The organism is Marinifaba aquimaris, assembly GCF_013328345.1.
Classification (GTDB): domain Bacteria; phylum Pseudomonadota; class Gammaproteobacteria; order Enterobacterales; family Alteromonadaceae; genus Marinifaba; species Marinifaba aquimaris.
Genome location: NZ_JABULX010000019.1, coordinates 1 through 84,040, shown reverse-complemented (window position 1 = coordinate 84,040; position 84,040 = coordinate 1). Strand labels below are relative to the sequence as shown.

Sequence of the window (84,040 nt, the reverse complement as noted above, 5' to 3'; positions counted from 1 at the left end):
CAGAGCCAGAGCCAGAGCCAGAGCCAGAGCCAGAGCCAGAGCCAGAGCCAGAGCCAGAGCCAGAGCCAGAGCCAGAGCTATCTCAAGAAGGTACTGTGGAAGAGTTAGACGAAATTGACTTCGATGACTTGATTGAGGAGTTTACCGAAGATCAAGTTGTCTCCGATGATATTTCCGATACAGATGACTTAGAGGAGCTATCGTTAGATGATTTACTTGAAGAAGAAGTCTCTGATAACGAGTTACCTGAAGTTGATGTAAATGATCCCGATCTTCAAGAGCTAACCGATTTAGAAAATGTCGACTTTGACGATATCTTAAGTGAAATAGAGCCTCCTGCGTCTGAAGTTTTAGCCGCTAGCCCTAGTATTGAAGATAGTGAAGCCCTTGCTGATATTGATATGGATTCACTATTAGCAGAAGAGCAAACTGCTGATGCGCCAATTGATTTACCATCTGAAGATACCGTTCGTGTAGAAGATGTGGAGTTAGTTGATATCGACGAATTACTCTCAGAAAGCGAAGATGCTGATGAAGTTGAGCCATACCGAGAAGGGGCTATCGATGTTGGACTCGATGAATTTATCGAAAAGGAAAATATTCAACTTGTCGATGTAGACCAAGCGAATGTCGCGGGTATGGGATCGGAGCTAGATTTAGCCAGAGCTTATATCGAGATTGAAGATATTGATGGTGCCGTGACTGCACTTGAAAAAGTATTAGATAAAGGGAATGAAATTCAAAAAGCGGAAGCAAAAGCGTTGATGGATAAACTACAGGCTGGATAACTTCAACTTGCAGACGTTCACAAAACAAAGCAGTGTCTAGTGCACTGCTTTGTGCTTTTTTGTTCCTGTAAAATTAGCTAAAATACCTTCTTGATTTTTTCCAAAATGAGAACAGTATGCGTTTTGCCCTAGGTGTAGAATACAATGGTGCCAATTATTCTGGTTGGCAAAGACAAGGTGACAAATATATTATCGGTGTGCAGCAACGCATCGAAGAAGCCTTGAGTAAAATTGCTAATACACCTATTGAAGTTGTTTGTGCCGGACGTACTGATGCAGGAGTGCATGCAACAGGGCAGGTCGTTCATTTCGATTCCCCAATTGAAAGGCCAAATTCTGCATGGACTTTGGGTATGAATACGCTAATGCCAGAGGATATTGCTATTAGGTGGGCGCAGCGAGTCGATGTTGACTTTGATGCCAGGTTCAGTGCCACTGCTAGGCGTTATCGTTACGTTATTTACAATGATGACTACCGACCTGCAATTTTAGTTAACGGTCTTACCCATATTTATAGTTGTGAACTTGATGCTGATAAGATGCATCAAGCTGCTCAAGCCTTAGTTGGCGAACACGACTTTACTTCTTTTAGAGCTGCACATTGCCAATCCAACACACCATTTAGAAATTTGACACATATTAATGTCACTCGGCAGGGCAAATACATCGTAGTTGATGTGCAGGCAAATGCCTTTTTACACCACATGGTCAGAAATATTGTGGGGTCATTAATAGAAGTCGGTGCAGGTGAGCAAACCGTTGAATGGATTGGCGATTTGTTGACATTAAAAGATCGTACCCAAGCCGGTGTAACGGCTAAACCAAATGGTTTGTATCTCGTTAAAGTTTTTTACCCAGATGCGCTTGGAATCCCTACCACGCCACTAGGTCCGTTATTTTTAGCTGATAATTAAAAAAATATGACAAGTTTGAGAGTTCGGCTTAAAAAACAATGTCATTTGTGATTTAATAACGTCAATTTTTTTGGTTGCGCCCAGAGTGCGCAATTTACAAACACATTATTACCTCAAGTTGTGGATCAGAGATAACTCATGAGTTGGATTGAAAAGATACTGCCGAAAACAAACACTAAATCTGAGAAGAAAGCAAACGTACCAGAAGGTGTTTGGGCAAAATGTACATCTTGTAAAGCGATTATTTACAACGCTGAACTTGAGCAACAATTAAATGTTTGTCCTAAGTGCGATCACCATATGCGTATAAGCGCACGTCGTCGATTAGAAACTTTCCTTGATACAGCTAACCGCACTGAATTAGGCGCAGACTTAGAGCCACAAGATAAATTAAAATTTAAAGACTCTAAAAAATACAAAGACCGTATTGCTGCGGCGCAAAAATCTACGGATGAAAAAGATGCGTTAGTCGTTATGGCTGGCACGGTTAAAGGTGTTCCTGTTGTAGCATGTGCTTTCGAATTCAGCTTTATGGGTGGCTCAATGGCCTCTGTCGTGGGTGCTCGTTTTGTTCAAGCTGCTGAATACTGCCTGAAAAATGATTTACCACTTATTTGTTTTTCAGCAAGTGGCGGCGCTCGTATGCAAGAAGCGTTATTCTCACTTATGCAGATGGCTAAAACATCAGCTGCACTAGCTAAAATGAGTGATAAAGGCTTACCTTACATTTCAGTTTTAACAGACCCAACAATGGGTGGTGTATCAGCTAGTTTAGCCATGTTAGGTGATGTTAATGTCGCTGAACCAAAAGCGTTAATCGGTTTTGCAGGTCCGCGTGTTATCGAGCAAACTGTTCGTGAAAAGCTTCCTGAAGGCTTCCAACGCAGCGAATTCTTATTAGAAAAAGGCGCGATTGATATGATTGTCGATCGTCGTCAGATGCGTGATAAGTTGGCAGGATTAATTGCCAAAATGATGAATCTTCCTTCAATCGAACAGTACTAAATCTGTGGAACCTTCATCAGTTGCAACCAAACCTGAATCGCTTCAGGCTTGGTTGCAGTATTTAGAAATTATACACCCTGCGAATATTGAACTGGGACTAGCAAGAGTTCAAACCGTCTTCCAACGCCTTCAACTAAATTTCTCTCAAACTAAAACTATTTTAGTCGGTGGTACTAATGGTAAAGGAACCACATGTCGTCTATTACATGATATTTTGTTAGCTCAAGGTTTTAGTGTTAGTAGTTATAATTCTCCTCATTTAATCGATTACACTGAACGCGTTACTGTAAACGCCAAACATTTATCTGAACAAGCACATTGCGAAGCGTTTACTGCAATTGAAGCAGCTAGGCTTGATGGTGATGAAATCACATTAACTTACTTCGAAATGGGCACCCTTGCTGGCTTGTATTTACTGGCTCAAGTTCAAGCTGACTATACCATTATTGAAGTGGGGCTAGGTGGCCGTTTAGATGCGACTAATATCATCGAACCTGATATTTCTGTCATTACCACAGTTGATTTAGATCATACCGATTGGCTAGGGGATACGCGTGAAAAAATTGGTTATGAGAAAGCCGGAATATTTCGCGCAGAGGGTAGAGCCGTTTGTGGTGATCTCAATCCGCCTAAATCTGTACTAGCACATGCCGAGTTATTGGGCTGTCCGATTTCAATAAGCCAAATTGATTATAGCTTTCAAGAACTTGAACAAAGCTGGCGTTTTACCAACAGTCATTACTTCTTTGCTGAGCTCGTTAAACCCGCTATGCCGATTCAAAATGCGGCAAATGTCCTACAAGTTTTAACTGAGCTGGGTATTGATTTGTCAGAGCCTGCACTAAATAAGGTTTTCGCAGATTTTACCCTTCCTGGTCGTTGGCAAACTGTTGCCAACGAGCCCGAGGTTATTCTCGATGTTGGGCATAATCCACAAGCTGCAGGCTATTTAGCTAAGCAACTAAATGCACTTTTAGCAGCCAATCCTGATGCAAAAATTTACGCTGTAGTTGGCATGCTACAGGATAAGAATATGGCTGCTACGTTGGAGCAACTCTCCGGGATTTTTGAACACTGGTATATTGCTTCTATAGAAGGCCCAAGAGGTACAGACTCTAAAGAAAGTATCCATACCGTACCAAATAATGAACCGGCTTCGGCTTGTTGCTCTATTGTTGATGCGTTCAATCAAGCCTTATCACAAGCTCAACAATCTGATGTTGTTTTTGCATTTGGCTCTTTTTATGTGATTGCTGATGTGATGTCAGCCTTGGATATTAAGTTAACTTAGGGTTGTTTATGTCTCGCGCTTATTCAAATCGTTTAGTTGGTTCTATTGTCGTTATTGCACTTGTAGTGATTTTTCTACCCAATTTATTAGATGGTAAAAAAGTAAGTCACCAACAAAGTTTTCAAGAGATCCCAAGTAAACCAGAATTTGTCGAACCCAAGAACAACATTAAATTTAATGAAAGCCAATATCAGTCTGAAATAGCACAAGCACAAGAGGTTGTTTCAGACGAAATGCCAATAGACGAAGTGTTGGACGCAACTGAAAAAGTTCAAGAATCAGCTACAGCTAAAACTGATATTGAAATTTTGCCAGAAGAAAAGGTCATGGTCGAAGCTAAGCCTGAAACGCGATATCAGCGACCTGCTTGGGTTATTCAACTCGGTAGCTTTAAAAACAAAGCCAATGTCGAGTCATTAGTGGCTAAATTAAAACGAGAAGGTTATTTAGTCTTCACTAGGCCTATCAAAACACAGGCTGGCACTTTGACAAAAGTCTATGTTGGTCCTGATCTCGACAAGCAAAAATTGGATGCCATGATACCTGAATTGAACAAGTTGACTAAAACCAGTGGCAAGTTAGCTGTATACAAACCTGGTGAATAAGTTGTTTAGTCCAAAATATCATTTAGATTCTTCGCTAGATTCTGTTAGAATCCGCCGCAAATTTTGTAGGGGTTAAAATGCTCTGGATTGATTACGCCATATTAGCTGTTATTGCGTTGTCAACGCTGATAAGCCTAGTAAGAGGTTTTGTCAAAGAGGCTTTGTCTCTCGTGATATGGGCCAGTGCATTTTTTGTTGCCAGTCAATTTTATCAAGACTTGGCGACATACTTTACACAAATCAATGAACCAATGTTAAGAAATGCCGCTGCAATAGCGTGTCTGTTTGTAGCAACTATAATTATTGGCTCATTGTTAAACTATTTTATTGGCCATTTAGTGAATAAGTCCGGTTTATCCGGTACTGATCGCATGCTTGGTCTGGTATTTGGCGCATTGAGAGGGGTGTTAATCACCGCTGCCGTTCTATTTGCTTTAGATGCATTTACCCCCGCATCTGATGCAACATGGTGGCAAGGTTCCCTGTTAATTCCTGAATTTCGAATTGTTATCGAGTGGTTTTTTGAATATTTAAAAAACAGCTCAAGCTTTTTAGATAAAGTTAAGCCTGTATAAGAGGTACATTTAAATGTGTGGTGTCGTTGGTATAGTTGCCCATTCTCCAGTTAATCAAGCTTTGTATGATGCTTTAATTGTTTTACAACATCGGGGGCAAGATGCCGCGGGTATAATGACAATTAACAATGGCATGTTTAAGCTTCGTAAAGCTAATGGTTTAGTGAGTGATGTGTTTGAACAAAAACACATGTTCCGTCTTGCAGGTAACTGGGGTATTGGCCATGTTCGCTACCCAACTGCAGGCTCAAGCACTTCAGCTGAAGCTCAGCCTTTTTACACTAACTCTCCTTTTGGTATTTCACTTGCTCACAACGGTAACTTAACTAACGCTGCTGAGTTAAAGGAAAAGTTAAAGAACCAAGCCCGTCGTCACGTGAACACCTCTTCTGATTCAGAATTATTAATGAACTTATTTGCTCATGAATTATGTGAATCAGCATCTTGGGACCTTAAACCAGATGACATCTTCAACGCGGTTACCAAAGTAAACGAGCAAGCTAAAGGTGCTTATGGTGTTGTCGCTACTGTTATCGGCCATGGTTTAGTTGCATTCCGAGACGTCAATGGTATTCGTCCATTGGTACTGGGTGAGCGCGAATCTGAACAAGGTATGGAGTATATGGTTGCTTCAGAGAGCGTAGCGCTTGATGCAGTCGGCTTTAAGTTTGTTCGTGATATTGCTCCAGGTGAAGCTGTATTTATCACAGAATCAGGTGAACTTTTCTCTAAACAGTGTTCACCAGTGAGTGAGCTTTCACCATGTATTTTCGAATATGTTTATTTTGCTCGCCCTGACTCAGAAATCGATGGTATTTCTGTTTACGCTGCACGTGTTCGCATGGGCACAATGTTGGGTGAAAAAATTAAACGCGAATGGGAAAACGTAGATATTGATGTTGTTATTCCAATTCCTGAAACATCATGTGATATCGCCCTACAAATTGCACACACTTTAGATTTACCATATCGCCAAGGCTATGTGAAAAACCGTTATATCGGCCGTACTTTCATCATGCCAGGCCAACAGCAACGTCGTAAATCAGTGCGTCGCAAGTTAAACGCAATTGCAAGTGAGTTTAAAGGCAAGAATGTATTACTTGTTGATGATTCAATTGTTCGCGGTACAACTTCAGAGCAAATCATTGAGATGGCAAGAGAAGCTGGCGCAAAAAATGTTTATTTCGCATCTGCGGCACCTGAAATTCGCTTCCCGAATGTTTACGGTATTGATATGCCAAGCTCTACAGAGCTTATTGCTCATGGTCGTGAAGTTGAAGAGATTAACGACTTAATTAAAGCCGATGGTTTAATCTTCCAAGATATTAACGATTTAGTTACGGCCGTTAAAGGTGACGATGCGACATTCGAAAACTTCGAAACGTCTGTATTCACTGGTAGTTATGTGACAGGTGATGTTACACAAGAGTACTTACAGCATTTAGATCAGCTGCGTAATGATTCGGCTAAAGATAAATCAAGCCAAAATCAAACCGCTAGCTTAGATATTCATAATCTGAGCTAAGCAAAAATAAGTATAAAAAAACCTGCAAATTGCAGGTTTTTTTATATCTGAAGCTTTTAGCGCCTTTGTTTAAGACGGTAGCTGTGTTGCTTTGGCATCAGAGCTTTTACTTAAACCTCGGTTAAGCAGTAAAATATCTTCTTCATTTAAGTTACCCGCCGCTTGTTTTAGCTCTAACATAGAGCGGATGTACCCATAACGCGCGTTAGATAGATTGCGTTTTGCGTCGTATAAGTTACGTGTACTATTAAGTACATCAACGATGGTACGTGTCCCGACTTCAAAACCAGCTTCCGTTGCTTTTAGTGCGCTTTCAGCTGAAACTACAGACTGCTTGAATGCCGTTATACGTGAGATACTGGCTTTGACTGTATTAAACGAGTTGCGAACCGTGCGAACAGTCGTACGATAAGTTTGCTCTAGCTGTTGAGATGCGACAACATAGTTATGCTGTGCTTGTTCAACGAGTGCTGAAGTACGACCACCTGTATAAAGAGGTACAGATAACTGAATGCCGACGGTAACGCCATCTTGCTCATAGTCTGATTGACCAAAAGCACCTGCAAGTTCGTTATCGCCTTCGTTTTCAGACCATTGGTAACCTGCTGTCAGATCTGCTGTAGGGTAATGTCCAGCTGTAGCAATATCAATTTCTTGTTTTGCTATGTCTTTACCAATCTTTCTGCTGTTAACATCTTTGTTAAGGTTTTCAGCCAGTTTAACCCATTCCTCTGGCGTTGAAGGGGTTGGAATATTAGGGCTGAAACGCTCTGTGTTTAACTCATCGAGATTAGGGTAATAACCACCTGTAATTTCACGGAGGCTTTCTAAGGCTAGCTCAACATCATTTTCAGCTGAGATTTCTTGAGCCACAGCATTATCAAATTGAGCTTGCGCTTCATGAACATCTGTAATTGCCGTTAGGCCTACCGAAAAACGTTGCTTTGTTTGCTCTAGCTGACGTTCAATCGCTTTTTTCTCTGCGGTGACAAATTCTAAGTCGTCTTTTGCACTTAAAACATCTAAGTAAGCACTTACGGTACGCACAATTAAGCCTTGCTGGGCTGTTTCAAACAATAACTCTGCCTGTTTTACTTGTTTTTCAGTTTTAGACAGGTTTAACCAAGAATCGTGATGGTAAATTTGTTGTACTAAGTTGATGTTCGCAGAGGTTGTTTCAGAAGTAATATCACCCGTTTGATTAGTTAAGTTATCATCTCTTTCTAAATCAGAGTCTGAATAACCTAATGTGGCGTTTATTTGTGGTAAAAGAACCGATTCTGCGATGTCTAAACCTTTAAGGGATGCTCTTAAGTTTGCTTGTGCGGCAATAATTTGAGGATCATTTTTTGCTGCTTGCTGATAAATCTCTTGTAAGTTCTCTGCTTTTGCAAACGTGCTGGCTAAAATACCAGACGCTAAAGTGATTTTTACTATTTTATTAATTTTAGAAAGACCAAAGGTTTTCATTGCGATATCCTAAATATTCCCTATTGAATGAGCTACTTCTAATGTATCCAATTCTTTGAAAAAACTAAACAAATTGCTAGCTAAATATTTTTTAAGACCATTTTAGACCATAGAAAGGAAAAAAAGTGCCTAAACCAGATAAAAGTAACCCGTTTTTATTTAATAACGATGATGTTGAAATCATAAACAGAGATACTTTATTTCAAGGCTTTTTCAAAATCGATCAAGTTGAGTTTAAACACAAATTATTTGCGGGCGGTTGGTCAAAAACAGTTACACGCGAAGTATTTGAACGCGGTAATGCCGTTGCGGTACTACTTTTTGATTTTGAACGCGATGAGATCGTTTTACTCGAACAAATTCGTATTGGCTGTATGTTAAACAGTGATAAGCCATGGATGATGGAATTAGTCGGTGGCATGATTGAGCCAGGCGAAGAGATTGAAGAAGTTGCCCATAGAGAAACCCAAGAAGAAGCGGGTTTAACAATACAATCGCTGATGCCGATGACACATTACCTATCTAGTGCTGGTGGTACGACTGAGCGCATATACCTTTACCTGGCCAATGTTGATGCAACTCAAGCTGGAGAGATCTGCGGGTTAGAATATGAAGACGAAGATATTCGGGTTCATCGCGTCTCTCGAGCACAAGCAGTTGCATGGTTAGAAGATGGCACCATTGAAAATGCTGCTACCTATATTGCGCTACAATGGCTAGAATTACACATGCAAGATGTCATCAAGGCATGGAAAAAATAATAGAGAGTAGTAACTGTGGCTTTTACCCCTAAGTATGTTCCCGATTTAAATCAATTGATGGCTATTTGTGAGCAAAACTATTTTATTTTGCAACGCTTAGTGCGTGATTGGGAGCACTTGGCTGAATTGCGATTTGAAGCGTCGAGCCAGTTACAATACCGTATCAAGGTACTGACATGTGCTAAGTACACTAATGAGGTTGAAATCAGGCAGCTTTCACCAAGCTTACCAGCTATTTTGCAGCCTGAATTAGTACTTAGGGTTTATCATGATGCGCAAGTTTGCGAAGTTATCAAAAATAAAAATATTGCTCGTATTGCACCAAGTTATGATTACCCGAATGAAAAAATGCATCAAAAAGATGAAAAAACGCAAAACAACATCTTCTTAAACGACTGGCTAAAATTCTGTCTAGAACAAGGCATGGCTCACCCAGTACAGTTGGCGTAATTTTTTGAGAATAATGACTTGATTAAATTGGCACAAATTTCTGATTTTCACTTGTTTGATGATCCTTCTGTTCATCACTACCAAGTTAATGTGGCTGATAATTTCGCTAGAGTTATTAGCTATTTACATTCCATACAAGCTGAACTCAATTTGGTTTTAATGACAGGAGACATGGCTCAGCAAGTCAGCGCCGATACTTATAAACTCATTGCAAATATGATCACAAGTTACGACTGGGATATTCCTTTTTTTTGGTTGCTGGGTAACCACGATAGTGAAGTGCTTGCAAACGAGCATTTAAGTGGTAACCCATTTGTTTCTTCATTAAAGCAAAGTTACTTTTCTTTTGAGCAGTGGCAAGTTGTTGCACTTGATAGCACTGTGTTTCCAAGCCGTGGAGAAGGACAGCTGACAAAAGATAATATAGCAAAATTGGAAGCGCAGTTATCAGCAAGCAATCAGCCCACATTACTAGCATTACACCATCATTTATTGCCTTATGAGAGCTTTATAGATAACTACCCGCTGAAAAATAGTCAGTTGTTAGATGAAGTGTTGGCTAAATACCCGCATGTTAAAGCCATTTGCCATGGCCATGTTCATGCAGCCCATCATTATAAATATCAAAAAGTGCCTTGTTTTTCAGCGCCAGCGACTAGTTATCAATTCAAACATTTTTGCGATGACTTTGAGATTGCATCTATTCAACCTGGCTTTAACCTTATTTCTTTATTAGACAATACTACTGTGGACGTTGAACCAATATGGCTGTAACTAAACACATACTTTATTTACATGGTTTTTTAAGCTCACCGCAATCATTAAAAGCTCAGCAAACATTGGATTATATCACCCGACATCATCCTGACATTGAATTGATTATTCCTCAGTTACCTAATTGCCCTGATGAAGTTAAAAAGACGCTCGATAAGATTCTTAACCGTTATCAAGGCTCTTTAATTGGCTTTATCGGCAGTTCACTTGGTGGGTATTTATCGACTTGGTGTGCGTCTAAAACACAATTACCAGCGGTTCTAGTTAACCCCGCTGCGTATCCCTATATATTGTTGAGGGATTATATGGGGTGGCATACTCATCCGTACACAGATGAAAAATTTGAAGTGACTGATACTTTCAATCAAGGGCTCGTTGAATTGGACATCCCTAAACCGGGAGAGCTGCCATTGTGGCTTTTACTGCAAACCGGTGATGAAACATTAGACTACAAAGAAGCAGAGACTAAGTTTGAAGGTTGTAAAATGACCATAGAGCAGGGTGGTGATCACGCTTTTCAAAATTATCAAAATCACTTACCACAAATCATAGAATATTTACTGCGTTCGCATTAATATGGCGTCGTAAACCGAATTTATAATTAGAAAGAAGCTTATATGAGTAATCAAAACTATAACGCGGAAGCTATTGAAGTCCTCAATGGCCTAGAGCCGGTTAAACGCCGACCTGGTATGTATACCGACACTGTACGTCCCAACCATTTAGGTCAGGAAGTTATAGATAACTCAGTTGATGAAGCAATGGCCGGCCATGCTTCAAGCATTAAAGTCATCTTACACGACGATCAATCGCTTGAAGTGATTGATGATGGTCGCGGTATGCCAACCGATGTGCACCCTGAAGAGGGTATTCCAGGTGTTGAACTTATTTTCACTAAATTGCATGCCGGTGGTAAATTTTCTAATAAAAACTATCAATTCTCAGGCGGTCTTCACGGTGTTGGTATCTCGGTTGTTAATGCACTATCTAAGCGTGTAGAAGTAAACGTTCGCCGAGATGGCCAAGTATTTGAAATGGCGTTTGAGCACGGCGATAAAGTTTCTGATTTAACCGTAACAGGGACATGTGGTAAGCGTAATACAGGTACATCGGTTCATTTTTGGCCAGATGCAAGCTACTTTGATTCAGCCAAATTCTCTGTTACCAAGTTAATTCATAACTTAAAAGCCAAAGCCGTTTTATGCCCAGGTCTATCGATTGAGTTTCAAGACAAAGTCAATAAGGAAACTCATAAATGGTGCTACCAAGATGGTTTAACTGATTATTTGATTGAAGCAGTTAAAGGTTATGTATCATTACCAGAGCAACCTTTTGTTGGCAGTTTGGCTTCTGAAACAGAAGGGGCTGAATGGGCTGTGACTTGGTTACCTGAAGGTGGTGAGGCGCTAGCTGAAAGTTATGTAAACCTTATTCCTACAGCACAAGGTGGTACCCATGTAAACGGTCTAAGACAAGGTTTACTGGATGCTGTGCGTGAATTTTGTGAATTTAGAAACTTGATCCCTCGTGGCGTAAAGCTAACCCCTGATGATGTTTGGGATCGCTGTGCTTATATTCTCTCCGTAAAAATGCAAGACCCTCAATTTGCTGGTCAAACTAAAGAGCGTTTGTCTTCTAGGCAAACCGCTGCTTTTGTATCAGGTGTTGTAAAAGATGCATTTAGTTTATGGCTAAATGAACATACTGAAGTTGCTGAGCAACTAGTTGAGAACTTCATTGCAAACGCTCAAAAGCGCATGCGCGCTGCGAAAAAAGTCGTGCGTAAAAAAGTCACTCAAGGACCTGCATTACCTGGGAAATTAACCGACTGTACAACACAAGATCCAGCTCAAGGCGAGCTCTTTTTGGTTGAGGGTGATTCAGCCGGAGGCTCTGCTAAACAAGCGCGTGATCGTGAATTTCAGGCAGTGATGCCACTTCGCGGTAAAATCTTAAATACATGGGAAGTAGAATCAGGGCAGATCTTATCATCACAAGAAATTCATGATATCTCCGTAGCACTTGGTATCGACCCAGACAGTGAAGATTTATCAGGCCTGCGCTACGGTAAGGTGTGTATCTTAGCTGATGCCGATTCTGATGGGTTGCACATTGCCACTTTATTGTGTGCATTGTTTATGCGTCATTTCCGCACGTTAGTACAACAAGGCCATGTATTTGTCGCGATGCCACCGCTTTATCGAATTGATATTGGTAAAGAAGTTTACTACGCGCTTGATGAAGATGAGAAGCAAGGTATTTTAGATCGTATTCAAGCAGAGAAAAAACGTGGCAAGGTCAACGTTCAACGCTTCAAAGGTCTAGGCGAAATGAACCCAATGCAGCTTCGTGAAACGACGATGGACCCCAATACTCGCAGGCTAGTGCAGTTAACGATTGATGAGATACAAGCTACTCAGGAATTAATGGATATGTTACTTGCGAAGAAACGTTCTGGTGATCGCAAAGAGTGGTTAGAGAACAAAGGCGATCAAGTTGAATTAGCCTAACTTATAAAATGGCATAAAAAAGCGGCTCTACTGAGCCGCTTCAATTAAATGATTTAAATCCCGCATTAATAACTCATCATCACCTAAATTCAATTCAATAATTCTTCTTAAGTGTGTCGCGCTATCTATATCTATGTGATGGCAAGAAAAGCCCAATTTTTGACCTTCTTGATGGGTAAGTTGTACCGACATAACAAGCTTTAAATCAGAACCATCCAAGTTAAAACTTAGGTGATAGATATGCTCGGGGTTAATTTCAACATCTTGGTTAAGTTGAACTAACGCGCCTTTCAATGAAAGGTCAATCAGTTCGACCTGCCAAACCTGATCGGCTAGATGAAGCTGGGCGGGCGTTTTATAAAAAATGCGACTAAAACGGCGTTTTTCATCCATAAACTAAACCTCAAAAATTAACTATGCTCTGTTATTGAGTAGAGCATAGTTAATCGAATTTAGCTAGGCTAGTTTTTTGTACTTAATTCTGTGTGGGTTAAGTACAGCTGATTCGCCTAAAGTTTCTTTCAACCAAGCTTCATAATCTGTGTAGTTACCTTGATAGAAGTTCACTTTACCTTCATCACGGTAATCTAAGATATGTGTTGCAATACGGTCTAGGAACCAACGGTCATGCGAGATAACCATGGCGCAGCCTGGGAAGTCTAATAGAGCATTCTCTAAAGCACGCAATGTTTCGACGTCTAAATCGTTGGTTGGTTCATCCAGTAGCAAAACATTGCCGCCGGCTTTTAATAGTTTAGCTAAGTGAACACGGTTGCGCTCACCACCTGATAACTCACCAATGATCTTCGATTGATCCGTCCCTTTGAAATTGAAACGACTAACATAAGCACGACTGTTTATTTCAAAATTGTTGATGTGAATTAAATCCGCACCTTCAGAAATTTCTTCATAAACCGTTTTGCTATCATCCATATCATCACGGAACTGATCAACTGATGCCAACGTTACTGTATCGCCTAGAGAGATTGAACCTGAATCAGGTTGTTCGGCACCCGATAACATGCGGAACAGTGTTGATTTACCCGCACCGTTAGGGCCGATAATACCGACGATAGCTCCTTTTGGGATGCTGAAACTTAAATCATCAATTAACTGACGACCATCGTAGCTTTTACAAATGTTTTCAACATCAATTACTTTATCGCCAAGTCGTTCACCTGGTGGAATGTAAAGCTCGTTGGTTTCGTTACGTTTTTGGAAATCAGAACTTGAAAGCTCTTCAAAGCGTGCCATACGGGCTTTGCTCTTTGCTTGGCGACCTTTAGGGTTTTGACGAACCCATTCAAGTTCTTGTTCAATCGAGCGTTGGCGAGCTTTCTCTGAGCGCTCTTCTTGTTTTAAACGCACATCTTTTTGCTCTAACCAAGAAGAATAGTTGCCTTCCCAAGGAATACCTTCACCGCGGTCAAGCTCTAAGATCCAACCTGCCACATTATCTAAGAAATAACGGTCGTGGGTAATCGCAACCACAGTACCGTCATAATCGTGTAAGAAACGCTCTAACCAAGCGACTGACTCTGCGTCTAAGTGGTTAGTTGGTTCGTCTAATAAAAGCATTTCAGGCTTTTCTAGTAATAAACGGCATAGTGCAACACGACGACGCTCACCACCAGACAACTTGCTCACATCTGCATCCCAAGGCGGAAGGCGAAGTGCATCAGCAGCGCGCTCTAGTACATTATCGATGTTGTGGCCATCTTGACTCTCAATAATCGCTTCTAATTGACCTTGTTCTTTAGCAAGTGCATCAAAGTCTGCATCTGGCTCTGCATATTCGGCATAAACTTGGTCTAAACGCGCCATGGCATTTTTAACTTCGGCAACTGCTTCTTCAACATTACCACGCACGTCTTTTGTTGGGTCTAGTTGAGGTTCTTGTGGTAAGTAACCAATCTTCAGGCCTGGTTGAGGATGTGCTTCACCTTCAAACTCAGTATCAACACCTGCCATGATGCGTAAAAGGGTTGATTTACCCGCACCATTTAGACCTAACACACCAATTTTGGCACCTGGGAAAAAGCTTAAAGAGATATCTTTAAGAATTGTTTTCTTTGGCGGGACAACCTTCGAAACCCGACTCATGGTAAATGCAAACTTATCTGGAAGTACCATTTTTGAATGACCTTTAGAAATGAATAATTTATGGAGCTTATTGTCGTGTATAACTTGTAAGTGCGTCAACCTAACCAATTGGTTATTTAACCTTATTTGATGATGGGGTTAACAAAATCCATCGCTTTTCCTTTACTTAATCTGAGTGAGGGTTATCTTTAACTTATAACTGACGTCCGTACGTTCTCGATTGTTAAAATAAAAAGTAATTCGGCAGTATTCATATTGTACGAGTAGATTTCGGTATGTTGACAAAATTTAAATCGCTCCTGGCCAATTCAATCTCTTTAAAGGTGACCATTTCTGTCATTATCAGTTACCTGATCGTGGCTGGTGTCAGTTGGATTCTATTGGCATCGTTAAGGCAGGATTACCTAAAACAAAAAATAGAAACAGACTTACCCAAACAAACTCAGCTTGCCAAAACCTACCTTCAAGAGCACTTTCAAAGCTTAGAAGAGTTAGCAAAGCTAGCTAATGTCACGTTATCCCGGGAGCTCTTCTTATTGCCTGCCAAACATCAAAGTCAATTAGTGCAAAGTATTGATGGTAGTTACAGGCAGGACGATGGCGATAGCGCAGCCTTTTTAGCTAAGCATACGCCTATGAGCTCATATCAAGCTGCAGTTTTTAGAAACACCAAAGATATATTCAGTGCAATAGCGCCGATTGTTAAAAATGGCTTTTTCAATTTTTACTTTATCAGTAAAGATGATTTTATTCGTATTTCGCCTGGGCAGTGGGCAACCCAAATAGAAGCCGATCACAAGTTTTCAGGCGACGTTTTTTACAGCATTGCAACACCTGAATTAAATCCTGAGAGATTGGCGCGTTGGACACCTGTATATTATGACGATATATGGCAACAATGGATGATCAGCTTCATCGTACCGCTTTATATAGACGATGAATTTATTGGTATTACGGGCTCTGATGTATTTGTTTCTTCCATTGGCAAGCTCCTTGAAAATGAATCGGGTCAGCAATTATCCGACCGAATCTTTATCTTCGATAAAGATGGAAATGTCATTTTTCATCCAGAGTACGAAGATGTGTTGACCAGTAATGTCGCGACAATGAACACGTTACTCGATAGTCAAGGCTTGGTAGCTGAGCCTTTGCAAAACTTGGTCGATGACATTATTAAGCAAGAAATCACTCACGCAAACGACGTTAAATCACTGAGTGCGGATAAACAAAATTTCTGGATTTCAGTAAACCCACTTGTTGATTTGCCATGGTTTATTGGCGTATTTGAAGCTCAATCGGTTAATGACCCACATTTTAACGAATACAAAATTAAAGTAGTGATCACTAGTTTACTGATGGGTGCCACACTTTCTTTCTTACTCTACTGGTTAATTAATAAAACGTTATTGACTCGGCTAAACAACCTAGCTTTAAAAGTAAAAGAGCATAAAGACGGCAAAATAGATTTATCATCAGAGCTCAATTTATCTGATGAAGTGGGTGTTGTCGCTCAAGCGCTGCAGGAAATGACATCGCAAAATCATAAGTTGTTAACGGAAATGCAGCTAGAAATTAAAGATAAAACAGCTGCAGAGATTAAAGCGAGTCGCTTTTTTGATGTGATCACTTACAGTGATATTGCCATTGCGTTATTAGAAAAAGACATGCGGATTAATTATGTTAATCCAAAAATGGCTGCATTGTTGCAAAGTTCAGAAGACGCTTTACTCGGGGAGAAGGTCGATATTCTATTTGACCCCATTACCGTATGGCAGCTTGACGAAGCTCAAGAAAACCTCGAAGCGGGTAAAAGCTGGCATGGTGAGTTGTTACTGAACAGTGATAAAACTGAGCCCATTTGGCTTGCTCAAAGTTTCACTCCGATCAAAGAAAAATATACTGGTAATATTCACTACCTTGCTTCATCTCACGATATTAGTTCGATTAAGCAAAACCAAAAAGCGATGGAAAAACTCGCTTATTACGACACTTTGACAGGGCTTTGTAATCGCGGCTTCTTTAAAACCCAATTGGCAAAAGCTTTTGAAATGAGTAAACGCGGTCATCACAGTTTTGCACTGCTTTACTTTGATCTTGACCAGTTTAAACGCATCAACGATACCTTAGGGCATGACGCTGGTGATGAGCTATTAGTGGTGATCAGCTCACGTTTAAAGAGCCGACTTCGAGCCGAAGACAGTGTTGCTCGTTTAGGTGGTGATGAATTTGCGATTATCGTCAATGCTGTGAGTGAGCCGGATAAAGTTTCTAATTTAGCCCGTGGGATTCTTTCTTTAATCCAAGAGCCTATCCCAATAAATAATGCTGAAATTCTCGTATCTGCCAGTATCGGTATTACTTTAGCGCCTAACGATGCAGACAATATCGATATATTGCTAAGAAATGCCGATTTAGCTATGTATCAAGCTAAAGAGGCAGGCAGGAATACGTATTACTTCTATGACAATAAACTCGATTTGGAAGTGAAGGAATACGCCTTAATTGAGTCACAGTTAAGAGATGCGCTTAATGAAGAGCAATTTGTACTCTATTACCAGCCGCAAGTTGATTTAAGCTCTGGTCGCGTTTTTGGTTTTGAAGCGCTTGTTCGTTGGATTCACCCTGAACGCGGCTTAGTACCACCAGATAAGTTTATACCAATTGCCGAACAAACTGGCTTAATAGTGCCTTTAGGCGAGTGGGTAATGTCTACAGCATGTGAATTTATCGGCCGTTTAAATCGCTATTTTGAGCAAGACTACACTGTGGCAGTCAACCTCTCTATGCGGCAGTTCAAAGATAAAAATCTCGTTAAGACGATAGAATCTTGTATCCAACAACATCAAATTTTACCTCAATGGCTAGATGTCGAAGTGACTGAAACCATGTTAGTTGGTGATGTCAAAGAATCGATTTCTCATATGAATAAAATAAAAGAGCTCGGCATTAAGTTATCTATTGACGACTTTGGCACTGGTTATTCGTCATTGAGTTACCTCAAGCAATTCCCTCTAGATACTTTAAAAGTGGATCGCGCTTTTGTTAAAGACATACCGCAAGATAGAGACGATATGGCTATTACTGCAGCAATTATTGCGATGGCACAGAAATTAAACTTAGAAATTATTGCTGAAGGGGTAGAAACCTTAGAACAAATCGACTTTTTAATCGGCAATGCTTGCGCGATAGGTCAGGGGTATTTCTTTAGCAGGCCATTACCAGAAGAATTGCTCTTTGAATTTGTCGAGGAATTCAAAGAGCAAAATATTATTGCGATTAAGTAAGTTGATGCTTATTTAAGGTTTCGTTTTAGCCTATCGATCGCTTGAGTACAATCTGCGTTGCTTGAAAGGGCTTCGGTTATAAAGTGAGTTTGCGCTTGCGTCCAAAACTCCGCTTCTTCTAAAAGGTGCTTATCTTTTCCGTGATAGTTTGATTGTGATTGATTTATAGCATTTGGATTATCTTCGAGGCCAAGTTGCGCAAACAAATCTACGATTTCATAGATCTTTGTTTCCATCACTGGACTCCGTGAATTAACACTCTTTAATTGTAGGCTATAATTTACTCAATTATAAGAAAAATGCAGAGATGCTTATGTCTGAAATGCTTGCGCCGTCTTCTCAAGCTGAAAATTACAAAGCTTGTTTTTTAACACCTGAACAATTCAATGTTGCCGCATCTATACTTTATCAGGCTTATCATGATGATCCTTTTTTTCAAACTTGTTTTAAATCAGAAACTAAGCGTTATGAGCAAAAATTAAGAGCGGCTATTCGAGCTGAACTTAACGTTTTTTGGGATACCAATCAGCCTATCATAGGTATTTTTGATGATTCAGAGCAACTTCAAGCTGTGGCATGCATTACTACCCCTGAATCTAATTTAGGCCCTGAGCGCTTTTGGCATTGGCGACTGAATATGATGTTAACCGCAGGCTATGTATCGACAAAGCAAATGATCGAGAAGGAACGTCGAGTTAAAGCCGCTTTGACAGGCAAAGGGCATTATCATCAACTATCCTTTATTGCAGTGAAGCCTCAAAAGCAACACTTAGGCATTGGGCAATACTTAATGAAAGCCTTGGATGGCCACATCCAATCGAATGAAGATTCAACAGGAATGGCTGTTTTAGTCACCGAAGAAAAATATACTGCATTTTTTTCTGCAGATAATTATTCACTGGTCGATACAATTTTTGTTGGTGATATAAAAGCGAGCTTAATGTTTCGCCAAAAAGCGGTTTAAACCGAGGTCGGCCTCGAAATAATTTCTTACTTATCAGTTCTATACAAATAGAATATATTGGATCAGTATTGAAGTTATTAGCTATATTACTGTTTTTAAATGTTTTAAAAACATTGTGTTAAATGTATGAGTAAGAGAAAGGATCATACTGCATGTTAAGTTTTCTGAAACCAGATATACCTGAAGGTCAAACTACAATTGACCAATCCGAATTATATAACTTACAAAATAAAGCGGCTGTTTTAGATAAATTATTACAGTGTGATGCAGCGGCAATTGCCGGCGAGATCCTATCTAATGCGGAGAGGGTGAAACAATCAGCTTCAGATCGCATTTACACATTAGAAAGCTCATTTGAGATGGTTAGGAGTTTTATCGAGCAATCGATGGAAATCGAATCCGTTTCGAAAAGCTCTCATGAATCTGCTGCCGAAACGGCCAGCACCAGTGAAGACTGCATCGAACAACTTAGCAAGCTAGTAGAAAATATCCGCAGTTCAGCACAATTTATCTCTGAGTTCACTGTCTTGTTATCTAACTTAGATGAAAACAGTAAGAACATTGATCAGTTAGTTGAGTCAATCAAGGGTATTGCTGCTCAAACAAACTTATTGGCTCTTAACGCCGCGATTGAAGCTGCACGTGCAGGTGAGCACGGGCGAGGTTTCGCGGTAGTAGCTGATGAAGTTCGTTCACTTGCCAACACTGCAAATGAATCTGCCGATCAAATTCAAACTGAAATGAATAAGATCATGGAGATCTCAAGTGAGATTATCGACAAGCAAAAAGACGTCGAGAGTTTAATTGAAACGAGTGTCGATATTGCAGATGTGACTAATGAGCAGTTAAATTCACTGGTAAATGTTGCCAAGACCAGTTTAGAGTCAGTTGAGTTGATAATTGATCAAGTCCAAGCACAATTATCTAGCTCTGAAGCCGTTCGCAGTAACATGGAAAACTTGGTAGAAGAAGCGCAAGGTGGCAGTGACGGAGCGGGCCGCAACATCGAACTTGCTCAGCAATTAATCAATGAGTTGAATGAAGTTAAATAAACTTAAACGTTTGATTTGGCCTAATTGCGCTAGGTGTAGAAAAATTCGTTTAATGATAGTCTGGGCATGCCTTATGTATGCCCTTTTTTATTTTAATGTCAAAATTTAAACCCATATATATATCGCCGAAATCACGAGAAGGTGGCAAAGAGCTAACCATTATCAGCGCGACACTCCTTGTCTTTGTTTTACTTATACTTGCACTCGATATCATAGATTTTAATCTTGTCGTGATGTTTCTAACTTCTGTCATCTCTGTTGCATTTTTAATTGGCATATTAAAAATCAATGAGCCTAAAGTGAGCTATCAAATTGATCAGCATGGAATTATTTACCACCATCAAAGGGGTATGCTAAAAATACCATGGTCGAGTATTCAACGTGTAGATATTCCCAAAATCTCTGGTCGCGAATTAGCTTATGTAGGGATTAAGCTTAAAGATATCTCATCTACAGTTGAGTTAAGCCATCTACGCGTATTATCAAAAATGGTTGTTGAGCAAAGAAGTATTTTAATTCAATCAATTGCTACTGATGGCCGATACATTAATGAAGCCGAAAATATGGTATTGAATCCAGAGCCCTTTAAAACCGAAGAATTGGTTTATAAAGGGGTACAAGCCATGTATGCTCACCACATAAGTGCTTTAGATAAGTTGTTGGGTTTACACATTTTATTGTCAAACTCTACACTTGATAGAGAGCCAAGTGCCTTTGTCAGTTTACTTAGACAACAGCAGTTATTAGCTAGTCAGGTTATTGAATCAGAGTAAATGTACTCATAGGAAACGTTTTGACCGATATTGCAATACAATTGGATGAAGATAATAAAGTTATCGTTGAAGCGAGCTTCGAACAAGCGAGTGCTGTCGACGAAGACCAAATTGTTGCGCTTTTTAAACAATCTGATTGTCAGTCTTTCTTCCTTAATCCTGAATGGGTCAAAGATGCCTGTGCTCAGATCAATGAAAAAATCTCTTTAGGCCTAGCTAATCAACCGCTTAAATTTCCAATTGGCGAAAAACGTAATGCTGAGATAAAAATTGCTATTAGTGCAGATAAAATGCAAGCAAAAGCTGAATTGACGACAGCCTATGGCGGTGCCGCATTATCTGCAAAACATATTCTCAAATACGCAAGTCAAGCCAGTGTAACAATGGGGATTAATAAAGCTAATATTGAAGCACTTGCACAAAAGCAATCTGGTGCTGAACCAGGCTCACAATTCAGTGAAGAAATTGCCAATGGAAAATTACCTGTAAATGGTAAAGATAGCTATTTTGAAGCATTGACGGAATCGGCAAAAGACAGATTGTTAAGACCACAAAAAACGGATCACGGTAAAGTGGATATGCGTGATTTAGGTGAACTCATTTCTGTTAAAGAAAATGATGAGCTAATGCGCAGGCATCCTCCTACACGCGGTAAGCCAGGTTTTACCGTAACGGGAGACCCTCTGCACCCTGAACCTGGTGAGAAATTGGAATTTGAAGTTGGCGAGGGCAGTAAAATCTCTCCCAAGGATGACAGCTTACTGATTGCTGCTATGCCTGGTTTACCTAGTGTTTTAGAACGTGGCATGAAAGTAGATAATGTGCTGCTATTGCCTGGAATCGATGTCTCTAGTGGTCACATCGATTTTGAAGGCGGTGTAGTGGTCACAGGAGATGTAGGTGAGGGCATGCGTTTAAAAGCTACCGGTGATGTGACCATTACTGGTTTTATCGATAATGCTCAGGTTGAAGTCGCAGGTGACTTAACCGTTGCCGGTGGCATCGTAGGGCGCAAACTTGCAGATGATGCAAACTTTGAGACTGAACCAATGCACTGTTCTGTAAAAGCCACGGGTACCATTGCTGCAAAATACGCCCAATACGCTGAGCTTATTGCTGGACGTGATATTGAAGTCATTAGTCAAATTATTCATTGTAGGGCTACAGCGAAAAGAGTCTTTGGCGGTCAAATTGATAAACCCGCTGCCAAATTAGTGGGTGGACACTTTTATGTGCAACAACAAGTATCTTTTGCGACGATAGGCTCGCCTGCATCTACCCACACTTATATTCACTTATTTGAGCAATATAGACATCAGTTAGAGCAGATCACCGAAGCGCAAAAGCGAATTAAACACGAAGAAGAAAAAATCATCGCAATTAAGCAGTCTTGGCAAAAAGTTAAACGTTTACCTGATAGTGCGAAGAAAAAAGCATTAATTGAAAAAACGCAGATGGTCTATAAAACCCATCATACGATACTGAAGCGATTGCAAAAAGCGCAGCAAAGGTTAGAACAATCGATTACTGAAAATACGCAAAATATGCAAATTACGGCCGTTAAAGATATGTATTCCAATGTTCATATGGAATTTGACGGTCAGCGAATTAATACAGAGAGAGATTACCCGCCAATTAAAGTTGTATATAAAGATGAAAAGTTAGCCAAAATCAGCCTGTAAGTACTTACCTTAGATGTCGACTAGACGCCTCTACGCAATACCTTTTTAGATAGTCCGTTTTACTTTCAATTACAATAAGCGCTCTTTCTTTAGGGCACATATAACCGAATACATCCATTTCAAAGTCGCTGTCGATGGCTGTGACTATTTTGTACAAGGTACCTAACGTATTTTGATCTTCCCTAATTGGGTTTTTAACTACAAAGTCTCGGGGCAGGGCCCAAATTAAGTTCATCTTTTCATCAATGGCAATTTGCTCTAACTCATTTTTTAGCGTCGTTCCTTTTTCAAAACGATGTGCTTTTACTGAGCCAATCCATTTACCTGATACTGGATTTTTTCTATTTTGTAGTTCTGCTAGTGCAGTATCTAGAGGCTGATAATCACCTGCTTCAAGTTCGATGACATAAGTACTCCTTTCTTCTTCAAAAGGATTATTCATTTTCGATTTTATCTCGCCATAGAAGCGGCTTAATCCAGCAGCCGCGGCATTACTGCTAGATTGAATTGAGGCTTTTGTATCGTCATCTGATAGCGAGCTAGGGTCAAAAAAGAAGACCAAGTATATACCGACGATAATAAGTACGAGCGCAGCAGATAAATGCTTAAACCAAAAAAGCATAATTAACTCTCAGATTAGACATAAATGAACCATAATAAAAATGATACAAATAGTCTACAAAAGCTGCTTTATTCGTATACTTCGCCTTTTTTCTTATCTTCTCTGGTTTTAAAACGTCTGTGCAACCACATGTATTGTTCAGGCGCCACTAAGATTCGGTCTGTCATCATTTTATTGATGCGAGTTGCATCTTCTGTGTCATCGCCAGATGGGTAGCCCTCAAGTGGACCATCGAACTTAATGGTATAGCCTGAGTTATCTTTGTTGCGATAAGCGGTTGTGATAACGAGCTGACAACCAGAGTCACGGGCGATCATACTTGTACCTGTTGTTGTACAGGCTTTTTGCTCGGCAAAAAATGGTACAAACACGGCCTTTCTTCGTCCATAATCTTGATCCGGTAGATAAATAACTGATTCGTTTTCTCCCAGCGCGCGATAAAGGCCGCGAATATCTTTTTTGCCAATTTGATAACGGTTATCACGCATTCGGCCCCGATACTGAATATACTCCATAAGAGCATTATTGTGTGGGCGATAAAAACCTATGTTAGGGTTGTGTAGGCCAACGATACGGTTACACATCTCCATACACAGCATATGGTGCGCTACGACTAGAACGCCCTTACCAGATTCTTTTGCTTTTATAATATTTTCAACACCTTCCACTTTAGCGAGTTTCTTTACTCGCCAAGATGGCCACCACCAAGCCATACCAGACTCAAAAAAAGCGATGCCAGTCGATTTAAAGTTATCTCGTACCATGGCTTCCCTTTGCGCCTCAGGCATATCAGGAAAACACATTTTGACATTGACTTGAGCAATTTTGACGCGGCGTTTAAAAAAGCAATAGAGAAATAAGCCAAGTAGGCACCCTAGCTTTAATTGGAGTTTATATGGCAACCAAGAGATAAGATAAAGGCAGGCTAAGCCAAGCCAGTTAAGCCAATATTTAGGAGCAAGAAAAGCGAAGGAAAATTGAGGCGCTTGCAAAGTGGTTTATCCTAGTTTTTATGATTTACCGATAACTTGGCAGGCTAGTTTACCGTCCTGTAAAAGGACATCAAGTTTTTGTCCCGTTTCTACGGTCTTACTTGAACGCACTACTTGCTGTTTGTCATCGAAGGTAAGACTGTAACCTCGACCAAGTGTAGCCAGTGGGCTATAGGCATTTAGCTTCTCCGCTTTTAAGCTCAATTGGTGTTGCTTATCTTGTACTAACTGAGTTATGGCTTGGTTTAATCGACGAGTGAGCAATTCATGTTTATGGCTGATTTTTTTTACCTGTTCTCTTGGTGAGTGTTTTTTTAAACTATGTTCAGCTTTATTCAGTCGTTGATTTTGTTGCGTTAAAATCGCTTTGATTGCGGCGTTTAAGCGAAAGTTAATTTCATCAACTTTTTGTTGTTTAAATTGTAGATCGCGTTTGGGGTCTTGTTTTGACAGTCTAAGTTCATAACTATTAATTTGTGCTTTGAAATGCTGAATAGACGCCTGCAATGCAAGAGCTAGCTTATCTTTGTATTGATTAACAATATGGCTATTGTCCATTGCTTGCTGAGAGACTATTTCTGCCGCAGCAGATGGGGTTGCTGCCCGGATATCTGCAACAAAGTCACTAATGGTGACATCAATCTCATGTCCCACTGCACTGATGATAGGCAAGCGTGATTGGAAGATAGCATGAGCGACGATTTCTTCGTTAAATGCCCATAAGTCTTCTAGTGAGCCTCCGCCTCGACCGACAATTAATACATCAACTTCATCTCTTTGATTGGCTAAATAAACTTGAGATGCAATTTGGTTAGCTGCTAATTCGCCTTGAACTAGGCAAGGGTAGATGATGATTTTAAGCTGAGGAGCACGTCGACCAAGCACAGTGATCATGTCTTCAACTGCTGCGCCTGATGCTGATGTGATCAGACCTATCGTTTTGATGTGCTCTGGCAGCGGCTTTTTTTGCTCTTGCGCAAAGTAACCTTGAGAGGCAAGTTGGAATTTTAATTGTTCGAAAGCTTGTTTTAATTTTCCTTCACCAGCTGATTCCATTGACTCTGCAATCAATTGATAATCACCACGTGGTTCATATAAGCTTATTTTCGCTTTGATGAGAACTTGCTCACCATTTTGTACGTTGAACCTGACGTGCCGATTGCTGCCTTTGAACATGGCACATTGAACTTGAGCACGCTCATCTTTTAACTTGAAATACCAATGCCCTGAACCCGCTTTAACTAAATTAGATATTTCTCCTTCAAGCCAAACTTGTAAAAAGTGGCCTTCTAGTAATTGTTTAACTTCACTGTTAAGGCGTGAAACGGTATAGATATTAGTACTTGGATTGAATTTCATCTCTTAATGACCTAAAAGAATCGAGGCTGGGAACCATTTATGGTGGCCAATTTTAACAGCTTTTGTCTGTTTGTTTTGATAAGTTTGTTTAAAATCTAAGGGTAAGTCGTTAAAAAACAAATTTATTTACACCTTAATTGGCATAAAAATTAAATTTAAGTTTACCTGAAAGCTGAAAACCGTTAAAATTCTGCCGCAACTAAGGGCAAGTCCCGCCCTTAAAATAAGCCCAATTCACTTTTAATTTTACAGTGAGAAGTTGCAAATGCTAAGAATAGCTCAAGAAGCTTTGACGTTCGACGACGTCCTCCTCGTACCAGCCCATTCAACGGTACTACCACATACTGCCGATTTAAAAACGCGCCTGACAACAGATATTGACTTAAACATCCCGATGATTTCATCTGCGATGGATACTGTTACTGAATCTTCGTTAGCAATTGCTTTAGCGCAAGAAGGCGGTATTGGTTTCATTCACAAGAATATGACAATTGAACAGCAAGCGGAACAAGTTAGTGCTGTTAAGAAATATGAAAGTGGTGTGGTCTCTGACCCTATCACTGTAACTGCAGATATGACAATCAGTGAAGTTATTGAATTATCTGAACGTTGTAAGTTCTCTGGTTTCCCTGTAGTGGATAGCAATAACAATTTAGAAGGTATCGTTACTGCACGCGATATTCGTTTTGAGACGAATTTAGCGCAACCAATCTCTAAAATCATGACTAAAAAAGACAAGTTAGTTACGGTTAAAGAGAGCACTCAACGTGAAGAAATCCTTGGTTTAATGCACGCTAACCGCATTGAAAAAGTGTTAGTGGTTGATGATGCATTCAAACTTCAAGGAATGATCACAGTTAAAGACTTCCAAAAAGCAGAAGAAAAACCAAATGCATGTAAAGACGATTTAGGTCGCTTACGAGTTGGTGCTGCTGTTGGTGTTGGCGCTGGAACAGAAGAGCGCATTCAAGCGTTAGTTGAAGCTGGTGCAGATGTAATCTTAATTGATACTTCTCATGGTCACTCTCAAGGCGTATTAGATCGCGTTAAATGGACGCGTGACAATTTCCCTGATGTTCAGTTAATTGCTGGTAACGTAGCAACTGCTGAGGGTGCAATTGCGCTAGCTGATGCAGGTGTTAACGCTGTTAAAGTGGGTATTGGCCCTGGTTCAATTTGTACTACGCGTATTGTTACTGGTTGTGGTGTGCCACAAATCACGGCTGTAGCCGATGCTGCTGAAGCGATGAAAGAGCGCGGTATTCCTGTTATTGCTGACGGTGGTATTCGTTTCTCAGGTGATATTGCTAAAGCATTAGTCGCTGGTGCAAGCTGTGTAATGTTAGGCTCAATGTTTGCAGGTACTGAAGAGTCACCGGGTGAAGTTGAGTTATATCAAGGTCGTTACTACAAATCATACCGCGGTATGGGCTCATTAGGTGCGATGAACCAAAAAGAAGGCTCATCTGATCGTTACTTCCAAAAGTCAAATGAAGCCGATAAATTAGTCCCAGAAGGAATCGAAGGTCGCGTAGCTTATAAAGGTCCAATCAGCGCAATCATCCACCAACAACTAGGTGGTATTCGCTCTGCAATGGGCTTAACAGGTTGCGGTACAATTAAAGACTTAAACACTAAAGCAATGTTCGTGAAAATCACGTCTGCTGGTATGGGTGAGTCACACGTACACGATGTTCAAATTACTAAAGAAGCACCTAACTACCGTTTAGGTTAAGCAAACTTTAGCTTTCTATTCTAGGCTGATATTTCCAATATCAGCCTTTTCTATTTCTAAATAGGAACAAATTAATGAGTCAAGATATTCATTCACATAAGATCCTGATCTTAGATTTTGGTTCTCAGTATACTCAGCTGATCGCAAGACGTGTTCGTGAAATCGGCGTTTATTGTGAGCTTTGGGCTTGGGACGTAACAGAAGAGCAAATTAAAGAATTTGCGCCAAACGGCATCATTTTAGCCGGTGGTCCTGAGAGTGTTACAGAAGATAATTCTCCACGTGCGCCTGAGTACGTTTTTAATGCAGGTGTTCCTGTATTAGGTATTTGTTACGGCATGCAAACGATGTCTCATCAGTTAGGTGGCTCGGTTGAAGTATCTAACGAGCGTGAGTTTGGCTATGCTCAAGTTGAAGTAGTTGCAGAATCAGCATTACTTAAAAATATCGAAGATGCGATTGCCGCTGATGGCAATGCATTATTAGATGTTTGGATGAGTCACGGTGATAAAGTTAACGCTATTCCGAGCGACTTTACGACGATTGCTAAAACAGACAGCTGTCCTTTTGCAGTTATGTCTAATGAAGAAAAACGTTTTTACGGCGTTCAATTCCACCCTGAAGTGACGCACACTAAACAAGGTTTACGTATTTTAGAGAACTTTGTTGTGGGCATTTGTGGTTGTGAGAAGCTTTGGACTTCAGCTTCAATCATTGAAGATGCGATTGCTAAAATGAAAGCACAAGTAGGCGATGATGAAGTCGTACTTGGCTTATCAGGTGGTGTTGATTCATCTGTTGTTGCTATGCTTTTACACCGTGCAATCGGTGATAAATTAACATGTGTATTTGTTGATAATGGTTTACTTCGCTTGAACGAAGGTCAACAGGTAATGGACATGTTTGGTGATCATTTCGGTTTAAATATCGTTCATGTTCAAGCTGAAGATCGTTTCTTAGATCGCTTAAAAGGCGAAGATGACCCAGAGAAGAAACGCAAGATCATTGGCAACGTGTTTGTTGAAGTATTTGATGAAGAAGCGGGTAAACTGAAAAACGCTAAGTGGTTAGCACAAGGCACTATTTACCCTGACGTAATCGAATCAGCTGCGTCTAAAACAGGTAAAGCGCATGTCATCAAATCTCACCACAACGTTGGTGGTTTACCAGAAGACATGGAACTTGGTTTAGTTGAGCCTTTACGTGAATTATTTAAAGATGAAGTACGTAAAATTGGTTTAGAGCTAGGTCTACCTTACAACATGCTTTACCGTCACCCATTCCCAGGTCCTGGTTTAGGTGTACGTATTTTAGGTGAAGTGAAAAAAGAGTACGCTGATTTATTACGTCGTGCAGATGCTATCTTCATCGAAGAGCTATACAAGCACGATTTATATGACAAAGTAAGCCAAGCTTTTACTGTATTCTTACCAGTACGCTCTGTCGGTGTTATGGGCGATGGTCGTAAATATGACTGGGTTGTCAGCTTACGTGCCGTTGAAACAATCGACTTTATGACTGCTCACTGGGCACACTTACCGTATGACTTCTTAGGCCATGTATCGAGCCGTATCATCAATGAAATCGATGGTATTTCTCGTGTGGTTTACGATATTTCAGGTAAGCCACCAGCGACAATTGAGTGGGAATAATCACCCAATTATGATTTAAAAAAGGAGCCAATTGGCTCCTTTTTTATTATTTAAAGTTATACCTAGCATCAAGCTAGCCTGTTGTTTTGTTTGATGCGAGCCTGCGTTCTATCGCGTCAAATAATTTACCTGTAATGTCGATATCATAAGCCGCTTCAATTTCTTTTACGCAGGTAGGAGAGGTCACATTGATTTCTGTTAGTTTGTCACCGATGACATCTAAACCAACAAAAATAAGTCCTTTTTCTTTTAGCGTATCGGCTAATTGTTCAACAATCCATCTATCACTGTCTGATAGAGGCTGTGCAACACCTGACCCGCCAGCTGCTAAGTTTCCTCGGGTTTCTCCTTTTGCCGGTATTCTTGCTAAACAATAGTCAATTGGCTCGCCATCAATCACTAATATACGTTTATCGCCTTGTTTGATTTCTGGGATATACGTTTGCACCATCGCGTATTGTTGACCGTGATTGGTTAATGTTTCAATAATAACACCTACATTGGCATCATTTGGTTTTAAGCGAAAGATTGATGCGCCGCCCATTCCGTCTAGAGGCTTTAAAATGATGTCTTGATGCTCGTTGTAAAATGCTCTGATTTTATCTGCAGAGCGGGTAACAATACTGGTTGGACAGCACTGTGGAAACCAAGACGTGTAAAGCTTTTCATTGGCATCTCTTAAACTTTGAGGTTTGTTTACAATCAAAGTCCCTTCATTTTCAGCACGCTCAAGCATATAGGTTGCATAAATGTACTCAGTATCGAAAGGCGGATCCTTTCTCATTAAAATGGTGTCTAATTCTGCTAGAGGCCAATCATAATCTTCACCAAACTCATACCAAGTATCAGCATCATTTTTTACCGTTAACGATTTCATCGTGCCGTAGGCGCGGCCATTTTCGATATACAAATCTTGCATTTCCATGTAGTAAAGCTCGTAGCCGCGCGATTGAGCTGCGAGTAACATAGCAAAACTTGTATCTTTTTTAATATTTATATCCGCGATGGGATCCATCACGATACCCAGTTTAATGGTCATGTTTGGCCTTAAGGTAATTTAAATTAAGTTGTTCAATAAGATATGAACACTTAGTCGTTAATTCAAGTGAGTTAGGGCGTATCTTTTAAGACTTGAGATTAAACTTTAGATCAACATCTGTTTGAGCGATTTGCTCTGCTTGTAAATCAGCGAGTAATAGCGGATCTGAACTTGCGATCTCTGGTGGCAAGTGAATTGAAATAGTACTACCCAGTTCTATCTTAAAATGCTGAATGTCACGGTTGATGCGTCTTAAATTGAGCACCAGGGCAATTCTTAAGATGCGTATCAAAATTAAGATGTCTTTTGATTTGTAGGAGGAGAGTGTGGGGACTTCGAGTGCTTTTAATTTCTTGCGCTGAAATCTGACCAAAGTCGCTAAAATGCGTTGCTCTTCTTGGTTAAAGCCCGTTAAATTCGTGTTTTCAATGATGTAAGCTGAGTGTTTATGAAAACCCGTTGAGTTAATTTGTAAGCCAACTTCATGAAGTTGGCTCGCCCAACACAAAAGCTTACTCAACACCGCACCGTTAGCTTTTTGATGCTGTTGCTGCCACATAGTCAGTAATTGTTGAGCGGTTTCATTGACGCGCTCGGCCTGAACTAAGTCAACTTCGTATTGAGCTTGCAAACTAGCAACGGTTCTTTGTTTTATCTCGTACTTGTCTGCATTGGCTAGCTCATAAAGTAGACCATCTCGAAGCGCGGTATCTGAGTAAGTTAATGCTTCTATTTCAAAACTCTCAAAAATAGCGATTAAAATCGCTAAACCACCTGCGAGTACGGGCTTTCTTTGCTCACTTACGCCGGGTAATGCTATTTGGTCAATATGACCAAAACTCAGTAGTAATTGCTTTAACTTTTCTAAGTGTTTAAGTTTGATGGTTTCATCTGCGTCTAACCATCCCGCTTGAGAGACAGCTTCGGAAATAGCTTTGATTGTTCCTGAGGTGCCATAGCAGGCTTGCCAGCCGATACTCTGATAATCGAGACTGATCTCTTCTAATTCTTGCTCAGCTGCGATAATTGCCAATTCGAATGCTTGGTCGGTTAGCGCACCATCGGCAAAAAATTGTTCAGCAAAACTAACACACCCCATTGCTTTTGAAGTCAACTTTTCGGTACTGAAGTCCTTACCTATGATGAGCTCAGTGCTGCCACCGCCAATATCAATAACCAGCCTTTTTGCATCGTCGCTGCTTGAGTGAGCAAAGCCCTGGTAAATAAGGCGAGCTTCCTCAATGCCACTGATCACTTCAATAGGGTATGGCAATATTTGCTGTGCTTGCTCGATAAAGTCATACGCGTTTCTTGCTGCTCTAAGTGTATAGGTGGCAACAATTCGAATATTTTCTGCTGGGATATCGGCTAGGCTTGGCGCTATTTGACTCAATGCCTCAAGGCCTAAGTTAATGGTCTCTTTATTGAGAAAACCATTTTTATCTAAACCTTGGGCTAAGCGGACCCGTTTTTTAATTTTGTGCAGCGTTTGAATTTGGTTATGACTGACTCTTGCAACAATTAAATGAAAGCTGTTGGAGCCCAAATCTAACGCTGCGTAGGTTTGTTGATTACTCGTGGTATCTTGATGTTGCTGCATGAGTCGTCCTGAATTATTCTGCTTTGCCTTTTAAGTACTCATAAATGGCATGTTGAGAGCGGATTTTTCTTCTGTTACCGCGCTTAACATAAGCATTTGACTGCTGAGCGTCAACTACACGGGCTTTCGTTGTATCACTAAATTCGATTGAAAATATGTTCTTAATGGTTTTTTTCAAACTCTCTTCGTAAATCGGTGTAGCGACCTCAATACGGTGATCTAAATTACGCGTCATCCAGTCTGCTGATGAAATATAGGTTTTATCTTCACCTGCATGATGAAAAATAAAGACCCTTGGGTGTTCTAAGAAGCGATCGACAATACTAATGACTTCTATATGTTCGCTTAAGCCTTCAACTTGGGGGATTAATGAGCACATACCACGCACTATCAGTTTAACTTGAACCCCTGCTTGACTGGCTTCGTAGAGTTTTAATACTAATTTTTCATCGACCAAATTATTAATTTTGGCTGTGATTTTAGCTTTTTGTCCTTGCTTTGCCTGACTGATTTCAAAGTCGATTAAATTGGCAAGTCGGCTTCTGAAGTTAATCGGGGAGACAAAAATATGCTGGAATTTAGGTCTTCGGTGCAAGTTTTCGGCAAATTCAAATACCTGCTCAACTTCAGATGAAATTTCGCTGTTACGCAAAAACAAGCTGTAATCGGTGTATATCTTGGCCGTTTTTTCGTGGAAATTACCTGTTCCGATATGCACATAATTGACGACTTCATCATCTTCTACACGTGAAATTAAACAGAGCTTGGAGTGGATTTTTAAATTTTGTGTACTAAATACCACGCGAATACCCGCATCGGTCATTTGTTTAGCCCACTCGATATTGTTCGACTCATCGAATCTGGCTTTTAATTCGACTACGACTTTTACCGATTTGCCATTTTTAATCGCATCCATCAGCGAGTAAATAATCTTAGAGTTTTTAGCAACGCGGTAAATGTTTAATTTAATACTCTTAACATTGGGATCGAATGCCGCTTGCCTAACTAGCTCTGTAAAGTGATCAAAAGTGTGATAAGGGTAATACAGTAAAATATCCTTGTTTTTGATAGCATCAAAATAGTTTTCAAATTTATCAAAGTCAGGATGCCTTAATGCAGGTAATGGCTTGTTTTCAAGGTATGCGCGGCCTACATTCGGAAAGCCAATGAAGTCTTTAAAATTGCGATAACGGCCACCAGGTAATAGGCTATCTTCAACTTTGCCAATGGATAACTTGTTACCTAATAGTTTTACGACTTTATCCGGCATTTCTCTGTCGTAAACGACACGTGTCGGCTCGGCATAAAGTCTTTGTTTGAGTGCTTCTGAAGTTTGTTCAACTAAGCTTTGGTCGATTTCATCAGTGAGACCATATTCTGCATCACGCGTTAGCTTGAACGAATGGGCAGTAATATCATCAAAATCGAAGAAGCCACCAAAAATATCATCCAAGCAATGGCGAATGATATCATCGAGCAGAATAATAGATTTTTTTACTTTACTGCGTTCAGGTGGGAGTAGAACAAATCGAGATAAAGCATCAGTTGGAATATCTAAAATCGCCAACTGAGTTTCATCGCCTTTAGACATGCCAATGGCAAGATAACTCGCAGAGTCTGCTAAATGTTTTATCAAGTCCGTCTTTTTCGAGACAATAATTGGCGCCATGTGCGCTTTTACTTCTGTCTTGAAGTACTTCTTTACCCACTTACTTTGAAAAGCCGTTAAGTCTTGGTCGGTTACAAAGTGAATTTTTCGTTTAGTTAAGCCTTTGATCACCGACTTGTAGTTGGATTCAAACTGACTTTGTAACTCGAGTACTTTAGATTGAATTTGATGCAGTAATAAGGTGGCGTCATTGCTATCACCTTTGGCATCTTCAAGCATGATCCTTCTTTTTACATCAGCCACGCGAACGCGATAGAACTCGTCAAGGTTATTGGAAAAAATACCTAAAAAACGAATTCGCTCAATTATGGGCACTTGTTCATCGGCGGCTTCTTGTAAAACTCTTTCGTTAAAAGATAACCAGCTAAGCTCTTTTTCGAAAAAAAGGGACTGCTTACTCATTTCTAGCTCCTTGAAAATGCAGGTACGGCAGCAATTCTTATTTTTAGGATAGGGTATGGTGAATGCCGTATAAAGGAATATAACCGATAATAAGACGTTTTTATTACGATTTTATGAAAAGGTTACGTTTTTGTTAACTACAAGGGGATTTAAATGGCAGTATGAACTACTGCCATTTGATAGTTGTTAGTCTAGCCTAGTTCAATATCGACGATGAGATCGTTAGCGATGGCTTCTAGTGCATCTTTTGCTTCTTCTAAAGCTTGCTGAGAAGGAGAGCGCACCTCGACTTGTGCTTTAAACAAATTCCCCCCCCAATTTGGCGCAGGCTCGCTAGTCGATGTCAGTTTAATCACATTGATATGATGTCTTGCTAGAGCTGATGAAATTTCTTTCACAATGCCCACTTTATCATTACCGGTAATATCAATGGTACTACAAGGGCTTTGAGAATCTGCGCCTTCACCTTGCTTGATTTGCAATTGGAAGCCTTGCTCGTTTAGTGCCGTAAGCGCTTGCTCAACATCTGAAGCGTGTGCTTCTTCTATACTAAACTCTACGATCCCCGCGAACTGACCAGCTAGTTGGCAAAAATTACTCGCTTGCCAGTTACCTTGTTTGGTACTGATAAGGTTTGAAAGCGTCTCAATAACGCCAGGTTTATCTTGAGTAATCACTGAAACCACGTAGGTTTTCATACTAATCTCCTTATATTTACGGTACCAGTATGGCGCGGCTAGTACTCGACTGTCTAGATTTTATTGCTAATAATCGACAATATTGATTATTGTTACATTCCATAGGTGATTATTATTAATTTATCTTAATTTTTTGTGAATTGGTCTATAGTTTTATTGTGTGATGCCGACTTAATATTCATTACAGACTGAAGCATTCTCGTGAACATCTTTGTGTTTCTGCTTTTTAAACAAAAGAGACAATCAAAAAAAAGGAGAAAGTTTCAAGTTTAACGCTATATTTTTTATAGCTGTATTTTGTCACAAGCAAGTAATATACACGGAGAAGAAATGTCATTTCTTAATAATATCTCAATTAAAAACAGACTATTTGTTTGTATAGTAACCTTTTTGACTTCACTGGTTTTGCTTTTTGCAGTAATGTTGAGTGAGATAAGAGCGTTGTCAAAGCTTGCTGAAGTTCAAAACGATATTGTCAATATGGAAAGCGATATCTCGCAGCTAAGACGCAATGAAAAAGATTTTTTATCGAGAAAGAACGTCCAGTATGTTGAAAAATTCAATCAACATTACGAAATGCTCGAAGCACATATTGAAATAGTTAAAGAAGACTTTGATGAATTTGATATTGATCAGTCTTCATTAACGTCATTTAAAAATATTGTAAAAGACTATAACAAGCAGTTTGCAGCTCTTGTTGAAATACAGCTACAAATTGGCTTAACACCAAAAACAGGTCTTTACGGTAGTCTTCGCTCAGCAGTTCACGAAGTAGAGGAAAGCCTAAAAAGCGTTAACAACTATCTAATGCTATCCAATATGTTAATGCTTCGCCGCGCTGAAAAAGATTTTATGCTTAGGCTCGATGAAAAATACCTAGGCAAATTCAATAAAAGCCTTGATAAGTTTAATAAGGACTTAGAGGCTAGTGACATAGATAGCAGTGTGAAAGCACAAGTCAAACTACGTTTAGCTAGTTACCAAAAAGATTTCGAAGCTCTGGTAGATGGCCAAATAATGCTTGGTCTTGATCACGATTCTGGCGCGCTGGGTAAATTAAGAGAAACCATATACAAAACTGAAGATTCACTGGCCTTGATGGTTAGAAAATCAGAAGAGGCGGTCAAATTGATTAACACAAAGATGATCACGCATGCGGTATTAATGTTTATCATTATTTCAATCATTACCATTGTTTTAGCTTTATTGATTGTGAAAAGTATCACACAGCCAATTGATCACACCTGTAAAGTTATCAATTCTGTTCGTGAGAAAAATGATTTAACACTTCGAATTCCTGAAACTGGGAAAGATGAACTCTCGGAGCTGATCCACAATTTCAACTCATTGATGGCTGAGTTCCAGGAAATGATTACTTATATCAACCGAACAGCTTCGACTATTGATGTCGCTATGGTTGATTTAGGTAAGACAACAACTGCTACAACAGAAGGTATGTTATCGCAGCAGCAAGAAAGTGAGATGGTTGCAACTGCTGCTACTCAAATGCAATGCACAATAGAGGACATTGCTAGAAATACAGAAAGCGCGGCAAATAAAGCTGAAGTGACCAACAATAATGCTATTGAAGGTCATCAGCAGGTGATGAAGACTGTTGAAGATATTAACTCGTTATCTGAAAAGTTAACGGATGCATCAACGGTTGTTTCTCAACTTGAAGAAGACAGTAATACTATCGGTTCTGTTCTTGGGGTTATTCGTGGAATTGCCGAGCAGACAAACTTGCTAGCACTTAACGCTGCAATTGAGGCTGCTAGGGCAGGTGAACAAGGTCGTGGTTTTGCAGTTGTTGCTGATGAAGTAAGAAACTTAGCGATGCGCACACAAGAGTCGACTCAAGAAATTGAAAATATCATCACCACACTTCAAACGCGCACTAATGAAATTGTTCGGGTGATGGATATCTGTAGAAGAGAAGGTGAAGATAGCTCATTACAAGCAGAAACAGCAGGTTCTCGCTTAACTGAAATTACTGAAAATATGACCAATATTCTTGATATGAATACCATGATTGCTGCTGCTATCGAAGAGCAGAACATGGTGGCGACGGAGGTAAATAAAAATGTGGTACACATTCGTGATATTGCCATCGAAGTTAAAGAAATGGCAGATTCGAACGCTTCTACTAGCCAAGAAATTTCACAACAAATGTCTATCTTAAATGATGCGGTAATTAAGTTTAAAGTGACATAAACCACTTATTTTTATAAATTTTTAAAAAAGGCTTCATCTTGAAGCCTTTTTTGATCGAGATACTTTTATCTTTTCGTTGTAAACTATAGATATAGTTAATTTAAAATTTTCAGGTATGCGCTATTTACTTTTAATTGTTCTGTTAAACCTTTCTTTTGCTGTCTCGGCAAAGCAGTCAATTAAAGTCGCTGTATCTCATCATCTAAGCTATTTATACCAAACCTACCTCGGTGGGCGTGATCCTATTGGTATCCGCAACTATTACCATCCTATCGCTGAACGCATTGTTATCGATATTCTTCTACAAGAGCAGGCAATGCATGCCTCAGGCTGTGATTATAAAATTGAGTTCGAAGCAGTAGACTTTAATTTTGACCGTTTACAAACCTTACTAAGAGGCCATACCGCGCTAAGCTATGATTCATTTTGGCTTTCTGAAATAGAAGACCACCAAGATAAACTTTATATTAGCTCTGCAATTATCCCTGATGGTAAATATCAGGTTGGACTTTTCACATCTGAACAAAATGCCGTTGCACGTGCTTTAAAAAACCGCGAGCAAGTCGGTAAATATTCAATGGTTTCTAATCAAAACTGGCCTGTCGATCAGGCGGCTATCAAAACACTTCAGCCAAAAGAGCTTTTTCATCAAGACAACTGGGTGGTGATGTCTAAGCTGGTTTCAAATGGCTGGGTTGATTTCATGTTAGCGCCTTTTACAGTAGAGGAAGGCTTTGGTTACTCTCAGTACAACCCAAGATTAGTGCCTGTTGCTAAACGGCATGTTGTATTTCAAGGAAGTCGGCATTTAGCCGTTGCTAAGAACTTTCAAGATAGCGAAAAAATTTATCAATGTTTAGAAACGGGTATTCGAAAGCTAATTGATAATGGCAGGGTAGAAAAAATGTATGATGAAGCGGTGTTTTTCTACAATCAGAGAAAAGACTGGCAAGAATTGAAATAACAATAGATATAAAAAGGCAGGTTAGTTCAACCTGCCTTTTTTAATTCGGGATATTAAAGACGCTCTAAAAGCGCTTGAGTGAATTCAGTTGTACCTGCTGTACCACCTAAATCACGTGTCGTGCGATCACCTGATTCAATCACATCACGTAAAGCCGCTAAAATCTTTTGCGCTTTATCGCTCATGCCTAAGTACTCTAGCATTTGAACTGACGCTAAAATTACTGATGTTGGATTTGCTAAGTTCTTACCAGCGATATCTGGAGCACTGCCGTGAACGGCTTCAAAGATAGCGCAGTCTTTACCAATGTTTGCACCTGGTGCCATACCAAGACCGCCAACAAGGCCTGCACATAAGTCAGATAAGATGTCACCAAATAGGTTTGTTGTCACGATGACATCAAATTGCTCTGGGTTCATTACAAGCTGCATACACGTGTTATCGACGATCATTTCAGCTGATTCAATATCTGGGTAACGTTCACCTACTTCACGCGCTATTTCTAAGAATAAACCTGAAGTTGACTTTAAAATATTCGCTTTGTGAACGGCCGTTACTTTTTTACGGCCTTCTTTTTGGGCTAGTTGGTATGCAAATTCAACAATTTGCTCAGCGCCTTCACGGGTAATAATACTTTTAGCTTCCGCTTCTGTTCTTTCTTCGTTTACTAACTGGCCAGCACCAGAGTACATACCCTGTGTGTTTTCACGGATAGTCACGATATCGATATTTTCGTAACGCGCTTTAGTGCCTTTAAATGACGTCACTGGGCGAAGGTTCGCGTAAAGGTTAAACTTTTTGCGAAGTGTCACATTGATTGACGTAAAACCACCGCCTACAGGTGTAGTTAATGGGCCTTTCAACGTTACTTTGTTTTTAGCAATGAGATCTAATGTTGCTTCAGGTAATAAGTCGCCTGTTTTCTCTAACGCAGTGATCCCTGCATCTACATAATCGTATTCGAAGTCGCAACCAACTTTATTTAAAATTTCGATGGCCGATTCAATGATACTTGGACCAATACCGTCACCAGGTATGACAGTGATTCTTTGAGCAGACATAAATAAAACCTTTTACTTGTTTAGTGCTTAGTTATTTATTTTACACCAAGATTCCGTGACCTTGGGAAAGACGCGCTTTATATCATTTTGCAAGGGGAGTGACTAGACTGCCAATGGGTGACACTTTTATGACACTGAGCAATAAACAGCGGTTTGGCTTAGGCTTTGTTCGATTGCCTGCTCGTACTGATTTTTTGTAAGCCCAAGTAATTTAAGGCTTTGCTGAAGGTTTTTATCTGAAATAGAGCGCATCTTGTATTGGCCAAGTTGATAAATTAAATAACTGGCATGAATACTCAGGATTGATAAAGCTAATAACTTAATTTCCTTATCTTGGCCAATGAAGAGTTTTTCAGGTTTTAATTGATGTAGGCAGGCAGCCTTTACAGCATTGTTCTCTAACCAAGTATTAGCCAATACTAAACTGAGCTTTTGATAGTGTTGTTTGGGCACTTGCATCAGGCTTGGTGAATCAAATGTGTCTAGCTTATTGTGCTTGTAGCTTAATCTATGCGTTAAACATTTGTGATAGGTGGCGGGCATCATCAAATAACTCATCAGCAGTTTCGCTTGCTCAGGTAAAACTAAGTTGCTTTCTATAGCAATGGCTTGCGCTACTTTTTGAGTTAAGGTTAAAACTTGTTTGCTGTTTCGACTCAGTTGGTGCTGACAATGGAATAAACTCGATTCAATATGCTGCCTAGCAATCCAATCTTTTAATCGATTAGTGCCTAATGTCATGACCGCTTGGGCAACACTCGCTGGGGCCTTATTTCCTCTACTCAACGATTTGGCATAGTCATATAAACCCGCAATGATGTCGGGTTGTTTTTCAATGAGTTGGATTAATTTTTTACTACTGGTTTGCGGTTTATAAGCATGATTGCGCAATTCAATCAGTTTACTGGGCGCTTGTATATTGGCCGCTAAATTTAAACTGACTGGGTTTAATTGAGTAGATTGCTCGGCTATATCATCCAAAACTGAGTATGTGATTTTTTTAGATGATTGATGATTTATCGCATTTAGCACAGTTGATTTATCGAGTACTTCATATTCACCATTATTGAGACATAAAACATCTTGATAGTCACTTTCATCATACGGCTTTAAGCTCAGGTAGTTTTGCTCATTTGACAAAAATTGAGTCCCAGCCGGAATGGCCGAAAATGTGCAATACACTTTATCTAAAACCGTTTTATCTATGATGTCTTGGTAGTTTAGGCAAAGTTGTTTGAGTACTTTTTGCCAAGTAAGTTTCGGCGAATCGGTTATTGGATGAAGAGCATTGACAACCGTATTGGTTAAGAACAATAACTGATGTGCAAACGTTATTTTGTCTGATGATGCTTGGAGTGACCATAGTTTATGGTAAGCCATAAGGTTAACAATAAATTGGCTTTGGCTGTCTTTGGGGGCTAAGTAACGATTACAAATTTGAGCCGATTTTAGTGCATTACTTTCTTTAAATTTTTGTAACTCTGCTGTAGTGCTTAGTTTACGTTTGTTTAAAATATTAAAGTAAGCTATTTCAGTGAGTTGCGCACTTATTGTTAAGTTAAGGCACAATTCAGGATGCAAAGGTATTGCGTGACTTAATTTGAGAATAAAACCAAGTCTTGAAATTAACCTTTGTTCAAATAGGTTGGTGTTATCTATTTTATTCAGCAGCAATAAATCAAAGCAAGCTGACTGACTTTGGTAAAGAGTCAGCCAATTTTCGCTGACTTTTTTTAGTCTTTGATAATCACTTGCTGATGCAGGATGTTTTGCTTTAACTTTTTCAATGATTTGGCTTAGCACATCATTTAGTTCAGTTAAGTTAGTTTGTAATTCAGAACTAAATCGGGTCTGGTTCTGTGGCGCGTTTGGCTGCAAAGGGTTGATTACTTATTAAAGCGTTTTGGTGTATTGATCATAGGCGTGTTTACCCCAAGCTTGCAGCACATCGTCAATAAAGATAAGGCCAGTACACTCATCTTGGGTAGTAAAACCGTCTTGGCGAACATGGTGAGTACGGTAAAACATGATTTGCATCACCCCGTCTTCTGTTTTTTTCGCTTCTGTTAAATCTGGTGCGCCCATTTTTTCAAGAATGAAGTCTCGGCTATCACCGACTTTTAACTTTGAAATCACTTTTAAATTGTACGCTTGGCGGTCTTCCCAATCCATTTGAGTTTGGTCATCTTTGACTAAAACAACTACGCAAGTTGAGAAGGCAAGGTATAAAAAGACACCAATGGAGATAAAGATGACAGCTTTTGATTTCATAATTCAGTTTAAATGTTGCAGATATTATAGTTTTACCAAGGAATCAGCTTTCCATCAAAGTTAATAAACTGACCCGATTGTGCATTGGACAGATTATCAATAACTTTGCACATTTCTGCAACAGATTGCTCCACACTTATCAATGCATTTGGTCCACCCATTGTTGTTTTCACCCAACCTGGGTGTAATAAGCACACATTACAACCAATTGAAGACAAGTCATGACTTAGGCTTTTAACGACGGCGTTAAGTGCTGCTTTTGATGAGCGGTAGATATAACTACCACCTGAGGTATTATCAGTCATACTGCCCATTTTACTTGATAAGAACACCATTTTTTTATCGCTGCCTAAGGCTAAGTTGTTTTTAAATGCTTGAGCTAATAAAAAAGGGGCAATGCAATTAACCGCTAACACTTCTTTCCAACTCTCAATGTTGTCTTTAGTTTCATCCATGGATAACTTCTTAGGGCCATACATTCCCGCATTTGAAATGATGATATCAAGCGGTTGTTCAGCCAGTTCCTGAGATAAATTATCGATGCTTTGGGGATGGCTTAGGTCAAGAGAAACTACGCAAAGGTTACTCGATTTTAGCTCATTAAGCGCTTGGGCTTTTTCTGGCGCTCTGGTCGCGGCAAAAACGCGATAGCCTCTAGCTAGGTAGTATTGGGTGAAACCTAAGCCAATGCCTCGGTTTGCACCCGTAATTAAAACACTTTTCATTACTTTGTTTATTGAACAACCTCGTAGCAAGGTTGGTACTCTGTTCCAGGTAGTTTCATTCTACCTTGTTTAACAAAATCAGAAAGCATTTGGTCCATTAACTTCATCAGTGCTTTGTCACCATGGATTTTAAATAGGCCGTGTTTTTGAATTTGTTGAATACCTTCATCTTTGACATTGCCCGCTACAATTGCTGAAAACGCTCGTCGCAAATTAGCGGCTAAATTCGCTTTTTCTTGATCAAAGTGCAGATTTAATGACGCCATATTTTCATGAGTTGGTGCAAATGGCTTTTGGAAAGCTTCATCAATATGTAATGACCAATTGAAGTGGTAAGCATCGCCGGTAGATTTGCGGTATTTTCTGACCGACTGCATTTCTGTTTTCATGATATGCGCCACTTTTTCTGGATCATCTACTACAATCGTGTATTTTTTTCTCGCTTCATCACCTAAGGTAGCTTGGACAAACGCATCTATTGTCTTAAAGTAATTTTCACTTTCCTTAGGCCCAGTTAATACGACCGGCAATGCCTGATGTTGATTATCTGGGTGTAATAAAATACCTAAGAGATAAAGCAGTTCTTCTGCTGTCCCGACACCGCCTGGGAAAATGATGATCCCATGTCCACAGCGAACAAACGCCTCAAGGCGCTTTTCTATATCTGGCAATATAACTAATTCGTTAACAATAGGGTTAGGCGGTTCTGCAGCAATAATTGATGGTTCAGTTAAACCTAGGTAGCGACCCGATAAGTTTCTTTGTTTTAAATGACCAATCGTGGCACCTTTCATTGGGCCTTTCATTGCTCCAGGTCCACAACCTGTGCAAATATTTAAGCCTCTGAGCCCCATTTGATAGCCCACTTCTTTGGTATATTGATATTCGTGTTCACGAATTGAATGTCCGCCCCAACAAACAATCATGCTCGGGTCTATCTTGGTATGAAAAGCACCTGCATTACGTAAAATATCAAACACAAAATGGGTTGTTGCTGATTGGTCAAATTTTTCTTTTAGCAGGTTAGGGTAGCGAACACTGGTATAGAGGATATCTCTGAGTACTGCAAAGAGTAATTCTTGGATACCAGTGATCAGTTCACCATCGACAAAAGCGTGTTCAGGAGGATTGCTGAGTTCAATTTTTACACCGCGCTCTCGTCTGATTAAGTCAACGGTGAAGTCTTGGTACATTTGATAGATTTGTTGGCTAGAGTCAGTATGGCTGCCTACGTTTAAAACAGCTAAAGAACAGTTGCGGTATAATTTGTATAGTTCGCTATTTGATGATTGAGTCAGGCGATCTACTTCTAACTGGGACAGTAAATTCATACTGCCTACTGGATTTACTTGAATCGATGTCATGAGCCTAATCCTTTGTTTTTTATGTTTTTATTCTCTTTCAGTATAGACGAGAATCTAACTAATTAATTTTTAATACACTGAAATTCAGCAAATTGACCAAAACAAGAGAGCAGGCTTTTGTAGTAATTAAGGACTTTTAAAATTTACTTCAGCAATTTAACTTTGTCTCTACCATCATTCTTTGCTTGGTATAGTGCTTTATCAGCACGCTCAAAAGCGGTATTAGGCTGGTCGCCTTTTTTAAATTGCGTTAAGCCAATCGAAATAGAGACATTGACCGACTTATCTTTAAATTTAAAAGGTATTGTTTTGATTTTCTCTTTCAGCGAATGGAGCTTTATTTCTAGCTCTTTTGCACTGGTTTCAGGGAAGATGAATACAAATTCTTCACCGCCGTACCTTGCAATAAAGTCCGTTTCCCGCAAACCGTAAGTAATGGCTTTACCGATAACTTGTAATGTTTTATCACCTGCCAAGTGGCCAAATTGGTCATTAATTTGTTTGAATAAATCAATATCTGCAACGGCTAAACACAAGTCTTTGCCATAGCGTTGCCAGCGTTTAAATTCCAACTGAATTCGCTCATCGAAAGCAGCGCGATTTGGCAGTTTTGTCAGGCTATCTTGCAGAGATTTAAATTGTTGTTCCGATAAACGCTTTTTGTATTCTTCTGCTTCAAGTTCAAGCTCGGCCAAACGAGCCTGCATTTTACTCAAGCTTTGTAGTAGCTGAGCTTGCTCTTCTTGCTCGAGTGCTTCTTTTTCGGCAATGGCTGATGCGATGTCGGCTAAGCGCTCATTTATTTGAATTTTTAACGTATCTAAATCAGTAGCCTGACTGAGCTCTTTTTCCATTTGGCTAATATTCGTTTTTAGCCTAGTGTTGATATCAGCTTTACCTGAACCTGCTTTTTTTGTGCCGCTTATCGAGGTTGCAACAACATCATGAACTGAGCTTAAAGCTTGATTTAAGTTGAGTAAAAACGACTGCGCTGATTCTCTTTCTTGGGCAATACCTTCAATGATCAGTTTGAGTACGGCAACACAAGTATCCACTAACGTTTGTGCAGTGACTGGATGGCTCAACTGTTCTCTAATAACATCAATCTTTTTCGCTTGCTGGCCTTTAAAAGCAATTTGACTCAGTGTGTTGAGCAATTCTTGGGAAATACTTTGCTGTATCGCCATACCTTCAGAAGGGTTAAGTGATGCTTCTGATTCGGCAAATTGATGGGCTTGATCATAGAGTTTAATCAAGTGATCCATAAAAGGGATATAAGCGGTAATAGATTCTTGCGGATTATTAACTTCTTTTAGTAAGCCTCGTAATTCTCTACGAAAATCATCCGGTAAACCTTTAATTTGTTGGAGCTTTTTACCAGCAGATAAAATCGATGACTGCGTCATCTGCATATTATTCGATACGCGGATAGTATGATGATGCATCAACTTGTTGATATCCGCTAACAGCGGTTCGATTTTTTCTAGGTCAGTATTGTTGTTTAAGAAGGTTCTTAATTTGGCTAGTTTATTGTCGAGCTCTAAATCTATGCCTTTACAAATATGAGATAAACGGCTGATAAACTGACTAAGAGAAATGAATTGTGCTTCGTAAGTACGTTCAAGCTCTAAACGTGCCTTATTCGATTTTTTAAGTTTTTTTTGTAGTACTTCTAGTTCTTCTGACACAGGTTGTAACACCTTAATTCTGATATGCTTCTAGCAAACGAGCGTTTACACTTTTAAAGTAAGTTGTTGATTAAAGAGTACCAGAAAAATTGTCTATTGGTATTCGAATTTATCAAAATAGAACGCTTTATTTGTATCTATTTCTTCCCTAAAAAATAATAATCCAAGGCTTTTGTATGAAGTTAAACTTAGGGCGCTTTTTTGCCTTTATTTTATTTGTGTCAAGCTTACCCGCACTGGCGAAAGTTACTTATCATTTAGATGTTAATGACCCCGAACACCATTTAGCTGAGGTGACCGCAACTTTTACTGCACCAAAACAAGCAAAAACCTTAACTTTGCAACTACCGGCATGGCGTTCTGGGCGTTATGAAATTCTTGATTTGGCAAATGGTATTCGAGATTTTGAAGTTACCGATCGCCAAAATAAAAGCTTGAGTTGGCAAAAAGTTGATAAAAGCAGCTGGCAAATTCAATTAAATGGGCGAAAAAAAATTACCGTAAAATATCAAGTCTATGCCAACCAGCTATCTTATCGCTCTAGGCATATAGATGAGACCCATGCTTTTATTGATGCATCTGGGTTTTTCTTATACAGCCAAGCGCTTAGGCATCAACCCGTTGACGTCAGTCTAACCATTCCTAAACATTGGGATAGCATCTCAGGTATGGAATCAGGTGGTGGAAAACACCGTTTTGTAGCACCCAATTACGACATTTTGGTCGACTCTCCAATAGAAGCCGGTGTATTTGAAAGGTACGCATTTAAATCAGCGGGTGTAGATTTTGAATTGGCTATCTGGGGCGAAGGTAATTACGACGGCCAGCAAATGGCAGATGATTTAGCCAAAATGGTGACAACAGCTAATAGCATTTGGCAAGGCACACCATTTAAACGTTATGTTTTTATGGTACATGCGACAACAAATGTCAGAGGGGCAACTGAGCATATCAACTCAACGATAATTCAGCGCAAGCGTTTTACTTTTGCTCCTCGTGACCAATACCTCGAGTTTTTAGCAACCGCGGCACATGAATATGTGCACACTTGGAATGTTAAAACTTACCGTCCACAAGGTTTAACGCCTTACGATTATCAAAATGAAAATTACACCCAGTTATTGTGGATTGCTGAGGGTTCGACGAGTTATCTAGAATATCAATTATTACTACGAGCTGGCCTTATCACTGCCGAAGAATATTTTGAAGAATTAGCTCGAGAAATTTTCGAACATGATCATACGCCTGGTCGTTTACAGCAAGCAATAGCAGAAGCCAGTTTCGATAAATGGATAGGAGAGCGGGGCGATCGCGCGCACAATTCTCAGGTTAATATCTATGATGAAGGAGCGTTATTGTCTTTGTTATTAGATTTACAAATCATCGAACAAAGTAGAGCTAAAAAGAGCTATCGCGATATTCACAACGCACTTTATCAAGACCATCCACTGCCTAAAGGTTACACGGTGGACGATGTGAAGCAAATTCTCAAAGACGTGACGGGTAAGGACTACAACAAGTGGTGGAACAATTATATTGACCGTGCCAAGGCGCTAGAATTTGACGATGCACTCGCTTCAGTTGGGTTAAAAATTGAAGCCGAAGCAACAGGTTATGATTTAGGTATTATGTATGTGATGCAAGGCGATATGACGGTTATCAAACAAGTCGTAAAAGACAGTGCTGCCTGGCAGGCTGGTTTAACACCAGAAGATGTCATTTTAACCATTGATGGTTTGCGTTTGTATCCAAATACACTAGAAGCGAGAGTCAATCATGCCAGTAAGCAAGATAGCATTGAATTGGCCTTGTTTAGACGCGATGCAATAATCACTAAAACGGTAAATATGGTTGAAGAAAAGCCGACTCGTTATCGCATTGTTAAAGTTAGAAAACCTACTGCTAGACAAAAGGCCAATTATAAGAAGTGGATTGGGTTAGATTTTTAATCATGACAGAGGTTGATTAAATCTTTAAACTAGAAATACAAATCATTGTTTTAATTGATAAAACCACAATGTTAAGGAATAACCTATGCCCGTTGTCAGTGACTTGTTTGTCTACCCCATTAAATCACTAAAAGGTATCCGTCTTGAGCAAGCTCAGCTCAATATTGAAGGATTAAAGTGGGATCGCCACTGGATGATTACTGACGCTAACTTTAAATTTGTCACTCAAAGACAGCTGGCTGAAATGGCACTTATTTCTGTCAATATATCGGATGAACATTTAACGTTATCTAAAGTGGGGCTTTCGTCCTTAACAATTGATTTAAATAGCAGTAACCAAGATAAATTGAAAGTGACCGCCCAAGTTTGGCGAGACAGTGTCATGGGATTTGATGAGGGAGATGAGGTATCCGAGTGGCTAACTCAAGCGCTTGGGATGTATCAAGGAGCACCGCTTAGGTTAGTGAGAAAAGACGTTCAAGATAAGCGAGCCGTTGATCCTGAATTTGACGTCACCTTATCTGCTGATACTGACTTTTCTGATGGGTTTCCTTATTTAGTCGCAACTGAGGAGACATTATCTGCGCTCAATAAAGCGTTAAAAGACAAAGCCAAACCCACTGTCGATATGGCGAGGTTTAGACCCAATATTGTGCTCTCAGGAGCTGAATATGCTTGGCAAGAATATGATTGTAATCATTTAAAAGAGGTTAATGGCCTTTATCAACTGGCGTTGTGCAAGCCTTGTCAGCGTTGCCCAATAACTACGATTGATCAGCAAACAGCTGAGATTGTCGATAAAAAAGAGCCGTTAACAACACTTAGTGAGTTGAATCCTATGAATAAACCTAAAGGGGCTTACTTTGGACAAAATGCCGTGTTGTTAAGAGCAGATATTACAACTATTCGTATTGGTGATGAAGTGAGTTTTGCTCAAAAGCAGGTCGATTAATTTCGATTGCATCGATTAAAAGATAAGTATTCAAAAGTGGTTAATATCACCTTTGAATACTCTTTTTGATTCAATTTAGCCGATATAACGCTTTTTCTTACTGGCTTTTAATTTACTGATATCGACGACGATAAATCCATCAATACAATCAGAAAATTCATGGTCGACGTTAAATGCGGCAAATTCAATACCACCTTCTTCAACCACTTCTGTGTATTGTTTTAACAAGGTGGGGACCGATTCTTCTTTTTTCGCCATTTCACTTTTTAAGATAGTGAAGCGCGACTTATAGTCTTGTGCTTCTTGATAGAGTTCATCAAGCTTAGCCTGCTTTTTATCCGTGATCTTGTATTCATTTGGTGCAATAACATAGGTTTGTTCAGTACCAAAAAACTGGCTATAAAAGTGCGTTAGCAAATTCTTACCCTTATCTGAATATGTGGCACTAATACTGACTGGACCAAACATATATTCAAGATCAGGGTATTTTCGCAAATAGGCGCCAATTCCAAACCACAGATAATCCAAACTGCGTTTGCCCCAATATTTAGGTTGAACAAAGCTTCGGCCTAACTCAAGGCTATTGATGAGTTTATCGTTAAACGCGGGTTGGAAATCAAATAAGGTTTGGGTGTACAGCGGTTTTTCAGCTTCCTGTGCAAAAGCATGGCGCGTTCTGACCATGCGATAAGCGCCGACAATTTCTAGATCTTGCTCATCCCATAAGATGATATGGTCGTAGTAATTATCGTAGCTATCAACATCACGTCTTTTTCCACTGCCTTCTTTGACGGTGCGAAAGGTCATTTCGCGTAAGCGACCAATTTCACGCATGACCACTGAATTGGTTTGGTATTGATAGAGATATATTTTCTTACCGTCTGATGTTTCGCCGAGAAGTTCACATTGGCTGATTTCTTTTTTCAGCTGTTGACTAGATTCAGGGTGCGCTACGGCCTCGTATTCGGGTTCAAATCCCGCTAGCACTTTACCTTTAGCAAGTTTGTAGACATATTTTTTAAACAGCTTAGCTTTAGCTTCTAAGTTGAGTTCTAGATCTTTGTATTGCTCAGGTTGGACTAAATGCCCAACACGCACATCTATGTGTCGATTCGATTGCTTAAACATCTCACGCACTAACCAAAGGGTTGAGATAGGCTTAGCTAAAAGTGACAAAGCGTAGAAAAATAACGAGTTACGGCCATTGACAAAAAGTGGCAGAATAGGCGAGTTGGTACTTTGTGCAAAGCGGATAAAGCCTGAATTCCAGCGCCCATCTTTTAAACCTGAAGGGCCAAACCTCGATACTTCACCTGCGGGGAAGATAATCACAGCGCCTTCATTTTTTAGCCAATCACGGATATTTTTAATGCTGTTTTTACGCGTTTTATTCGACATATTGTCAACGGGGATAAGCAAAGAGCGAAGAGGCTCAATGGCATAAAGTAAATCATTTGCGATAACTCTAACATCCGGGCGTACTTCCCTTACGAGCTTTAATAAAGCTAAACCGTCGAGCGAACCGATAGGGTGGTTGGCAACAATCACCACACGACCTTCAGAAGGGATGCGTTCCATCTCGCGATCAAATACTCGATAACCAAAGTCGAAGTAATTTAATACTTGCTCAACAAAATCAAAACCTTCTAAGTGCGGGTATTTTTCTTCAAAGGCGTGAAATTCGCTTTCGTGAAAAAGGTATTTTAAGAAACTGGCGAGTTTAGTTCGCGCAATAGGATGCTTGTTTGAAAACTTAGGTAACTTTTCATCTAAGACTGCATCAATGTTGATCATAAACCATAAACCTATTATGAGCTTGTTGATGCAAAATTAGGCAAGTTATGTATCAGTTAAATGACCTAAATCTGAAGCTTTTATGACAAGGTGGGGTGTCTGCGGTCGATTATATTTAAAGGAATTGCGCAAGTAACTGATTACTTGCGCTTTTATTTGATATTCTGTGTTAGTTGCTTTGACGGTGCTGAAAATCAGTAATTTGTTTTTCGATACCTTCAGCGTCTAATTGATAGATTTGATAAATTTGGTTTTGGTCACCATGACGAATAAATTCATCTGGTAAACCTAAATTCAACACCTGCTTTTGTAAACCTTCTGCTGCTAAGTACTCATTTACCGCACTACCTGCACCACCTGTAATGGCGTTATCTTCGAGCGTCACTAGTAGTTCGTATTCTGAAGCAAGCTCTTTGATCATTGCTTGATCAAGTGGTTTGATAAAGCGCATATCAACCACAGTTGCTGATAAGTTTTCTGCCGCTTGCTCAGCTGCATTTAAGAAAGTACCAAAGTTAAGAATCGCAATTTCTTTTTGAGCTGACTCGTATACTTTTCTGGCTTTACCCACTTCCAGCATGGTCATTTCTTGCTTTATTTCAGCACCTGTACCGGTACCTCTTGGATAACGAACGGCTGCAGGTTTGTCGAGTTGATGACCCGTGTAAAGCATTTGACGACATTCATTTTCATCACTTGGCGCCATAATGACTAAGTTTGGAATACAGCGCATATAGCTCAAATCAAATACGCCTTGGTGTGTTGCACCGTCGTTACCAACGATACCAGCGCGATCGATAGCAAATAGCACGGGTAAATTCTGTAGCGCAACATCATGAATTAATTGATCGTATGCGCGTTGTAAAAATGAAGAATAAATGGCGACAACAGGTTTTAATCCATCCGCGGCCATGCCTGCGGCGAGGGTAACAGCGTGTTGTTCAGCAATCGCTACATCATAGTATTGTTCAGGAAAGCGCTTTGAAAACTCAACCATGCCCGAACCCTCACGCATCGCTGGTGTTACAGCTTGTAATTTAGGGTCTATAGCGGCCATGTCACAAAGCCAATTACCGAACACTTTTGAGTAAGTTGGACCCGATGCCTTTTTCTTTGGTAATTCTGTTTGCTCTGGATTGAATTTAGGTACAGCGTGGTAACCAATAGGATCGGCTTCAGCAGGCTCGTAACCTTTACCTTTTTTAGTGATCACATGAAGCAGTTGCGGACCTTTCAGCCCTCGCATGTTTTTCAATGTATCAACAAGCGCGTTAACATCATGACCATCAATAGGGCCGATGTAGTTAAAGCCCAGTTCTTCAAAAATGGTACCTGGCACTATCATGCCTTTGAGGTGCTCTTCAGCTTTGCTGGCTAATTCTTTGATTGGTGGCAGACCACTGAGTAATTTTTTACTGCCTTCGCGTAAGCTGGTATAAACATCACCAGATAAAATACGTGCTAAGTGGCTGTTTAACGCACCGACGTTCTCAGATATCGACATATCATTGTCGTTCAACACGACTAACATGTCTGCTTTGCAATCGCCTGCATGGTTCATCGCTTCAAAAGCCATACCAGCAGTCATGGCACCATCGCCAATGACGGCAACCACTTTACGGTTTTCTTGTTCTTTTTGCGCGGCAATTGCCATACCTAAAGCGGCACTAATTGATGTAGATGAGTGACCCACACTGAAGGTATCGTACTCACTTTCTTCGCGCCAAGGGAACGGATGTAAACCGTCAAGTTGACGAATACTTTCGATTTTATCGCGCCGCCCCGTCAAAATTTTGTGTGGGTAGGCTTGGTGGCCCACATCCCAAATTAGACGATCGAAAGGGGTGTTGTAGACAAAGTGTAAAGCGACAGTAAGCTCAATTGCACCTAAACCAGATGCAAAGTGGCCACTACTTCGACTCACTGATGCCAATAAAAACTGGCGTAATTCCTCGCTGACCGCTTTAAGTTCACTACTGGGTAAACTGCGCAAATCGTCAGGCGTTTCGATTAGTCTTAATCTAGGGTAAAGATTGATATCAGTGCTCATGTTTTATTATTTTGACGGCCGTGGCGATTAATATTTTCTATTGATGATATAAGCTGCAAACTCAGCTAATAACTCTGTATTGTAAGGCAAGCTGTCTAATGCCTCTAGCCCTGATTGGTATAAACTATGCGCTTTTTCCTGTGCGCCTTGTAAACCCAATAAAGCAGGGTAAGTGCTTTTTTCTAATTTTTGATCGGAACCTTGCGGCTTGCCTAGCTCCTCTGTAGTTGAGGTAATGTCTAAAATGTCGTCCTGAACTTGAAATGCCAGTCCGATATTATAGGCAAAGTCATCAAGTGCTTTAGCATGTTCAACTGCTATATCTGGCTTGGCTAAATAGGCTAGTGCAATACTTGATTGTAGTAAGGCACCTGTCTTTAGCTTGTGAATAGTCTCTAGTGAGTTTAAATCAACGTGCTGGTGTTCGGCCGCTAAATCTAAACTTTGCCCGCCACACATGCCTTTTAAACCCGCAGCAGATGACAGGTTTTTCAGCCAAGCAACTTTAATATCGCTTGATACTTTGGCATCTGCAATTTGTTCAAAAGCAAGCGATTGTAGGGCATCACCGGCTAAAATTGCTTCAGCATCGTCAAATTCGATGTGACATGTTGGTTTACCACGCCTTAAATTGTCATCATCCATGGCTGGTAAATCGTCATGAACGAGCGAATAGCTGTGTATCATTTCGATAGCACATGCAATCGGGTCTAATTGGTTCAGGTCAATGCCGAGCATTTCACCTGTTGCATAGATAAGGAAAGGTCTAACGCGCTTTCCGCCATTCATTAAGCTGTATTCCATCGCTTTGAATAAGCGATCAGCTTGTGGGGCTTCTATATTGGCTAGGCTATTTGCTAGCTCAGATTCCGTTCGCTGTTGAAATTCAGCGAGTTTAGTTTTTAACACGTTTATACTTCATTTCGTGAATAAGGTTCTAACTCAGCTTGTTCATCGGCTTGAGTTAAAATACTGACTTTTTGTTCCGCTTGTGAAAGCTTAGTTTGACTGGCTTTAATTAAACCTACGCCGCGCTCGAACTGTTTCAGAGCGTCTTCTAATGGCAATTCACCTTGTTCAAGTTGGCCGACTAGCGTCTCAAGTTCAACAAGTGATTCTTCAAGCGACATGTTTTCTGGCTTTTTTTGCGCCATTGCAGGGCTCCGTGAAATCAGAAAGGTTTTTATCTTAGCTGAGTTAATTTTAGCTGGTTTTGAGCTATCAACTCATTAAAACGCGCAACAGTACAGCAGGGCGTTTCTTCGGTCAATACAACAAAAGACTAAAGGCATAAATTTACTGGTCGATAAGAGGACAAGCTGGCGAGATATTTGCTTTGTTTTATTAAGCTTGTATCTTTTAGATAAAGTGTCAAAATTTTTATTGGTATTAGTTGAGTCAATCTAAAGCTTTGACATAATTAAAATAATTTTCTGCTTTTTGCTATGGGAGTGTAGTGTGGATTTAGCAACCCTGATAGGTATGCTTGGCGCCATAGGTTTCGTGGTTGGTGCGATGTTCTTAGCCGGTGATATTGGCATGTTCATCGATACCCAGTCTGTTTTGATCGTATTTTGTGGTTCCTTATTCGTTGTATTATCAAATTTCCCCATGGGTAACTTTTTCGGAATTGGTAAAGTTGCGGGTAAAGCCTTTATGTTCAAAATTGAATCGCCCGAAGAGCTGATTCAAAAAGCGGTTGAGATGGCAGATGCTGCACGTAAAGGTGGATTTCTCGCATTAGAAGAAGCTGAAATCGATAACGCCTTTATGCAAAAAGGCGTTGATATGCTGGTTGATGGCCATGATGGCGATGTAGTGAAGGCTACACTTCAAAAAGATATTCTCCTAACCACTGAGCGCCACGAAAGTGGTGTGGCATTACTAAAATCACTTGGTGACGTTGCCCCTGCGATGGGGATGATCGGTACGTTAATCGGTTTAGTTGCCATGTTATCAAACATGGATGATCCTAAAGCGATTGGCCCTGCGATGGCCGTTGCATTATTGACAACACTTTATGGGGCTTTTTTAGCGAACGTTATTGCCTTGCCACTTGCTGGTAAGTTAGAAGTGCGTATGAATGAAGAGAAGATGAACCAAGAGCTCATCTTAGATGCCATTTTAGGTATTCAAGACGGACAAAACCCAAGAGTGATTGAAGGGGTGCTGAAAAATTATATAGCTGAATCGAAACGAACCGTTAATACGGAGGAGTAGGGATGTCTGATGATTGTCCTCCGTGTAAATGTCCTCCCCCCGGGTTACCCGCGTGGATGGGGACATTTGCCGACTTAATGTCATTATTGATGTGTTTCTTCGTACTCCTGTTAGCTTTCTCTGAAATGGATGTACTGAAATTTAAACAGATTGCCGGTTCGATGAAATTCGCCTTTGGTGTACAAAACAAACTTGAGGTAAAAGATATTCCAAAAGGAACATCGGTTATTGCTCAAGAATTTAGACCGGGCCGTCCCGATCCGACACCGATTGAAACGATTCAACAGCAAACGGTTGAAATGACCCAGCAAATGCTTGAATTTACCGCAGGTGAAGAAGACTCTGCCGGTGGTCGACAAAAGCAACGCGGTACAGAACGCGGTGGCTCTTCGAATGAAACCGCATCTAAAACAGCTGTTGATGCGGCTGCCAGTGCAGAGCAAGAACAAGTTAACGAGCTAATTAAAAAGATTGCTCAACAACTGGAAGAGCAAATTGTTGATGGCGCGATTGAACTTGAATCATTAGGCCAGCAAATCATTATTCGCATTCGAGAAAATGGGGCTTTCCCATCTGGCTCTGCGTTTTTACAGTCTCAATTTAAGCCAATCGTGCAAAAAATTGCGATTTTACTCAATGAAGTACCGGGTGAAATCACGGTATCTGGTCACACTGATAACCAGAATGTTAGCTCAGAGCTCTACGCATCTAATTGGGATTTATCAAGTAAACGCGCCGTTGCTGTGGCACATGAAATGGTCAGAGTAGATGCTTTTGATAAAAACCGCTTAGTGGTCGTTGGGCATGCAGATACTCGCCCTTTAGTGCCGAACAATACGTTGCAAAATCGCAGGCGTAATCGTCGGGTAGAGATCTCGATTATGCAAGGTAAAGCTAAAGAGTCGGATCCAATAGAAGTATCTGAATAAGAAAAAAACGCATAAAGCGCAGAAACATCAGAAACCGCTAAACTTAAATAGAATTAAAGTTTAGCGGTTTTTTTATCTTCAATGCTGGGTTTATTTTTTCAATTAACGGCAAACAAGGTATAATCCGCCGCCTTTATTTTATTAAGTAACCTGAGCCTGAATCCGCATGATAAAAATTATCGTTAAACTGCATGCTGAAATTGCGACTAAAAGCCGTTCTGTACGCACCCGCTTTACTAAAATTTTAGAAAGTAACATTAAAAATGTACTACGTCGGGTTGATGAAAAAGCATGGGTAAAACGCAATTGGGATTTTATCGAGGTTAGGGTTAACGAAGATACATTAGAAAAGTGCATTGAAGTTTTACAATGCACACCGGGTATCGATCAGTTTAATGTGGTGAGCCAAAGCCAATTTGAAAACTTTGATGATATTTATGAACGCGTATTTGATGCGTACAAAGATAAGTTAATCGGCAAAAGTTTCTGTGTGAGGGCAAAACGCCGCGGTAAACACGATTTTAACTCGATTGATATCGAGCGTTACGTTGGTGGTGGTTTAAACCAAAATATTGAATCCGCTTCTGTGAAATTAAAAAATCCAGATATGGTGGTTAAATTTGAAGTTGAAGACGATCAACTCTATGTTATCGATCGCAACATCAAAGGCTTGGGTGGATTCCCAATTGCGACTCAAGAAGACACCTTATCGCTTGTTTCTGGAGGCTTTGATTCAGGTGTTGCGACTTACTCCCTTATTCGCAAAGGCTCTCGTACTCACTATTTGTTTTTCAACCTAGGTGGCTCGCAACACGAAATTGGTGTTAAACAGGTTTCTTATTATCTGTGGAATAAATTCGGTGCTTCACACCGTGTTAAATTCATTTCGGTTGATTTCCAACCTGTAGTTGCTGAAATTCTTGAAAACATTGATTCAGGCCTAATGGGCGTTGTACTTAAGCGTATGATGATGCGAGCTGGTGAATTGGTTGCTGATAGGCTCAATATCAAGGCTTTAGTTACAGGTGAGAGTTTAGGCCAGGTTTCAAGTCAAACTGTGACCAATTTGAATGTGATTGATAGAGTGACTAATAACCTGATTATTCGCCCGCTTATTCATATGGATAAGCAAGATATTATCAATATTGCCCGCGATATCGGGACAGAAGATTTCGCCAAAACAATGCCAGAGTTTTGCGGTGTGATATCTCAGCGTCCAAATGTGGCTGCTCCACTTGATAAAGTGGAAGCTGCAGAGCAAAACTTCAACTTAGACTTAATTGAACAAGTGGTTGATGATGCCAATCTGGTCGATATTCGTGATTTAAAAGAACAAGCAGATGCTGAAGTCAGTGAAGTAGGCACTGTTAATGAGATTCAAGCTAATTCTGTTGTTATCGATGTTCGCTCACCAGATGAAGAAGATGCAGACCCATTAGAAATCGATGGTGTGGATGTTGAACATATTCCTTTTTACAAGTTAGCAGGTCAGTTCACTGACTTTGCGAAAAAGTACCCCGAAAATACCGAGTTTCTACTCTACTGTAAAAGGGGCGTGATGAGTAAATTACAAGCACTGCTCCTGCATGAAGAAGGCTATAAAAACGTCAGTGTTTTTCAAAAAGATAAATAATTAAAAAATGGCTGCAAATTGATGCAGCCATTTTTTTATCTTCGTCCATCTTTTGTTTTTTTACTGATTCTTCTTATCAAATAAGCTAAATTATCGCGGCTTTATCTACATTCATCTCGCTCAAAAGGACGCGTTTACTCGATGATTAAAACCATATTTTTAAAAGAACTACTTGAGCTATTGCGCGATAAAAAAACACTCGTTTTTATGGTGGTGCTGCCACTGCTTATTTTTCCTGCCTTATTTGGTACCGTTGCCGTTTTAGCGGGTAAACAGGTACAGCAAGAACAAACACGTGTATTAAATTATTATATTGCCAACGAAGAACAAGCTGCTGATTTTGCCAAGCTGATGAAAGCAGATGACAGTTTTAGCCTTTTTGAGCCTAGTGCTCAAGAGCAAAACGCGACTTGGGAGCAATGGTTAAGAGCAGGTAAGGTCGATTTTGTTTTAGCGGTATCAGACACGCATCAATCTGAGCTTGAGCAACACACCCAAAGTCATTGGCAGCTCCACTTTAATAATGCTGAATTGACCAGCTCTGTTTGGTCTAGAGTCTATCGGCTAGTTGAGAAATTTAACCAACAGATCACTAGCGATAAGTTCAATGCACTTGGACTAAATGAATCACAGTATCAAGGGGTTATTCAGCCTATTGTTTTGGAAAAGAAAGATATAGCCAAAAAGAAAGAATCTTTGGGCACTCAACTCGGTGGCATTATTGCTTATATTATCTTACCGCTTTGCTTAATGGGCGCTATTTATCCTGCAATCGATTTAGGTGCAGGTGAGAAAGAGCACGGCACATTAGAGTCGCTTATTATTACGCCCACACATAGTGTAGCAATTGTGTTAGGTAAATTTTTGACCATAGTAACCACGTCATTTACTTGTGCTTTTATGACTGTTCTTAGTTTATTACTCTGGGGCTTTATTTTTGCTCAAGCACTTGCGGTTGAAGCCGTTGTGGAAATTGTAAAAACCTTGGGCGTAATAGATATGATGCTTGCATTAGTGATGCTTATTCCTGTGGTGCTGTTCTTTTCAGCCTTAGTATTAGCTATTTCCATTTATGCGAGAAGCTTTAAAGAAGCACAAAATTATATGGGCCCTCTGACTATCTTGGTGATTGCCCCTTTAGTGATTGCTATGTTGCCTGGTATTAACCTTGATTGGCAATGGGCTTGGGTTCCGATCACTAATGTGGCTTTATCTGTCAAAGAGATCTTAAAAGGTCAATTCGATCTGGTTTTAGTCGGTTTTGTTTGGCTAAGTCAGGTGGCTATGGCTATGTTAATGCTCGCTTTTACCATGTTTTGGTTTAAGCGTGAAGCAGTACTCTTTAGGTGATTCTATGTCTAACCAGCAGCTCATTTCTTTTTTTGTCATTCGAGGTTTAGATAAATTACAAGCTTTGACTTTTCGTAGTGAAGTCATGGATGCGACTCATAAGCCGCTTGAGCAAGAGCAGGGCTTCGAGGTGAAGGTAACTATCAATGCTTTTACCTTAGATGACATTAATTTATTTCTTATCCGTCAGAAAGTCAGTGCAGCACTTTGCTCAATTGAGCACCAGCTTCCTGAGCGAACAGAAGGTAGTAAACGCTTTGAAATTAGCCAAGAAGCGCTACAACTACAGCAACAACTTTCATGCAAAATGGCCATTTTAGTTAGCTAAACTTGCCAAAGCTGGTTAATCCTAAATGATAATAAATCTTGATTAGTATTGCCTTATAAAGTGGCATTTGTCATCATATTAGGTAATGTTATGTTGCAACATAAAAAATTCAAAATACAAGCATTAGGCCGTCCGGCTACAAAATTTTTTGGGATTTAAACAAAATGAATACTTTCCGTTTGTCAAAAGTGGCACTTGCGTTATCTGCTGTTGCCAGTTTTCAAGCAATGGCAGACCAAATCAAAGGTCGCGTCGTTGATGCAAAAGGCAATGCTATTGCAGGTGCTGAAGTTGAACTCGTTGGCCACAAAGGTAGTGTAAAATCTGGTGAAGATGGGCAATTTATCATTGAGCATCAACACAAAGGTAACTTTGAATTACACGTAGAAGCACCGGGTTACTCACACAAAAATGTACGTTTAGACAATGCACACCAGCAAGTTGCGGTTATCGAATTACACTCAAGTGTATTTGAAGTGATTGACGTTGAGGGCACTCCACTTCACGCATCTATGCTTGAGTCTGCTATTCCTGTCGATGTAATCGGTGGCGATGAACTTCGCAACAAACAAGCAACAACATTAGGTGAAACGCTTAAAAATGAATTAGGTGTGCAATCGAGTTACTTTGGCCCAACAGTTGCCAGCCCTGTTGTTCGTGGTATGGATGGACCACGTGTATTGATCACGCAAAACAGTCTAGATGTAGCAGATGCTTCTCGTGTCGGCCCTGATCACCTTGTTTCGACTGAATCGTCAACGGCTACACAAATTGAAATCCTTCGCGGCCCTGCTACGTTATTCTACGGTAGTGGTGCTATTGGTGGTGTGATTAATGTTGTTGATAATCGCGTGCCAAAAAGCAATGAAACAGAAGGTGAGTTTAACTTAAGCTACGCTGATGTTTCAGAGCAAAGTACTGCTTCATTTAACTTCACTTCTGGCTTTGACAATATTGCTTTTAATATCGATGGTTACTGGCACGACAGTGATGATGTCGAAGTACCTGCTAACCCAGAACATCACGAAGACGAATCAGAAGAAGAGCACGAAGAGCACGCTGATTTTGATGGCACAATTGCCAACTCTGATAGTGAAGCTATTGGTGGTAGCTTAGGTATTAGTTACTTACTAGATAATGGCTACTTTGGCTTTTCTTACGGGGTAACTGATAGAGAATATGGTATTCCGGGTCATAGTCACGCAGGTCATGATCATGGCCACGAAGACGAGCACGAAGACGAACATGAGCACGCTCATGAAGATGAACACGATCATGATCACGAAGACCACCACGATGAAGAGCATCACGAGGAAGAAGATGTTTATGCGGATCTAAAACAAGACCGCTATCAGTTTATTACAGAGCTTGAGTTCGACTCAGAGTGGATTGCGGGTCTTAACGGTAAAATCGGTTACACAGAATACGAGCACAAAGAAATTGAGCACGGTGAAACAGGCACTGTATTTAGCAATGATACTACTCAAGTAAAAGTCGATTTATTAACTCAGTCACTTGGTGGCTGGCGCGGTGCATTAACGTTTGACTACAAGAAAGTAGACTTTGATGCCATGGGCGCAGAAGCTTTTACTCCGCCATCAGAAACAGAAAGCTTTGCTATAGCTTTAGTTGAAGAAAAACACTTTGGTGATGTACTTGTTCAATTTGGTGCACGTGTTGAAAGTGTAGAACTTGATGCGGGTAGCTTCCATTTTGATGCTCATCACGAAGATGAGCACGGTCATGAAGATGAGCACGGTCATGAAGATGAGCATGGTCATGAAGATGAGCATGGTCACGAAGATGAGCATGGTCACGAAGATGAGCATGGTCACGAAGATGAGCATGGCCATGAAGATGAGCACGGTCACGAAGATGAGCACGCTCATGAACACGAGCATGATCACCACGATGATGAAATGGTACATTTTGGTACTCAAGATTTCACGCCAGTAAGTTTATCAGCAGGAATCGTCTGGGAATTCACACACGGCTATAACTTAGGGGTTTCACTTACTCACGCTGAGCGTGCGCCATCTGCAAGTGAACTTTTCTCAAATGGTTTACATATAGGCACAAGTACATTTGAAGTGGGTGCTTTATATGAAATCCACGAAGAAGATGGTGAGTACCACATTGAACAAGCAGACCACGGTGTAACTGAAGAAACATCAAATAATATTGATATCACGCTTCGCAAATTTGAAGGTGATTTTGGCTTTGTAATCAATGCTTTCTATAACCAAGTTGACGATTACTACTACCAAGCTGATTCAGGGCTCGTTTTCCATGATGGTCATATTGAAGAAGAAGATCACCATGATGAACATCACGATGAGCACGAAGGCCATGACGAGCACGATATGCACGCTGAAGAAGAGCATGAACACGAAGGTGAAGCTTTGCCTATCTATGTGTTTGAACAAGCTGATAGCGAGTTCTATGGTATTGAATCACAATTTGTGTGGCAGGCTACTTCTGAGCTAAAAGCGACAATTCAGGGTGATTACATCCGTGCTAAGTTAGATGAGGGTGGTAATTTACCGCGTATCCCTAATGCTCGTTTAGGCACAATTTTGGACTATGAAGTCCACAATTGGGATGCACAATTGAGCATCATGCACCACTTTGAGCAAGATGATACTGCTGAAGAAGAAACGTCAACTGACAGCTTTACTATGGTTGATTTAACCGCTAGTTATCATTTTGACTTATCTGGTGTAGATACAACAGTTTACGCAAAAGCAAACAATATCTTTGATGAGGAAGGTCGAGTACATTCGTCTTTCTTAAAAGATAAGACGTTATTACCTGGTCGTGGTTTTGTACTAGGTGTTCGCGGTTATTTTTAAGCCTCGAAAAAAGTAAAACCACTATAAAAGGCGCTTAAACAGCGCCTTTTTTGCATCTGCGATTATGTGCTATTTATTTCGAGTGATCTTGATATACATCAAATAAGCAAAGTGGTATGCTCAGTTAAATGGTGCTAGGGAGATAGCAGTTTTGAATAAATACCCATATAAAACCAAGTTTTCATTTACGGATGGCGCCAGTGACTCCAGCTCAACTTTTATCGTTGTAGTGGGGGCATTAACTTCTATTATTTGTTTTGCTGCCGGTAGTGCTTTTTCTGAAAATGGCGAGCAAATATTTGGCTATTCACTTATCCTTGTTTGTGTATTTTGGCTAATCAACTTTTTTGGTAAGCGTTATCCTGCTTTTCACTTCATTAACTCTGTCATTGCTTTAGGTGTGGCGTTGGTGAGCTGCAATTTAGGCATCAAAGACTTTTTATCAGATGACTACGCGCAAAGTGCTGCGGCGGCCATGTACCTCATTATATTGCTTTATACCTATGGCGTTGCAATGTTTGAATTTAAGCTTGGTAATAAACAATACAAAGCCAGAAAAGCAGAATTAGAAGGCCAAGAGTAGTATTGGCTTTTTAGCTTAATAATAAACGATAGGCTTAGCTAGCTTCAGCCTGCTTAGCCTTTTTCAGTGCTCGCAATTGCCTGCTTTGTTCGTGTAAAGCAGCCGTCACCAAAATGTCTCGATCGTCTTCTCGAATTTGGGTATACACCCAAGTTGATAAATACGCTTCATCGTCAAGCTGCTCTTGTTTGATCAGCTCCGCATAGCAATATACGGCACTGGCTTCGGTTGTTAAGAATATCTTTACTTTAGCCGCTTGGTGCAGTGTATATTGATGCTGATGTACTAAAGTAAATCCACCCGCACTGAAGTCTTGAGTCAGTTGTCGGTTATCAATTTCATCCTCTTGCGAGAGTATATACGACATGATCAAATCAATTTTTTGCGTTTGTTTTTGTAAATAATTAGCAAGTTGATCCGCCCCCGGTCCCAAGTGTCTAATTGCATTTAATGATTGTGGGTCAATATCGGTAACATCACTGGCTAATTTAAAAGCAAAAGGCATTTCAGCAAGAAAAGCAGACTCTGAATTTGCGAGCGTATTGGCATCACATAATTCGAGGTTAATTTTTACCGCGAATTTTTGGCTGAAATAATCTGTATACGTTTGGAATTTTTCGTCGTCTGTCATATCAATACAAGCTTTTACTTAGTTTTCTGTTATTATCCATGAACTTACTTAATCTTAACGATTAAGCTCACTTTAATTTCAATAATAGACTATGCCTCATTTATGTTTTATCCGCTAAGTTTTTTTATTGCCTCGCGCTATAGTCGGTCAAAACAAGCGCAATCTTTCATCGCCTTCATTACTTTTTTCTCTGTTGCAGGAATAACCCTTGGTGTGGCTGCTTTGATCACCGTTATTTCTGTGATGAATGGCTTTGAAGGAGAATTAAAAAAGCGTATTTTAGGTGTAGTGCCGCATATTTTGATTGCCGAGCACAACGCTAATAATCAACAATTGATAACCAAAGCGCTTGACGCTAACCCGCAAGTTAAAGGCGTGACTCCATTTTTACAGACTCCGGGGATGTTGCAATCGAGTAAAGATTTATCAGGCGTTGCTATTCAAGGTATCTACCCTGATAAGTCTGCCGATTTAGCTTTGATTGCTCAGTCTATGATTCAAGGCCGTTTTGATGATCTGACCGCTCGACAGTATCAAGTGATAGTTGGTCGCCAGCTGGCACTGAAAATGGGGGTAAAGTTAGGTGACAAAATACGTCTACTGATCACAGATAGAGTGGTTTATACCCCTATGGGCCGTTTACCTGTTCAAAGAAACTTCACTGTGACCGGAATTTATGATTCTGGCTCTGAAGTCGATGGCCATGTTGTTATTACCCATATAAATGATCTAGCGCGTTTGCTAAAACAACCTGTTGATGATGTTAGTGAACTAAGAGTTTACTTAAACGATGCGTTTGATTCTAAACAGGTCAGTGCAGCGCTGAGCCAACAATTCCCAGATGTTAAGATTGAAGATTGGCGCACCAGTCAAGGGAAGTTATTTGCTGCAGTAAAAATGGAAAAGAACATGATGTGGCTGATGTTGTGTCTAATCATTGCGGTAGCTGCATTTAACATCGTTTCAGCATTAGTTATGGTTGTCACTGAAAAGCAAGGCGAGATAGCAACCCTTAAAACGTTAGGTTTAAATGCCGCTAAAGTACAAGTCATCTTTTTACTACAAGGTTTGTATAAAGGGGTACTCGGTGCAATTTTAGGTACAGCGTTAGGCTTGTTATTGGCTTATGGGTTAAATGATTTCCTTCGTATTCTAGGTATAGGCATATTCTCTACACCGGGTTATTCACTCGGTGGCTTACCTATTATCGTGCAGTATCAACAAGTTGCTTGGGTGGCGGTATCAGCCATCGGTATGAGTTTACTCGCAACTTTATATCCAGCGTATCGTGCAGCTAATACTAAGCCTGCCCATATTTTACGTTATGAATAAATCAGAATAATCGCCATGACTAAACCAATCTTAATATGTAAAAATATCAGCAAAACCTTTAACGAAGGTGATTCTGAACTACAAGTGTTATCGGAGCTTTCACTACAAGTAGGAGCTGCTGAACACTTAGCGATAGTAGGTAGCTCTGGCTCAGGTAAAAGCTCGTTGTTACATATTATGGGGGCGTTAGACTCTCCTTCATCTGGTCAGGTGCTTTTTGATGGTTTAGATGTGCACCAGCTAAATGAGAAAAAACAAGCTGAATTTCGTAATCAAAACCTAGGATTTGTTTATCAATTCCATCATTTACTGGCTGAATTTAATGCGCTGGAAAATGTCGCAATGCCGCTTTTAATTGCTGGCAAAGACATCAAACAAGCCCATAACCAAGCTCAATCAATGCTAGACAGAGTTGGCATGACGCATAGGTTAACTCATTTACCCGCACAACTTTCTGGTGGTGAACGTCAACGAGTTGCTATCGCCCGGGCACTCATTAATCAACCTCGTTTAGTACTTGCAGATGAGCCAACTGGTAATTTGGATCAGAAAAATGCCAAAGCCATTTTTAGTTTGATTGATGAACTTAAAAAAGAACTGGATACGAGTTTTGTATTTGTTACCCATGATCTTGAATTAGCCAGTCATATGGACAGGCAGCTTAAGCTCGTTAATGGTCATTTAGAAAGAGAGTAAGGGATGGGGCGTTTACTGTATTCTTTTTTAGGTTTAGCAGGCTTAGTGGGCTGGCGTTACGCTCGCTCATCGAGTAAAAACCGATTCATTCGATTTATTTCCGCATCGTCTATTATTGGTATCGCGCTGGGCTGTGGTGTACTTATTTTAGTTTTATCGGCCATGAATGGTTTTGAGCACGAACTTAAAAACCGGTTATTGTCTGTTGTCCCCCATGTTGAATATACGGCGGTTGAAAACGAAGGTTTACAAAATTGGCAGGCCGTCGCTAAACAAGTAAAAACACATCCGTCTGTAGAGGCAATTGCACCATTTGTTAAATTTAATGGCATGTTGCAGCAAGGCGAAAAAATCAAACCCGTCGCGGTTTCAGGTATAGATTGGCAATTTGAAAAAGAAGTCTCTGATTTAGCTAATTATCTCGCCGTAAATGAACTCAATCAATTTGTTGACCACGGTGGCATGTTATTGGGAGCCGGCTTAGCCGAGTCTTTAAATGTCAAAGTAGGCGATAGTATTGAGTTATTGGTTCCTAAAATTTCAGCTACAGGAAAGTTAGCAGCACCTAAAGTTATTCGCCTTTCGGTGGCGGGTATTTTCAAATTAGGCGGACAATTAGATTATCTCCAAGCCTATATACCGCTTAACAAAGCCAAAGAAATCGGTGGATGGCAACAAGGCGTACAAGGGCTTAGGCTTAAGGTTAATCAAGTATTTGATGCGCCTTATGTCGCTAGGCAAGTGGGTTATGATTTACCTTATTATGTTTATATCAGCGATTGGACCCGTGAATATGGGCATCTTTATAATGATATTCAGCTTGTTCGAACGGTCATGTATTTGATTCTGACGTTAGTCATTGCTGTAGCTTGTTTCAATATTGTATCGACTCTAGTTATGGCTGTTAATGAAAGAGCAGGGGATATCGCTATTTTGCGGACTATGGGTGCAACACAAGCAAGTATAATTAAAAGCTTCACCTTACAGGGCTTGTATAATGGCTTGATTGGTGTGTTCTGGGGAACCAGTCTTGGTGTGTTAGCGACTCTGTACTTATCCGATTTGATTGGCGCGTTAGAATCTGCGCTTGGTATGCAGTTTTTATCAGGTGATGTGTATTTTATCGATTTTTTACCCACTCAATTGCAAGTTCAGGATGTGATATTGACGGTTGTTGTCGCGATAATTATGTCAACGTTAGCAACTTTATATCCTGCGTTTCGTGCAAGTCGATTACAACCTGCTCAAGTGCTTTAAATATTGCTGGCTGATAAAAAGTTCAGTATCTAGGGTGCTGCGCTTTTTAAGCCTTGATATACTTAACTTAAATACAATTGCTCGGTTTATGCTTCATAACTCAGCCTAATTAAGAATTTTTCATGTCATATATCCTTATCGAAAACCAAGTTGAGTTAGACAAACTTGCTGACCATTTAATTTATCAAGCGGCGATTGCTATCGATACCGAGTTTGTTAGGCAACGTACTTACTTCCCTAAACTGGGTTTGATTCAAATTAACTGTGGGCAAAATATTTATCTAATCGATCCTGTTAATATCCAAAATTGGCAATCATTAGTTAATGTTCTAATTAGTCAAGATGTGGTTAAGGTCATTCACTCTTGTAGTGAAGACATCGAAGTATTTAAAACTGCAATGGACTGTAAAGTTGAAAACTTTTTTGATACTCAAGTTGCAGAAGCGCACCTTAATCAAGGTAATTCTCTTGGCTTAGCTGTGTTAGTTAAGCGCTATCACGATATTGAAATGGATAAAGGGCAAGCCCGCACCGATTGGTTGCAACGCCCATTATCTGACCAGCAGCTAGCCTATGCCGCTGACGATGTTCGTTATTTGTTGCCTATTTATCAGCGACAAGCTGAGCAATTAGGTGATGAAGGTTTAGCGCGTGTTACCCAAGATGTTGACTTAATTGTTGATAAAAAGCACACAGATGTTGTGCCTGCACTTGCTTGGCGTGATATTAAGTGCAATTGGCAAATGACACCTAGACAATTGACGATTTTAAAAGAATTAGTTGAGTGGCGCTTAGGCAATGCGATTAATCGCGATATGGCAGTAAACTTTGTCGTCAATGAGCGCAGTTTGGTGTTATTAGCTGAGCGAGCTCCGACAAGCTTAAACAGCATGAAGCACATCCCTGGTATACACCCAATGGAAGTGAAAAAACACGGTAAAGCATTACTTGAATGTATTTTACGTGGTAAAGCGGTAGAGCAAAAAGATTGCCTGCCTCGAGTACCGAGATTAGCAGAATCGCCTCGTTATAAAGCGTTATTCGCTGAATTGAAAAAAGTGATTCAAAAGTTGGCAATAGAGCATGATGTAAGTGTCGAGCTATTGGCAACTAAGCGTATGATTAATCAGTATATTGCGTACAAATGGGACTTTTATCCGTGGGTTAAAGAAACAATGCCTGAATTGCTGCTTGGGTGGCGAAAGGACATTGTAGAAGATGCACTTTCGACTGTTATGGATAGTTATCGAGATTAATTGTCATATTCCAAAGCTATGCTAGATTATTCTTAGGGATATGAATAATTTAGCATAGCTATGAAAATTGGAATTGTTTGCCATCCTTCGATAGGTGGCTCAGGTTTAGTTGCTACACAACTAGGGATAGGTCTAGCGAAGTTAGGCCATGAAGTTCATTTTATTACCCGCACCATGCCATTTAAACTCAATGGTTATGAACAAAATATCCATTTTCACTCCGTTGCGGCAATCCATTATCCGTTATTTGATGATTCGCTTTATACCTTTGCACTAACCGCTAAAATTGTCGAAGTTGTGGAGCAACATAAATTGGATTTAGTGCATGCTCATTACTCCATACCACATTCTTTATGCGCTAATTTAGCAAGCCAAATTGCCAGCCAATCGTTCCCAACCGTGACCACCATCCACGGTACGGATGTTACGGTTTTAGGCCATGATAAACCACTTTACCCGTTAAACCGTTTTAGCATTCTTAGTTCGTCTCTTGTGACTACAGTGTCTAATTACCAAAAACACTACTTACTTAAACACTTTGATTTGAAAGACTTAAAAAAAGACATTCAAGTAGTACATAACTTTATTGATTTAGATGTATTTACACCTAACAACGAAAACATTAAGACTCGCCGGGCCATGGCCAATGATGATGAAAAAATCATCTTGCACGCTTCTAATTTTAGACAAGTTAAAAATACCTCGGGTGTTGTGAAAACTTTTGCCAAAGTGGCCAAGCAAATTAAAGCTAGGTTAGTGTTAGTCGGCGATGGCCCTGAAGTTGCGGAAACAAAGGCGTTGGCAGAAAAGCTAGGTATAGCTGATAAAGTTAACTTTTTTGGCAAAGTCCAACACATGGAAAAAGTCATTGCTAATGCTGATTGTCTATTCCAACCCAGCTATTTTGAGAGCTTTGGCATGGTTGCATTAGAGGGAATGGCTTCGGGGGTACCTTGTGTTTCTAGCCAAGTGGATGGCATTCCTGAAGTGATTAAACACGGTGAAAATGGTTTTATGGCGCACCCTGATGATCATGATGAATTGGCGGGATATTTAACGGAAGTTTGTTGCGACTCGCAATTGCACGAACAACTTTCTCAGACCGGTTTGCAAATGGCAAGAGCACATTTTAACTGGCAAGATAAAATTGAAGAATATCAGGCTTGTTACCGAAGCTTGCTCTAAACTTAGGTAATGCACATAACATTTCAATAATAAAAAGATAATCGAATATGGCTGAAACAACCCAAGATGCGGCACAAAAAAGTGCAGCAGAAACAGAAGACAATCAACCGGATAATAACAGTGTAAAAGAAAAGAAAAAGCTCAGTATGTCGAGCATAGTACTGATTGCTTTTGGTTTAGGGATCGTAGCGGGTTTGTTTTTCGGTGAAACGGTCGCGTGGATGGGGGTTATTGGCGATGCGTTTATCAAGTTGCTGCAAATGACGATAATCCCCTTTATTATCGTCTCGTTAATAACAAGCCTTGGGCGTTTGTCTTTTGAACAAGCAAAGTCGCTAGGGGCTAATGTCGGTAAGCTAATGCTGATCATTTGGGGCTTAGGTTTACTCGCTATTTACACGATTAAATTTACTTTCCCCGAATGGCAAGCCGGTGCCTTTTTCAGTTTAACAGTGCTTGAAGACCCACAAAAAGTAAATTTACTCGACTTATATATTCCTGCTAACCCCTTTTACTCGCTGTCTAATTCTTACATACCCGCTATTGTCGTTTTCTGTGTTGCCACCGGTATTGCGCTGATTTCCATTGATAATAAAGAGTCATTATTAACACCACTTGATTTGTTGGGCAGTGCTTTTAACAAGGTTACTGCAGCTATTGTTAAATTGATGCCGCTAGGTATCTTTGCCATGACTGCGGCAACCGCAGGAACGATGGAGTTAGCTGAGTTTCAGCGACTGCAAGTGTATTTTATCGGTCATATCGTAATGACGATTATTCTTACCTTCTTTGTGTTACCAGCAGTTGTGGCCATTATTACGCCATTCAAGTACCAAGATATTGTTGGGATCGCAAAAGATGCCATGATAACGGCCTTTGCCGCGGGTAATATTTTTATCATTTTGCCTATTTTAATCGAAAGAACAAAAGAGCTTTATGCGAAGTACGATATTGCCAGTAAGGATACTGATAACTATGCCAATATCATTATTCCCGTGGTATTTAGCTTTCCTAATTTAGGCAAGTTATTAACCGTTGTTTTTGTTTTATTTGCAGCATGGTTTAGTGGTCAAGACGTTGATTTAATTACGTATCTTCCCATGGCTTTTAATGGTTTGATCAGTTTATTTGGCAGTGTTTATTTAACCATTCCTATGCTACTTGATGACTTAGAGCTACCAACTGATTTATTTCAACTTTATGTTGTATCGAGTTTATTTACTTCTCGTTTTACCTCGTTATTAGCGGCAATGAATATTTTTATTCTCGCAGTAGGTGGGGTCGCAATGTTGGCTGGTATTGCCAAAATATCTAAAGCTAAGCTGATTTTTTACAGCGTGCTTACACCTATTGTATTTGGTGCTAGCATTGGGGTCAGTGCGATCTTTTTATCTGGCATTGTTAACACTGAATACAAAATGGATTCGGTTGTCGCCAATATGAAAAGCTCTCAGGTATTGCCTGAAATTGTCTCTAAATATAACTGGTTACCTGTGCCAACAGATCAGGTAACGGAAAAGGACAAGCCAAGAAGTTTAGCCGATATTAAAACAAGTAAAGTACTTCGCATTGGCTACAACCCAACACAAGTACCATTTTCATACTTTAACGCCAAACAAGAGTTGGTCGGGTTTGATATTGACTTGGTCAACCGCTTGGCTCAAGAGTTAGAAGTGAGCCTAGAATTCATTCCATTTATGAATATCGATGTCGAGAAGGCAATGAATCAAGGTAAAGTCGACATTGCTATTTCTGGCTTGCAAATGACATCTGAGCGCATTCAACATTATGCATTTACCAATCCCGTACTCAATTTGCATTACTCTCTTGTCGTTAAAGACCATCGAGTAGACGAGTTTGAATCACGAGAAGTTATTCAAAAACAAGATGTTATTCGCATTGCAACGGTAGGTGAATACGAAATTCAGCGAGAGCTCAAACAACGTTATCCCAATTTGAAATTTGAAGTCATTGATTCTGATAATCAATTTTTTACTGATAAAACGGATAAGTGGGATGGCTTGTTGATCAGTCTTGAGGCTGGTAAAGCATGGAGTATGCTGCATCCAGAGTATACAACCCTATTTAACAGCAAAGAGTTAAAATCTTACCCTTCGGCTTATGCCGTGGCAAAACACAACTATGAACTGCTCAATTTTATGAATGCATGGCTTGCGTTGCAAAAATCATCGGGTGAGCTTGATAAGCACTACAATTACTGGATATTAGGTGAAAATGCTGTGCCAAAAACACCAAGATGGTCGATTATCAAAGACGTTTTAGGCTGGGTTGAGTAAGACTTAAGGCTAAGTGATAACACCTTAGCTACAGCTAAAACGATTAGAGCGCAACCTGGTTAATTTAGTTGTGTACTTGTGCTTTTATAAAGTGCAAAACAATATGAAGGGAGTTATTGGGCTAGTTTCATAAAAGTGTAAGTACATTTTTACTTAGTAAAGTCGCTATCGCTTTTAATGGTTATGACTGACTCTGCACTTTACATCAGACATAAAAAAACCGCCTAAAGGCGGTTTTTTTATATTTGAAACGTTAGGTTATTTTAAACCAAGCTTTTTAAGTTCTTTTTCAGCAACTTTACCTGGGATTGGGATATAACCATCTTTCTCAACGATGTATTGACCTGTTTTAGATAATACCATCTTTAAGAATTCAGCCGTTAATGGGTCTAAAGGCTTGTTAGGGTGCTTGTTAACATAAACGTATAAGAAACGAGAAAGCGGGTAGTTACCTGCAACTGCGTTTTCAGTTGTTGCGTCGATGTAGTTAGTACCTTTTTTAGCTAGAGGAACGGTTTTAACACCAGAAGTTAAATAACCGATACCTGAGTAACCAATAGCGTTTAAAGAAGAAGAAATTGACTGTACAACCGATGCAGAACCTGGTTGCTCGTTTACGTTGCTCTTGAAGTCACCTTTACAAAGGCCTTTCTTTTTGAAGTAACCGTACGTACCTGATACTGAGTTACGACCAAATAACTGGATATCTTTACGTGTCCAGTCACCTGTTAAACCTAAATCACCCCAACGAGTAATATCAGCATCAGCACCACATTTACGTGTAGTTGAGAAGATAGCGTCTAATTGCTTGATTGTTAAACCTTGGATTGGGTTATCTTTGTGAGCGAATACTGCTAAAGCATCAATTGCAACACGAACAGGAGTTGGCTTGTAACCAAAGCGCTCTTCGAATGCTTCTTTTTCTTTAGACTTCATTTTACGGCTCATTGGACCGAATTGCGCTGTACCTTCTGTTAATGCTGGTGGAGCAGTTGAAGAACCCGCTGCTTGAACCTGAATTGTAACATTAGGGTAAGTACGCTTATATTCTTCAGCCCAGAAAGTCATCATGTTTGCTAAAGTGTCAGAACCTACTGAAGAAAGTTTACCTGAGATACCACTTGTTTTTTGGTACTCTGGTAAGTCATCGCTAAGTGCTAGAGCTTGAGCTGAAACAAGCGTTAAGGCTGTGAAGCCTAATGAACGTACTAAAGATTTTAATTTCATTATTGTTACTCCGAGAGACAAATGTCATTCCGTATTAGTTTATGCTGCTCAGTCTATGTCGGTTTTGTTTCATTAATGTGACATTGAAAAAAAAGTGTAGCAAATAAGCAATATTTCTCGACTGATAGCAGCTATATTAGTGGAGTAAGATGACAGAAATAAAAAAAGCGGCTTATCGCCGCTTTTCTTAAATAGGGTTTACTTGCGTGTTAATGGGGATATCAATAACAAAGCTAAGGCCTTTTCCAAGTTCACTTTCAGCGTTTATTTCACCGCCGAGTGTTTGCCTTACTAGGTTGTAAGTAATGTGTGTACCTAAGCCGCTGCCGCCATTCTCACGTTTAGTTGTAAAGAAGGGATCAAATAGCTGGCTTAAGACATCAGCACTTACACCTTTACCATTGTCTTTGTAAAGAATAGAAATGTGTTCTTCATCAACTTGATTGACGGTGATATCAATTTGCCCTTTATCAATTTCTTCAAAACCATGGATCACTGAATTCATGATCAAGTTAGTAAATATTTGTGATATAGCACCAGCAGGGCAGCGCATATTAATATCAGCAGGGCAGGTTAAGTTGATATCGTGCGATGTCTTTTTCAATCTAGGTTGTAACGACTTGATCACATCTTGAATATAGCTCTTAAGTTCGATGGTACGGATTGCGTCACTCGTTTGATCCACCGCAACTTGTTTAAAGCTATTCATTAAATCTGAAGCGCGTTTTAAATTACTTGAAACCAAGCCTAGGCTCTCACCTGCGTCCGCAATGAATTTCTCCATATGTTTAGGCGTAAGAGTTTTATCTTCAAACTTAGTTTTAAGTGATTCTAGTTGATCATTTAAAAATGAACTGGCTGTTACCGATACACCTACTGGTGTATTCACATCATGCGCGATACCTGCAACTAAACCTCCAAGTGAAGCCATTTTTTCTGACTCAACCAGTTGGCTTTGAGCTTGTTTTAACTCGCGTAAAGAACGCTCAAGCTCTTTGTGTTTACTCATAAGTTGATCTTCGGCACGACGGCGAATATCAATTTCATCTCGTAATTCATTTCGGCCGCGTTCAAGCTCTTGCTTTTGTGATTCAAGGTCAAGCATGGCATGGCTCAAGGTAGAGGTCTTTTTCGCAACCTCTTGTTCCAGCATTAAGTTGTGTTCATCAAGCTTGTTATTGGCTTCAATAAGATCGCGCTGCGCCGTTTCTAACTTTTGATTGTACACATCCAACTCATCAATCAACTTGTTGTATGCATCCGTTAAAACTTTTAATTCATTACCTTCTTCAAATGGGTAATCGATTTTAGATTGTTGCAGCCTTTCCATGTCAAAGGCATCAATTTGCTCAGTAACATCGGTTAGCGGTTCGCTCAACAAGCGTTTAAACGAGCCTAGGAACAAGAGTATTAGAACCGTGGTTTTTAAAAAGGCATTACCAACAAGGAAGTAAAGACCAACCTCGATACGGGAGATAATGACATCGCGAGAGGAAATCAGTGTTACATCACCGACTTGAGTCGCACGACCAGAAAATTCAAAGATAAGCGGGAAGGTATAACCAAATAAACCGGATTGGTTTTCTTCAAGTGTCGCGCCTTCGGTGCCATATTGGATATCGATGTCGCCCGATTCAATTTGGCGGCCCATCTCCGTGATAATTTGACCGTTTTCATCACGAACGACTAAGCCTTCAATCATGGGAATTGCTAATAAACCTTCGGCAATAGTTACTGCTTGTTGGGTGTTTAATTCCCATATGGCACGGGTTAAACTACCACTAAAGGTTTTTTGCAAGGTTTTCAATTCACCTGCAATGTGTTCCTTAGCATTAACATATTCAGCGGCGATCTGAATTAAGGTCACCATGACCGTTAATACAAAGTACACCGATAAAACTTGCGAAAGTAGCTTGCGAGATAAGCTTGTTGTTTTCATTTAGGCTTTTCGTTTATGCTGCTTAACTTTTTATTAATTGATTTATAACTAATTTTTCACTCATTTACACGCTTAAGTTGTAAATAATTGTGATATTTCACGGTTCTTATGTTTCGTATTTTACACACATCTGATTGGCACTTAGGCCATTCATTGCATGGCTTTTCCCGTGAACAAGAACACCAAGCTTTTTTCACTTGGTTACTAGAAAGCATAGCCGAGTATCAAGTCGATGCATTATTAGTTGCAGGCGATTTATTTGACTCAGCCAATCCGCCAGCCAAAGCATGGCAGCAGCTTTATCAGTTCTTAGCCAAGCTGCGTCGACAATTCCCCGATATTAATATTGTCCTGACCGGTGGAAACCATGACTCGCCAACGCGAATCAATGCCCCCCATCCTTTATTGCAAGAGTTTGATGTTCATTTAATTGGTCATTTGCAAAAAACACCTGATGGCATGATTGACAGCAAGCACATTATTCCACTTTATGACAAAGAGAAAAATGTCCAAGCGATGGTGGCTGCAATTCCTTTTTTACGAAGCTGCGATTTATTACAAAGTGAAGGTAAAGATACATCTTTGGAGCAAGGCTTTGCGGCGGTTTATCAACAAGCTCACCAACAATGTCAAACGTTTTTGGATACTCAGCAGTTGCACGTACCTATTATTGCGATGGCTCATGCCTATTTAGTTGGGGGGGAGTTATCACCTTTGAGCGAAAGAAAGGTTTTAGGTGGCAACCAACATGCTATACCAGCAGGCGTGTTCGAACAGCACTTTGATTACAGTGCGCTAGGTCATCTTCACCTTGCACAAAAAGTGGCAGAGAATGATTGTATTCGATATTGTGGCTCACCCATTCCTTTATCTATGTCTGAGCACAATTACCCGCATCAAATCCGTTTGGTTGATATTAAGTCTACCGACCAAGGCTTTGAGATAAATACTCAAAGAGTATTGATACCGAGGAAACGGGATATGCTGATGATTCCGGTTAAACCCAAGCCTTTGACTGATGTACTTGCTCAATTAGCAGCGTTAGAAATTGATCGAGAGATTCCTGCTCCTTTTGTACAAGTTAATGTGTTACTTGATAAACCGGAACCTTTGCTAAAAGAGCAAGTACAGCAAGCGATTGAAGGGAAAAATTTAGTCATCACCCGAATTGCAGCCAGTTACCCTGAGAAAAAAGCAAATCAAAAGTCGGTTGTTGTCAGTGAAAAATTAGATGACATGACGCCTGAGAATGTATTTAGTCAATATTACCAACAAACCTATCAACAGATGCCTGAGCAGGAACTTATCAGTGCTTTCCATCAGATTGTTGATGCGTCAAAAAGCGAGTCTTAAATGAAAATTTTGACCATCCGCGGTGAAAATATTGCCAGCCTAGCTGATAAATTTGAAATTGAGCTCGATGAAGGGATCTTGGCCCAATCTGGGCTGTTTGCTATCTCTGGGCCTACTGGCGCAGGTAAATCCAGCATATTAGATACACTCTGTTTGGCTCTTTTTGACAATATCCCACGTGTAAATAAAGCGAAAACACTTGCCGCGACACTATCTGAAGGGACTCAAGATGCATTAAAAACCAACGATATCAGAAACATCGTAACGCGAGGTGCAATCTCAGCCTTTGCTGAAGTTGAGTTTATCGGTTGTGATGGTCTGACTTACCTGGTTAATTGGTCAATTCGAAGAGCTAGAAATAGTCAGACCGGACGATTGTTAGAGCCTCAAATTACTTTGTCTTGTTTATCGGGTTCACCGTTTGATGACAATTCGCTTTTTAGTGGCAAAAAACGCGAAACGCAGGAAAAAATTGTTGAGTTGATTGGTTTAAATTATGAGCAGTTTAGACGTGCTGTTTTACTTGCCCAAGGTGATTTTGCAGCGTTTCTAAAAGCAGATAGTAAACAGCGCTCAGATCTATTAGAAAGGATGACGGGTACCGAAATCTATTCAGATATATCTAAACAGGCGCACACTAAAGCACGAGAAATTGAGCAAAATATTGCTCAATTAACGTCTCAATTAAAAAATGACGATTTACTTGATAAAGAACATTTAACAGAGTTAACCAATCGCTTTGGTGAGACTAAACAAGCAAAACTGGCTATTGAACAGGTGCTGGGTGAATTAAAAACTTGGCAACACAGTTATAACCAATCAGTACAAGAGCAAGCACAGTTAACTGAGTTACAAGACGCTTTTAACCAAGCGAAACAAGCATTGAACAGTGCAGAGCAGGACTCAGAAAAGTTGGCGCTTTATGAGCAAATTCAACCTCACTTTCATTTAATCGCGCAACTTGAGCAGAATCGAACGCTTTTAGCTAAGCAGACGAGTGAATCTCAATCAGCACACGATAAGATAAAAAAGTGTGAAGTAGAATTATCAGCACTTGCAAAGACAATCCAACAAGAACAACAGCAACAAAGCCAATTGACGCAGGTTTTTGCTCAAGCACAACCCGAAATCGAGCAAGCTCGGCAACTTGATATAGAAATTGAACACCTAACCGAGCAGCAACAAACTTTGCAAGATCAGGCAGAGCAAGAAAAAACGCAACTTATCGAACAAGAAACCAAGTTGGCTCAGTTCAACGCTGATAAAAAAGCATTAACGGATACCCTAGCTCAAAACCAGCATTGGCTTGAGCAAAGAGCTGGCTATCAGGTGTTAGTACTGCAATATGAAACACTTATTTCTGCTGCCAAGCAGTATGCAGCTTTGTGGCTGGAATTGAATCATACCGAAAAAGAGACGGAGCGATTAACTCAATTAAAAGCTGAACAAAAGCATCAAAATACTCAAGTTAAGAAACAAGTTGAAGATTTAGCGCAGCAACAGGCACTAATGCAATCACAATATGAACAGGCATCCAGTCAATATCTTGAATATTGTCAACAAAATGGACTGGATAGCGCTTCAATTGAGCAAATGCTAGAGAGTCACAGCCAACAACTTAATTTACTAGCTGAATTGGGACGAAGCCAAAAGAGTATTGAACAGATTGAAGGGAAAGTGACAGCTGCTAAATCTGAGTTATCCCAATTAAAAGTTGCGCTTGAAAATCAGCAGCAGGAAAAATTAACACTAGAAGCTGAGCAGCAAAAACAAAGTGCAGTCGTTGATGCGCACCTCAATGCCAAAAATACGGCCAGCCAAGTGCTAGATTTGACGGTTTTAAGAGATGCACTAAAACCTGATGAAGCTTGCCCGCTATGCGGCTCGACTGCTCACCCATACAAAGATGACGCACCGAGCCAAAAAATTGTTTCAGAGTTAGAGCAGCAATATCAACACGCGCTCGCTTTACTTGAAACTAAAACGCTTGCGGCTCAACAAAGTTCACAAGCTTATATTCAGCTAGAGACACAAATTAATTCTCAGCAACAAAAATATGTCGATTTACAGTCTGACTTGCAACAAGCCTCTTATGACAAAGAGGATATTTTTTCAAAAGGTCAAATTGCAATTGAAGTTGATGAGCAGAGTCGCTTAATTTGGCAGAACAGCCAAGCAGATGAACTAAGAGCGATTTATAAGCAGCTACAAGCGCAAGTCAATCAACTCAATGAGCATAAACAGCAGCTTAATTTACTACAAGAGCAGCAACAACTGGCGCAATCGAACATTGCAGATATTCAAAACAAACAAATAAGCCTGCAAAATCAGTGGCAACAACGACAGGCTGAATTTGCTCAATTAGACAAAAACTTAGATATTAGCGCTGAGAACGTATCTAACCTTAATCGACAAATTGCTCATTTAGCCGAGCAGGTCAAAGTACTGCCGCAATCGGAAGCCTTTTTGGCGCATCAATTATCGAGTGGTGCAGAAAATGATTATTTTAATTGGTTAGAAGCAGAGATTGGCCAGTACAAACAACTCTCTACTTTGGTTGAAACTCAGCGCCAAGAGCATGAAAAATTAAATTTGATGTGCCTTGAACAAGAAGGTGCGATTAAACATTTTACAGCAGCACATCAGCAAAATATCCACCAACTGTCACAATTTACTCAAAAACTCAGCGACTTAACGGCTTCACGGATAAAACTGTTATCAGGGAGAATGGTCAATGAGTTTATTACAAAAGAACAAGAGAAAATTGACAATATTCAAAGTAGGTGTGAGCAGTTGATTGAACAACATCAACAGCTAAGCCAACAGTTGGGCAACATGGAAGGGCAAAAGCAACAAATTGACGAGCAATTACAGCAGCTTAATTTGACTATAAATAGTCAACGAGTCAATTGGCAGCAAGTACTTTCAGCGATTGAAGTCACAGAAGATATTGCTATCGAGTTGGTTAACCTACCCAAAGATTGGTCGGTGAGTATAAAAGAGAAATTAAAAGTACTGAGTACTGAAGTTCAAACAGCCGATACTAAAGTCAGCTCGGTTAAACAAAGGCTAACGAGTCTTAATAACCAATTGATGACTGATGCAGGTCATCTTGTTCAAGCAACTGAAATTAAACTTGGCAAAGCCAATGGCTTATCTTTTGATGTAAATCAGGCTGAAAATACTCAAGATGCAGCACTTTCGATTAATGCCTTCAACACACAACTGAACAGCCGCTTAGCAGAAGTTGAGCAGCAAGTTATTGATATTGAAGTGAAACTTAAACACGATGAAAAGTTAAGAAAAGAGCAAGAGTCACTTACTGAACAAATAGCATCAGCCCAGGAAAAAGGTGCGGTATTTTTACAGTTAAAAGACTTGATTGGCTCAGCCGATGGTCATAAATTTCGCAGCATAGCTCAACATTTTACTTTACAGCATTTGGTCGCTATCGCTAATGTGCACTTGAGAGATTTAGTTCCTCGTTATCAGTTGCAAGTTGTACCTAATGCCAATATGGAACTACAAGTTTGTGACAGTGATTTAGCTGATGCGGTGCGAAATGTAGAGAGCTTATCAGGTGGGGAAACCTTCTTAGTCTCATTGGCACTGGCGTTGTCACTTTCATCGTTATCGTCCAATCGAGTAATTGTTGATTCACTTTTTATCGATGAAGGTTTTGGTACATTAGATCCTGCTAGCTTAGATATGGTGATTGCATGTTTAGATTCATTGCAAGCGCAAGGGAAGCAAATAGGGGTGATCACCCATGTTCAATCTATGGTTGAGCGCATTGGTGTACAAATAAAAGTAACACCAAAAGGCGGTGGTCATAGCTCGCTGAATGTCATAAATATGTAAATTTTAACTGTCATAAAATTGCTTGTATCATTTTGGGCTAAACTGATTTAATGTTTCAGTTTTATGACATTTTGTGGGGTTGGATCTGGGTTTGTGCAAGAAAAATGTCAAATTAAGTTCATTTTTCTGATGTGTTTTAATTAAACTGTCACAAAAGACTCTAATAATAGCCCCAAATATTAAACAACCAATAATTAGAAAGCTATGTCACGACGTATCCTAATAGTAGAAGATGAAGCACCAATTCGTGAAATGTTAACTTTTGTTTTAGAACAAAAAGGTTATCACACGAGCGAAGCTGAGAACTTCTCTCAAGCTTTAGATCAACTAGATGAACCTTACCCTGATTTGGTTCTTCTTGACTGGATGATCCCTGGAGGAACTGGACTTCAAGTCGCTAAACATATCAAATCGAACGAATTTACCCGTAATATTCCTATCATCATGTTAACAGCACGTGGTGAAGAGGAAGACAAAGTACGTGGTCTAGAAGTTGGTGCAGACGATTACATAACTAAGCCTTTTTCTCCAAAAGAGTTAGTGGCTCGTATTAAAGCCGTTATGCGCCGTGCAGCGCCTACAAGCAGTGAAGAGATCATTGAAGTGCAAGGTTTGAAACTAGACCCTGTTTCGCATCGCGTCAGTGCATCTGATGAAGCGCTAGATATGGGACCAACAGAATTCAAACTTCTTCACTTTTTTATGTCTCACCCAGAGCGTGTATACAGCCGTGAACAGTTACTAGATAACGTTTGGGGCACGAATGTATACGTTGAAGACCGCACTGTTGATGTGCATATTCGTCGCCTGCGCAAGGCTATTTCGCCGCAAGGTCACGACAAATTAATCCAAACAGTTCGTGGTTCTGGATACCGTTTTTCTGCAAAAATTTAATAAATGACAAGAATAGAGCATTACTCTAAGTTTATAACGCGCCTGCTTATGCTGGCGCTTATAGCGCTTGGTCTCGGCTATTTATTCGACCAAGTTATTTTATTCCTTTTTATCTTCTCCTTTTTAGTACTCGCTTGGTTCACTGCCAATATCATCCGTTTACACAATTGGTTATGGATCCGAAAAACACTTTATCCGCCGCAAAGTAAGGGCATATGGCGTGGTATCTTTGATGGTATATACCGTATTCAAAAAAAGAACCGTTCTCGCCGTAAAGAGCTTGGCGGTATTTTAAAACGCTTCCGTGACGGTGCAGAATCCATCCCTGATGCGGTTGTAGTCATGCAAAGCCATGGTCAAATTGCATGGAGTAACAAGCTCGCTCAGCATATGTTAGGTGTTCGTTGGCCCGAAGATGCTGGGGTGCGTATCGATAACCTGATTCGCTATCCGCGATTTACCCAAGCGTTCGAGAAAAATGATTTTGATGAGCCTCTTTTAATTCCTGCGCCTAATAACCCTAACCGGGTGATTGAAATTCGTGTCGTGCCTTATTCATATCACGAATATATGCTGCTTGGTCGTGATGTGACTCAGTTACAGCAGTTAGATCAAATGCGAAAAGACTTTATTGCCAATGTCTCGCATGAGCTGCGAACTCCTTTAACTGTGTTACAAGGTTATTTAGAGATGATGCAAGACCCTGATATGCAAGGGTTTACGAGTCCAAAAACACTGACCACCATGGGACATCAATGCGATCGCATGATGAACTTAGTCAATCAGTTATTGACCTTGTCACGCATTGAGGCGAATAACGACAATGTTTACGAAGTAAAAGTAAATGTGCCTCAAATGTTAGGCATGATTGAAAAAGAAATGGAACAGCTTAACTTTGATCGTGGCCATCAGTTAACGTTTGATATTGATGCTGATTTAGTGGTTTACGGCTTAGAAGATGAGCTTCGAAGCGCCTTTACTAACTTAATTAAAAACGCTATTCGTTATACGCCAGATAAAGGTGAAATTCACGTTTGTTGGCAACGTACAAGCGGTGGCGCACATTTCTTGGTACAAGATAATGGTGAGGGTATTGCGCCTCAGCATTTAACTCGTTTAACTGAGCGCTTTTATCGAGTAGATAAAGCGCGTTCTCGTGATACCGGTGGTTCTGGTTTAGGTTTATCTATTGTTAAACACGTACTTAATCACCATAAATCTCAACTTATTGTTGAGAGTCAACAAGAGCAGGGCAGCTGTTTCTCTTTTACCTTACCAACTGACATGGTTGTTAAGTAACCATGTTCTAATACGGCAAGTTAAGTATTTAGCTTGTCGTATTGCCGCTACAAAAGCCATATAAACCTCTCAACTTACCTGACTTAGACTTTACTTCGGCTAAACTAAGTTTTAGGATCGCCCCAAATTTTTGACCTGAGAAATGACCATGACAAGTTTAACTATTACTCGCCCAGACGATTGGCACATCCATTTAAGAGATGGTGATCAATTAAAAGATACCGTACGTGACGTTAGTCGCTACATGGGCCGAGCTATCATTATGCCGAATTTAGTACCGCCAGCGACAACAACAGAAAGAGCTCTGGCTTACTATGACCGCATTATGGCGGAAAAGCCGCAAGGTAATTTTGAACCGTTAATGGTGTTGTATCTCACTGATCAAACGTCACCTGAAGAAATTCGCCAAGCCAAAGCATCTGGTAAAGTTTTTGCCTGTAAGTTATACCCAGCTGGCGCAACCACGAACTCAGATTCGGGCGTTACGGATATCGAAAATGTTTATCCTGCATTAAAAGCAATGCAAGAAGAAGGCATCTTGTTGTTAATTCACGGTGAGGTGACTGACTCTTCAATTGATATTTTCGATCGTGAAAAAGTATTTATCGAAACGAAATTAAGTAAGATCGTTACTGATTTCCCAGATTTAAAAATTGTACTTGAGCACATCACTACTAAAGACGCTGCTGAGTTTGTTGCCAGCGCCGGTGATAATGTTGCTGCGACAATTACGGCTCACCACCTGCTTTACAACCGAAATCATATGCTTGCAGGCGGTATTCGCCCTCATTACTACTGCTTACCAATTTTAAAACGCAACCTTCACCAAGAAGCGTTAATTAAAGCAGCCACTTCGGGTTCTAAAAAGTTCTTTCTAGGTACCGACTCAGCACCACATTTGAAAGACAAAAAAGAAGCGTCTTGCGGTTGTGCTGGTTCATACACAGCGCACGCTGCTATTGAACTATATGCTGAAGCATTTGAAGAAGCTGGAGCACTTGATAAGTTAGAAGCATTTGCAAGCTTTAACGGCCCGGACTTTTACGGTTTACCGCGTAACACAGACACGATCACTTTAATAAAAGAAGCTTGGAATGTACCTGAGTCTTACCCATTAGGGAATGATGTGGTTGTGCCAATTCGCGCAGGTGAAAAAATTGATTGGGTGGTTAAATAAACCCCAATCATAACTGTAACTGGGTATGATCAATTACAAAGGCTACGTATGTAGCCTTTTTTGTATCTGTAAAAAGCCAATAATTGTCATTTATTTGTAATACCTATAATGAAATTAAGTATTTGAAATGGCTTTTTCAGGTTATACTTAGCCGATATTTTTATCGCTTTTTTTCGGGTATTTTTCCTTCATGCATTTATTCGTTAATGATTTAACCGTAATCGACTTTTCTTATCTAGACACTAAACGAGGTATCGTTGGCGAAAGCTGGATTGTAGATGTTGCATTGATCGGTGGCTTAAACGAGCAAAATATGGTGCTCGACTTTGGCATAGTCAAAAGCCAAATTAAGAAAATCATTGATAATGAATTTGACCACAAATTGCACATCCCAGAAGATGCTGGCGCATTAGTGGCCAATGAACACAAAGGCGATAATCAAGACATTACATTTAAGATGGATTCTGGCGATCTCATCTATGTTTCTGCTCCGCCATCTATGTATTGTTTTTCTCAAACTCAGCAAATTACCATTGAAGATTTACTCCCTGTGATCAAACAAACGGTCATGTTGCATATGCCAGAAAATGTGAATGATGTGCGTATTAGTTTGCGAGCAGAGCAAATTAACTCTCCTTATTATCACTACAGTCATGGCCTTAAAAAGCACGATGGTAATTGTCAGCGTATTGTTCATGGACATCGCTCTAAGGTAACGGTATTAACGGATGAACAACCTGATGGTCGTTGGCAGATGTATTGGCAAGACAGATGGCGTGATATTTATATCGGTAGTGAAGATGACTTATCTCCACAAACTTTAGTAGCAGTATGTCAGCAGCATAAACTTGAGCAAGATGCATATGTAGGGTTTGCTTATACCTCTTCACAAGGTGATTTTGCGCTTGTTATCCCTAAACAAATATGTGACGTAGTAGATAGAGACACAACGGTTGAGTGTTTAGCAGAATACATGTTGGAACAAATGCTAGCCGTTGAGCCTGAAACAAAATTTGAAGTTCATGCATATGAAGGCGTATCAAAAGGAGCGATTGCCATTGCTTAAAAGAATTATTCCGGCTTTAGGTTTGTTGTGTTTATCAATGAACCTTCAAGCTGCCACTTATCAATACTCAGGTGCAGTAAAACCTGGTGGTTATGTACTGGGTACATTGACCGATTGTCAGTCTTTTGAATTAAACGGTATTCAAGCAAAGTGCGCTGAAGATGGTCAGTTTGTTTTGGGTTTTGGTCGTGATCGTCAAGGCGAGCAGACGGTTACTTTTACCCTTAGCGATCAATCTAAAGTGACTAAAACGTTTGATTTAGGTTCGCGCGAATATGATGTGCAACGAATTGAAGGCGTCGAAAAAAAATACGTTAGCCCACCTAAAGAAACGCTGGCACGAATCAAAAATGACAACAAACAAATTGGTGCAGCGCGAAATGTTGTTTCTACTTTAAATGGTTACAAGCAAGATTTTATCTGGCCTGCGCAAGGGCGTATCTCTGGTGTATTTGGTAGCCAGCGCGTCTTCAACGGTACGCCGAAAAGGCCTCACTTTGGTTTAGACGTTGCCAATAAAACCGGTACACCCGTAATCTCTCCAGCAGATGGTGTCGTGACATTAGCCCACCCCGATATGTACTACTCGGGTGGAACACTGATTATCGATCACGGTGCAGGGCTTACATCAACTTATATTCACTTATCTAAGATTGATGTAGCTAAAGGCGATGTGGTTAAACAAGGCGATTTAATCGGCAAAATTGGCGCCACAGGACGAGTCACTGGCCCACATTTAGATTGGCGCATTAACTGGTACTCTGAGCGTTTAGACCCCGCTTTTTGGGTACCAGCTGGTGGCAATCAGCCTCAGTAAATTATCCTCTTTCAAATAAAAAAGCCCTGTAATACAGGGCTTTTTTTATGGTAATGACCCGTCCTGAATAAGGTTGACACTTTTCCAACTTCAATTTGGAGAAGATAATGAAACCAATAACTAAGCGTACACAAAAAGATTATTCACTTGCCTTTAAACTATCTGTCGTTGATAAAGTAGAAAAAGGCGAATGTACTTACAAACAAGCTCAAAACCACTATGGAATACAAGGGGCTTCAACCGTTTTAACTTGGCTTCGCCGATATGGTCAACTAGATTGGAGTAAAGGTACTCCCAATCATATGAATGAGCTTCCCCTTATGTCTAAACCCAATGATTTAACACCCGAGCAAAAAATCAAAGCCCTCGAAAAAGAGCTAGAAGATACCAAGATAAAAGCACAATTCTTTGAAACGATAGTCGATGTACTTGATAAAGATTTCGGAGTACGTATCACAAAAAAGCAACGCAACGCGTTATTGAAGAAAAAAACATAACCAAGCTATCTGTCAGTAGAGCTTGTCGTTATCTC

The 84,040-nt window shown here is 40.1% G+C and carries 67 protein-coding genes and 1 pseudogene; 44 read left to right on the top strand and 24 right to left on the bottom strand.

The window, feature by feature from the left end:
* The 7 genes from HR060_RS12640 to purF form a co-directional block, all read left to right on the top strand.
* On the top strand, positions 1-788 hold a 788-nt coding region (locus HR060_RS12640), incomplete at its 5' end, for a FimV/HubP family polar landmark protein (RefSeq protein WP_281362613.1).
* Between the two features lie 116 nt (positions 789-904).
* Positions 905-1,702 (top strand): tRNA pseudouridine(38-40) synthase TruA, encoded by a 798-nt coding sequence (truA, locus tag HR060_RS12635; protein ID WP_174200658.1) that lies wholly within the window; start codon positions 905-907, stop codon positions 1,700-1,702.
* A 138-nt stretch (positions 1,703-1,840) separates the two neighbouring features.
* Positions 1,841-2,707 carry an acetyl-CoA carboxylase, carboxyltransferase subunit beta gene (gene accD / locus HR060_RS12630; protein ID WP_174200657.1) on the top strand — a complete coding sequence of 289 codons (867 nt, stop codon included), beginning with the start codon at positions 1,841-1,843 and terminating at the stop codon, positions 2,705-2,707.
* Between the two features lie 4 nt (positions 2,708-2,711).
* Positions 2,712-3,998 carry a bifunctional tetrahydrofolate synthase/dihydrofolate synthase gene (folC, locus tag HR060_RS12625; RefSeq protein WP_174200656.1) on the top strand — a complete coding sequence of 429 codons (1,287 nt, stop codon included), beginning with the start codon at positions 2,712-2,714 and terminating at the stop codon, positions 3,996-3,998.
* Positions 3,999-4,006: 8 nt separating this feature from the next.
* Positions 4,007-4,603 (top strand): SPOR domain-containing protein, encoded by a 597-nt coding sequence (locus HR060_RS12620; protein WP_174200655.1) that lies wholly within the window; start codon positions 4,007-4,009, stop codon positions 4,601-4,603.
* Between the two features lie 77 nt (positions 4,604-4,680).
* Positions 4,681-5,178: a CvpA family protein gene (locus HR060_RS12615; RefSeq protein ID WP_174200654.1), complete on the top strand. Its 498-nt coding sequence runs from the start codon at positions 4,681-4,683 to the stop codon at positions 5,176-5,178.
* Between the two features lie 13 nt (positions 5,179-5,191).
* Positions 5,192-6,703: an amidophosphoribosyltransferase gene (purF, locus tag HR060_RS12610; RefSeq protein WP_174200653.1), complete on the top strand. Its 1,512-nt coding sequence runs from the start codon at positions 5,192-5,194 to the stop codon at positions 6,701-6,703.
* Positions 6,704-6,772: 69 nt separating this feature from the next.
* Here purF and tolC read toward each other — a convergent pair whose 3' ends face one another.
* On the bottom strand, positions 6,773-8,173 hold the full coding sequence (tolC, locus tag HR060_RS12605) for an outer membrane channel protein TolC (protein ID WP_174200652.1): 1,401 nt from the start codon (positions 8,171-8,173) through the stop codon (positions 6,773-6,775).
* Positions 8,174-8,298: 125 nt separating this feature from the next.
* On the opposite strand from tolC, the gene nudF reads away from it, so the two are divergent.
* Genes nudF through parE form a run of 5 tightly spaced genes read left to right on the top strand, consistent with a single transcriptional unit; the run spans position 8,299 to position 12,668 of the window.
* Positions 8,299-8,934, top strand: coding sequence for an ADP-ribose diphosphatase (nudF, locus tag HR060_RS12600; protein ID WP_174200651.1), 636 nt, complete (start codon positions 8,299-8,301; stop codon positions 8,932-8,934).
* Positions 8,935-8,949: 15 nt separating this feature from the next.
* Complete coding sequence (locus HR060_RS12595) at positions 8,950-9,384, top strand: DUF1249 domain-containing protein (RefSeq protein ID WP_343044231.1); 435 nt, start codon at positions 8,950-8,952, stop codon at positions 9,382-9,384.
* 18 nt (positions 9,385-9,402) lie between these two features.
* Positions 9,403-10,158, top strand: a complete 756-nt coding sequence (locus tag HR060_RS12590) for a metallophosphoesterase (protein WP_174200650.1) — start codon at positions 9,403-9,405, stop codon at positions 10,156-10,158.
* Positions 10,149-10,733 carry a YqiA/YcfP family alpha/beta fold hydrolase gene (locus tag HR060_RS12585; protein WP_174200649.1) on the top strand — a complete coding sequence of 195 codons (585 nt, stop codon included), beginning with the start codon at positions 10,149-10,151 and terminating at the stop codon, positions 10,731-10,733. The genes HR060_RS12590 and HR060_RS12585 overlap by 10 nt, the downstream gene beginning before the upstream one ends.
* A 42-nt stretch (positions 10,734-10,775) precedes the next feature.
* Positions 10,776-12,668 (top strand): DNA topoisomerase IV subunit B, encoded by a 1,893-nt coding sequence (gene parE, locus HR060_RS12580; RefSeq protein ID WP_174200648.1) that lies wholly within the window; start codon positions 10,776-10,778, stop codon positions 12,666-12,668.
* A gap of 27 nt (positions 12,669-12,695) precedes the next feature.
* Here parE and HR060_RS12575 read toward each other — a convergent pair whose 3' ends face one another.
* Both HR060_RS12575 and ettA read right to left on the bottom strand, forming a co-directional pair.
* On the bottom strand, positions 12,696-13,061 hold the full coding sequence (locus HR060_RS12575; RefSeq protein WP_174200647.1) for a PilZ domain-containing protein: 366 nt from the start codon (positions 13,059-13,061) through the stop codon (positions 12,696-12,698).
* A gap of 63 nt (positions 13,062-13,124) precedes the next feature.
* Positions 13,125-14,801 carry an energy-dependent translational throttle protein EttA gene (ettA, locus tag HR060_RS12570; RefSeq protein WP_246283160.1) on the bottom strand — a complete coding sequence of 559 codons (1,677 nt, stop codon included), beginning with the start codon at positions 14,799-14,801 and terminating at the stop codon, positions 13,125-13,127.
* 245 nt (positions 14,802-15,046) lie between these two features.
* Here ettA and HR060_RS12565 point away from each other — a divergent pair, with 245 nt between their 5' ends.
* Positions 15,047-18,055, top strand: a complete 3,009-nt coding sequence (locus HR060_RS12565) for an EAL domain-containing protein (RefSeq protein ID WP_174200646.1) — start codon at positions 15,047-15,049, stop codon at positions 18,053-18,055.
* An 8-nt stretch (positions 18,056-18,063) separates the two neighbouring features.
* Here HR060_RS12565 and HR060_RS12560 read toward each other — a convergent pair whose 3' ends face one another.
* Entirely contained in the window at positions 18,064-18,291 is a 228-nt protein-coding gene (locus HR060_RS12560) for a DUF2789 family protein (RefSeq protein ID WP_174200645.1), read from the bottom strand.
* A gap of 77 nt (positions 18,292-18,368) precedes the next feature.
* Here HR060_RS12560 and HR060_RS12555 point away from each other — a divergent pair, with 77 nt between their 5' ends.
* From HR060_RS12555 to HR060_RS12540, 4 genes are all read left to right on the top strand, one after another.
* Entirely contained in the window at positions 18,369-19,019 is a 651-nt protein-coding gene (locus tag HR060_RS12555) for a GNAT family N-acetyltransferase (protein WP_217434923.1), read from the top strand.
* A 152-nt stretch (positions 19,020-19,171) separates the two neighbouring features.
* Complete coding sequence (locus tag HR060_RS12550) at positions 19,172-20,071, top strand: methyl-accepting chemotaxis protein (protein ID WP_174200644.1); 900 nt, start codon at positions 19,172-19,174, stop codon at positions 20,069-20,071.
* A 95-nt stretch (positions 20,072-20,166) separates the two neighbouring features.
* On the top strand, positions 20,167-20,844 hold the full coding sequence (locus tag HR060_RS12545; RefSeq protein WP_174200643.1) for a DUF2982 domain-containing protein: 678 nt from the start codon (positions 20,167-20,169) through the stop codon (positions 20,842-20,844).
* 20 nt (positions 20,845-20,864) lie between these two features.
* On the top strand, positions 20,865-22,526 hold the full coding sequence (locus tag HR060_RS12540; RefSeq protein WP_174200642.1) for a flagellar assembly protein A: 1,662 nt from the start codon (positions 20,865-20,867) through the stop codon (positions 22,524-22,526).
* Positions 22,527-22,530: 4 nt separating this feature from the next.
* On the opposite strand, the gene HR060_RS12535 is transcribed toward HR060_RS12540, so the two are convergent.
* From HR060_RS12535 to xseA, 3 genes are all read right to left on the bottom strand, one after another.
* Positions 22,531-23,148 carry a TcpQ domain-containing protein gene (locus tag HR060_RS12535; RefSeq protein WP_174200641.1) on the bottom strand — a complete coding sequence of 206 codons (618 nt, stop codon included), beginning with the start codon at positions 23,146-23,148 and terminating at the stop codon, positions 22,531-22,533.
* A 68-nt stretch (positions 23,149-23,216) separates the two neighbouring features.
* Positions 23,217-24,140: an LpxL/LpxP family Kdo(2)-lipid IV(A) lauroyl/palmitoleoyl acyltransferase gene (gene lpxL, locus HR060_RS12530; protein ID WP_174200640.1), complete on the bottom strand. Its 924-nt coding sequence runs from the start codon at positions 24,138-24,140 to the stop codon at positions 23,217-23,219.
* An 18-nt stretch (positions 24,141-24,158) separates the two neighbouring features.
* A complete protein-coding gene (gene xseA / locus HR060_RS12525; RefSeq protein WP_174200639.1) occupies positions 24,159-25,499 on the bottom strand; it encodes an exodeoxyribonuclease VII large subunit in 1,341 nt (446 codons plus the stop codon).
* 265 nt (positions 25,500-25,764) lie between these two features.
* On the opposite strand from xseA, the gene guaB reads away from it, so the two are divergent.
* Both guaB and guaA read left to right on the top strand, forming a co-directional pair.
* Positions 25,765-27,234, top strand: coding sequence for an IMP dehydrogenase (gene guaB, locus HR060_RS12520; protein WP_174200638.1), 1,470 nt, complete (start codon positions 25,765-25,767; stop codon positions 27,232-27,234).
* Between the two features lie 74 nt (positions 27,235-27,308).
* Positions 27,309-28,886: a glutamine-hydrolyzing GMP synthase gene (gene guaA / locus HR060_RS12515; RefSeq protein ID WP_174200637.1), complete on the top strand. Its 1,578-nt coding sequence runs from the start codon at positions 27,309-27,311 to the stop codon at positions 28,884-28,886.
* A 73-nt stretch (positions 28,887-28,959) separates the two neighbouring features.
* On the opposite strand, the gene gshB is transcribed toward guaA, so the two are convergent.
* The 4 genes from gshB to HR060_RS12495 all read right to left on the bottom strand — a co-directional run bounded on the left by gshB (position 28,960) and on the right by HR060_RS12495 (position 34,294).
* The gene (gene gshB / locus HR060_RS12510) at positions 28,960-29,925 is read right to left on the bottom strand and encodes a glutathione synthase (RefSeq protein ID WP_174200636.1); all 966 of its coding nucleotides are present in this window, start codon (positions 29,923-29,925) and stop codon (positions 28,960-28,962) included.
* 85 nt (positions 29,926-30,010) lie between these two features.
* Positions 30,011-31,525 (bottom strand): Ppx/GppA phosphatase family protein, encoded by a 1,515-nt coding sequence (locus HR060_RS12505; RefSeq protein ID WP_174200635.1) that lies wholly within the window; start codon positions 31,523-31,525, stop codon positions 30,011-30,013.
* A gap of 13 nt (positions 31,526-31,538) precedes the next feature.
* Positions 31,539-33,596 carry a polyphosphate kinase 1 gene (gene ppk1 / locus HR060_RS12500; RefSeq protein ID WP_174200634.1) on the bottom strand — a complete coding sequence of 686 codons (2,058 nt, stop codon included), beginning with the start codon at positions 33,594-33,596 and terminating at the stop codon, positions 31,539-31,541.
* A gap of 191 nt (positions 33,597-33,787) precedes the next feature.
* A complete protein-coding gene (locus HR060_RS12495; protein ID WP_174200633.1) occupies positions 33,788-34,294 on the bottom strand; it encodes a glycine cleavage system transcriptional repressor in 507 nt (168 codons plus the stop codon).
* Between the two features lie 441 nt (positions 34,295-34,735).
* Between HR060_RS12495 and HR060_RS12490 the strand changes: the two genes are divergently transcribed.
* Entirely contained in the window at positions 34,736-36,508 is a 1,773-nt protein-coding gene (locus HR060_RS12490) for a methyl-accepting chemotaxis protein (RefSeq protein WP_174200632.1), read from the top strand.
* Between the two features lie 115 nt (positions 36,509-36,623).
* Entirely contained in the window at positions 36,624-37,472 is an 849-nt protein-coding gene (locus HR060_RS12485) for a hypothetical protein (RefSeq protein ID WP_174200631.1), read from the top strand.
* A 53-nt stretch (positions 37,473-37,525) separates the two neighbouring features.
* Here the strand turns inward: HR060_RS12485 and HR060_RS12480 are convergent, their stop codons facing one another.
* From HR060_RS12480 to HR060_RS19780, 6 genes are all read right to left on the bottom strand, one after another.
* Entirely contained in the window at positions 37,526-38,533 is a 1,008-nt protein-coding gene (locus HR060_RS12480; protein WP_174200630.1) for an isocitrate dehydrogenase, read from the bottom strand.
* A gap of 126 nt (positions 38,534-38,659) precedes the next feature.
* A complete protein-coding gene (locus HR060_RS12475) occupies positions 38,660-40,411 on the bottom strand; it encodes an HDOD domain-containing protein (RefSeq protein ID WP_174200629.1) in 1,752 nt (583 codons plus the stop codon).
* 15 nt (positions 40,412-40,426) lie between these two features.
* The gene (locus tag HR060_RS12470; RefSeq protein WP_174200628.1) at positions 40,427-40,804 is read right to left on the bottom strand and encodes a DUF3192 domain-containing protein; all 378 of its coding nucleotides are present in this window, start codon (positions 40,802-40,804) and stop codon (positions 40,427-40,429) included.
* Positions 40,805-40,836: 32 nt separating this feature from the next.
* Positions 40,837-41,529 carry an SDR family oxidoreductase gene (locus HR060_RS12465; protein WP_174200627.1) on the bottom strand — a complete coding sequence of 231 codons (693 nt, stop codon included), beginning with the start codon at positions 41,527-41,529 and terminating at the stop codon, positions 40,837-40,839.
* A gap of 8 nt (positions 41,530-41,537) precedes the next feature.
* Positions 41,538-42,893 (bottom strand): nucleotide 5'-monophosphate nucleosidase PpnN, encoded by a 1,356-nt coding sequence (gene ppnN / locus HR060_RS12460; protein WP_174200626.1) that lies wholly within the window; start codon positions 42,891-42,893, stop codon positions 41,538-41,540.
* A gap of 143 nt (positions 42,894-43,036) precedes the next feature.
* Complete coding sequence (locus tag HR060_RS19780; RefSeq protein ID WP_174200625.1) at positions 43,037-44,581, bottom strand: diguanylate cyclase; 1,545 nt, start codon at positions 44,579-44,581, stop codon at positions 43,037-43,039.
* 176 nt (positions 44,582-44,757) lie between these two features.
* On the opposite strand from HR060_RS19780, the gene HR060_RS12450 reads away from it, so the two are divergent.
* Both HR060_RS12450 and HR060_RS12445 read left to right on the top strand, forming a co-directional pair.
* On the top strand, positions 44,758-46,530 hold the full coding sequence (locus HR060_RS12450; RefSeq protein WP_174200624.1) for a M61 family metallopeptidase: 1,773 nt from the start codon (positions 44,758-44,760) through the stop codon (positions 46,528-46,530).
* 85 nt (positions 46,531-46,615) lie between these two features.
* On the top strand, positions 46,616-47,482 hold the full coding sequence (locus HR060_RS12445; RefSeq protein ID WP_174200623.1) for an MOSC domain-containing protein: 867 nt from the start codon (positions 46,616-46,618) through the stop codon (positions 47,480-47,482).
* Positions 47,483-47,557: 75 nt separating this feature from the next.
* On the opposite strand, the gene olsF is transcribed toward HR060_RS12445, so the two are convergent.
* From olsF to xseB, 4 genes are all read right to left on the bottom strand, one after another.
* A complete protein-coding gene (olsF, locus tag HR060_RS12440) occupies positions 47,558-49,276 on the bottom strand; it encodes a bifunctional ornithine lipid synthase OlsF (RefSeq protein WP_174200622.1) in 1,719 nt (572 codons plus the stop codon).
* A gap of 169 nt (positions 49,277-49,445) precedes the next feature.
* Positions 49,446-51,326: a 1-deoxy-D-xylulose-5-phosphate synthase gene (dxs, locus tag HR060_RS12435; RefSeq protein ID WP_174200621.1), complete on the bottom strand. Its 1,881-nt coding sequence runs from the start codon at positions 51,324-51,326 to the stop codon at positions 49,446-49,448.
* Positions 51,327-51,353: 27 nt separating this feature from the next.
* Positions 51,354-52,235, bottom strand: a complete 882-nt coding sequence (ispA, locus tag HR060_RS12430) for a (2E,6E)-farnesyl diphosphate synthase (protein WP_174200620.1) — start codon at positions 52,233-52,235, stop codon at positions 51,354-51,356.
* Between the two features lie 2 nt (positions 52,236-52,237).
* Positions 52,238-52,480, bottom strand: coding sequence for an exodeoxyribonuclease VII small subunit (gene xseB, locus HR060_RS12425; protein ID WP_174200619.1), 243 nt, complete (start codon positions 52,478-52,480; stop codon positions 52,238-52,240).
* Between the two features lie 304 nt (positions 52,481-52,784).
* Here xseB and pomA point away from each other — a divergent pair, with 304 nt between their 5' ends.
* The 7 genes from pomA (at position 52,785) to HR060_RS12390 (ending at position 61,221) form a co-directional block, all read left to right on the top strand.
* Positions 52,785-53,546 (top strand): flagellar motor protein PomA, encoded by a 762-nt coding sequence (gene pomA / locus HR060_RS12420; protein ID WP_174200618.1) that lies wholly within the window; start codon positions 52,785-52,787, stop codon positions 53,544-53,546.
* A 2-nt stretch (positions 53,547-53,548) separates the two neighbouring features.
* Positions 53,549-54,475 carry a flagellar motor protein MotB gene (locus HR060_RS12415; protein WP_174200617.1) on the top strand — a complete coding sequence of 309 codons (927 nt, stop codon included), beginning with the start codon at positions 53,549-53,551 and terminating at the stop codon, positions 54,473-54,475.
* Positions 54,476-54,644: 169 nt separating this feature from the next.
* Positions 54,645-56,108 (top strand): tRNA uracil 4-sulfurtransferase ThiI, encoded by a 1,464-nt coding sequence (thiI, locus tag HR060_RS12410; RefSeq protein ID WP_174200660.1) that lies wholly within the window; start codon positions 54,645-54,647, stop codon positions 56,106-56,108.
* Positions 56,109-56,249: 141 nt separating this feature from the next.
* Complete coding sequence (locus HR060_RS12405) at positions 56,250-57,458, top strand: ABC transporter permease (protein WP_174200616.1); 1,209 nt, start codon at positions 56,250-56,252, stop codon at positions 57,456-57,458.
* Positions 57,436-57,786, top strand: coding sequence for a hypothetical protein (locus tag HR060_RS12400; protein ID WP_174200615.1), 351 nt, complete (start codon positions 57,436-57,438; stop codon positions 57,784-57,786). The genes HR060_RS12405 and HR060_RS12400 overlap by 23 nt, the downstream gene beginning before the upstream one ends.
* 164 nt (positions 57,787-57,950) lie before the next feature.
* Positions 57,951-60,638, top strand: a complete 2,688-nt coding sequence (locus tag HR060_RS12395; RefSeq protein WP_174200614.1) for a TonB-dependent receptor — start codon at positions 57,951-57,953, stop codon at positions 60,636-60,638.
* A gap of 151 nt (positions 60,639-60,789) precedes the next feature.
* The gene (locus HR060_RS12390) at positions 60,790-61,221 is read left to right on the top strand and encodes a hypothetical protein (RefSeq protein ID WP_174200613.1); all 432 of its coding nucleotides are present in this window, start codon (positions 60,790-60,792) and stop codon (positions 61,219-61,221) included.
* Positions 61,222-61,255: 34 nt separating this feature from the next.
* Here the strand turns inward: HR060_RS12390 and HR060_RS12385 are convergent, their stop codons facing one another.
* Positions 61,256-61,852 carry a PilZ domain-containing protein gene (locus tag HR060_RS12385; protein WP_174200612.1) on the bottom strand — a complete coding sequence of 199 codons (597 nt, stop codon included), beginning with the start codon at positions 61,850-61,852 and terminating at the stop codon, positions 61,256-61,258.
* Between the two features lie 102 nt (positions 61,853-61,954).
* On the opposite strand from HR060_RS12385, the gene HR060_RS12380 reads away from it, so the two are divergent.
* The 6 genes from HR060_RS12380 to HR060_RS12355 all read left to right on the top strand — a co-directional run bounded on the left by HR060_RS12380 (position 61,955) and on the right by HR060_RS12355 (position 69,875).
* Positions 61,955-63,184: a lipoprotein-releasing ABC transporter permease subunit gene (locus HR060_RS12380; RefSeq protein WP_174200611.1), complete on the top strand. Its 1,230-nt coding sequence runs from the start codon at positions 61,955-61,957 to the stop codon at positions 63,182-63,184.
* 15 nt (positions 63,185-63,199) lie between these two features.
* Complete coding sequence (gene lolD, locus HR060_RS12375) at positions 63,200-63,880, top strand: lipoprotein-releasing ABC transporter ATP-binding protein LolD (protein WP_174200610.1); 681 nt, start codon at positions 63,200-63,202, stop codon at positions 63,878-63,880.
* Between the two features lie 3 nt (positions 63,881-63,883).
* Complete coding sequence (gene lolE / locus HR060_RS12370; RefSeq protein WP_174200609.1) at positions 63,884-65,137, top strand: lipoprotein-releasing ABC transporter permease subunit LolE; 1,254 nt, start codon at positions 63,884-63,886, stop codon at positions 65,135-65,137.
* 122 nt (positions 65,138-65,259) lie between these two features.
* Positions 65,260-66,393 (top strand): ribonuclease D, encoded by a 1,134-nt coding sequence (gene rnd / locus HR060_RS12365; RefSeq protein WP_174200608.1) that lies wholly within the window; start codon positions 65,260-65,262, stop codon positions 66,391-66,393.
* A gap of 60 nt (positions 66,394-66,453) precedes the next feature.
* Positions 66,454-67,578, top strand: coding sequence for an N-acetyl-alpha-D-glucosaminyl L-malate synthase BshA (gene bshA, locus HR060_RS12360; protein ID WP_174200607.1), 1,125 nt, complete (start codon positions 66,454-66,456; stop codon positions 67,576-67,578).
* A gap of 47 nt (positions 67,579-67,625) precedes the next feature.
* Positions 67,626-69,875 carry a cation:dicarboxylate symporter family transporter gene (locus HR060_RS12355; RefSeq protein WP_174200606.1) on the top strand — a complete coding sequence of 750 codons (2,250 nt, stop codon included), beginning with the start codon at positions 67,626-67,628 and terminating at the stop codon, positions 69,873-69,875.
* Between the two features lie 258 nt (positions 69,876-70,133).
* Here the strand turns inward: HR060_RS12355 and HR060_RS12350 are convergent, their stop codons facing one another.
* The gene (locus tag HR060_RS12350) at positions 70,134-71,102 is read right to left on the bottom strand and encodes a PstS family phosphate ABC transporter substrate-binding protein (protein WP_174200605.1); all 969 of its coding nucleotides are present in this window, start codon (positions 71,100-71,102) and stop codon (positions 70,134-70,136) included.
* 187 nt (positions 71,103-71,289) lie between these two features.
* Positions 71,290-73,041, bottom strand: a complete 1,752-nt coding sequence (locus tag HR060_RS12345) for a sensor histidine kinase (protein ID WP_174200604.1) — start codon at positions 73,039-73,041, stop codon at positions 71,290-71,292.
* 108 nt (positions 73,042-73,149) lie between these two features.
* Between HR060_RS12345 and HR060_RS12340 the strand changes: the two genes are divergently transcribed.
* The 8 genes and pseudogenes from HR060_RS12340 to HR060_RS12305 form a co-directional block, all read left to right on the top strand.
* Positions 73,150-74,394 (top strand): exonuclease SbcCD subunit D C-terminal domain-containing protein, encoded by a 1,245-nt coding sequence (locus HR060_RS12340; protein WP_174200603.1) that lies wholly within the window; start codon positions 73,150-73,152, stop codon positions 74,392-74,394.
* A complete protein-coding gene (locus HR060_RS12335; protein ID WP_174200602.1) occupies positions 74,395-78,255 on the top strand; it encodes an AAA family ATPase in 3,861 nt (1,286 codons plus the stop codon).
* 204 nt (positions 78,256-78,459) lie between these two features.
* Complete coding sequence (phoB, locus tag HR060_RS12330; protein ID WP_174200601.1) at positions 78,460-79,149, top strand: phosphate regulon transcriptional regulator PhoB; 690 nt, start codon at positions 78,460-78,462, stop codon at positions 79,147-79,149.
* Positions 79,150-79,152: 3 nt separating this feature from the next.
* The gene (gene phoR, locus HR060_RS12325; protein WP_174200600.1) at positions 79,153-80,448 is read left to right on the top strand and encodes a phosphate regulon sensor histidine kinase PhoR; all 1,296 of its coding nucleotides are present in this window, start codon (positions 79,153-79,155) and stop codon (positions 80,446-80,448) included.
* A gap of 148 nt (positions 80,449-80,596) precedes the next feature.
* Positions 80,597-81,625, top strand: coding sequence for a dihydroorotase (pyrC, locus tag HR060_RS12320; protein WP_174200599.1), 1,029 nt, complete (start codon positions 80,597-80,599; stop codon positions 81,623-81,625).
* A 190-nt stretch (positions 81,626-81,815) separates the two neighbouring features.
* The gene (locus tag HR060_RS12315; RefSeq protein ID WP_174200598.1) at positions 81,816-82,691 is read left to right on the top strand and encodes a 6-carboxytetrahydropterin synthase; all 876 of its coding nucleotides are present in this window, start codon (positions 81,816-81,818) and stop codon (positions 82,689-82,691) included.
* A complete protein-coding gene (locus HR060_RS12310) occupies positions 82,684-83,508 on the top strand; it encodes a M23 family metallopeptidase (protein ID WP_246283158.1) in 825 nt (274 codons plus the stop codon). The genes HR060_RS12315 and HR060_RS12310 overlap by 8 nt, the downstream gene beginning before the upstream one ends.
* 107 nt (positions 83,509-83,615) lie before the next feature.
* Positions 83,616-84,040, top strand: a pseudogene (locus HR060_RS12305) (helix-turn-helix domain-containing protein); the annotation flags it as partial.

What these genes read in the sequence shown, in the direction of transcription:
- truA (WP_174200658.1), top strand. Translation starts at nt 905, where the DNA reads ATGCGTTTTGCCCTAGGTGTAGAATACAATGGTGCCAATTATTCTGGT.
- HR060_RS12560 (WP_174200645.1), bottom strand. Translation starts at nt 18,291, where the DNA reads ATGGAAACAAAGATCTATGAAATCGTAGATTTGTTTGCGCAACTTGGC.
- HR060_RS12555 (WP_217434923.1), top strand. Translation starts at nt 18,369, where the DNA reads ATGTCTGAAATGCTTGCGCCGTCTTCTCAAGCTGAAAATTACAAAGCT.
- HR060_RS12470 (WP_174200628.1), bottom strand. Translation starts at nt 40,804, where the DNA reads ATGAAATCAAAAGCTGTCATCTTTATCTCCATTGGTGTCTTTTTATAC.
- HR060_RS12535 (WP_174200641.1), bottom strand. Translation starts at nt 23,148, where the DNA reads ATGCTTTTTTGGTTTAAGCATTTATCTGCTGCGCTCGTACTTATTATC.
- ppnN (WP_174200626.1), bottom strand. Translation starts at nt 42,893, where the DNA reads ATGACATCGATTCAAGTAAATCCAGTAGGCAGTATGAATTTACTGTCC.
- gshB (WP_174200636.1), bottom strand. Translation starts at nt 29,925, where the DNA reads ATGACCATTAAACTGGGTATCGTGATGGATCCCATCGCGGATATAAAT.
- HR060_RS12445 (WP_174200623.1), top strand. Translation starts at nt 46,616, where the DNA reads ATGCCCGTTGTCAGTGACTTGTTTGTCTACCCCATTAAATCACTAAAA.
- HR060_RS12385 (WP_174200612.1), bottom strand. Translation starts at nt 61,852, where the DNA reads ATGACAGACGACGAAAAATTCCAAACGTATACAGATTATTTCAGCCAA.
- xseB (WP_174200619.1), bottom strand. Translation starts at nt 52,480, where the DNA reads ATGGCGCAAAAAAAGCCAGAAAACATGTCGCTTGAAGAATCACTTGTT.
- pyrC (WP_174200599.1), top strand. Translation starts at nt 80,597, where the DNA reads ATGACAAGTTTAACTATTACTCGCCCAGACGATTGGCACATCCATTTA.
- xseA (WP_174200639.1), bottom strand. Translation starts at nt 25,499, where the DNA reads ATGAAATTCAATCCAAGTACTAATATCTATACCGTTTCACGCCTTAAC.
- bshA (WP_174200607.1), top strand. Translation starts at nt 66,454, where the DNA reads ATGAAAATTGGAATTGTTTGCCATCCTTCGATAGGTGGCTCAGGTTTA.
- HR060_RS12335 (WP_174200602.1), top strand. Translation starts at nt 74,395, where the DNA reads ATGAAAATTTTGACCATCCGCGGTGAAAATATTGCCAGCCTAGCTGAT.
- HR060_RS12350 (WP_174200605.1), bottom strand. Translation starts at nt 71,102, where the DNA reads ATGAAATTAAAATCTTTAGTACGTTCATTAGGCTTCACAGCCTTAACG.
- tolC (WP_174200652.1), bottom strand. Translation starts at nt 8,173, where the DNA reads ATGAAAACCTTTGGTCTTTCTAAAATTAATAAAATAGTAAAAATCACT.
- HR060_RS12450 (WP_174200624.1), top strand. Translation starts at nt 44,758, where the DNA reads ATGAAGTTAAACTTAGGGCGCTTTTTTGCCTTTATTTTATTTGTGTCA.
- parE (WP_174200648.1), top strand. Translation starts at nt 10,776, where the DNA reads ATGAGTAATCAAAACTATAACGCGGAAGCTATTGAAGTCCTCAATGGC.
- phoR (WP_174200600.1), top strand. Translation starts at nt 79,153, where the DNA reads ATGACAAGAATAGAGCATTACTCTAAGTTTATAACGCGCCTGCTTATG.
- HR060_RS12380 (WP_174200611.1), top strand. Translation starts at nt 61,955, where the DNA reads ATGTTTTATCCGCTAAGTTTTTTTATTGCCTCGCGCTATAGTCGGTCA.
- HR060_RS12620 (WP_174200655.1), top strand. Translation starts at nt 4,007, where the DNA reads ATGTCTCGCGCTTATTCAAATCGTTTAGTTGGTTCTATTGTCGTTATT.
- rnd (WP_174200608.1), top strand. Translation starts at nt 65,260, where the DNA reads ATGTCATATATCCTTATCGAAAACCAAGTTGAGTTAGACAAACTTGCT.
- HR060_RS12575 (WP_174200647.1), bottom strand. Translation starts at nt 13,061, where the DNA reads ATGGATGAAAAACGCCGTTTTAGTCGCATTTTTTATAAAACGCCCGCC.
- guaB (WP_174200638.1), top strand. Translation starts at nt 25,765, where the DNA reads ATGCTAAGAATAGCTCAAGAAGCTTTGACGTTCGACGACGTCCTCCTC.
- HR060_RS12565 (WP_174200646.1), top strand. Translation starts at nt 15,047, where the DNA reads ATGTTGACAAAATTTAAATCGCTCCTGGCCAATTCAATCTCTTTAAAG.
- phoB (WP_174200601.1), top strand. Translation starts at nt 78,460, where the DNA reads ATGTCACGACGTATCCTAATAGTAGAAGATGAAGCACCAATTCGTGAA.
- purF (WP_174200653.1), top strand. Translation starts at nt 5,192, where the DNA reads ATGTGTGGTGTCGTTGGTATAGTTGCCCATTCTCCAGTTAATCAAGCT.
- HR060_RS12505 (WP_174200635.1), bottom strand. Translation starts at nt 31,525, where the DNA reads ATGCAGCAACATCAAGATACCACGAGTAATCAACAAACCTACGCAGCG.
- dxs (WP_174200621.1), bottom strand. Translation starts at nt 51,326, where the DNA reads ATGAGCACTGATATCAATCTTTACCCTAGATTAAGACTAATCGAAACG.
- HR060_RS12550 (WP_174200644.1), top strand. Translation starts at nt 19,172, where the DNA reads ATGTTAAGTTTTCTGAAACCAGATATACCTGAAGGTCAAACTACAATT.
- lolE (WP_174200609.1), top strand. Translation starts at nt 63,884, where the DNA reads ATGGGGCGTTTACTGTATTCTTTTTTAGGTTTAGCAGGCTTAGTGGGC.
- HR060_RS12495 (WP_174200633.1), bottom strand. Translation starts at nt 34,294, where the DNA reads ATGAAAACCTACGTGGTTTCAGTGATTACTCAAGATAAACCTGGCGTT.
- HR060_RS12480 (WP_174200630.1), bottom strand. Translation starts at nt 38,533, where the DNA reads ATGTCTGCTCAAAGAATCACTGTCATACCTGGTGACGGTATTGGTCCA.
- HR060_RS12545 (WP_174200643.1), top strand. Translation starts at nt 20,167, where the DNA reads ATGTCAAAATTTAAACCCATATATATATCGCCGAAATCACGAGAAGGT.
- HR060_RS12345 (WP_174200604.1), bottom strand. Translation starts at nt 73,041, where the DNA reads ATGAAAACAACAAGCTTATCTCGCAAGCTACTTTCGCAAGTTTTATCG.
- ettA (WP_246283160.1), bottom strand. Translation starts at nt 14,801, where the DNA reads ATGGTACTTCCAGATAAGTTTGCATTTACCATGAGTCGGGTTTCGAAG.
- HR060_RS12585 (WP_174200649.1), top strand. Translation starts at nt 10,149, where the DNA reads ATGGCTGTAACTAAACACATACTTTATTTACATGGTTTTTTAAGCTCA.
- guaA (WP_174200637.1), top strand. Translation starts at nt 27,309, where the DNA reads ATGAGTCAAGATATTCATTCACATAAGATCCTGATCTTAGATTTTGGT.
- accD (WP_174200657.1), top strand. Translation starts at nt 1,841, where the DNA reads ATGAGTTGGATTGAAAAGATACTGCCGAAAACAAACACTAAATCTGAG.
- HR060_RS12405 (WP_174200616.1), top strand. Translation starts at nt 56,250, where the DNA reads ATGATTAAAACCATATTTTTAAAAGAACTACTTGAGCTATTGCGCGAT.
- HR060_RS12315 (WP_174200598.1), top strand. Translation starts at nt 81,816, where the DNA reads ATGCATTTATTCGTTAATGATTTAACCGTAATCGACTTTTCTTATCTA.
- HR060_RS12340 (WP_174200603.1), top strand. Translation starts at nt 73,150, where the DNA reads ATGTTTCGTATTTTACACACATCTGATTGGCACTTAGGCCATTCATTG.
- HR060_RS12615 (WP_174200654.1), top strand. Translation starts at nt 4,681, where the DNA reads ATGCTCTGGATTGATTACGCCATATTAGCTGTTATTGCGTTGTCAACG.
- olsF (WP_174200622.1), bottom strand. Translation starts at nt 49,276, where the DNA reads ATGATCAACATTGATGCAGTCTTAGATGAAAAGTTACCTAAGTTTTCA.
- HR060_RS12395 (WP_174200614.1), top strand. Translation starts at nt 57,951, where the DNA reads ATGAATACTTTCCGTTTGTCAAAAGTGGCACTTGCGTTATCTGCTGTT.
- HR060_RS12465 (WP_174200627.1), bottom strand. Translation starts at nt 41,529, where the DNA reads ATGAAAAGTGTTTTAATTACGGGTGCAAACCGAGGCATTGGCTTAGGT.
- lolD (WP_174200610.1), top strand. Translation starts at nt 63,200, where the DNA reads ATGACTAAACCAATCTTAATATGTAAAAATATCAGCAAAACCTTTAAC.
- HR060_RS12485 (WP_174200631.1), top strand. Translation starts at nt 36,624, where the DNA reads ATGCGCTATTTACTTTTAATTGTTCTGTTAAACCTTTCTTTTGCTGTC.
- ppk1 (WP_174200634.1), bottom strand. Translation starts at nt 33,596, where the DNA reads ATGAGTAAGCAGTCCCTTTTTTTCGAAAAAGAGCTTAGCTGGTTATCT.
- HR060_RS12415 (WP_174200617.1), top strand. Translation starts at nt 53,549, where the DNA reads ATGTCTGATGATTGTCCTCCGTGTAAATGTCCTCCCCCCGGGTTACCC.
- HR060_RS12355 (WP_174200606.1), top strand. Translation starts at nt 67,626, where the DNA reads ATGGCTGAAACAACCCAAGATGCGGCACAAAAAAGTGCAGCAGAAACA.